At 71.6% G+C, this 112,181-nt stretch carries 105 protein-coding genes, 5 tRNA genes and 1 pseudogene (2 of these 111 only partly in view); 32 read left to right on the top strand and 79 right to left on the bottom strand.

Features of this window, described 5'->3' with window-relative positions; all coding sequences use genetic code 11:
* From ACTVZO_RS29330 to ACTVZO_RS29300, 7 genes are all read left to right on the top strand, one after another.
* On the top strand, positions 1–467 hold the 3' end of the coding sequence (locus ACTVZO_RS29330; protein ID WP_443301177.1) for a hypothetical protein. Its footprint begins 604 nt before the window's first position; only the last 467 of its 1,071 coding nucleotides appear in the window; the start codon falls outside the window, past its left edge; its stop codon occupies positions 465–467.
* Positions 468–493: 26 nt separating this feature from the next.
* Positions 494–1,591, top strand: coding sequence for an LOG family protein (locus ACTVZO_RS29325; RefSeq protein ID WP_443301176.1), 1,098 nt, complete (start codon positions 494–496; stop codon positions 1,589–1,591).
* An 80-nt stretch (positions 1,592–1,671) separates the two neighbouring features.
* Positions 1,672–2,577, top strand: coding sequence for a hypothetical protein (locus ACTVZO_RS29320; protein WP_443301175.1), 906 nt, complete (start codon positions 1,672–1,674; stop codon positions 2,575–2,577).
* Between the two features lie 96 nt (positions 2,578–2,673).
* Positions 2,674–3,330: a hypothetical protein gene (locus ACTVZO_RS29315; RefSeq protein ID WP_443301174.1), complete on the top strand. Its 657-nt coding sequence runs from the start codon at positions 2,674–2,676 to the stop codon at positions 3,328–3,330.
* A 122-nt stretch (positions 3,331–3,452) separates the two neighbouring features.
* Positions 3,453–3,710 (top strand): ferredoxin, encoded by a 258-nt coding sequence (locus ACTVZO_RS29310; RefSeq protein ID WP_443301173.1) that lies wholly within the window; start codon positions 3,453–3,455, stop codon positions 3,708–3,710.
* Positions 3,707–5,113, top strand: coding sequence for an NAD(P)/FAD-dependent oxidoreductase (locus ACTVZO_RS29305; RefSeq protein ID WP_443301172.1), 1,407 nt, complete (start codon positions 3,707–3,709; stop codon positions 5,111–5,113). The genes ACTVZO_RS29310 and ACTVZO_RS29305 overlap by 4 nt, the downstream gene beginning before the upstream one ends.
* A gap of 63 nt (positions 5,114–5,176) precedes the next feature.
* A complete protein-coding gene (locus ACTVZO_RS29300; protein WP_443301171.1) occupies positions 5,177–6,427 on the top strand; it encodes a cytochrome P450 in 1,251 nt (416 codons plus the stop codon).
* 18 nt (positions 6,428–6,445) lie between these two features.
* Here the strand turns inward: ACTVZO_RS29300 and ACTVZO_RS29295 are convergent, their stop codons facing one another.
* The 9 genes from ACTVZO_RS29295 to rpsB form a co-directional block, all read right to left on the bottom strand.
* Positions 6,446–7,489, bottom strand: coding sequence for an ABC transporter ATP-binding protein (locus tag ACTVZO_RS29295; protein ID WP_443301170.1), 1,044 nt, complete (start codon positions 7,487–7,489; stop codon positions 6,446–6,448).
* Positions 7,489–9,105, bottom strand: a complete 1,617-nt coding sequence (locus tag ACTVZO_RS29290; RefSeq protein ID WP_443303302.1) for an ABC transporter permease — start codon at positions 9,103–9,105, stop codon at positions 7,489–7,491. Before ACTVZO_RS29290 ends, ACTVZO_RS29295 begins: the two co-directional genes overlap by 1 nt.
* Before the next feature lie 95 nt (positions 9,106–9,200).
* Positions 9,201–10,301, bottom strand: a complete 1,101-nt coding sequence (locus ACTVZO_RS29285; RefSeq protein ID WP_443301169.1) for a thiamine ABC transporter substrate-binding protein — start codon at positions 10,299–10,301, stop codon at positions 9,201–9,203.
* A 251-nt stretch (positions 10,302–10,552) separates the two neighbouring features.
* On the bottom strand, positions 10,553–11,665 hold the full coding sequence (gene rlmN, locus ACTVZO_RS29280; RefSeq protein WP_443301168.1) for a 23S rRNA (adenine(2503)-C(2))-methyltransferase RlmN: 1,113 nt from the start codon (positions 11,663–11,665) through the stop codon (positions 10,553–10,555).
* 209 nt (positions 11,666–11,874) lie between these two features.
* Complete coding sequence (locus tag ACTVZO_RS29275; RefSeq protein WP_362302606.1) at positions 11,875–12,951, bottom strand: phosphatidate cytidylyltransferase; 1,077 nt, start codon at positions 12,949–12,951, stop codon at positions 11,875–11,877.
* Positions 12,951–13,508 carry a ribosome recycling factor gene (frr, locus tag ACTVZO_RS29270; protein WP_383800871.1) on the bottom strand — a complete coding sequence of 186 codons (558 nt, stop codon included), beginning with the start codon at positions 13,506–13,508 and terminating at the stop codon, positions 12,951–12,953. Before frr ends, ACTVZO_RS29275 begins: the two co-directional genes overlap by 1 nt.
* Before the next feature lie 85 nt (positions 13,509–13,593).
* Positions 13,594–14,373 carry a UMP kinase gene (gene pyrH / locus ACTVZO_RS29265; protein ID WP_073913371.1) on the bottom strand — a complete coding sequence of 260 codons (780 nt, stop codon included), beginning with the start codon at positions 14,371–14,373 and terminating at the stop codon, positions 13,594–13,596.
* A 162-nt stretch (positions 14,374–14,535) separates the two neighbouring features.
* Complete coding sequence (gene tsf / locus ACTVZO_RS29260) at positions 14,536–15,372, bottom strand: translation elongation factor Ts (RefSeq protein ID WP_384231867.1); 837 nt, start codon at positions 15,370–15,372, stop codon at positions 14,536–14,538.
* Positions 15,373–15,507: 135 nt separating this feature from the next.
* Positions 15,508–16,407, bottom strand: a complete 900-nt coding sequence (gene rpsB / locus ACTVZO_RS29255; RefSeq protein WP_384231869.1) for a 30S ribosomal protein S2 — start codon at positions 16,405–16,407, stop codon at positions 15,508–15,510.
* Positions 16,408–16,655: 248 nt separating this feature from the next.
* On the opposite strand from rpsB, the gene ACTVZO_RS29250 reads away from it, so the two are divergent.
* Positions 16,656–17,165, top strand: coding sequence for a M23 family metallopeptidase (locus ACTVZO_RS29250; protein ID WP_443301167.1), 510 nt, complete (start codon positions 16,656–16,658; stop codon positions 17,163–17,165).
* Here the strand turns inward: ACTVZO_RS29250 and ACTVZO_RS29245 are convergent.
* The 18 genes from ACTVZO_RS29245 to proS all read right to left on the bottom strand — a co-directional run bounded on the left by ACTVZO_RS29245 (position 17,119) and on the right by proS (position 31,702).
* The gene (locus tag ACTVZO_RS29245) at positions 17,119–17,676 is read right to left on the bottom strand and encodes a TetR/AcrR family transcriptional regulator (RefSeq protein ID WP_443303301.1); all 558 of its coding nucleotides are present in this window, start codon (positions 17,674–17,676) and stop codon (positions 17,119–17,121) included. The two genes, ACTVZO_RS29250 and ACTVZO_RS29245, sit on opposite strands and share 47 nt — an antisense overlap.
* A 52-nt stretch (positions 17,677–17,728) precedes the next feature.
* Positions 17,729–18,565, bottom strand: a complete 837-nt coding sequence (gene whiG / locus ACTVZO_RS29240) for an RNA polymerase sigma factor WhiG (protein WP_443301166.1) — start codon at positions 18,563–18,565, stop codon at positions 17,729–17,731.
* 219 nt (positions 18,566–18,784) lie between these two features.
* A complete protein-coding gene (gene dprA, locus ACTVZO_RS29235) occupies positions 18,785–20,023 on the bottom strand; it encodes a DNA-processing protein DprA (RefSeq protein ID WP_443301165.1) in 1,239 nt (412 codons plus the stop codon).
* Positions 20,020–21,654, bottom strand: coding sequence for a YifB family Mg chelatase-like AAA ATPase (locus ACTVZO_RS29230; protein WP_443301164.1), 1,635 nt, complete (start codon positions 21,652–21,654; stop codon positions 20,020–20,022). Before ACTVZO_RS29230 ends, dprA begins: the two co-directional genes overlap by 4 nt.
* Positions 21,654–22,025, bottom strand: coding sequence for a YraN family protein (locus ACTVZO_RS29225; protein ID WP_443301163.1), 372 nt, complete (start codon positions 22,023–22,025; stop codon positions 21,654–21,656). Before ACTVZO_RS29225 ends, ACTVZO_RS29230 begins: the two co-directional genes overlap by 1 nt.
* A gap of 107 nt (positions 22,026–22,132) precedes the next feature.
* On the bottom strand, positions 22,133–22,441 hold the full coding sequence (locus ACTVZO_RS29220; RefSeq protein WP_005311352.1) for a DUF2469 domain-containing protein: 309 nt from the start codon (positions 22,439–22,441) through the stop codon (positions 22,133–22,135).
* A 55-nt stretch (positions 22,442–22,496) separates the two neighbouring features.
* Positions 22,497–22,964 carry an NUDIX hydrolase gene (locus ACTVZO_RS29215; RefSeq protein WP_443301162.1) on the bottom strand — a complete coding sequence of 156 codons (468 nt, stop codon included), beginning with the start codon at positions 22,962–22,964 and terminating at the stop codon, positions 22,497–22,499.
* Between the two features lie 82 nt (positions 22,965–23,046).
* Positions 23,047–23,829: a signal peptidase I gene (lepB, locus tag ACTVZO_RS29210; RefSeq protein ID WP_443301161.1), complete on the bottom strand. Its 783-nt coding sequence runs from the start codon at positions 23,827–23,829 to the stop codon at positions 23,047–23,049.
* Positions 23,830–23,871: 42 nt separating this feature from the next.
* Positions 23,872–24,768, bottom strand: a complete 897-nt coding sequence (lepB, locus tag ACTVZO_RS29205; protein WP_443301160.1) for a signal peptidase I — start codon at positions 24,766–24,768, stop codon at positions 23,872–23,874.
* Between the two features lie 113 nt (positions 24,769–24,881).
* A complete protein-coding gene (gene lepB, locus ACTVZO_RS29200) occupies positions 24,882–25,751 on the bottom strand; it encodes a signal peptidase I (RefSeq protein WP_443301159.1) in 870 nt (289 codons plus the stop codon).
* Positions 25,744–26,466 (bottom strand): signal peptidase I, encoded by a 723-nt coding sequence (lepB, locus tag ACTVZO_RS29195; RefSeq protein WP_443301158.1) that lies wholly within the window; start codon positions 26,464–26,466, stop codon positions 25,744–25,746. Before lepB (ACTVZO_RS29195) ends, lepB (ACTVZO_RS29200) begins: the two co-directional genes overlap by 8 nt.
* A gap of 45 nt (positions 26,467–26,511) precedes the next feature.
* Positions 26,512–26,862 (bottom strand): 50S ribosomal protein L19, encoded by a 351-nt coding sequence (rplS, locus tag ACTVZO_RS29190; RefSeq protein WP_073911044.1) that lies wholly within the window; start codon positions 26,860–26,862, stop codon positions 26,512–26,514.
* A 133-nt stretch (positions 26,863–26,995) separates the two neighbouring features.
* Positions 26,996–27,817 (bottom strand): tRNA (guanosine(37)-N1)-methyltransferase TrmD, encoded by an 822-nt coding sequence (trmD, locus tag ACTVZO_RS29185; protein WP_443301157.1) that lies wholly within the window; start codon positions 27,815–27,817, stop codon positions 26,996–26,998.
* Complete coding sequence (gene rimM, locus ACTVZO_RS29180) at positions 27,817–28,386, bottom strand: ribosome maturation factor RimM (protein WP_443301156.1); 570 nt, start codon at positions 28,384–28,386, stop codon at positions 27,817–27,819. Before rimM ends, trmD begins: the two co-directional genes overlap by 1 nt.
* A 162-nt stretch (positions 28,387–28,548) precedes the next feature.
* On the bottom strand, positions 28,549–28,788 hold the full coding sequence (locus ACTVZO_RS29175; RefSeq protein WP_007266827.1) for an RNA-binding protein: 240 nt from the start codon (positions 28,786–28,788) through the stop codon (positions 28,549–28,551).
* Between the two features lie 2 nt (positions 28,789–28,790).
* Entirely contained in the window at positions 28,791–29,228 is a 438-nt protein-coding gene (gene rpsP, locus ACTVZO_RS29170; protein WP_443301155.1) for a 30S ribosomal protein S16, read from the bottom strand.
* A 249-nt stretch (positions 29,229–29,477) separates the two neighbouring features.
* Complete coding sequence (locus ACTVZO_RS29165) at positions 29,478–30,074, bottom strand: hypothetical protein (RefSeq protein WP_384225004.1); 597 nt, start codon at positions 30,072–30,074, stop codon at positions 29,478–29,480.
* A 215-nt stretch (positions 30,075–30,289) separates the two neighbouring features.
* Positions 30,290–31,702, bottom strand: a complete 1,413-nt coding sequence (proS, locus tag ACTVZO_RS29160; protein WP_443301154.1) for a proline--tRNA ligase — start codon at positions 31,700–31,702, stop codon at positions 30,290–30,292.
* Between the two features lie 131 nt (positions 31,703–31,833).
* Between proS and ACTVZO_RS29155 the strand changes: the two genes are divergently transcribed.
* Entirely contained in the window at positions 31,834–32,619 is a 786-nt protein-coding gene (locus tag ACTVZO_RS29155) for a methyltransferase type 11 (protein ID WP_443301153.1), read from the top strand.
* Between the two features lie 10 nt (positions 32,620–32,629).
* Here ACTVZO_RS29155 and ftsH read toward each other — a convergent pair whose 3' ends face one another.
* The 6 genes from ftsH to nsdA form a co-directional block, all read right to left on the bottom strand.
* Positions 32,630–34,570, bottom strand: coding sequence for an ATP-dependent zinc metalloprotease FtsH (gene ftsH / locus ACTVZO_RS29150; RefSeq protein ID WP_443301152.1), 1,941 nt, complete (start codon positions 34,568–34,570; stop codon positions 32,630–32,632).
* A gap of 129 nt (positions 34,571–34,699) precedes the next feature.
* Positions 34,700–36,274, bottom strand: a complete 1,575-nt coding sequence (gene ffh / locus ACTVZO_RS29145; RefSeq protein WP_443301151.1) for a signal recognition particle protein — start codon at positions 36,272–36,274, stop codon at positions 34,700–34,702.
* 128 nt (positions 36,275–36,402) lie between these two features.
* Complete coding sequence (locus ACTVZO_RS29140) at positions 36,403–38,829, bottom strand: [protein-PII] uridylyltransferase (RefSeq protein ID WP_443301150.1); 2,427 nt, start codon at positions 38,827–38,829, stop codon at positions 36,403–36,405.
* Positions 38,830–38,846: 17 nt separating this feature from the next.
* A complete protein-coding gene (locus ACTVZO_RS29135; RefSeq protein WP_443301149.1) occupies positions 38,847–39,185 on the bottom strand; it encodes a P-II family nitrogen regulator in 339 nt (112 codons plus the stop codon).
* Positions 39,182–40,531, bottom strand: coding sequence for an ammonium transporter (locus tag ACTVZO_RS29130; RefSeq protein WP_443301148.1), 1,350 nt, complete (start codon positions 40,529–40,531; stop codon positions 39,182–39,184). The genes ACTVZO_RS29135 and ACTVZO_RS29130 overlap by 4 nt, the downstream gene beginning before the upstream one ends.
* A gap of 316 nt (positions 40,532–40,847) precedes the next feature.
* Positions 40,848–42,347, bottom strand: a complete 1,500-nt coding sequence (nsdA, locus tag ACTVZO_RS29125; RefSeq protein WP_443301147.1) for a transcriptional repressor NsdA — start codon at positions 42,345–42,347, stop codon at positions 40,848–40,850.
* A gap of 364 nt (positions 42,348–42,711) precedes the next feature.
* Here nsdA and ACTVZO_RS29120 point away from each other — a divergent pair, with 364 nt between their 5' ends.
* On the top strand, positions 42,712–43,380 hold the full coding sequence (locus ACTVZO_RS29120) for a bifunctional DNA primase/polymerase (protein ID WP_443301146.1): 669 nt from the start codon (positions 42,712–42,714) through the stop codon (positions 43,378–43,380).
* Between the two features lie 80 nt (positions 43,381–43,460).
* On the opposite strand, the gene ftsY is transcribed toward ACTVZO_RS29120, so the two are convergent.
* Positions 43,461–44,684 (bottom strand): signal recognition particle-docking protein FtsY, encoded by a 1,224-nt coding sequence (gene ftsY / locus ACTVZO_RS29115; RefSeq protein ID WP_443301145.1) that lies wholly within the window; start codon positions 44,682–44,684, stop codon positions 43,461–43,463.
* Positions 44,685–44,827: 143 nt separating this feature from the next.
* On the opposite strand from ftsY, the gene ACTVZO_RS29110 reads away from it, so the two are divergent.
* Entirely contained in the window at positions 44,828–46,267 is a 1,440-nt protein-coding gene (locus tag ACTVZO_RS29110) for a cytosine permease (protein WP_443301144.1), read from the top strand.
* Between the two features lie 63 nt (positions 46,268–46,330).
* On the top strand, positions 46,331–47,317 hold the full coding sequence (locus tag ACTVZO_RS29105; RefSeq protein WP_443301143.1) for an LLM class flavin-dependent oxidoreductase: 987 nt from the start codon (positions 46,331–46,333) through the stop codon (positions 47,315–47,317).
* A 41-nt stretch (positions 47,318–47,358) separates the two neighbouring features.
* On the opposite strand, the gene ACTVZO_RS29100 is transcribed toward ACTVZO_RS29105, so the two are convergent.
* The 4 genes from ACTVZO_RS29100 to ACTVZO_RS29085 all read right to left on the bottom strand — a co-directional run bounded on the left by ACTVZO_RS29100 (position 47,359) and on the right by ACTVZO_RS29085 (position 53,875).
* A complete protein-coding gene (locus ACTVZO_RS29100) occupies positions 47,359–48,786 on the bottom strand; it encodes a sugar porter family MFS transporter (protein WP_443301142.1) in 1,428 nt (475 codons plus the stop codon).
* A 240-nt stretch (positions 48,787–49,026) separates the two neighbouring features.
* Positions 49,027–52,839 carry an AAA family ATPase gene (locus ACTVZO_RS29095; RefSeq protein ID WP_443301141.1) on the bottom strand — a complete coding sequence of 1,271 codons (3,813 nt, stop codon included), beginning with the start codon at positions 52,837–52,839 and terminating at the stop codon, positions 49,027–49,029.
* Positions 52,840–53,025: 186 nt separating this feature from the next.
* Positions 53,026–53,244, bottom strand: a complete 219-nt coding sequence (locus ACTVZO_RS29090; RefSeq protein ID WP_069922122.1) for a hypothetical protein — start codon at positions 53,242–53,244, stop codon at positions 53,026–53,028.
* A gap of 349 nt (positions 53,245–53,593) precedes the next feature.
* On the bottom strand, positions 53,594–53,875 hold the full coding sequence (locus ACTVZO_RS29085; protein WP_443301140.1) for an acylphosphatase: 282 nt from the start codon (positions 53,873–53,875) through the stop codon (positions 53,594–53,596).
* 136 nt (positions 53,876–54,011) lie between these two features.
* Here ACTVZO_RS29085 and ACTVZO_RS29080 point away from each other — a divergent pair, with 136 nt between their 5' ends.
* Complete coding sequence (locus ACTVZO_RS29080; protein WP_443301139.1) at positions 54,012–54,887, top strand: CAP domain-containing protein; 876 nt, start codon at positions 54,012–54,014, stop codon at positions 54,885–54,887.
* 75 nt (positions 54,888–54,962) lie between these two features.
* On the opposite strand, the gene ACTVZO_RS29075 is transcribed toward ACTVZO_RS29080, so the two are convergent.
* Positions 54,963–55,568, bottom strand: a complete 606-nt coding sequence (locus ACTVZO_RS29075; protein WP_443301138.1) for a flavodoxin family protein — start codon at positions 55,566–55,568, stop codon at positions 54,963–54,965.
* 137 nt (positions 55,569–55,705) lie between these two features.
* Between ACTVZO_RS29075 and ACTVZO_RS29070 the strand changes: the two genes are divergently transcribed.
* On the top strand, positions 55,706–56,113 hold the full coding sequence (locus ACTVZO_RS29070) for a winged helix-turn-helix transcriptional regulator (protein ID WP_443301137.1): 408 nt from the start codon (positions 55,706–55,708) through the stop codon (positions 56,111–56,113).
* Here ACTVZO_RS29070 and mutM read toward each other — a convergent pair.
* From mutM to ACTVZO_RS29025, 9 genes are all read right to left on the bottom strand, one after another.
* On the bottom strand, positions 56,086–56,991 hold the full coding sequence (gene mutM, locus ACTVZO_RS29065; protein ID WP_443301136.1) for a bifunctional DNA-formamidopyrimidine glycosylase/DNA-(apurinic or apyrimidinic site) lyase: 906 nt from the start codon (positions 56,989–56,991) through the stop codon (positions 56,086–56,088). The two genes, ACTVZO_RS29070 and mutM, sit on opposite strands and share 28 nt — an antisense overlap.
* A gap of 137 nt (positions 56,992–57,128) precedes the next feature.
* Positions 57,129–57,965: a ribonuclease III gene (gene rnc, locus ACTVZO_RS29060; protein ID WP_384224956.1), complete on the bottom strand. Its 837-nt coding sequence runs from the start codon at positions 57,963–57,965 to the stop codon at positions 57,129–57,131.
* A gap of 19 nt (positions 57,966–57,984) precedes the next feature.
* Complete coding sequence (gene rpmF / locus ACTVZO_RS29055; protein WP_003965982.1) at positions 57,985–58,158, bottom strand: 50S ribosomal protein L32; 174 nt, start codon at positions 58,156–58,158, stop codon at positions 57,985–57,987.
* 2 nt (positions 58,159–58,160) lie between these two features.
* Positions 58,161–58,811, bottom strand: a complete 651-nt coding sequence (locus tag ACTVZO_RS29050) for a YceD family protein (RefSeq protein ID WP_443303300.1) — start codon at positions 58,809–58,811, stop codon at positions 58,161–58,163.
* A 130-nt stretch (positions 58,812–58,941) separates the two neighbouring features.
* Positions 58,942–60,000 (bottom strand): DivIVA domain-containing protein, encoded by a 1,059-nt coding sequence (locus ACTVZO_RS29045; protein WP_443301135.1) that lies wholly within the window; start codon positions 59,998–60,000, stop codon positions 58,942–58,944.
* Between the two features lie 103 nt (positions 60,001–60,103).
* Positions 60,104–60,583 (bottom strand): pantetheine-phosphate adenylyltransferase, encoded by a 480-nt coding sequence (gene coaD / locus ACTVZO_RS29040; protein WP_443303299.1) that lies wholly within the window; start codon positions 60,581–60,583, stop codon positions 60,104–60,106.
* 14 nt (positions 60,584–60,597) lie between these two features.
* On the bottom strand, positions 60,598–61,176 hold the full coding sequence (rsmD, locus tag ACTVZO_RS29035; protein WP_443301134.1) for a 16S rRNA (guanine(966)-N(2))-methyltransferase RsmD: 579 nt from the start codon (positions 61,174–61,176) through the stop codon (positions 60,598–60,600).
* A 44-nt stretch (positions 61,177–61,220) separates the two neighbouring features.
* On the bottom strand, positions 61,221–63,413 hold the full coding sequence (gene recG, locus ACTVZO_RS29030; RefSeq protein ID WP_443301133.1) for an ATP-dependent DNA helicase RecG: 2,193 nt from the start codon (positions 63,411–63,413) through the stop codon (positions 61,221–61,223).
* Between the two features lie 26 nt (positions 63,414–63,439).
* Positions 63,440–65,113, bottom strand: a complete 1,674-nt coding sequence (locus ACTVZO_RS29025; protein ID WP_443301132.1) for a DAK2 domain-containing protein — start codon at positions 65,111–65,113, stop codon at positions 63,440–63,442.
* 242 nt (positions 65,114–65,355) lie between these two features.
* Between ACTVZO_RS29025 and rpmB the strand changes: the two genes are divergently transcribed.
* Positions 65,356–65,541, top strand: coding sequence for a 50S ribosomal protein L28 (gene rpmB / locus ACTVZO_RS29020; RefSeq protein WP_007266795.1), 186 nt, complete (start codon positions 65,356–65,358; stop codon positions 65,539–65,541).
* A 135-nt stretch (positions 65,542–65,676) separates the two neighbouring features.
* Here rpmB and thiD read toward each other — a convergent pair whose 3' ends face one another.
* Together thiD and ACTVZO_RS29010 are read right to left on the bottom strand one after the other, a co-directional pair.
* Positions 65,677–66,477: a bifunctional hydroxymethylpyrimidine kinase/phosphomethylpyrimidine kinase gene (thiD, locus tag ACTVZO_RS29015; RefSeq protein ID WP_443301131.1), complete on the bottom strand. Its 801-nt coding sequence runs from the start codon at positions 66,475–66,477 to the stop codon at positions 65,677–65,679.
* Positions 66,474–67,457 (bottom strand): thiamine-phosphate kinase, encoded by a 984-nt coding sequence (locus ACTVZO_RS29010; RefSeq protein ID WP_443301130.1) that lies wholly within the window; start codon positions 67,455–67,457, stop codon positions 66,474–66,476. Before ACTVZO_RS29010 ends, thiD begins: the two co-directional genes overlap by 4 nt.
* Positions 67,458–67,702: 245 nt before the next feature.
* Between ACTVZO_RS29010 and ACTVZO_RS29005 the strand changes: the two genes are divergently transcribed.
* Together ACTVZO_RS29005 and ACTVZO_RS29000 are read left to right on the top strand one after the other, a co-directional pair.
* Positions 67,703–67,936: an Lrp/AsnC family transcriptional regulator gene (locus ACTVZO_RS29005; RefSeq protein ID WP_030028650.1), complete on the top strand. Its 234-nt coding sequence runs from the start codon at positions 67,703–67,705 to the stop codon at positions 67,934–67,936.
* A 23-nt stretch (positions 67,937–67,959) separates the two neighbouring features.
* Positions 67,960–68,460, top strand: coding sequence for a DUF3515 family protein (locus ACTVZO_RS29000; protein ID WP_443301129.1), 501 nt, complete (start codon positions 67,960–67,962; stop codon positions 68,458–68,460).
* 87 nt (positions 68,461–68,547) lie between these two features.
* Here the strand turns inward: ACTVZO_RS29000 and ACTVZO_RS28995 are convergent, their stop codons facing one another.
* From ACTVZO_RS28995 to ACTVZO_RS28985, 3 genes are read right to left on the bottom strand one after another with little or no spacing between them, the layout of a single operon-like run.
* Positions 68,548–69,705: a D-alanine--D-alanine ligase family protein gene (locus ACTVZO_RS28995; protein WP_443301128.1), complete on the bottom strand. Its 1,158-nt coding sequence runs from the start codon at positions 69,703–69,705 to the stop codon at positions 68,548–68,550.
* Positions 69,706–69,744: 39 nt separating this feature from the next.
* Positions 69,745–70,755, bottom strand: a complete 1,011-nt coding sequence (locus ACTVZO_RS28990) for an NAD(P)H-dependent glycerol-3-phosphate dehydrogenase (protein WP_443301127.1) — start codon at positions 70,753–70,755, stop codon at positions 69,745–69,747.
* On the bottom strand, positions 70,752–71,504 hold the full coding sequence (locus tag ACTVZO_RS28985; protein ID WP_443301126.1) for a lysophospholipid acyltransferase family protein: 753 nt from the start codon (positions 71,502–71,504) through the stop codon (positions 70,752–70,754). Before ACTVZO_RS28985 ends, ACTVZO_RS28990 begins: the two co-directional genes overlap by 4 nt.
* Positions 71,505–71,767: 263 nt before the next feature.
* On the opposite strand from ACTVZO_RS28985, the pseudogene cofC reads away from it, so the two are divergent.
* A pseudogene (gene cofC, locus ACTVZO_RS28980) lies at positions 71,768–72,370 on the top strand (2-phospho-L-lactate guanylyltransferase); the annotation flags it as partial.
* 270 nt (positions 72,371–72,640) lie between these two features.
* Here cofC and ACTVZO_RS28975 read toward each other — a convergent pair.
* From ACTVZO_RS28975 to leuC, 4 genes are all read right to left on the bottom strand, one after another.
* Positions 72,641–73,318 (bottom strand): HU family DNA-binding protein, encoded by a 678-nt coding sequence (locus ACTVZO_RS28975; RefSeq protein WP_443301125.1) that lies wholly within the window; start codon positions 73,316–73,318, stop codon positions 72,641–72,643.
* A 145-nt stretch (positions 73,319–73,463) separates the two neighbouring features.
* Entirely contained in the window at positions 73,464–73,691 is a 228-nt protein-coding gene (locus tag ACTVZO_RS28970) for a hypothetical protein (protein WP_384224921.1), read from the bottom strand.
* 137 nt (positions 73,692–73,828) lie between these two features.
* A complete protein-coding gene (gene leuD / locus ACTVZO_RS28965) occupies positions 73,829–74,422 on the bottom strand; it encodes a 3-isopropylmalate dehydratase small subunit (protein WP_443301124.1) in 594 nt (197 codons plus the stop codon).
* 3 nt (positions 74,423–74,425) lie between these two features.
* Entirely contained in the window at positions 74,426–75,850 is a 1,425-nt protein-coding gene (gene leuC / locus ACTVZO_RS28960) for a 3-isopropylmalate dehydratase large subunit (protein ID WP_443301123.1), read from the bottom strand.
* A gap of 184 nt (positions 75,851–76,034) precedes the next feature.
* Here leuC and ndgR point away from each other — a divergent pair, with 184 nt between their 5' ends.
* Positions 76,035–76,751: an IclR family transcriptional regulator NdgR gene (gene ndgR, locus ACTVZO_RS28955; protein ID WP_007266782.1), complete on the top strand. Its 717-nt coding sequence runs from the start codon at positions 76,035–76,037 to the stop codon at positions 76,749–76,751.
* Positions 76,752–76,912: 161 nt separating this feature from the next.
* On the opposite strand, the gene ACTVZO_RS28950 is transcribed toward ndgR, so the two are convergent.
* The 9 genes from ACTVZO_RS28950 to ACTVZO_RS28910 all read right to left on the bottom strand — a co-directional run bounded on the left by ACTVZO_RS28950 (position 76,913) and on the right by ACTVZO_RS28910 (position 80,910).
* Positions 76,913–76,985: transfer RNA gene (locus tag ACTVZO_RS28950), tRNA-Glu, on the bottom strand.
* 27 nt (positions 76,986–77,012) lie between these two features.
* Positions 77,013–77,084 (bottom strand) — tRNA-Gln (locus tag ACTVZO_RS28945).
* A gap of 24 nt (positions 77,085–77,108) precedes the next feature.
* Positions 77,109–77,181, bottom strand: a tRNA-Glu gene (locus tag ACTVZO_RS28940).
* A gap of 61 nt (positions 77,182–77,242) precedes the next feature.
* Positions 77,243–77,315 (bottom strand) — tRNA-Glu (locus ACTVZO_RS28935).
* Between the two features lie 27 nt (positions 77,316–77,342).
* A tRNA-Gln gene (locus ACTVZO_RS28930) sits at positions 77,343–77,414 on the bottom strand.
* An 85-nt stretch (positions 77,415–77,499) separates the two neighbouring features.
* Positions 77,500–78,228 (bottom strand): HAD family hydrolase, encoded by a 729-nt coding sequence (locus ACTVZO_RS28925; RefSeq protein ID WP_443301122.1) that lies wholly within the window; start codon positions 78,226–78,228, stop codon positions 77,500–77,502.
* A 139-nt stretch (positions 78,229–78,367) separates the two neighbouring features.
* On the bottom strand, positions 78,368–79,846 hold the full coding sequence (gene gltX, locus ACTVZO_RS28920; RefSeq protein WP_443301121.1) for a glutamate--tRNA ligase: 1,479 nt from the start codon (positions 79,844–79,846) through the stop codon (positions 78,368–78,370).
* Positions 79,839–80,627: a fumarylacetoacetate hydrolase family protein gene (locus ACTVZO_RS28915; RefSeq protein WP_443301120.1), complete on the bottom strand. Its 789-nt coding sequence runs from the start codon at positions 80,625–80,627 to the stop codon at positions 79,839–79,841. The genes gltX and ACTVZO_RS28915 overlap by 8 nt, the downstream gene beginning before the upstream one ends.
* Positions 80,628–80,721: 94 nt before the next feature.
* A complete protein-coding gene (locus ACTVZO_RS28910; RefSeq protein WP_443301119.1) occupies positions 80,722–80,910 on the bottom strand; it encodes a hypothetical protein in 189 nt (62 codons plus the stop codon).
* A gap of 578 nt (positions 80,911–81,488) precedes the next feature.
* Here ACTVZO_RS28910 and ACTVZO_RS28905 point away from each other — a divergent pair.
* The 8 genes from ACTVZO_RS28905 (at position 81,489) to ACTVZO_RS28870 (ending at position 91,879) form a co-directional block, all read left to right on the top strand.
* Positions 81,489–85,217, top strand: coding sequence for a nitrate- and nitrite sensing domain-containing protein (locus ACTVZO_RS28905; protein ID WP_443301118.1), 3,729 nt, complete (start codon positions 81,489–81,491; stop codon positions 85,215–85,217).
* Positions 85,218–85,226: 9 nt separating this feature from the next.
* Positions 85,227–85,640 carry a roadblock/LC7 domain-containing protein gene (locus tag ACTVZO_RS28900; protein WP_008739864.1) on the top strand — a complete coding sequence of 138 codons (414 nt, stop codon included), beginning with the start codon at positions 85,227–85,229 and terminating at the stop codon, positions 85,638–85,640.
* 151 nt (positions 85,641–85,791) lie between these two features.
* Positions 85,792–86,184, top strand: a complete 393-nt coding sequence (locus ACTVZO_RS28895) for a DUF742 domain-containing protein (protein ID WP_007266775.1) — start codon at positions 85,792–85,794, stop codon at positions 86,182–86,184.
* Positions 86,165–86,758 carry a GTP-binding protein gene (locus tag ACTVZO_RS28890; RefSeq protein ID WP_362310546.1) on the top strand — a complete coding sequence of 198 codons (594 nt, stop codon included), beginning with the start codon at positions 86,165–86,167 and terminating at the stop codon, positions 86,756–86,758. Before ACTVZO_RS28895 ends, ACTVZO_RS28890 begins: the two co-directional genes overlap by 20 nt.
* A 292-nt stretch (positions 86,759–87,050) precedes the next feature.
* On the top strand, positions 87,051–90,245 hold the full coding sequence (locus ACTVZO_RS28885) for a nitrate- and nitrite sensing domain-containing protein (RefSeq protein WP_443301117.1): 3,195 nt from the start codon (positions 87,051–87,053) through the stop codon (positions 90,243–90,245).
* 10 nt (positions 90,246–90,255) lie between these two features.
* Entirely contained in the window at positions 90,256–90,669 is a 414-nt protein-coding gene (locus tag ACTVZO_RS28880; RefSeq protein ID WP_030037347.1) for a roadblock/LC7 domain-containing protein, read from the top strand.
* 93 nt (positions 90,670–90,762) lie between these two features.
* A complete protein-coding gene (locus ACTVZO_RS28875) occupies positions 90,763–91,317 on the top strand; it encodes a DUF742 domain-containing protein (protein WP_443301116.1) in 555 nt (184 codons plus the stop codon).
* Positions 91,298–91,879: a GTP-binding protein gene (locus ACTVZO_RS28870; protein WP_037792108.1), complete on the top strand. Its 582-nt coding sequence runs from the start codon at positions 91,298–91,300 to the stop codon at positions 91,877–91,879. Before ACTVZO_RS28875 ends, ACTVZO_RS28870 begins: the two co-directional genes overlap by 20 nt.
* Before the next feature lie 91 nt (positions 91,880–91,970).
* On the opposite strand, the gene ACTVZO_RS28865 is transcribed toward ACTVZO_RS28870, so the two are convergent.
* From ACTVZO_RS28865 to ACTVZO_RS28855, 3 genes are all read right to left on the bottom strand, one after another.
* Positions 91,971–93,188 (bottom strand): IS30 family transposase, encoded by a 1,218-nt coding sequence (locus ACTVZO_RS28865; RefSeq protein ID WP_443298897.1) that lies wholly within the window; start codon positions 93,186–93,188, stop codon positions 91,971–91,973.
* A gap of 149 nt (positions 93,189–93,337) precedes the next feature.
* Entirely contained in the window at positions 93,338–93,529 is a 192-nt protein-coding gene (locus ACTVZO_RS28860) for an acyl-CoA carboxylase subunit epsilon (RefSeq protein WP_069922094.1), read from the bottom strand.
* Positions 93,530–93,545: 16 nt separating this feature from the next.
* Entirely contained in the window at positions 93,546–95,129 is a 1,584-nt protein-coding gene (locus ACTVZO_RS28855; protein ID WP_443301115.1) for an acyl-CoA carboxylase subunit beta, read from the bottom strand.
* Positions 95,130–95,393: 264 nt separating this feature from the next.
* Between ACTVZO_RS28855 and ACTVZO_RS28850 the strand changes: the two genes are divergently transcribed.
* Positions 95,394–96,008 carry a YceI family protein gene (locus ACTVZO_RS28850; protein ID WP_443301114.1) on the top strand — a complete coding sequence of 205 codons (615 nt, stop codon included), beginning with the start codon at positions 95,394–95,396 and terminating at the stop codon, positions 96,006–96,008.
* Positions 96,009–96,038: 30 nt separating this feature from the next.
* Here the strand turns inward: ACTVZO_RS28850 and ACTVZO_RS28845 are convergent, their stop codons facing one another.
* The 6 genes from ACTVZO_RS28845 to ureA form a co-directional block, all read right to left on the bottom strand.
* The gene (locus ACTVZO_RS28845) at positions 96,039–97,397 is read right to left on the bottom strand and encodes a hypothetical protein (RefSeq protein ID WP_443301113.1); all 1,359 of its coding nucleotides are present in this window, start codon (positions 97,395–97,397) and stop codon (positions 96,039–96,041) included.
* Between the two features lie 117 nt (positions 97,398–97,514).
* Positions 97,515–99,143: a citramalate synthase gene (gene cimA, locus ACTVZO_RS28840; RefSeq protein ID WP_443301112.1), complete on the bottom strand. Its 1,629-nt coding sequence runs from the start codon at positions 99,141–99,143 to the stop codon at positions 97,515–97,517.
* Positions 99,144–99,459: 316 nt separating this feature from the next.
* Positions 99,460–100,080, bottom strand: a complete 621-nt coding sequence (locus ACTVZO_RS28835) for a TetR/AcrR family transcriptional regulator (RefSeq protein WP_443301111.1) — start codon at positions 100,078–100,080, stop codon at positions 99,460–99,462.
* Positions 100,081–100,113: 33 nt separating this feature from the next.
* Positions 100,114–101,163 (bottom strand): agmatine deiminase family protein, encoded by a 1,050-nt coding sequence (locus tag ACTVZO_RS28830; RefSeq protein ID WP_443301110.1) that lies wholly within the window; start codon positions 101,161–101,163, stop codon positions 100,114–100,116.
* Positions 101,164–101,176: 13 nt separating this feature from the next.
* The gene (locus ACTVZO_RS28825; protein ID WP_443301109.1) at positions 101,177–102,919 is read right to left on the bottom strand and encodes an urease subunit alpha; all 1,743 of its coding nucleotides are present in this window, start codon (positions 102,917–102,919) and stop codon (positions 101,177–101,179) included.
* Entirely contained in the window at positions 102,916–103,686 is a 771-nt protein-coding gene (ureA, locus tag ACTVZO_RS28820; RefSeq protein ID WP_443301108.1) for an urease subunit gamma, read from the bottom strand. The genes ACTVZO_RS28825 and ureA overlap by 4 nt, the downstream gene beginning before the upstream one ends.
* Positions 103,687–103,840: 154 nt before the next feature.
* Between ureA and ACTVZO_RS28815 the strand changes: the two genes are divergently transcribed.
* Both ACTVZO_RS28815 and ACTVZO_RS28810 read left to right on the top strand, forming a co-directional pair.
* Positions 103,841–105,256: a cytosine permease gene (locus ACTVZO_RS28815; protein WP_443301107.1), complete on the top strand. Its 1,416-nt coding sequence runs from the start codon at positions 103,841–103,843 to the stop codon at positions 105,254–105,256.
* A 172-nt stretch (positions 105,257–105,428) separates the two neighbouring features.
* Positions 105,429–106,583, top strand: a complete 1,155-nt coding sequence (locus ACTVZO_RS28810) for an IS30 family transposase (protein ID WP_443303122.1) — start codon at positions 105,429–105,431, stop codon at positions 106,581–106,583.
* 79 nt (positions 106,584–106,662) lie between these two features.
* Here ACTVZO_RS28810 and ACTVZO_RS28805 read toward each other — a convergent pair whose 3' ends face one another.
* The 4 genes from ACTVZO_RS28805 to ACTVZO_RS28790 form a co-directional block, all read right to left on the bottom strand.
* Entirely contained in the window at positions 106,663–107,748 is a 1,086-nt protein-coding gene (locus ACTVZO_RS28805; protein WP_443301106.1) for a branched-chain amino acid aminotransferase, read from the bottom strand.
* A gap of 224 nt (positions 107,749–107,972) precedes the next feature.
* Positions 107,973–109,013, bottom strand: a complete 1,041-nt coding sequence (locus tag ACTVZO_RS28800) for a 3-isopropylmalate dehydrogenase (RefSeq protein ID WP_443301105.1) — start codon at positions 109,011–109,013, stop codon at positions 107,973–107,975.
* Positions 109,014–109,149: 136 nt separating this feature from the next.
* Positions 109,150–109,281: a hypothetical protein gene (locus tag ACTVZO_RS28795; protein ID WP_362583999.1), complete on the bottom strand. Its 132-nt coding sequence runs from the start codon at positions 109,279–109,281 to the stop codon at positions 109,150–109,152.
* Positions 109,282–109,541: 260 nt separating this feature from the next.
* The gene (locus ACTVZO_RS28790; protein ID WP_443301104.1) at positions 109,542–110,459 is read right to left on the bottom strand and encodes a LysR family transcriptional regulator; all 918 of its coding nucleotides are present in this window, start codon (positions 110,457–110,459) and stop codon (positions 109,542–109,544) included.
* A gap of 66 nt (positions 110,460–110,525) precedes the next feature.
* Between ACTVZO_RS28790 and ACTVZO_RS28785 the strand changes: the two genes are divergently transcribed.
* Positions 110,526–111,539 carry an NADP-dependent oxidoreductase gene (locus ACTVZO_RS28785; RefSeq protein WP_443301103.1) on the top strand — a complete coding sequence of 338 codons (1,014 nt, stop codon included), beginning with the start codon at positions 110,526–110,528 and terminating at the stop codon, positions 111,537–111,539.
* A gap of 119 nt (positions 111,540–111,658) precedes the next feature.
* Positions 111,659–112,181 carry the 5' end (the start) of a phosphocholine-specific phospholipase C gene (locus ACTVZO_RS28780; RefSeq protein ID WP_443301102.1) on the top strand. 1,508 nt of this gene lie beyond the right edge of the window, so the window shows 523 of its 2,031 coding nt (coding positions 1–523); it begins with the start codon at positions 111,659–111,661; its stop codon lies off the right edge, out of view.

Here is a 112,181-nt window from a genome sequence, read left to right as displayed (position 1 = left end):
GGTCGCTGACCGCCGCCGGCCTGGCCCTCGCCGGACCCGGCCTGGCCTACGCCTGCGGCACGCTGGTCCAGGCCGCGCGCCCCGGGGCGCCGCGGCTGCTGGCCGGGCGGACCCTCCAGGAGGAGGCGCCCCGGCTCGGGCCGCCGCTCGGGGTGCTCTGCGCCGTCGGGGCGGGCGCCCTCACCGCCCTGGCCCTGCGGGACCACGCCGGTGTGCTCCTCCCCCTCGGCCCGCTGACCGGACCGGCCGCCGCTCTGGTCGCCCTGTGCGCCGCCGCGACCCTTCTCACATCCGTGGTGGAGGCCCGGCAGAGCCGGGCCGCCGGGCGCGAGGCCCTGACGGACCTCGGAGCTCCGGCCAAGGTGCTGCGTACGGCCGCGAGTTTGCGGGCCACGGCGCTGGTGGCCGTGTGCGTACCCCTCAGCTGGGGTGTGGCGCAGCTGACGTCACTGGCCCTGACCCGCTGACGCGAGCAGCCCTTAGGGTGGGCCGAATGGTCAACGGATACATCGACACCGAGATCGAGACGCTCGCCGAATTCGACCAGGTCGTGGCCCGCGGCTCGCTCAGCGGCTACCGGATCCATTCGGTCAACCTGCTGGAGCGCACCTTCGCGCTGCTGTCCGCCGACACCTCGGCCGCCGTGTTCCTGGGCTGCGCGATGGAGCCGGACGCCTCGGTGAAGGTCCGCGCGGACGGCGCCCTGGTCTTCCCGCCCGTCCCCGACCTGCCGTTCAACCCCTACCGGGGCCTGCTCTACACGCCCGAGGAACTGTTCGCCGGGCTGCCCGCGGGGTACGAGTCCACCCCGGACGCCCAGACCTACGCGTGGTTCCAGGAGACCAAGGCCGACGGCGACATCTTCTCCTCGATGCTCCGGTCCATCCACGACGACGCCGTCTCCGACGCCCTCGACGAGCACCTCCAGGGTGCCCGGGTCGTCGGCGTCATGGGCGGCCACGCCATGTCCCGGGGCGGTGCGGAGTACCGCGGCGCGGCGGAGCTCGGCCGCGCGCTGACCCGGTCCGGGCTCACCGTGGCCACCGGCGGCGGACCCGGCGCGATGGAGGCCGCCAACCTCGGCGCCTACCTGGCCCCCGCCCCGGACGAGGCCCTCGGCGAGGCCCTGGAGCTGCTGGCCAAGGCCCCGTCCTTCGCCCCCTCGGTCTCCGACTGGGCGCGGGCGGCGTTCGCCGTACGGGACCGGTGGCCGGGCGGCGGCGACTCGGTGGGCATCCCGACCTGGTTCTACGGGCACGAGCCGCCGAACGCCTTCGCGGCCCACATCGGCAAGTACTTCGCGAACGCCACCCGCGAGGACGGGCTGCTGGCCCGGTCCACGGCGGGCGTGGTGTTCCTGCCGGGCGCGGCGGGCACGGTGCAGGAGGTCTTCGACAGCGCGACGCCGAACTACTACGCGTCGCGGGGCGAGCCCGCGCCGATGGTCCTGGTCGACCGGACGCACTGGACCGAGCGCCTCCCCGCCTGGCCCCTGCTGCGGGCGCTGGCGCGCGGCCGGGCGATGGAGTCCCGGATCGCGCTGGTGGACTCGGTGGACGAGGTCCCGGACGCGCTGGCGTCAATGGCCTGACACCGGGAGGCAACTTCCCGGCCCGTTCTGACGTCTGGCAGTGGTACCGCATTACCTGCCAGACGTGAACGGAGCCCTCGGTGCTCATAGGCCTGCTGACCGCTGTCGCGGCGTCCATCTGCTACGGGACGGGATCCGTCCTGCAAGCCGTCGGATCGCGCCGCGCCGCCCGGATGTCCCCGTCCGCCGCCGGGGTCACCGCGCACGGCGGCCCCAACCTGGCGTCGACCGCGAAGGCGGCGATGACCTGGGAGTTCATCGTCGGCACGATCCTGGACTTCGTGGGCTTCGGGCTGGGCGCGCTGGCGGCCCGCCTGCTGCCGCTGTTCCTGTCCCAGACGGTGATCAGCGCCAACCTGGTGATCACGGCCGTGCTCAGCGTCAAGATGCTGGGCATCCGGCTGAGCCGCAAGGAGTGGACCTCCATCGGCGTCGTCTGCACGGCGCTGGTGCTGCTGGCGACGGCCGCGGGCCACGAGGGCGGCCACCACGCCCCGATGTCCACGCACTGGTGGCTGCTGGGCATCACCCTGCTGCTGATGGTGGGCGGCACGGTCGCCGTACGCCTCCTCGGCGGCGGCGCGGCGATCCTGGCGGGTCTGCTGTCGGGCCTGGGCTTCGGCGCACTGGGCGTCGGCGTCCGGATCCTGGACGGCGTCGACCCGTTCGACCTGGGCACGCTGCTGGCCGACCCGGCCCTGTACGCCATCCTCGTGGCGGGCTTCGGCGGCATGTACCTGCACACGGTCGCCCTCCAGATCGGTTCGGTGAACGGCGCGACCGCCGCCCTGGTCGTCGGCGAGACGGTCCTCCCGGGCGCGATCGGCGTGCTCTGGCTCGGTGACGCCTCCCGGCCGGGGCTGGCCTGGCTGGCGGTCTCCGGCTTCGTGCTGGCGGTGGCCGGCGCGGTGGCGGTCGCCTGGTACGGCAAGCACGAGGGGGCCGACGAGGGCGCCGCGGCCCCCGTACCGGAGCCGGTCGGCTGACCCGTGGGCCGGCCGGTGTCACCCGGTCGGCCGACCCCCGGTGGTGGCGCGGCGGCGGCTGCCGCTTGCTGGACAGGGGGAGAGAGCGAGGGGCCCATGGAGGCCACGACCGATCCGCTGAAAACACCGCGCGCGGCCGGGCTCGCCGGAATCGCCTTCGCCCTGCTGCTCGCGGCGGCGATCGTCCTGATGCGGATCGCCGTCCCGTCGGGCGACGCCGCCGTCGCACCCATCGCCCCGGACCGGCGCTGGGCCGTCCAGGTGGCCCTGGAGATCGTGCCCTTCGCCGGCATCTTCTTCCTGTGGTTCATGGGCGCCCTGCGCGCGCACACGGGTGAGGCCGAGGACCGGTTCATCGCCACCGTGTTCCTGGGCAGCGGCTTCGTCTTCGTGGCGACGCTGTTCGCCGCCGCCGCGGCGGCGGGCACCGTGCTGGACGAGGCCACGCCCTCCGATTTCGGCCGCCACTTCGCCTACACCCTGCTGTCGACGTACGGGATGCGGGTGGCCGCCGTGTTCGTCCTGGCCACCTCGACCATCGGGCGGCTGCTCGGTGTCTTCCCGCGGTCACTGGCCCTGCTGGGCACCGTGGTCGGTCTGGTCCTGCTCGTCGCGGGCTCCGGCATGCCCTGGTCCGAGCTGCTGTTCCCGGCCTGGGCGCTGATCATCAGCGTGCATGTCCTGCGGGCCCGGCGCGGCACCGCCCGTACGGCCCCCGACGTGGCCCGCCCCGGTCCTCCTGACCCATCCTGACCTGCGCATTCACACTCCGGCGGGCGGCCTGTGGGCCCCGCGTGCATGCTGGTGGGAAGGGGAGGATCCGCGGGGGTACGGGGGTGACGGGGAAGTACGGCCGAGGGAAAGGCAGAACCGTCATGAGGCTTGTCGTCGACCTCAACCGCTGCCAGGGATACGCCCAGTGCGCTTTCCTCGCTCCCGACGTCTTCGCCATGCACGGCGACGAGTCGCTCCTCTACAACCCGGAGGCGGCCGCCGAACAGCGGGAGAACGTCGAACGCGCCGTGGCCGCCTGCCCGGTCGGCGCGATCCTGCTGGAGCTCACGGACGAGGACATGGCCGGTGTGCCGTCGCCGGACGCCGTGGCCGGGACTCCCTCCGGAGGCGCGCGGTGAAGGGTGGAGGAGCACACGACGGGGCCCTGGCGCGGCTCAAGCGCGAGGGGCGCATCGTCGTCGTCGGCGCTTCGCTGGCCGGTCTGCGGGCCGCCGAGACCATGCGCGAGAAGGGCTTCGCCGGTTCGCTGACGATGATCGGCGACGAACCGTACGAGCCGTACGACCGGCCCCCGCTGTCCAAGCAGGTCCTGCTGGGCAATGCGGTCGCCGACCACACGGCGCTGCCCCGCCGCCGGGCGATCGACGCCGACTGGCGCCTCGGGGTACCCGCCACCGGCCTGGACATGGCCGCCCGGCGGGTCCGCCTCGGCAACGGCGACGAGGTCGAGTACGACCGGCTGCTGATCGCCACCGGCGTCCGCGCGCGGCCCTGGCCCAACGCGGAGGAGGGCGCCCTCAAGGGAGTCTTCGTCCTGCGCACCCGCGACGACGGCGAAGGGCTGCAACAGGCCCTGGCCGCCGGCCCGCGCCGGGTGCTCGTCATCGGAGCCGGCTTCACCGGCTCCGAGATCGCCTCCGCCTGCCGGGAGCGCGGCCTGGACGTCACCGTCGCCGAACGCGGCGCGGCGCCGCTGGTCGGCGCGCTCGGCGGGGTGATCGGCGAGATCGCCGCCGGGATGCACCGCGAGAACGGCGTCGACCTGCGCACCGGGGTGATGGTGACCGGGCTGGAGGGCGACCCCTCGGGACGGGTCCGCGCCGCCCACTTCTCCGACGGGTCCACCGTGGAGGCCGATGTGGTGGTCGTCGGGCTCGGCGCGCAGCGCAACACCGAATGGCTCGCCGGGTCCGGGCTGGGTGCGGGCCCCCGGGGCATCGCCTGCGACGCGGGCTGCCGGGCCTTCGACATCCGGGGCATCGTCACCGACGACATCTACGTGGCGGGTGACGTGGCACGCTCCCCGCACGCCCTGTTCGGCTACCAGTTCCTGTCGCTGGAGCACTGGGGCAACGCCGTCGCCCAGGCCGACACCGCCGCGCACAACATGCTCAGCGAGAGCGCGGACCGCCGCCCCCACCTGTGGGTGCCGGCGTTCTGGTCCTCGCAGTTCGGGGTGAACATCAAGTCGGTCGGCGTACCGCCGATGGGGACCGAGCTCCTCGTCATGCAGGGCTCGCTCGCGGAGCGCAGGTTCGCGGCCGTGTACGGGTACCAGGGGCGCGTGATCGCCGCGGTGACCTTCGACAACTGCCGGTGGCTGCCGTTCTACGAGCACCAGATCGAGGCCAACGCGCCGTTCCCGCCGGAGTTCTCGACGGTGGACCGCAGGCCGGAGGGGAGCAAGCCGGTTCCGGCGGACTTCCCCGACCCCTCGGTGCCGACGCACGGACCGACCATCACCCTCAGCGGCTATTCGCCGGCCGACCGGAAGATGACCTTCGTCCCCGGGCGCGCCTGACCCTGCCCCCGACCGCGCCCGAGACCCCACCGCGCCCTCCCCCGAGGATCACGAGGACCCGTCATGACACAAGCCATCCTGCGGGAGATCATCGACTACGCGAACCGCGCTAACCCGTACCCGCTGTACGAGGAGCTCCGCAAGACCCCGGTCTCCCACGACGGGGACGGCCCCTACGTGGTCAGCACGTACTACGAGATCCAGAGCCTGCTGCACGACCCGCGGATCAGTTCCGACGCCAAGAACCTGAAGTCGACCGGGAACGACCCGCTGGGCCAGTCCGAGGACGAGGGGACGGGGACGGCCCTGCCGCCGTCCTTCCTCAAGCTCGACCCGCCGGACCACGACCGGCTGCGGCGGATGACGAACCGGCCCTTCGGGCCGCCGCACGCACCGCACCGGGTGCACGACATGCGCGACGAGCTCGGGGGGCTCGTCTCCGGGCTCATCGACTCCATCGCCACCCGCGGGAACCTGGACCGCGTCGACCTCGTGGACCAGTTCGCGTACCCGTTCCCGGTCACGGTCATCTGCCGGCTGCTCGGCGTGCCCCGCGAGGACGAACCGAAGTTCCACGTCTGGGCGGAGACCCTCGCCGCGAGCCTGGACCCGGACCCGGACGCGGACCCCACCCAGCACGGCAAGGGCGCGATGGACGCCCGGATGGAACTGGGCATGTACCTGGCCGGGCTGATCGAGGAGCGGCGCAAGAACCCGGGGAACGACATGCTGTCGCAGCTGGCGACCGATGACGGCCCGGACGGGTCGATGACCACCATGGAGGCGCTCAGCACCTCCGCGCTGCTGCTGATCGCGGGCCACGAGACCACCGTCAACCTGATCACCAACGGCATGCTGACCCTGCTGCGCCACCCGGACGTCCTCGACCGGCTCCGCGAGGACCCGGGCCTGTCCGTCCCCATCGTCGAGGAGCTGCTGCGGTACGAGCCGCCCGTGCAGCTGCTCCCCCAGCGCACCACCCTGTCCGACATCGAGGTCGCCGGAGTCACCATCCCCAAGGGCGCTTCCCTGTGGCTGATCCTGGCCTCCGGGAACCGTGACCCGAAGCGGTTCGAGAACCCGGACCGCTTCGACCCCGACCGCAAGGACATCCAGCACCTCGGCCTCGGCAGCGGCATCCACAGCTGTTTCGGGGCGCCGCTCGCCCGCCAGGAGGCGCAGCTCGCCCTGAGCGAACTCGCCCGCCGGCTGGAGAACCCCCGCCTGCTGGAGGACCCGCCGCCGTACCGTCAGAACGCGGTCCTGCGCGGCCCGCGCCACCTGCCGATCGCCTGTGACGGCATCCGTCCCTAGGCCGTCCCCGGGCCGTCCCTAGCCCGTCTCTTCCGGCCCCGGGTCCGCCGGGAGGAGGACGACCTCGGACGGGGTGAAGGTCACGGCGACCCGGTCGCCCGCCGCCGGCGCCCCCTCCAGTCCGCATTCCGCCTCCAGGAGCGGCCCCGCCTCCGGCCGCAGCAGCAGGGCGACGTGCGTGCCGCGGAAGGTGCGGGACACCACCTCGCAGCGCAGGCCGGCGGCGCACAGGACCACCCCGGCCGGGCGGATCAGCAGCCGCCGCTCCCCCTCGGGGGACCCCTCCGGCACCGGGACCTTGCCCCAGGGGGTCCCGGCCGCCGTCCCCGAGACGACGGCCGGGACCACGTTCTCGAAGCCGAGGAACCGTGCCACGAACTCCGACGCGGGCCGCTGCCACACCTCCAGCGGGCTCCCGGCCTGCGCGATCCGGCCGTCCCGCATCACCACCACCCGGTCGGCCAGCGCGAAGGCCTCCCCCTGGTCGTGGGTGACGGCGAGGACCGTCGTGCCCAGCCGGGCGAACAGCTGCCGGAGCTCCACCACGAGCCGCTCCCGCAGCCCCCGGTCCAGCTGGCCCAGCGGTTCGTCCAGCATCAGCAGCCGCGGCGAGGGGGCCAGAGCGCGGGCCAGCGCGACGCGCTGCTGCTCGCCGCCGGACAGCGAGGCCACCGCGCGGTTCTGGGCGCCGGGGAGGCCGACCAGCTCCAGCAGCTCCGCGACCCGGGCCTCGTACGAACCGCGGCCCGCGCCCCGCATCCGCAGGCCGAAGGCGACGTTCCCGCCGACGTCCCGGTGCGGGAAGAGCTGGTGGTCCTGGAACATCAGGCCCACGCCCCGCCGGTGCACGGGCACGCCGGCCTGGTCGGCCCCGCCCAGCGCCACCCGGCCCGCGGACACCGGCTGGAGCCCGGTGACCACCCGCAGCAGGGTCGACTTGCCGCTCCCGCTCGGCCCGAGCACGCACACGGTCTCGTGCTCGGCGACCTCCAGGTCCACCTCGTCCACGACCGCGCGCTCACCGAAGCGGACCGACACCCCGTCCAGCCGGAGCAGTGTCATCAGAATTCTCCCGAGGTCTTGTCGGGACGCAGTCGCTCCAGCACCAGCAGGGACACCGCGCACACCAGCATCAGAATCGTGCTCAGGGCCATCGCCTGCCCGTAGTTCATCTCCCCGGCCCGTCCCAGCAGCCGCGCCACGGCCACCGGCAGCGTCGGGTGGTCCGGCCGGGCGATGAAGACGGTCGCGCCGAACTCCCCGAGCGAGACGGCGAAGGCGAAGCCCGCCGCGATCAGCAGCGCCCGCCGCACCAGCGGCAGGTCCACCTCCCGCCAGGCCCGCAGCGGGGAAGCGCCCAGCACGGCCGCGGCCTCCCGCAGCCGCCCGTCCACCGCGCGCAGCACCGGGAGCATGGTCCGCACGACGAACGGCACGCCCACCAGGGCCTGCGCGAGCGGCACCAGGATCCACGAGGTCCGCAGGTCCAGCGGAGGCTCGTCCAGGGTGATCAGGAAACCGAAGCCCACGGTCACGGCGGACACCCCGAGCGGAAGCATCAGCAGTGCGTCGAAGCCCCGTACGAACCGGCCTCCGCGCCTGGTCAGGGCCGCGGCCGCGAGCCCGCCGATCAGCAGGGCGATGACGGTGGCGGCGAGCGCGTACTGCAGGGAGTTCCAGATCGCCTCCAGCGGCGGCACCAGGAAGGTTCCGCCGCCCGCGCCCACCTCCTGGAGCGCCCGGTAGAAGCCGAGGCCGTAGCCGCCGGGTGCGTCGAAGGACCGCTCCACCAGCACCGCCAGCGGGGCCACGATCAGCAGGGCGACCGTCAGCAGCACCCCGCCCAGCAGGCTGCGCTGCGCCCATCCGCGCGGCCGGTGCGCGGTGCGCCCCGGGTCGACCAGCCGCAGCGCGGTTTCCCGCCTGCGCACGGTCCGGGCGTGCACGGCGAGGATCCCGCCGATCGCCGCGAACTGCACCATCGTCAGCACCGCGGCCGTGGGCAGGTCCAGGAGCTGCGCGGTCTGCCGGTAGACCTCCACCTCCAGGGTGGAGTAGGCGGGCCCGCCCAGGATCAGTACGACCCCGAAGGAGCTGAAGGTGAACAGGAACACCATCAGCGAAGCGGCGGCCACGGCCGGGGCCAGCGAGGGCAGCGTCACCCGCCGCCAGGCGGCGAACCGGCCGGCGCCCAGCACCCGGGCGGCCTCCTCCTGACGCGGGTCCAGCTGGGCCCACAGCCCGCCGACCGTCCGGACGACGACGGCGTAGTTGAAGAAGACGTGCGCGAGGAGGATCGCCCAGACCGTGGTGTCCAGCCGGACGCCGGCCAGTTCGTCGAGCAGCCCGCCCCGGCCGACCAGCGCGAGGAAGGCGGTGCCGACCACCACGGTCGGCAGCACGAAGGGGACGGTCACCAGGGCCCGGAGCAGCTGCTTGCCGGGGAACTCGAAGCGCGCGAAGACGTAGGCGCCGGGCAGTGCGATCAGCAGGGTGAGCGCGGTGGAGGCGAGCGCCTGCCAGGTGGTGAACCACAGCACGTCGGCGATGTCGGGCCGGGTCAGCACCTCGCCGATCCGGCCGAACTGCCAGCCGGCGTCGGTCTTCAGCCCGCGGCCGACGATCGCGGCCACGGGGTAGGCGAAGAAGAGTCCGAAGAAGGCGAGGGGCACGGCCATCAGGGCGAGCCGTACGGCCGTGGCCCGCCCGCTTTCGCCGGAGCCGGGGACCGGCGCGGCGCCCCCCGACGCCGCGCCCGTGCCCTTGGTGCCGCCTACTTCACGACGAGCGAGGTCCATGCCTTGACCCACTGCTCACGGTTCTTGGCGATGGTCTCGGGAGCCACGGTCTCGGGCTTCTCGACCACCGCTCCGTGCTTGGTGAACAGCTCCGGCAGGGCCGCGTCCTTCGTCACGGGGTTCACGAACATCTGGAGCGGCATGTCCTCCTGGAACTTCTTGCTGATCAGGAAGTCCACGAGGGCCTTGCCGCCCGCCTCGTTCTTCGCGCCCTTGAGCAGGCCCGCGAACTCGGTCTGGCGGAAGCAGGTACCGGTGGCGACACCCGTCGGGGCCTCGGCCGGCTGCGGCTCGGCGTACAGCACCTCGACCGGCGGGCTGGAGGCGTAGGAGACGACCAGCGGGCGGTCGCCCTTGGCCTTCTTGCCGCCCGCGGAGCCGGAGAAGCGCTCGTTGTAGGCCTGCTCCCAGCCGTCGACGATCTCGACGCCGTTGTCCTTGAGCTTGCTCCAGTAGTCCTTCCAGCCCTCGTCGCCGTACTTGCCGACGGTGGCGAGCAGGAAGCCGAGGCCGGGCGAGGAGGTCGCGGCGTTCTCGGCGACCAGCAGGTTCTTGTACTCCGGCTTGATCAGGTCGTCCAGCGTCTGCGGCGGGGCGATCTTCCTGTCGGCGAAGTAGGCCTTGTCGTAGTTGACGCAGATGTCGCCGGAGTCGACCGGCGTGACCCGGTGCTCCTTGTCGAGGACGTACTCCGGCTTCACGTCGGCCAGGCCCTTGGCCTCGTACGGGGTGAAGATCCCGTTGTCGAGGGCGCGCGAGAGCAGGGTGTTGTCCACGCCGAAGAAGACGTCGCCGCGCGGGGAGCCCTTGGTGAGGATCTCCTGGTTCAGCGCGGCGCCGGCGTCACCGGACTTCAGCACCTTGACGGTGTAGCCGCTCTGCTGTTCGAACTCCTTCAGGACCGCGTCGGTCACGTTGAAGGAGTCGTGGGAGACGAGCGTGACGGTCGTGGACTTCGGGGCGTCGCTCGCGCCCGCGGTCTTGTCCTTGGCGTCGCCGCCGCCGCAGGCGCTGAGCGTGGTGACGCCCAGCGCGGCCGCGAGCGCCGCGCCCGCGATCTTCTTGGTGGTGCTCACTGGTGATTCCTCCTGGATGACCAGGAGAAGACGCGGCCCTGCCCGGCGCTCTCTCGGAGCGGACGCCGGGCAGGGCGCAACAGCATGAGTGGTGACCGAACTTCCTACCCCGAATGACCGGGGCGAGGTTCAGAGGGTCTGCGGATGACGGATACCGCACTCTCAGCGCTGTGGCGCTCCCCTGTCGGAATATGAAATTGGTTCGGCCACAGGGTACCCCGTGGCCGAATACGGACGTCCCGAGGCGGAAACTAGCGCTCCGAGGCCGCGAGCTGGCCGCAGGCGCCGTCGATCTCCTGGCCGCGGGTGTCCCGTACGGTCACGGGCACGCCGTGCCGGGCGATGGCCTCCACGAAGGCCTTCTCGTCCTCGGGCCGCGAGGCGGTCCACTTGGAGCCCGGGGTCGGGTTCAGCGGGATCAGGTTGACGTGGACGCGCTTGCCCTTGAGCAGCCGGCCCAGCAGGTCGCCGCGCCAGGCCTGGTCGTTGATGTCGCGGATCAGGGCGTACTCGATGGAGATCCGGCGGCCGGACTTCTCGGCGTACTCCCAGGCCGCGTCGAGGACCTCGCGCACGTTCCAGCGGGTGTTCACGGGCACCAGCGTGTCGCGCAGCTCGTCGTCGGGGGCGTGCAGCGAGACCGCGAGGCGGCACTTGAAGCCCTCGTCGGCGAAGCGCAGCATGGCCGGGACCAGGCCGACGGTGGAGACGGTGATGCCGCGCTGCGACAGGCCGAGGCCGTCGGGCTCCGGGTCGGTGAGCCGGCGGATGGCGCCGACCACGCGGTTGTAGTTGGCCAGCGGCTCGCCCATGCCCATGAAGACGATGTTCGACAGCCGCGCCGGGCCGCCGGGGACCTCGCCGTCGCGCAGCGCGCGCATGCCGTCGACGATCTGGTGCACGATCTCGGCGGTGGAGAGGTTGCGGTCCAGGCCGGCCTGGCCGGTGGCGCAGAACGGGCAGTTCATGCCGCACCCGGCCTGTGAGGAGATGCACATCGTGACCCGGTCGGGGTAGCGCATCAGCACGGACTCGACGAGCGTGCCGTCGTGCAGCTTCCACAGGGTCTTGCGGGTGGTGTCGTCGTCGCACGAGATGTGCCGGATGACGGACATCAGGTCCGGCAGCAGCTCCTGCTGGAGCTTCTCGCGGGAGCCCGCCGGGATGTCGGTCCACTCGGCCGGATCGTGCGCGTACCGCGCGAAGTAGTGCTGCGAGAGCTGCTTGGCCCGGAACGGCTTCTCGCCGATCGCGGCCACCGCCTCGCGGCGCTCGGCAGGAGTGAGGTCGGCGAGGTGCCGCGGAGGCTTCTTGGCGCCTCGGGGCGCGACGAAGGTGAGCTCTCCCGGAACGGGGCGGGCCATGATCGGATACTCCTCGATGGGGCGAGGTCCGGGCGCGCTGCTCCGCCGGTGCGGAGCGGACCACGGCTCGACTGGAGCCTGGAGACCTCTCACGGGCCGTCCCCGCAGTCGCGGAGAACGGCAAAGGCGCGCCACTCGCGAGTGGCGCGCCTTTTAGGATAACCCGCTCCGCGGGGGCCGGCCGGTGCCGACGGGTTCCGCGGCCCCGGTCAGCCGGTGCCGACGAAGGCCGCCAGCAGCAGCCACACGACCGGGGCGGTCGGCAGCAGCGAGTCCAGCCGGTCCATGATGCCGCCGTGGCCCGGGAGCAGGGTGCCCATGTCCTTGATGCCCAGGTCACGTTTGATCATGGACTCGCCGAGGTCGCCCAGCGTGGCGCTGACCGCGACCGCCAGACCCAGCAGCAGGCCCTGCCACCAGGAGCCGCCGTCGATCAGGAACTCCATGCACAGCGCGCCCGCCGCCATCGCGAAGGCCACCGCGCCGAACAGCCCCTCGCGGGTCTTGCCGGGGCTGATGCGCGGCGCGAGCTTGGTCTTGCCGAACCGCCAGCCGACGGCGTAGGCCCCGGTGTCGCTGACCACCGTCAGCACCAGGAAGGTGACCACGCGCTGCGGCCCGTCCTCCGCGGTGAGCAGCATCGCGACGAAGGTGGCCAGGAAGGGCACGTAGAACGCCGCGAAGACGCCCGCCGTGACGTCCTTGAGGTAGTCCTCGGGCGGCTCGGTCATCCGCCAGACCAGGACGGCCAGGGCCGTCAGGGCCATGGCCACCCAGGCGCCCTCGGCTCCCCGGACGTATCCGGCGATGACCATGGCCGCGCCGCCTACGGCGAGCGGGACCAGCGGGGCCTTGATGCCCTTCTTCTCCTGCAGCCGGGAGGTGAGCTCCCACAGGCCGACGACGACCGCCACGACGATGACGCCGACGAACACCGCCTTGACGATGAACAGCGAGGCGAAGATCACCGCGCCCAGGCCGACACCGACACCTATGGCAGCGCGCAGGTCCCTCCCCGCCCGCTTCTTCGGCGGCGGGGGCGAGGCGTCCTGCGGGGCCTGCGAAGGCGGGGGCGGGGGGCTGGGCATGGGCTCCTGCGGCGGCGTTTCGGCGCGGAAGAGGGGGCCGCCGTCCGCGGCGGCCCCCCGATCGCGTGCTTCCCGGTCGTCGAAGTCACGGCCGGCGGCATCGGGCACGATGGGCATGGGCCGAGTGTGCGGGCCCACCTGCGCATCGTATGCGGGACCCGCCGGAACCGGCTCCGGCTGCCAGGAAGAGTCGTTCATCAGACTTCGAGGAGCTCGGCTTCCTTGTGCTTCAGGAGCTCGTCCACCTGCGCGACGTACTTCGCGGTGGTGTCGTCGAGCTCCTTCTCGGCGCGGCGCACCTCGTCCTCGCCGGCCTCCTTGTCCTTGACGAGCTTGTCAAGGGCGTCCTTGGCCTTGCGGCGGACGGCGCGCAGCGAGATCTTCGAGTCCTCGGCCTTGGTGCGCGCGACCTTGATGTACTCCTTGCGGCGGTCCTGCGTCAGCTCGGGGAAGGTCACCCGGATGATGCTGCCGTCGTTGCTCGGGTTGACACCGAGGTCGGAGTCGCGGATGGCCTGCTCGATGTTGCGCAGGGCGCTCTTGTCGAACGGGGTCACGATCGCCATGCGCGGCTCGGGCACCGAGAAGGAGGCGAGCTGGTTGATGGGCGTGATGGCGCCGTAGTAGTCCGCCACGATCTTGTTGAACATCGCCGGGTGCGCACGACCGGTGCGAATCGCGGCGAAGTCTTCCTTGGCGACGACGACGGCCTTTTCCATCTTCTCCTCGGCCTCGAGGAGGATCTCTTCGGTCACCACGTGCTCCTGCATGTCTTGAATGGATGGTTCAGGCGGGCATGACGGGCGGGGCCGGTCCGGGCTCGGTCCGGCAGCGGACTGCTCAGGCCCGGGTTCCCTGGTCGCTGACGAGCGTGCCGATCTTCTCACCCTTGACGGCGCGGGCGATATTGCCCTCGGCGAGGAGCTCGAAGACGAGGATCGGCAGCTTGTTGTCGCGGCACAGCGTGATGGCGGTGGCGTCCGCGACCTTCAGGTCGCGGGAGAGGACCTCGCCGTACTCCAGCGCGTCGAACTTCACCGCGTCCGGGTTCTTCTTCGGGTCGGAGTCGTAGACCCCGTCGACCCCGTTCTTGCCCATGAGCAGGGCCTCGGCGTCGATCTCCAGGGCGCGCTGGGCGGCCGTGGTGTCGGTGGAGAAGTACGGCATGCCCATGCCGGCGCCGAAGATGACGACGCGCCCCTTCTCCAGGTGCCGTACGGCGCGCAGCGGGATGTACGGCTCCGCGACCTGGCCCATGGTGATGGCGGTCTGCACGCGGGAGTCGATGCCCTCCTTCTCCAGGAAGTCCTGGAGGGCGAGGCAGTTCATCACGGTGCCGAGCATGCCCATGTAGTCGGACCGTGCCCGGTCCATGCCGCGCTGCTGGAGCTCGGCACCGCGGAAGAAGTTTCCGCCGCCGATCACGACGGCGATCTCCGCGCCGTCACGGACCACCGCGGCGATCTCGCGCGCGATGGCGTGGACGACGTCGGGGTCGACGCCCAGTCCTCTGCCACCCGAGAAGGCCTCGCCCGACAGCTTCAGCATGAAGCGGCGGCCCTTCTTGTCCTGGTCGCTCTTGTCGTCGGATGCGGTGTGGGGGTCCACGCCCTGATTCATGGAGATCTCCTCGTGCACATACGAAGAAGGCCATTGCCGGTGGGTCCTTGCGGTTCCCTCTGCGGCAATGGCCTCCTCGTCAGATCTGCGGTCGCCTCGCGCAAGCGCGGGCGACTGCCTCAGACCCTACCGGGGTCCGGTGTCCGTCGTGTACGGACGGACTCAGATGCCGACCTTGATGCGGCTGAAGCGCTTCAGGGTGACACCGGCCTCGTCCAGAACCTTCTGGACGGACTTCTTGTTGTCCAGCGCGTACGGCTGGCCGAGGAGGGTGGCCTCCTTGAAGAAGCCGTTGACGCGACCCTCGACGATCTTCGCGATGGCAGCCTCGGGCTTGCCCTCCGCGCGGGTGACCTCTTCGGCGATGCGACGCTCGGACTCGACCTTCTCGGCCGGGACGTCCTCGGCGGACAGCCACTGCGGGGAGAACGCGGCGATGTGCTGCGCGACGCCGCGGGCGACCTCGGCGTTCTCCTTGTCGAGCTCGACCAGCACGCCGATCTGGAACGGCAGGTCGGGCATCGTGCGGTGCATGTACGAGGTCACGTAACCGCCGGTGAACTGCGCGAAGCGGTCCAGGACGATCTTCTCGCCGAGGTTGGCGTTGGCCTCGTCGACGAAAGCGGTGACGGTCTTGCCGGGCTCGATCTCGGACGCGAGCAGCGCCTCGATGTCGGCCGGGGAGGTGGCGGCCACGTGGGCGGCCAGCTGGTTGGCGACGGCCAGGAACTTCTCGCCCTTGGCGACGAAGTCGGTCTCGCACTTCAGCTCGACGAGGACACCGGAGGTGTTGTCGTCGGCGATGAGGGAGACGACGGCACCGTTCTCGGCAGAACGGCCCTCGCGCTTGGCGACGCCCTTCTGACCCTTGATGCGGAGGGCTTCCTGGGCCTTCTCGACGTCACCGTCGGCGTCCACGAGCGCGTTCTTGCAGTCCAGCATGCCGGCGCCGGTGAGCTCGCGGAGCTTCTTGACGTCAGCGGCGGTGTAGTTCGCCATGAGTCTGTGATTCTCTCTCGAAGTCGTAGATCTACGGGTGAACGGCGGAGGCGCCGCGCCTCGGGCGCGGCTCCCCCGCCGTCATCGTCCGTGCTGCGAGTGCCCGGCGCGTGAACGCCGGGCGCTCTCAGTGGGTCAGGCCTGCTCGGCGTCGGCGGCCGGGGCCTCGACAGCCTCGGTGGCCTCGGCGGCCGGGGCCTCGACGGTCTCGGCGGCGGCCTCGGCCGGAGCGGCCTCAGCGGCGTCGTCGGCCTTCTTGTCGCCCTCGAGCAGGTCGCGCTCCCACTCGGCGAGCGGCTCGGCGGCGGCCTTCTCGCCCGGCTTCGAGTCACCGGTCGCGGCACCGGAACGGGCGATGAGGCCCTCGGCGACGGCGTCGGCGATCACGCGGGTGAGCAGGGTGACGGAGCGGATCGCGTCGTCGTTGCCCGGGATCTTGTAGTCGACCTCGTCGGGGTCGCAGTTGGTGTCGAGGATCGCGACGACCGGGATGTGGAGCTTGCGCGCCTCACCGACGGCGATGTGCTCCTTCTTGGTGTCGACGATCCAGACGGCGCTGGGGACCTTCGACATCTCGCGGATACCACCGAGGGTCTTCTCCAGCTTGGTCTTCTCGCGGGAGAGGACCAGGAGCTCCTTCTTGGTGAGACCCGAGGCGGCGACGTCCTCGAAGTCGATCGCCTCAAGCTCCTTCAGACGCTGGAGGCGCTTGTAGACGGTGGAGAAGTTGGTGAGCATGCCACCCAGCCACCGCTGGTTGACGTACGGCATACCAACGCGCGTCGCCTGCTCGGCGATGGCCTCCTGGGCCTGCTTCTTGGTACCGACGAACATGATGGAGCCACCGTGCGCGACGGTCTCCTTCACGAACTCGTAGGCGCGGTCGATGTACGACAGCGACTGCAGCAGGTCGATGATGTAGATGCCGTTGCGCTCCGTGAAGATGAAGCGCTTCATCTTCGGGTTCCAACGGCGGGTCTGGTGACCGAAGTGGACGCCGCTTTCCAGCAGCTCCCGCATCGTGACGACGGCCATGGCCATCTCCTTGGTTTCTCGGTTTGGTTCCTGACGCCCCGCCGCGCCCTGCCCCGATAGGGACCGAGAGACGCTCTCACCTGGCCGTTTCCGGCTGGTGCTGGGGCGTGCGAAGTCGACCCGGTGACCCGGATCGCCACAAGAAGTGTACGGGACCCGGCGGTATGCCGGGTGACGCCGTTGTCCACACCCGGCGGGCTGTCCACAGGGCGTCCCGCCGGACGGCCGTCCACGGGACCCTGAGCGCCATGACGACACTGCTGCTCAGCCTGCTGCTGACCCTGGTCCAGGCCGCCGTCCCCGGGGTGCGGCCGCTGCCCGCGCCCCTGTCCGTGGCGCGCTGGTGGGATCCTCCGGCCACCCCGTACGCGGCCGGGCACCGGGGCGTGGACCTGTCCGCCCCGGTGGGCACGGAGGTCCGGGCCGTCGGCCCGGGCCGGGTGCACCACGCCGGCCCGGTCGCGGGCCGCGGGGTCCTCTCGCTCACCCTCCCGAACGGACTGCGCACGACGTACGAGCCGGTCCGCGCGCTGGTCACGGAGGGCGAGGCGGTCGCGGCGGGGCAGGTGGTGGCGGTCCTCACGGAGGGCTCCCACTGCCCGGCGCCGTGCCTGCACTGGGGCCTCCTGGCGGGCGAGACCTACCTCAACCCGCTCACCCTCGTCCCCCGCCCGACCCCGCGGCTCCTGCCGCACACCGGGCCCGGCGGCGTCAGCCCCGCACGCCCCGCAGGGCCATGGTCACGGCCGTCTCCGTGATGACCTCGGGGTCCTCGGCCGCGCCGAGCTCGATACGGCGCACGGCCGCGTCCACGACACCCTGGAGCAGCATCGCGGCGAGCCTCGGCTGCTCCTGCCCGAGGGCTCCCAGCGCCTCGACGATCATCGCGATCAGCCCCCCGTGGGCCGCGCGGATCTTCTCCCGCGCGCCGGCGTCGAGCTCGCTGGCCGAGATGGCCACCACCGCCCGGTGCCGCCGGTCGCCGACCAGGCCGAGCTGGCTGCGCACATAGGCCTCGATCTTCGCCTCGGGCGACTCGGCCTGCTCCATGGCGGCCTCGATCTCGGCGGCCCACACGGGGAAGTCCACCGCGCACAGCTCCTCGACCACGGCCGCGCGGGAGCGGAAGTACTCGTACACGGAGGACCGGGCGAGCCCGGTCCGCTCCGCCAGGGCGGGGAAGGTCAGCGCCTCCGTCCCGCCTTCGGACAGCAGGGAACGCGCGGCGTCCAACAGGGCGCCGCGCTGCATCGACCGGTGCTCGGCCACGGAGGCCGCTCGAATCCTGGGCACGTCTCCACTCTACGGAGGTGCCGCAAGCTCACCGCCCCACATCGGCGAGCTTCGCCCGCAGTTGCAGCACCGACTTGGTGTGGATCTGGCTGACCCGGCTCTCGGTGACGCCCAGCACGTTGCCGATCTCGGCCAGTGTGAGCCCCTCGTAGTAGTAGAGGGTGACCACCGTCTTCTCCCGTTCGGGAAGGGTGTTGATGGCCCGCGCCAGCAGGCGCCGCAGCTCCCGGTCCTCCGCCACTTCCACGGGGTTGTCGGCTGCGGTGTCCTCCAGGGTGTCCATCAGCGAGAGGCGGTCGCCGCCCTCCCCGCCGACGTGCAGCAGCTCCTCCAGGGCGACCACGTTCGCCAGGGACAACTGGCTGAAAACCGTGTGGAGGTCCTCCACGCCGATCCCCATCTCCCCGGCGACCTCGGTCTCCGTCGGAGTGCGCCTCAGCTGGGCCTCGAGCGTGGCGTAGGCCCGCTCCACGGCCCGCGCCTTCTGCCGGACCGAGCGCGGGATCCAGTCCAGAGCGCGCAGCTCGTCGATCATCGCCCCGCGGATCCGGGTGATCGCGTACGTCTCGAACTTGATCGACCGGTCGATGTCGAACTTCTCGATGGCGTCGATCAGGCCGAACACCCCGGAGGAGACGAAGTCGGCCTGCTCCACGTTGGGCGGCAGCCCCACGCTCACGCGGCCGGCCACGTACTTGACCAGCGGCGAGTAGTGCAGGATCAGCTGCTCCCGCAGCCGCTCGTCACCGGAGTCCTTGTACGAGCGCCAGAGCACCTCCAGGGACGAGGGCGCGGTGGACCGCCCACTGCCGCGGGCAGCGGGGGGCACCGCAGCGCGGTCGGACCCTGAGGTGTGCTGGGGCATGCTTCGCCTTTGCCGGAGCCGGATTCCTTGGGAGCGTAGCGTGACGGGAGTGTCGCGGTGCGCGAAGAGTACGGGATGGCGCGGGGACACAAGGGCGCCCCGACTCGCACGGGCGACCCGGGACCGGCGCCTGGCACACGGTCCCGGCGACTGCCACCGGGAGGACCGCGTCTCGCGGCGTTTCTCATCGGGCTCACTCTTTCACCGGAACGCCCCAGGTCAACGACCGCCTCGCCGGTCGGCCCCGGTTTGTGTGCCGCCTCCAGCCGGTTGTCCGGCCAACTGCCAGCCGTCGCCCTGCCGTTCGACGAACCCCAGAGAGTGAAGTTCGTACAGTCTGCCGATGACTTCATCGGTGCCGTTGCCGGAGGCACGTGCCAGTTCCTCCGCCCGGACCGCCCGCCCGGCCGGGAGCGCGTCGAGCACCCGGCCGGTCTCCCCGTCCAGCAAGTCCCGGGCCAGCACGGGTCCGCGCCGCTCGGGGGCCAGCTCGCCCATGGAGCCGACGAGTTCGACCACCTCCGCCGCGTCGGTGACGAGCACGGCATCGCCCCGCAGCAGTTCGTGCACCCCGGCGGACAGTCCGCTGGTGGCCGGTCCGGGGATGCCCATCGTGAACCTCCCGAGCTCCTGGGCCCGCCGGGCGGTGACCAGCGAACCGCTGCGGTGGGCGGCCTCCACCACGACCGTGCCGCGGGTGAGGGCGGCGATGACCCGGTTGCGCAGGACGAACCGGCTCCGGGTGGGATGGCTTCCGGGTGCCAACTCGCCCAGGACCAGCCCCTGCCCGGCGATCCGGCCGAGGAGCCCGGCGTGTCCGCGGGGATAGGCGACGTCCACCCCGCAGGCGAGCACCGCCGCGGTGGCTCCGCCCGAGGCGAGGGCCCCTCGGTGCGCGGCGCCGTCGATCCCGTACGCGGCTCCGGAGACGACCACCCAGCCCCGCTCGGCGAGCCCGGCGGCCAGCGTCTGGGCCATGTGCGCCCCGTACGGGGTACAGGCCCGGGCCCCGACCACGGCGACCGAGCGCAGCGCCCAGGTCCGCAGGTTCGGCCGGCCCCGCAGCCACAGCCCCACGGGCCGGGCGTCCCCGAGATCGTCGAGCTGGGTGGGCCACTCCGCCGACCCGGGACATACGAACCGGCCCCCCGACGCGGCGGCCGCCGCCAGGTCCCGCCGGGGTTCGGCCAGCGCGGCCCGTCCGCGGTACCCGTCGAGCCGCTCGGCCCCCACCCCCGCCGGAGCCTGCGCCTCGGGCCCGGTCAGCCTCCGTATCAGCCCGACCGCCCCGTACTCCCGCAGCCAGCGCCCGCCCCGCTCCTCCCCGGGCTCCAGCACCCGCGTCAGCGCCGCCCTGGCCAGCAGCTCCCGCTCCCACTCCGCGCCCCCGGCCGGGATGGCCCCGCCCCCGGCACCCGGGCCGCCGGACGTCGGCTCGGTGTCCCCCGGCCCCGTCATGGCCCGGCCCCCGCCGTCAGGGTCGCACCGCGGGCGATGCCGGTGCGCAGTTCCAGGGCCACGGCCACGTCCAGCGCGTCGGGCCGGTCGCGCCCCCGCAGATCGGCGACGGTCCAGGCGACGCGCAGCACCCGGTCCAGCCCGCGTGCGGTGAGCAGCCCGCGCTCCAGGTCCCGCTCGGCCTGTGCCAGCGCTCCGGGGGCGGCCCGCCACCGGGTGCGCAACTCCTGTCCGGGCACTTCGGAGTTGAGCCGCCACGGGGTGTCCGCGAGCCGGACCGCCGCGCGGTCCCTGGCTTCCCGGACCCGGTCGGCCACGGCCGCGGTGGACTCTCCCCGGCCGCCCTGCCCGAGCAGGTCGGACCGGGTCACGGGCTCGACCTCCACCCTGAGGTCCACCCGGTCGAGCAGCGGGCCGGACAGCCTGCCCTGATAGCGCCTGATCACCGACGGCGGGCATTCGCAGCCGGCCCCGTGCAGGGTGTGGCGCCCGCAGGGGCACGGGTTCGCCGCGAGGACCATGAGGAACCGGGCCGGCAGCCGTACCACCCCGGCCGCCCGGGCGATGACCACGTGACCCGATTCGAGCGGCTGCCGCAGGGCGTCCAGCGCCCGGCTGTGGAACTCGGCGGCCTCGTCCAGGAAGAGGACGCCCCGGTGGGCCAGCGAGACGGCCCCGGGCCGGGGGACCCCGCTGCCGCCGCCCACCAGCGACTGCATGGTCGCCGAGTGGTGCGGCGCGCAGTAGGGCGGCCGGACGACGAGCGGTTCGCCGGGCGGGAGGATCCCGGCCACCGAGTGGACGGCGGTGACCTCCACGGACTCCTGGCGGGTGAGCGGCGGCAGGATCCACGGGAGCCGTTCGGCCAGCATGGTCTTGCCGGCCCCGGGAGGCCCGCTGAGGAAGAGGTGGTGCCCCCCGCCGGCCGCCACTTCGAGGGCCCGGCGCGCGGTGTGCTGCCCGGCCACGTCGGCGAGGTCGGGGAAGTCCCCGGCGTCGCCCTGGCCGGAGCGGCCGGGCGCCAGGCCGGTGCCCAGGCCGGCCCCGGGGAGGACCAGGCCGGCCAGCATCGGGTCGGGGCGGCCGGGCGGTTCCGGGGGCTCCTCCTCGGGAACCGGTTCGCCGGTCAGCACCGCGATCAGCTGGCGCAGGCTGCGCACGCCGAGCACCGAGACGTCCGGCACCAGCATGGCCTCGGCGGCGCACCGCTGCGGGACCACCACCTGCCGGTATCCGGCCTCGGCGGCGGCGAGGACCGCCGGGAGGACCCCGCGGACCGGGCGCACCCGGCCGTCCAGCCCGAGCTCTCCGATCAGGACGAGATCGGCGATCGCGGCCGGGTCGACCACCTCGGCGGCGCCGAGCACGGCGGCCGCGACGGCCAGGTCGAAGCCCGCTCCCGACTTCGGGACGGAGGCCGGGCTGAGCCCGACGGTGAGCTTCTTCTGCGGCCACGCCGCACCGGAGTTGACCACGGCGGCCCGCACCCGGTCCCGGCTCTCGACCAGGGTCTTGTCGGGGAGCCCCACCAGCGTGAAGGCCGCGACCCCGGGCTCCAGGTCCGCCTGGACCTCCACCACCACCCCGTCGACGCCCACCAGGGCCACCGAACAGGCTCGGGCGAATCCCATCAGGCCACCCCCCTGACGTGCTCCACCACGGGCGCACCGCGCCGCGGCAGCAGGACTCCGACCAGGTCGATGCGCACCCCGCCCGGCGGCGGTCCGCCGTGGTCGGCGAGCCATCGCCCGGCGAGCAGGCGCAAGCGCTCGGCCTTGCCGGGCCGCACGGCGGCCATGGGATGTTCGAAGGTCCCCGCCCGGCGGGTCTTCACCTCGCACACGACGAGGGCGTCACCGTCCCGGGCGACGATGTCGATCTCCCCGCCGCGGCACCGCCAGTTCCGCGCGATCACGGTCATCCCGGCCTCGGCCAGCCGCCGCGCCGCGAGGTCCTCGCCGTACCGCCCCAATGCCTGCTGTGCCACGCCCTTCGCGTTCATCCGGCACCACCTCCGGTACCGACGATCGCGCGCCCCCGCCCACCTTGTGGATCTTGGTGGACAACTCCGCCGCTGTGGATAACCCGGTCACCCGTACGGCGGAGAAATCAGCTGCCCGGCAGTTCGAGGTCGCTCTTGTTGAGCTCCTCGATGTTCACGTCCTTGAACGTCAGCACCCGCACCTGCTTCACGAACCGGGCCGGCCGGTACATGTCCCAGACCCAGGCGTCGGCCATGGAGACCTCGAAGAAGACCTCGCCCTGGACCGAGTGCACCTGCATCTCGTAGTCATTGGTGAGGTAGAAACGACGTTCGGTCTCGATCACGTACTTGAACAGCCCGACGACGTCGCGGTACTCCCGATAGAGCTTCAGCTCCATCTCGGTCTCGTACTTTTCGAGGTCCTCGGCACTCATGGCATGTTCCCCTTCAGCCGTGCGTCCCCCTATTGTGCGCCAGGCCCCCGCGCCCCTAAACGATTTCCGGGGCCAGGACCACCGGCGCACCCGGAGGACCGTCGTCGAGCAGCGTACGGAGCAGCTCGGCGAGTCTGGTCGGGTACACCGTCTCACGTGCCGACAGAAGTTCCTCGGAGGTCCACCACCTGGCTCCGGAGACACTGCGCCGCTCCAGCTCGGTGAGCCCGCCCTGCTCGGTCTCCGTCTGGGCGGTTCGGGCCAGGAAGTACCACTCGTCCTGTTCCCAGCGGCGTCCGTCGAAGGGGAAGGAGCAGTACCGGCGCCACAGCACCGGCCCGAGATCCACCTGTGTGATCCCCGTCTCCTCCGCCAGTTCCCTGAGCGCCGCCTGCTCGCGGCTCTCACCGTCCTCGAGCCCGCCGCCCGGGGTGAACCACCAGTCGTCGGCGGGATCCGCCGGTTCGAAGCCGTGCAGCAGCAGGATCCGGTCCGCCGGGTCCAGCAGGATCAGCCGCGACACCTTCCGGAGACCGGGCGGCGGGCCCGGGGAAGGGACGGGCGACGGGGACGGGCCGGGGGACGGGGACGCGGCCCCCGACGGGTCAGTGGACACCGGCCCGCTCCCGCCTCCGCCCGCGCCCCAGAACCCGTACGAGGGGCCCGTACGCGGCTCCCAGCAGCACCAGTACGGCGCCCGCCGCCACGATCACGGCCTGGAGCCGCAGCGGCCCGGGCCGGGAGGTTCCGCCGGGCAGCGCCTCGTACGTACGGGGCCGCTCCAGCATCGACATGGAGGGCCAGGCCACGGCGTCGACACGGGCGCTGACGGTGGACCGGGGCACGGTGCCCTGCCCGGCCTCCTGGAGGTGGGCCCGGGAGTCCACGGACGCGGCCCGGCGGTCACCGAGCAGGAAGAGGTTGCCCTCCGGAACCGTCACCTCGAAGGGGGTCCCGGGGGCCGCGGCCTGCCCGGGCGGCATCGCCAGTCCCGAGTCGGGCTTGGTGTGGTCGGCGTACGGCTCGTCGAGGGCGGTGCCGTTCACGCTGAGCTCGCCGCCCGCGCCGCAGCACTTCACGGTGTCGCCGCCGACGCCGACGACCCGCTTGACCATGGGCAGATCGCTCCACATGGAATCAGTAAAGATGACCACGTCCCCACGGCGCACCTCGCCGCCGTCGATGCGCTGGGCCAGCACCCGGTCCCCGGGCAGCACCGTGGGCATCATCGAGTCGGTGGGCACGGTGTAGGGCCGGTAGACCAGCGCCCCCCAGACGAAACCGCCGAGGAAGAGCGCGAAGCCGACGGCCACGGCGATGCCCGACAACACGTTGCCGAGACCACCGTGGCCGTCCTTGCCACTGCGTATTGCCCTTGTTCCGCCCATTGCAGCGCCCCCACGTCGGAGATCGTCGACCTGGGCGGCACCCTACCCGGCGGTACGGCCCCTGGTCAGCCTCCGGCGGCGCCACATGACCAGCGGTACTGCGCCCGTGAGCCCGAGCGCGGCCGGCCCCAGTCCGACCGGCGTCAGCCCGGCGGCGCCGAGGCCGAGCGCGGTCGCCTCGGCCTGGTTGCCGATGCCCGGCTGGTCGAAGGTTTCCGGGATCGGGAGGGTGGACCAGCGGGTGATCGGCCACGCGACCACGATGGCCCGCCCGACGACCTTGTCCACGGGCACGAAGCCGTGGGTGGAGTCCTGCATGTGGTAGCGGGAGTCCTGGGAGTTCTGGCGGTGGTCGCCCATCACCCAGATCTTGCCCTTGGGGACGGTGATCGGACCGAAGGGGGCGTCGTCGCAGGGGGTGTTGCCGGGGAAGATGTACGGCTCGTCGAGCGCCTTGCCGTTGACGACGACCGGTCCCCCCTTCTTGCACTCGACCGTGTCCCCGCCGATGGCGATGGTCCGCTTGATCAGGTCCTTCTCGGCGGCGTCCGGCATCAGGCCGATCTTGCTGAGGAACTGCTGGGCGAGGTTCGGCTCCGGGGTGGGCTCGCCGGACAGCCAGTTCGCCGGGTCGTGGAAGACGACGACCTCGCCCCGCTCGGGCTCGGAGCCGAACCACGGGGTCAGCTTGTCGACCAGTACCCGGTCCCCGCGCTGCAGGGTGTTCTGCATCGAGTCGGAAGGGATCGAGAACGCCTGGACGAGGAAGGTCTTGATCAGCAGGGCCAGCAGCAGCGCGATGCCGATCAGGAGCGGAAGCTCCTTCCAGAACGAGCGGTGCGGTCGCGCCTTCGCTCCGTCCTCCTCGGCCTCGTGCCCGACGGCGTCGTCCGGCCGCTCCTCACCCTCGTCGCGTCCGGATCGTGCGCCTACCGCCACGTCCCCCACATCCACTCCTCAGTCGGATTTCGCCGCCCGCCCCGAACGGAAAACGGGCCCTCCCCTCCCTTAACGAGCGGGAGTTCCCTAAGGCGCGGGAGACCCAGGACACACTATGCGAACGGCGGGGTCCGGCGGCGCCGACGACGCCCCCGTACCTCGCGTCGCGCCTGATCGGGGACCATCCGGAAGGTGGCGGGCGTGTCGAGCCGGCTCCAGTGCCCGAACGGCCATGCGATCACCACGGCCTCGCCCACGACCTCGTTCTCGTCGATGGTGCCCTCGAAGGCCTCGTCGAGGTGGTAGCGGGAGTCGGCGGAATTGGCCCGGTGGTCGCCCATCACGAAGATCCGGCCCGGCGGCACCCGCACCTCGAAGCGGATCTCCGAGGGCGCGTTGCCCTCGTTCACGTAGGGCTCATCGAGCGGCGAGCCGTTGACGCTGACCCGCCCCCGGGCGTCGCAGCACTTGACGGTGTCGCCGCCGACGCCGATGACGCGCTTGATCAGGTCCTGCTCGTCCGCCGAGGGCAGCAGGCCGATAAAGGTGAGAGCCTGCTTGATCTGCTTGATCCCGACCGGGTCCGGGGCAGGCCGGGCGGCCTCCCGGGTGAGCCAGCCGCCGGGGTCCTTGAACACGACGACGTCGCCGCGCTCGACCTTGGAGCCGAACCAGGGGGTCAGCTTGTCCACAAGCACCCGGTCGCCGATCCGGATGGTCTGCTCCATGGAACCCGACGGGATGAAGAAGGCCTGCACGAGGAAGGTCTTGAGGAGCAGGGCTATGCACAGCGCCACGACCACCAGCAGGGGCAGCTCACCCGCCCGGCGCGTGCGCCGGCGCCGCCGCACCCGGCGGGCCGTTCGGCGCCGCTCGGCCCGGCCGCCCTCGGGGGCGGCGGGCTCCGGGGCGGCGGGCTCCGGCTCCGGCTCGGGTCTGGGCTCCGGCTCCCGCCCGCCGCGCGGCCGCCCGCGGCTACCCATGGCCGCCGCCCGCCCTGCCCCAGCGCGACAGGGGCCAGCCGATCCACTCGGCCCGCCCGATCACCTTCTCCACCGGCACCATCCCCCCGCCCGGTTCCCCCAGGTGGTCCCGGGAATCCCGGGACTGGGAACGATGATCACCCATCACCCACAGGGTCCCAAGGGGTACGACGATCCGGAAGGGCACCTTCGAGGGCGTGTCGCCCGGGTACAGGTACGGCTCCTCCAGCGGGACGCCGTTGACCTCGATGCGGCCCCCGGCGTCGCAGCACACCACGTCGTCGCCGCCGACGCCCACGACCCGCTTGACGAAGTCGGTGTCGGCCGGCTCCGCGAGCCCGAGCGCCGAGGCCGCGCCGTGCAGCAGCTCGCCGACCGGGTTGCCCGCGGGGCGTTCCCGTACGAAGGATCCGGTGCCGTCGAAGACCACCACGTCACCGCGGCGCGGCTGCTCGCCGAAACGGTACGCCAGCTTGTCGGCCAGGACCCGGTCGCCGACCTTGAGCGCCGGCTCCATGGAGCGGCTCGGGATCAGGAACGGCTGGACCACGAAGTTGCTGAACAGCAGCAGGAAGACGGTGCAGATCACGCCGAGCGCGCCGGCCCGCCGCCAGGTCAGCGGCCGGAGGACCGCGGAGAACGCAAAACGCGGCCGCCCCTCCCCCTCGACGGGGGAAGAGTGGCCGCGCTGCGTGTGAGGTGCTTCGGTGTCCATCGTGGGGCGAGCCTATCCGGCCACCCCGGAACACCGGAGGCGACCTCAGTTGTCGCGCTTCTCCTTGATCTTCGCGGCCTTGCCGCGGAGCTCACGGAGGTAGTACAGCTTGGCGCGGCGCACGTCACCGCGGGTGACGAGCTCGATCTTCTCGAAGATCGGGGAGTGGACCGGGAAGGTACGCTCCACGCCGACGCTGAAGGAGACCTTGCGAACGGTGAAGGTCTCGGAGACACCGGCGCCCTGGCGGCGGATGACGACACCCTTGAACTGCTGGATACGGGAGCGGTTGCCCTCGATCACGCGGACGTGCACGTTGATCGTGTCACCCGGGCGGAAGGCCGGGACGTCCGAGCGGAGCGCGGCGGCGTTGACGCCATCGAGCAGGTGAGACATGTTCTTCGTCTGCTTTCTTCGCACGACGCCACAGGTCGCCGGTGCGGGTTTCCGTAGAGAATTCGGGAGCCGTGGAACCCGGCGGGCGACGGTCCCCCTGTGGCAGGGGCGTCCGCGAGCACACAGCAGCCGCCTATTCTTCCACGGCCTGCGGCCTGCGCCAAAATCGGCCGTCCGCCGACGGCGCCCAGCCCAGGATGGACAGGATCTCGCGGTCCTTCTTGTCGAACGCGGAGGCCTCGCAGCGCTCGATCAGGTCCGGACGGTTGCGGGCGGTCCGGCGGAAGGCCTCGTCCCGCCGCCAGCGGGCGATCTTCCCGTGGTGGCCGCTGAGCAGCACCTCCGGGATGCCGCGGCCGCGCCACTCGGGGGGCTTGGTGTAGACGGGCCCCTCCAGCAGGTTCGCCATCTCTCCGGGGGCGAAGGAGTCGTCGCGGTGCGATTCGGCGTTGCCGAGCACCCCGGGGAGCAGCCGGGCCACGGCCTCGGTGACGACCAGGACGGCGGCCTCGCCGCCCGCCAGTACGTAGTCGCCGATGGAGACCTCGTACACCGGCATGCGCGTGGCGTACTCGTCCATGACGCGGCGGTCGATGCCCTCGTAGCGGGCCGGTGTGAAGATCAGCCAGGGCCGCTCGGAGAGTTCGACGGCCAGTTCCTGGGTGAAGGGCCGGCCGCTGGGGGTGGGGACGACCATGACGGGCCCGTGCGCGCCCGTCTCGTAGCCGTCGGCCAGCGCCGTGTCCAGGGCCTCGCCCCACGGGTCGGTCTTCATGACCATGCCGGGGCCGCCGCCGTAGGGGGTGTCGTCGACCGTGTTGTGCCGGTCGTACGTCCAGTCCCGCAGGTCGTGGACGTGCACGTCGAGCTGGCCGCGGGCGCGCGCCTTGCCGACGAGGGAGACGTTCAGCGGTTCCAGGTACTCGGGGAAGATCGTGACGACGTCGAGACGCATCAGGCGTCGTCCCCGGAACCCTGGGCGTCCTCATCGCGGGTCGAGACGACGACCGCATCGCGCTCGTCGATCAGCCCGGGGGGCGGGGTGATGACGCAGCGCTGCTCCTCCAGGTCGATCTCGGCGACGATCTCCTCCACGAAGGGGATCATCACCTCGGAGCCGTCCGGGCGCTCGACGATGAAGAGGTCCTGCGAGGGCAGGTGGGAGATCTCGGTGATCCGGCCGATCTCGGTGCCGTCCTCCAGGACGACGTCGAGGTCCATCAGCTGGTGGTCGTAGTACTCGTCGGGCTCGTCGGGCAGCTCCGCCGGGTCCACGTCCGCGATCAGCAGGATGTTGCGCAGCGCCTCGGCGCCGGAGCGGTCCTTGACGCCCGCGAAGCGGAGCAGGAGCCGGCTGCTGTGTACCCGGCCGGTCTCGATGGTCAGCGGTCCCGCCGACGCCGGTTCGGTCCGGAGCACGGCGCCGGGGCTGAGCCTCAGCTCCGGCTCGTCGGTGCGCACCTCGACGGTGACCTCACCCTTGATGCCGTGGGCGCGGCCGATCCGCGCGACTACCAGCTCCACTGTTCGCTCTCCTCTTTGCGGCCAGCCCGCCGCCGCTCGCGCGGAGGTGGTACCTCTCCGTCGTGGCTTCTCGGTCCATGGTGGCTCTGCCCGCGGGCAGAAACGACTCGGGCCGGGGTGGGCACGAATGCCCTCCCCGGCCCGTGCCGGTGATTCAACTTCTCAGCGGACCTGGTCCACGTCGACGAGGTCGACGCGGATCCCCCGGCCGCCGATGGCGCCCACGACGGTACGCAGAGCACGTGCGGTGCGGCCGTTGCGGCCGATCACCTTCCCGAGGTCGTCCGGGTGGACCCGGACCTCGAGCACCTGTCCGCGCCGCAGGTTGCGCGAGGCGACCTGCACATCGTCGGGGTTGTCCACAATGCCCTTCACGAGGTGCTCAAGAGCCTCCTCGAGCATGCTCAGGCCTCGGTCGACTCGGCGGTGGCCTCAGCCTCGTCCGCCTTCTTGTCGGCCTTCTTCGCCTTCTGCGTGATGGCCTCGCCCTTGGCGTCGCCACCCTCGAGGGCCTTGGCGAACTCGTCGAAGGACCGACGCTTGTCTTCCTTCGTCGCCGGCTGGAGCAGCGGCGCGGGGGCGGGAAGGCCCTTGTGGGCCTGCCAGTCACCGGTCAGCTTCAGGATGGCGAGCACAGCCTCGGTGGGCTGGGCGCCGACGGACAGCCAGTACTGCGCACGCTCGGCGTTGACCTCGATGCGCGACGGGTTGTAGGTCGGGTGGTAGATACCGATCTCCTCGATCGCGCGACCATCCCGGCGGGTGCGGGCGTCGGCGACGACGATGCGGTAGTGCGGCTGGCGAATCTTGCCGAGGCGCTTGAGCTTGATCTTGACTGCCACTGGAGTGGTGTCTCCTGAACTTGACGTGGTTGGGCACATGAGATGCCACGTGGGGTTGCGGTACTCGGGTGCCCGATGGACGCGTCAGCCGGAGGAGAGAGGGGTCCTATGCGACTGTCGAGTACAGCTAGCCATTGTGCCATACGCCTGCGGTGCTTCCGAGCGGGGTGATCCGGCCGTCGCCGCGGGCGGGCCCGCACCCCTCGCCCCGCGGGCGCGGCCCCGCCGCCCGGTCCGGCGGCGGGGGCGTCAGGAGGCCGCTGCCACCGCCACCTCGGGGATGCGGAAGGGCTTCATGCAGCCGCCGCAGACGATGGGGGCCTGGGCGAGTACGGAAGGGACCACGCGGACGTTGCGGCCGCAGTCGCAGACCGCCTTGACGCGGACGCCGCCGCCGGAGGAGCCGTGCCGGGCGGCCGGTCCGCGGAAGCTGCGCTTGGTGTCGGCGGCCGTGGCGGCCGTGTGCGCCTTCAGGGCGCGCTGAAGCCGCTCGATGGTGGGCCGGTAGCGCCGCTTCGCCTCGGGATTGAGCGCGACCAGTGAGAAGCCGCTGCTCGCGTGGGGCTCCTCGGAGTGGTCAAGCCCCATCTCCTCGGCGATCGCGAGGAATCTGCGGTTGTGGTAGCGGCCGGCGCGCGAGGTGTCACGGACACCGCGGGCGGCGGCGATGCCGTGGACTGCCTCGTGCAGCAGTCGCTCGAAGGAGAGCTCGGCGCCACAGGCGGACGAGGACTCTCCGATCAGGGACTCGGGCGCGGCAAGGTCAGGCAGCTCGGGGTGGTACCGCTGAATGTCGGCCCACGCCTGCGCCAGCTCTGCGGCGAGAACAGGTGGTGTCGTGCTCACGTCGTGACAACGAGCCGGGGTGCCCCGGTGTTCCGATTCCGGGCCATTCCAAATTTTTTGCACGTACCAGTCAGTTCAGTCTGATGCGTCCCGACGAGGACGGGTGCGCCGATCTCAGGAGGAGTCGGTACGTAACGACGAGTACGCCCCGGCACGCGGCGTGGGCCGCGCGCCGGGGCGCACCAGCGGAGTCAGTCGATCAGTCGATCAGTCGATCAGTACGAGCGTGCGACGATCGCGAGGGTACCGGGAGCGTCGTCCGCCTCCGGAACCGACCCGTCCTCGGCGATCAGGCAGCGCACGGAGACGGCCTGCTCGGCGAGCTTGGCCTCGCCCTCCGGGCCCAGGTCCGCCCACGGGATGCGCGCCCAGCCGCCGGCGATGGCGGCCTCGGCGGCCTCCCCGATGGTCGAGACGTCCGAGGTACGGGCCACACGGCGCTCGCGGGACTCGCGCAGCAGCTGCGCCTGGTCCTCGTCCAGCACCTTGGGCAGCAGGTCGGCGAGCGCGTCGATCTGCACCGGGGTCCTCCCGCCCGGGATGCGGCGGGCCAGCATCGCGGTGCCGGCCTCCAGGTCGCGGGGGCCGATCTCGATGCGGACCGGTACGCCCTTGAGCTCCCAGTCCACGGCGCGGCGGCCGAAGGGGGTGTCCACGCGGTCGTCGACCTGCACGCGCAGGCCGGCGGCCTTCAGCTGGGCGCCCAGCTCGCGGACCTTCGCCACGGCCTCGTCGCCCTTGATCGCCATGACGACGACCTGGACGTGGGCCAGGCGCGGCGGAACGCGCAGGCCGTTGTCGTCTCCGTGGGACATGATCAGGCCGCCGACCATGCGGGTCGAAACGCCCCACGAGGTCTGCCAGACGAGCTCCTGCTTGCCTTCCTTCGACAGGTACTGCGTGTTGAAGGCCTTGGCGAAGTTGGTGCCGAGCTCGTGGCTCGTGCCCAGCTGGAGGGCCTTGCCGTCGCCCATCATGCCCTCGAGCGTGAGGGTGTTGATGGCGCCGGCGAAGCGCTCCTTGGCGGTCTTGCGGCCGAGCACGACGTCGATGCCGAGCACGTTCGTCATGAAGTCGCCGTAGACGTCCGTGTGGATGCGGGCGGCGTAGTCGCGGGCGTCCTCGTAGGTGGCGTGGGCGGTGTGGCCCTCCTGCCAGAGGAACTCGCTCGTACGGAGGAACACGCGCGGGCGCATCTCCCAGCGGACCACGTTGGCCCACTGGTTGATCAGCAGCGGCAGGTCGCGGTAGCTCTGGACCCACTTGGAGAAGTAGTCGTTGATGATCGTCTCGGAGGTGGGCCGGACCACGACCGGCTCTTCCAGCTCCTTGCCGCCGCCGTGCGTGACGACCGCGAGCTCGGGGGCGAAGCCCTCGACGTGCTCGGCTTCCTTCGTCAGGTACGACTGCGGGATGAACAGCGGGAAGTACGCGTTCTGGGCGCCCGCGTCCTTGATCCGCGCGTCCATCTCCTGCTGCATCCGCTCCCACAGGCCGTAGCCGTACGGTCGGATGACCATGGTGCCGCGGACCGGACCGTTGTCGGCCAGCTCGGCCTTGTTGATCAGATCCTGGTACCAGCGGGGGAAATCCTCCGCCTGCGGGGTGAGAACGGGTGCCTTTGCCATGGCGCGAATGGTACGGCGCCCGGCGCGCCGAGCGTGAATCGGGTGGCTCGTTCCTCTGGACGCGGAGGCCGATGGGGAGTTCTCTGTCAACGGGGGCAAGGGGGCGACATGGAATCAGGAGCGCTCTTTCGATGACACCGACGCCGACCGCGACGCTCGTCGCCCGGGACTGGGCCGAGATCCAGGAACGGATGCTGGTACCGCTGTACGAGGCGGTCTACGACCGGCTGGAGGTCGGGCCGGGAGACCGGCTGCTGGGCCTCGGCTGCGGGGCCGGGCTGCCCCTGCTGCTCGCGGCCGGGCGGGGAGCCGCGGCCACCGGCGTGGAGGCGGATCCGGCCCGGCGGGCGCTGGCCCGCGAACGGCTCCTGGAGGTCCTCGCCGCTCCGCCGTCCGCCCCGCCGGCCGCGTCGGCGGACGGCCCGTACGACGCGCTGCTGGCCTTCTCGCCCGACCCGCTGGCGCTGGCGCGGGCGCTGCCCGCGGTCCGGCGCGGCGGGGCGGTGGTGCTGGCCGACTGGGGCCCGGCGGAGCGGTGCACCGTGCCCGCGGTGCTGGGCGGCGGTCCCGCGCCGCGGGACCTGGACGCGCTCGTGGAGCGGGCCGGGCTGCGCCCGGACGGGTCGGGGCGGGTGTTCTGCCCGTTCGGCTACGCGGACGTGGACAGCGCGGTGCGCGGGCTGCTGTCGACGGGGCTGTACCCCGTCGCGGGCACCGGCTCCGCCGGGGCCGGAGGCGCCGGAGCCGGAGGCGCCGGAGCCGGAGGCGGCGGAGCCGATGACGCCGCGCCGTTCGGGATGGCCGATCCGGCGCTGGCCGAGAAGGAACTGGCCGTCGCCCTTCACCCGTACGAGCGGCCCGACGGGGCCGTCTGGCTGCCGAACATCTTCCGGTATGTGATCGCCCGGGTGGCCTAGCCGTGACCGGTCAGCCGGCGTCGTGGCCCTTCGTCATACGGGTGATGCCGGCGGCGGCGTACGCGGCCGCCTCGTCCAGGGTCTCGCTGGCGAGCAGGGCCTCGGCCAGGGCGTCGAGTTTCGGGCGGTTCTCGCGCAGCAGGCGGCAGGCCTTGTCGTAGCACTCGTCGACGATCCGCCGCATCTCGTGGTCCACCGCGTCGAGGGTGGTGGGCGCTGCGGACAGGCCGTACGGGCTGCCGCCGTCGGACGGGATGGCGGTGAGCTTTCCGACGCGCTCGCTCATGCCCCAGCGGCCGACCATTCCGCGCACGATGTTGGTGACCTGTTCGAGGTCGTTCTCCGCACCCGTGGTGATCACGTCGTAGACCACGTGTTCGGCGGCCATGCCGCCGAGCGCGCCGATGATGCGGCCGCGCAGGTACGGCTCCGTGTAGGCGTACCGGTCGGCGTCCGGGGTCGAGAGGGTCACGCCGAGGGCGCGGCCGCGGGGCACGATGGTGATCTTGCGGACCGGGTCGGCGCCCGGCTGGAGCATGCCCAGGAGGGCGTGGCCGCTCTCGTGGTAGGCCGTGCGGCGGCGCTCCTCCAGCGGCATGACCAGGGACCGCTCCGCGCCGAGCTGGACCTTCTCCAGGGCGTCGGACAGGTCGGACTGGGTGACCTGGTCCTGTCGGCGCTTGACGGCCAGCAGCGCGGCCTCGTTGGCCAGGTTGGCCAGTTCGGCGCCGGTCATCCCGGGGGTGGTACGGGCCACCTGTTCGAGGTCGACGCCCGGGGCGAGCGGGATGTCGCGGGTGTGGATGCGCAGGATGGCCTCGCGGCCGCCCCGGTCGGGCGGGGAGACGACCACGGTGCGGTCGAAACGGCCGGGCCGGGTCAGGGCGGGGTCCAGGACGTCCGCGCGGTTGGTGGCGGCCAGTACGACCACCCCTTCCGAGCCCGAGAAGCCGTCCATCTCGGTGAGGATCTGGTTGAGGGTCTGTTCGCGCTCGTCGTGGCCGCCCATGGCCCCGCCGCCGCCGCGCACGCGCCCGATGGTGTCGATCTCGTCGATGAAGATGATCGCGGGGGCCACCTTGCGCGCCTCGGCGAAGAGTTCGCGGACGCGGGAGGCGCCGACCCCGACGATCATCTCGATGAACTCGGAGGCGGAGGCGGAGAAGAACGGCACCCCGGCCTCGCCCGCCACCGCCCGGGCGAGGAGGGTCTTGCCGGTGCCGGGCGGGCCGGACAGCAGGACGCCGCCGGGCATCCGGGCGCCCAGCTTCCGGTAGGCCTGCGGGTTCTTGAGGAAGTCGACGACGTCGTTGAGCTCGCCCTCGACCTCGTCGATGCCCGCCACGTCCTCGAAGGTGGTGCGCGGTGCGCCCGCCTCCAGTTCCACCGGCTTGGGCGGTGCCTTGCGGCCCAGCGCGCCCATGCCGCCGCCCATCGCCGCGCCCATCCGGCGGGCGATGAACACCCACAGCAGGACCAGGAGCAGGATCGGGGCGAGGGAGAGCAGCAGGTTGGCCAGGAAGCTGCGCTGCACCACGACCGGTGAGGCGGTCACGTTCACGTTCTGCTTGGTGAGGTTCGCCCACAGGTCGTCGTCGGCGAAGGCGGGGCGCTGGGTGACGAACTTGGTGTAGTCGCCCTTGTCCCCGTCGGGCATCGGCTGCTTGGCCTTCAGCTGGCCCTGAATCGCGTCGCCCTTGGAGTAGATCTTCGAGACGTTGCCGTTCGCGACCTGCTTGCTGAACTCCGTGTACGAGATCGTCGGCTCGTCCCCCTCGTTGAAGAAGGACAGCACCAGATTGGTGATCAGGTACACGATCAGGGCGGTGAGGATCAGCCCGCGCCAGCCGCCGGGCATCCGCTTCTTCGGCGGAGGCGCGGGCGGTGCGCCCTCGGAGCGCCAGGGCGTGTCGGCCCGGTCGCGGGGCGGTACGGGGGTGGGGGTGGGCACGGGGCGCCTCCTTCTGCCGTCCTCCCGGCAGACGATAAGCGACAAATCAACCCATTGCCCCTGCAGAAAGCGGAGGGCCCCGGCCGTGAGGTCACGACCGGGGCCCTCCGCTTCCCGCCTGCGCGGGTGCTACTTCATGAACTTCTTGAACTCGTCCGGAAGGTCGAATTCCTGACCCGGCTGACCGCCGCCCGCCGGAAGGCCGAACGGGTTGGCCCCGGGCGCGGACTCGACCGCCTGCGGGCCCTGCTCGCGGCGGGCCGCGGCCGCGGCCTCCTCTTCCCTGCGCTTCATCGGGTTGCCGCTCTTGCGCTTGCCCTTGGCCTGCTTGACCTGCTTCTTCTGCCGGCCGGGGCCGCCGCCCATCCCGGGGATGCCGGGCATGCCCGGCATGCCGCCGCCCTGGGCCATGCGGGACATCATCTTGCGGGCGTCGAAGAACCGCTCCACGAGCGACTTGACCGCACTGACCTCGGTGCCGGAGCCCTTGGCGATACGGGCCCGGCGCGAGCCGTTGATGATCGTCGGGTCCTGGCGCTCGGCCGGGGTCATCGACTTGATGATCGCGGCGGTGCGGTCCACGTCGCGCTCGTCGATGTTGTTGATCTGGTCCTTGATCTGCCCCATGCCGGGCAGCATGCCGAGCAGCTTGGAGATGGAGCCCATCTTGCGGACCTGCTCCATCTGGGCCAGGAAGTCGTCGAGCGTGAACTCCTTGGGGCCCTTCTGCAGCTTGGCCGCCATCTTCTCGGCTTCGGCCTGGCTGAAGGTCTTCTCGGCCTGCTCGATCAGGGTGAGCATGTCACCCATGTCGAGGATCCGGCCCGCCATGCGGTCCGGGTGGAAGGCGTCGAACTCGTCGAGCTTCTCGCCGTTCGAGGCGAACATGATCTGCTTGCCGGTGACGTGCGCGATGGAGAGCGCGGCCCCACCGCGGGCGTCGCCGTCGAGCTTGGACAGCACGACGCCGTCGAAGCCGACGCCGTCGCGGAAGGCCTCGGCGGTGTTGACCGCGTCCTGGCCGATCATGGCGTCGACGACGAAGAGGATCTCGTCGGGGCTGACGGCGTCGCGGATGTCCGCGGCCTGCTGCATCAGCTCCTGGTCGATGCCGAGGCGGCCGGCGGTGTCGACGATCACGATGTCGAACTGCTTGGTGCGCGCGTACTCGACGGAGTCCTTGGCCACCTGGACCGGGTCGCCGACGCCGTTGCCCGGCTGGGGCCCGTAGAACGCCACGCCCGCGCGGTCGGCGACGACGGAGAGCTGGTTGACGGCGTTGGGACGCTGGAGGTCGCACGCGACGAGGAGCGGGGTGTGGCCCTGCCCCTTGAGCCACAGGCCGAGCTTTCCGGCGAGGGTGGTCTTACCCGCACCCTGGAGACCGGCGAGCATGATCACGGTGGGGGCGGTCTTGGCGAAGCGCAGCCGCCGGGTCTCGCCGCCGAGGATCGTGACGAGCTCGTCGTTGACGATCTTGAGGACCTGCTGGCCCGGGTTCAGGGCCTTGCTGACCTCTTCGCCGCGCGCGCGTTCCTTGACGTTCGCGATGAAGGAGCGGACGACCGGGAGGGCGACGTCGGCCTCGAGGAGGGCGATACGGATTTCCCGGGCCGCTGCGTCGATGTCAGCCTCGGACAGCCGGCCTTTGCCGCGCAGGCCCTTGAAGGTATTCGCCAAGCGGTCGGAGAGCGTATCGAACACGGTGGTCGCGATTCCTCGGGTCGGGGGCGTTGTGGTCGTCCCCCAGGGTATCGGGCCGCGCCACACACTGAACCCTGCGGTCCGATCCCGGTGCCCCGGGACCGGACCGCGGGGGCTGCGACGGGGCGCTACGACAGTGCGGCCTGCACCGCCGCGGCCAGGGCGGCGGCGTCCCGGGGGGCCAGGGGTTTGCCGTCGCCGTCGGCCACGTACACGGTGTCCACCGCGTTGGCCCCCAGCGTCGAGACGTGCGCGCTGCGCACCCGTACGCCCGCCGACTCCAGCGCCCGGCCCACGCGGTGCAGCAGCCCCACCGCGTCCGGGGCCCGCACCTCCAGGACCGTGGCCAGCGAGGACACGTCCGGGACCACCGTGACCCGGGGCGGCGGCGGGACCACCCCGCGCCTGCGCGGGTATGCCGCCTCGCGGTCCGCCAGTTTCGACGGGACGTCCAGCGAGCCGTCCAGGGCCCGCACCAGGTCGGTGCGCAGCCTGGCCGCCTCGGGCAGCGCCCCGTACTCCGCCGCCACCCGCCACCGCAGCACCAGCACCTCGCCGAGCCGGTCCGGGAGTTCCACGGAGCGCAGGTCCGCCGCCCGTACGGTCAGCCGGTGCAGGGCCAGGACCCCGGCCACCGCCGGGAGCACCCCGGGCTGGTCGGGGACGGCCACGACCAGCTCCACGCCGACCGCGTCCGCCTCCTGGCGGGCGTGGAGCGCGAGCACCGGCTCCCCGGTGCGCAGGGCCTCCACGGCCAGGCGTTCCTGCTCGGTCGTCGGGATCTCCGGCTCGCGCACCTCCTGCGGCGTCCCCCGCAGGACCGCCGCGACCCGCGCGACGAGGTCCGCGACCAGCGATCCCCGCCAGGCGCTCCAGGCCGCCGGCCCGGTGGCCAGGGCGTCGGCCTCCGTCAGGGCGTGCAGTATCTCCAGCGTCCCCACCGACCCCACGGCCGCGGCGACCGAGCGGACGGTCGCCGGGTCGTCCAGGTCGCGCCGGGTCGCGGTGTCGATCAGCAGCAGGTGGTGGCGTACGAGCGCGCCCAGGACGGCGACGTCCTGCGCATCGAAGCCGACCCGGGCGGCGACGTCGCGGGCGATCGTCTCGCCCGCCACCGAGTGGTCCCCCGGCCAGCCCTTGCCGATGTCGTGCAGGAGGGCGGCCATCAGGAGCAGGTCGGGGCGGCCGACGCGGCGGGTGAGGGCCGAGGCGCGCACCGCCGTCTCGATCAGGTGCCGGTCCACGGTCCAGGTGTGGACGGGATTGCGCTGGGGACGGCAGCGGACCCGCTCCCAGTCGGGCAGCAGCCGCGTGACCAGCCCCTCCGCCTCCAGGGCCTCCCACACGGCCACCATCGGCTCCCCCGCGCCCAGCAGGGTCAGCAACTGTTCGCGGGCCTCCGCCGGCCACGGCACCGGCAGCGGTTTGCCCTGCGCGGCGAGCCTGCGCAGGGCGTGCAGCGATACGGGCAGCCCCGCCTGCGCCGCGGCCGCGGCGAGCCGCAGCGCCAGGACCGGATCGCGGTCGGGGCGCGCGGCCAGGGCCAGTACGGCCTCGCCGTCGGATTCCACGACCCCTTCCGCCAACGGTGCCCGCGGGGCCGCCGACGGGCCCCGGGTGCCGAGCAGGCCGCGCAGCCTCGGCCGGGCCGAGCGCGCCCGCAGCACCCGCCCGACCTCCCGCCAGGTCACGTCGCCGGCGTACGCGACGACCCGCGCGGCCTCGTACACCTCGCGGAGCAGCGCGTCCGCGTCCAGCAGCCCGAGCCGGGTCGCGACCTGGTCCTGTTCCTGGAGAGCGAGCCGGTCGGTGGCCCGGCCCGTGACCAGGTGCAGGGCGTCCCGGGCGTCGAGGAGCCGCCGCCGGGCCTCGGCGAGGCCCTCGCGCGGGGCGTCCGCCAGCCAGGACGCCGCCACCGCCCGCAGCGCGGTGGCGTCCCGGAGCCCGCCGCGGGCCTCCTTGAGGTCGGGTTCGAGCAGGAAGCGGAGCTCCCCGGCGCGCTCGGCCCGCTCCCGGCACAGGGCGTGCAGCTCGGGGAGGCGTCGGGCGGCCTGGTTGCGCCAGTCGGCCAGGACGGAGGTGCGCAGGCCCGCGAGCAGGCCCGCGTCCCCGGCGACCGGCCGGGCGTCCAGCAGTCCGAGGTGCACCTTGAGGTCCTCGGCGGCCGTCTTGCGGGCCTCGCCGGGTGTCCGTACGGAGTGGTCGAGGGCGAGGCCCAGGTCCCACACCGGATACCAGAGGCGGTCGGCCAGCGCGCCGAGCCGCCGCGGCTCGGCCTTGCCGTCGTGGAGCAGCACCAGGTCGAGGTCGCTGCGCGGGGAGAGCTCGCCCCGTCCGTAGCCGCCGACGGCCACCAGGGAGGCGCCGCGTACGCCGGTCTCCCGGACGGCGGTCGTGAACAGGGTGTTCAGCCAGTCGTCGGTCAGCCCGGCCAGGGCGGAACGCCGCGAAGGCCCGGACAGCGACTCCTCCTGGAGGAGTCGCAGCCGGGCCGCGGCATATCCGCTGGGTCCCGAGTCGGCCGTGTGGTCCGTGGTCTCTTCGGTGCTCGTCACCCAGGCGCTCCCGTCAGCTAGAGCGCGTCAGCGCCGCGCTCGCCGGTGCGGACCCGGACGACCGAGTCCACCGGGACGCTCCACACCTTGCCGTCGCCGATCTTGCCGGTGGCGGCGGCCCGCACGATGACGTCGATCACGTCGTCGGCGTCGGAGTCGTCGGTGAGCACCTCGATGCGGATCTTGGGTACGAGGTCCACGGTGTACTCGGCGCCGCGGTAGACCTCGGTGTGGCCGCGCTGGCGCCCGTAGCCGCTGGCCTCGGTGACGGTGAGCCCCTGGACCCCGAAGGCCTGGAGGGCTTCCTTGATCTCGTCCAGCTTGTGCGGCTTGACGACCGCGGTGATCAGCTTCATGCGTCAACCTTCTTGCTCGCGACGGCGGGGGCGGGGGCGGGTACGGCGGTGCTCCGGGAGGCGGCTCCGCCGCCCGCCCCACTGAAGTCGTATGCGGTCTCGGCGTGTTCGACCTGGTCGATGCCCGAGACCTCGTCGTCCTCGGCGACCCGCATCCCCATCGTCTTGTCGAGGAGGAAGGCGAGCAGCGCGGACGCCACGAGAGAGTAGGCGAGGACGGAGAAGACTCCGACGGCCTGCTTGCCCAGCTGCTCCAGCCCGCCGCCGTAGAAGAGGCCCGCGACGTCGGACTGGACCCCGCCGGTGGCGAAGAAGCCCACGAGCAGGGAGCCGGCGACACCGCCGACGAGGTGCACGCCGACGACGTCGAGGGAGTCGTCGAAGCCGAACTTGTACTTGAGGCCCACGGCCATGGCGCACAGCAGACCGGCGATCGCACCGACGGCGATCGCGCCGAGCGGGCTGACCGCACCGCCCGCGGGGGTGATGGCGACGAGGCCCGCGACCGCGCCGGAGGCGGCGCCGAGGGTGGTGAAGGAGCCGTGGCGCAGCTTCTCGTAGGCGAGCCAGGCGAGCATGGCGGCGGCGGTGGCGACCTGGGTGTTGACGAACATGACCGCGCCGACGCCGTCGTCGTTGCCGAGCCAGGAGCCCGCGTTGAAGCCGAACCAGCCGAACCACAGGAGACCGGCGCCGAGCATCACGAGCGGGAGGCTGTGCGGGCGCATCGGGTCCTTCTTGAAGCCGACGCGCTTGCCGATGACCAGGATCACGCCGAGGGCGGCGGCGCCGGCGTTGATGTGGACGGCGGTGCCGCCGGCGAAGTCGATGACGCCGAGCTCGAAGAGCCAGCCGCCCGCGCCCCAGACCCAGTGGGCGACGGGGAAGTAGACGACGGTCACCCACAGGGCGGTGAACAGGGCCCAGGCGCTGAACTTCACGCGGTCGGCGAGGGCGCCGCTGATCAGGGCGGGGGTGATGACGGCGAACATCAGCTGGAAGACGGCGAAGACGTAGACCGGGATGGTGTAGCCGTCCCACAGCTCGGTGATCCCGATGCCGCTGAGGCCCACGTAGTCGGAGTTCCAGCCGATGAGGGAGCCGGAGTCGGTGCCGAAGGCGAGGCTGAAGCCGTAGAGGACCCACAGGATCGTGACGATCCCGAGGCTGATGAAGCTCATCATCAGCATGTTGAGGCTGCTCTTGACGCGGACCATGCCTCCGTAGAAGAAGGCGAGTCCCGGGGTCATCAGCATGACCAGGGCGGAGCAGATGAGCATGAACCCGGTGTTCGCGGCAGACAGCGTCGGGGCGTCTGCCGCGAGGGTCGTGATGGCTGATGCCATCGGCGTCTCCTCGTCGTCGTACGTTCGCGTGCGGGCGATCGTGGGAACCTGAGCGGCGTCAAGGGGTCCGGCCTGGTGGGGGGCCGGCCCGGACTGGCCGGTTATTGGCCCTGAGATTCGCGCAGGCCGGTTTCCGGCGGCGCCGCAAGGTGTTTCGTGCCCGTGACGAAGAGGTCGGGCGTGTTACGCGTCCATGAACGGACGGCGGGTGTTCGGCCGGCCGCGGCAGTACCCGGATGTCCTGGCTGGGGGAGCCTGATCGGGCTTCACGGGGTGACTGCCGCGGCCGGGGCCTCGGGGGCGGCCGGGCGGGCCGTCAGACGGCCTCCGCGGCTTCGGGGAGCCGGGCGGCGAGGATGTCGGTGAGCCGGACCACCTCGGCGACGTCGCCGTACTCACGGGCCGCGGTGTCGACGGTCTTGCGGAGCCGGGTGTTCACCCGCTCGGACCGGACCTTTTGCGCCACGTCGAGGGCCCGGCCGGCGAGGACGGTGGCCTGCTCGGGCTCGCGCTGGAGCAGGTGGACGGTGGCCATGCCGATGAGGTTGAGGGCGTAGGAGCGCTGGTGCTCCTCGTCCTTCTCGAAGAGTTCGACGGCACGCTCCATGACGGGTTCGGCGAGGGAGGCGTACGTGGGGCTGCGCCCGGCGACGTAGGCCAGGTCGCGGTACGAGTGGGAGTTCTCGCCGTTCAGTTCCGCCTCGGAGAAGAAGCGGATCCAGTCGGGTTCCGGCTCGCCCCCGAAGCCGACGTCGCCGAAGGTGTCCTCTGCCATCCGCACGGCCCGCTTGCAGCGGCTGGGCTGCCCCATGTTGGCGTAGGCGCGGGCCTCCATCGCATACAGCATGGCCTGGGTGCGGGGGCCGGCGCAGTCGCGGCTGCCGTACTGCGCGAGGTGGATGAGCTCCAGGGCGTCCTCGGGGCGGCCCAGGTGGATCATCTGGCGGCTCATCCCGGACAGGATGTACGAGCCGAGCGGCTTGTCCCCGGCCTCCTTCGCGGCGTGCAGGGCCAGGACGAAGTACTTCTGCGCGGTGGGGTGCAGGCCGATGTCGTAGCTCATCCAGCCTGCCAGTTCGGCGAGTTCCGCGGCCACCTTGAAGAGCCGCTTCATGACGGGGGCCGGGTGGTTCTCCTGGAGCAGGTCGGTGACCTCGTGGAGCTGGCCGACCACGGCCTTGCGGCGCAGTCCGCCCCCGCACTGGGCGTCCCACTGGCGGAACATGACGGTGGTCGCGTCGAGGAGGTCGAGCTCCGGTTCGGAGAGCCGCGGCGGTCGGGGGCCGTGGAGGGGGCCCGCCGGCCCCGCCGCCCGCGGTCCCGGGTCGGCGGCCGGGGCCGGGACGAGCCAGCGCTGCATGGGCTCGATGAGGGCGGGGCCGGCGGAGAGGGCGAGCGAGGTCCCGAGGAAGCCGCGGCGGGCCAGCATCAGGTCGCTGCGGGAGAACTCGCCGAGCAGCTCGACGGTCTGCGGGCCGGCCCAGGGCAGGTCGACTCCGGAGACGGAGGGGGTCTGGTGGGCGGTGCGCAGGCCGAGCTGCTCGATGGCGACGACGGAGCCGAAACGCTCGGAGAAGAGCTCGGAGAGGATCCGCGGAACGGGCTCGCGGGGCTGTTCGCCGTCGAGCCAGCGGCGTACCCGGGAGGTGTCCGTGCTGATGTGGTGCGCGCCCATCTGGCGGGCCCGGCGGTTGACCTGGCGGGCGAGTTCGCCCTTCGACCAGCCGCTGCGCACGAACCACGACGTCAGCTGGACGTTGCGGTCGGCGGACTCCCCGGACTCCTCGCCCGTTCCGCTTGCGCCGTTGCCGCTCACTGGAACGCCCCCATCCGCTCAGCCTCTTCCACACGAACCCTGACGGGAACGGCAACCGTCGCCACGGACCTTCACGAGTCCTTCACGCATTGCCTCCGGCATACCCACGGATGGGTTTGCCTTCGGGGTTCGTGTACCGAAAGTAATCCTACGATCACCCCTGCGGCGAGGTCGATTCCAGAAACGCCACCATTCGCCACCCCTTCGAATGAACTCGCCACCGGCCAGGCGCGATTCACTTGACACCAAGGTGAAAAGGGATCGGTGGACAGGAGTGCGCTCGGGGCGCACGCGGCGAGGAGTGCGCCGGTCCCGCCGATGCCGTAACCACTGGAGCGTCCGACCCGTTGGAGGGGGCATGGGCATGGGCTTCACGATCGGCGGCAGCCGTGGCACCAGGGAGTTCCGCTCCGGTGCCCGGCGCCGCGGCCGGACCTCGGAGTGCACGGCGGTGGCGGAGTACACCGGGCTGTGGGGGTGGGACGTGGTCCCCGGCGCCCGCGCCGCGGCCCCCGCACGCGACTGCTCCTGCGGGGACGCGCACTGCGCCGCCCCCGGAGCGCATCCGCTCGACTTCGCCCCCACGGTCAAGGCCGGGGCCACCCTGGACGAGGTCACCGAGGCCTGGGGCGAGTACCCGGGTGCGGCGGTACTGCTCCCCGTGGGCCGCAGCTTCGACGTCATCGAGGTCTCCGCGGAGGCCGGCCGGCGCGCGCTGGTCCGGCTGGAGCGGATGGGCCTGCCGCTCGGCCCGGTCATCGAGACCCCGGACGGCAGGGCGCAGTTCTTCGTGGCCCCGGGCGCCGCGGCCGAACTGCCGCAGCTGCTGTACCGGATGGGTTGGGACGACGCCGATCTGGACCTGCGGGCCCTGGGCCACGGCTGCTACCTGACGGCCCCGCCCTCCGACCGGGCGGGGCTCGGCCAGGCCGGCTGGCTGCGCCCGCCCGCGCTCGACTCGGCCGGGGGCCCGCCGCAGGCCCGGCTGCTGCTCGGCACCCTCGCGTACATCTGCCACCGCTTCCGCCGGTAGTCCTCCCCCCACATGCGGGTGCCCCCGCGTTCCGGCCGGAACGCGGGGGCACCCGCACGTGGGGGGAGGAGGCAGGGCCCTCAGTCGCCGATCAGGGCGTCGACGAACGCCTCCGGCTCGAAGGGCGCCAGGTCGTCCGGGCCCTCGCCGAGGCCGACGAGCTTGACGGGGACGCCGAGCTCGCGCTGGACGGCGACGACGATGCCGCCCTTGGCGGTGCCGTCGAGCTTGGTCAGCACGATGCCGGTGATGTCCACGACCTCGGCGAAGACGCGGGCCTGGGTCAGGCCGTTCTGGCCGGTGGTGGCGTCCAGGACCAGCAGGATCTCGTCGAGCGGACCGTGCTTCTCCACGACGCGCTTGACCTTGCCGAGCTCGTCCATCAGGTCGGTCTTGGTGTGCAGGCGGCCCGCGGTGTCGATGAGCACCACGTCGGCGCCCTCCGCGATGCCCTCCTTGACGGCGTCGTAGGCGATCGACGCGGGGTCGCCGCCCTCGGGGCCGCGCACCGTACGGGCGCCCACCCGGTCGCCCCAGGTCTGGAGCTGGTCGGCGGCCGCGGCACGGAAGGTGTCGGCCGCGCCGAGCACCACGCTGCGGCCGTCGGCGACGAGCACGCGCGCCAGCTTGCCGGTGGTGGTCGTCTTGCCGGTGCCGTTCACGCCGACGACCATGATCACGCCGGGGGTGTCCTCGCCGCTCTCCGTCTTCACGGCGCGGTCGAAGTCGGTGCCGACCAGCGTCAGCAGCTCCTCCTTCAGCAGGGCGCGCAGGTCCGCCGGGGTGCGGGTGCCGAGCACCTTGACCCGCTCGCGGAGCCGGTCGACCAGCTCCTGGGTCGGGACGACACCGACGTCGGCGACCAGCAGGGTCTCCTCGATCTCCTCCCAGGTGTCCTCGTCGAGGTGCTCCCGGGAGAGCAGCGTGAGCAGCCCCTTGCCGAGGGAGTTCTGCGACCGGGCGAGGCGGGCGCGCAGCCGGACCAGGCGGCCTGCGGTGGGCTCGGGCACCTCGATCGCGGGCGCGGGCGGGGCCTCGACGACCGGGTCCTCGACGGCGGCCGGCGTCTCGAGGGCGGCCTCCGCGTCGGGGAGGACGACCTCCTCGATGGTGCGGCGCGGCTCTTCGGCCGTCGGTGCGGCGTCCTCCCCCACCTGGGGTTCGGCGGGCGGGGCAGTGATGGTCGGCGTGCTCGACGGCGCCGTGGGCGGCAGCTGCTTCTTCTTGCGGCTGCTGACCACGAGCCCGCTGATCGCGCCGACCGCGACCAGGGCGATGACTACAGCAAGGATGAGGATTTCCATAACCCACCCAGTATCTGCCACAGCCGCCCCGGAACCCGGACCTTGGGCGTTCCCACCGGGCCGTAAGCCTCTATTTGTGGTTTTAGCAGCAAATCTACGATGATGAGCGACTCCCCTCCACTCCCTCCCCCACGGAGTACCGCATGCCTGCCGAAGAGACCGCGATAGAGACCCGCGGCCTGGAACCGGTTCCGGACAGCGAGCGCGGCGGCCGGGTCCGCGAGCTCGTCCCCACCTGGGTCGCCGCCAACATCAGCGTGCTGCTGCTGACCATGGGCGCCGGACTGGTGATCTTCAACAAGCTCAACATCTGGCAGGTGCTGATCGTCGCGGTCGCCGCACCGGTCGTCTCGTACGGGATCGTGGGCCTGATCTCGATCGCCGGGAAGCGGGGCGGCGCCCCGGGCATGGCGCTCTCGCGGGCCGTGTTCGGCCAGCGCGGCAACCTCTTCCCCGGCGCCCTCATCTGGGTGGCCCGGTGGGGCTGGGAGACCATCAACGCGGTCAGCGGCGCCTACGCCGTGCTGACCGTGCTCGACCTGCTCTTCGGCATCAAGAGCAACACCCCGCTGATCGTCGTCACCCTGCTGTTCTTCGTGGGCTGCACGTTCGTCGTCTCGGGCCTCGGCATCAACGCGCTGCGCGTCTGCTCCAAGTGGTCCACGTACCTCTTCGGCGCGTTCAGCGTGCTGGTCCTCGGGTACCTGGTGGCCACCACCGACTGGTCCGCCGTCTTCGGCAAGCCGGCCGGCTCCACCGCGATGATGATCGCGGGCATCGGCACCATCGCAGCCGGCGGCATCAGCTGGGTGCCGTCGGGCCCCGACTTCACGCGCTACCTGCCCCGTACCGCCTCCTCCAAGGGCATGGTCGGCGCGACGATCGGCGGCGCCGGCGTGGTCGTGCTGCCCATGGTCCTGATGGGCGCGGTCATGGCCGTCGGGACCCCGGACCTGGCCAGCGCCCAGGACCCGGTCTCCTTCATCGGCGAGCTGCTGCCGACCTGGATCGCGGTCCCGTACCTGCTCATCGCGCTGGTCGGCATGCTGCTGATCAACTCGATGTCCATGTACTCGGCCGGTTTCACCGCGCAGACCCTCGGCATCAAGGTCCCGCGCGCCTGGGCCGTCAGCGTCAACGCCGTCATCAGCCTGGTCTTCGGCTTCCTGCTGATGGTGGTCGCGACCAGCTTCTTCGGCTCCTTCATCTCCTTCCTGACCCTGCTGGCCGTGGCCTTCTCCGCCTGGATCGGCGTCTTCGGCGTGGACATGCTGCGCCGCACCTCCTACGACGGCGCCGCGCTGCTGGACACCACGCGGACCAGCGCCTACTGGTACAGGGGCGGTTTCGCCTGGCAGGCGATGACCGCGTGGGCCATCGCCCTGGTCGTGGGCCTGCTGTTCACCAAGGTGGACTGGTTCAGCGGACCGCTCGCCGGCACCTGGATCGGGGAGAACGGCCTGGGCTGGGTGGCCGGCATCCTCACCTCGGGCGTGCTGTACGCCGTACTGCCGCGTACCGCGGCCCCGGACCCGGCCGCTCCGGCCGAGGAACCCGAACTCGCCGGATCCCTGTCCAACTGACGCTGCGTCAGCTAACGTCCCCCTTCGCCCGCCCACCCACATCCGGCGAAGGGGGACTTCTCCATGCCCATCACCGTGGCCCGGTTCAATCTCGTCGATCCCAACGGCACCCCCGAGTCCCTCTCCGCCCGCTACAAGGCGGCGCTGGAGATGGCCCGGTACGCGGACGACCGCGGCATCGACACCATCCAGACCGAGGAGCACCACGGCGCCGCCAACAACTGGCTGCCCTCGCCGTTCGCCTTCGCGGGCGCGGTCTTCGGCGCCACCCGCCGGATCGCGGTCACCGTCTCGGCGATCATCGGCCCGCTGTACGACCCGCTGAAGGTGGCCGAGGACATCGCCGTACTGGACCTGCTGAGCGGCGGCCGCCTGGTGACGGTCGCGGGCATCGGCTACCGGCCGGAGGAGTACGAGCAGCACGGTGTGGAGTGGGGGCGGCGCGGCCGGCTCCAGGACGAGCTGCTGGAGACCCTGCTGAAGGCGTGGACCGGCGAGCCCTTCGAGTTCCGCGGCCGCACCGTACGGGTGACCCCGCGGCCCTTCACCCAGCCGCACCCGATGCTCCTGGTCGGCGGGAGTTCACAGGCGGCGGCCCGGCGCGCGGCCCGGCTGGGCCTGCCCTTCTTCCCGAGCGCGCACATGCCGGAGCTGGAGGCGTACTACCGGGAGCGGCTCGCCGAGTACGGCACGGAGGGCTTCTGCATGATGCCCGCGGCCGAGACCCCGCTGCTGCACATCGCGGAGGACCCCGACCGGGCCTGGGCCGAGCACGGCGAGCGCTTCCTGCACGAGGCGGGCATGTACGCGTCCTGGCAGTCCAAGGACATCCGCAGCGCCGTACGGTCGGCAGCGCGCTCGGTGGCCGAGCTGCGCGAGGAGGGCGTGTACCGGATCCTCACCCCGGACCAGGCCGTCGCCTACGCCCGGGGCGCGGGCGAGGCGGGGAACCTGGTGCTGCACCCGCTGTGCGGCGGGATGCCGCTGGACGAGGGCTGGCGCAGCCTGCACCTGCTGTGCGAACAGGTACTGCCCCGGCTCAAGGACTGAGCCGGGGCAGTATCGAGGAGAAGGGGTGGTGGCGGGGATGGTCACCCCATCTCCTCCAGCGCCTTGCCCTTGGTCTCCGGCACCCACTTGAGGATGAACGGGATCGAGAGCAGGGCGAAGAACGTGTAGATCATGTAGGCGCCGGACAGGTTCCAGTCCGACAGGGTCGGGAACGACACGGTGATGACCCAGTTGGCGATCCACTGGGCGGCCGCGGCGACGCCGAGGGCGGCGGCGCGGATACGGCCCGGGAACATCTCGCCGAGGAGCACCCAGACCACCACGCCCCAGGACAGGGCGAAGAAGAGCACGAAGCAGTTGGCGGCGATCAGGGCCGCGATGCCCTGCCCGTGCGGCAGGGCGATGTCGCCGCCGGCGCCGGACTTGTAGGAGAAGGCCCAGGCGGCGACCGCGAGGGAGACGGCCATGCCGGCGGAGCCGATGAGGGCCAGCGGCTTGCGGCCGATCCGGTCCACGAAGACCATCGCGATCACCGTACCGATGATGTTCACGACCGAGGTCTCGAAGGAGTAGAGGAACGAGGCGCTGGGGTCGATGCCGACCGACTGCCACAGCGAGGAGCTGTAGTAGAAGATCACGTTGATGCCGACGAGCTGCTGGAAGACGGAGAGGCCGATGCCGATCCAGACGATCGGCAGGAAGCCGAACCGGCCGCCGAGCAGGTCCTTGAACGTCGACTTCTGCTCCGAATGGATGGCGCTGCCGATCTCGCGGACCCGGGCGTCGGCGTCGATGCCCGACCCCTCGACCTCGCGCAGCACCGTCTTGGCCTTCTCCATGCGGCCGACCGAGACCAGGAAGCGCGGCGATTCGGGGATGGCGAAGGACAGCAGGCCGTAGAGGACGGCCGGGACGACCATCACGCCGAGCATCCACTGCCAGGCCTCCAGGCCGCCGATCTTCCCGCGCTGGTCGCCGTCGGCGAGGTTCAGGATGCCCCAGTTGACGAGCTGGGAGATGGCGATGCCGATGACGATGGCGGCCTGCTGGAAGGAGGCCAGGCGGCCCCGGTAGGCGGGCGGGGAGACCTCGGCGATGTAGGCCGGGCCGATGACCGAGGCCATGCCGATGGCGAAGCCGCCGACGACCCGCCAGAGCGCGAGGTCCCACAGGGCGAAGGGCAAGGCCGAGCCGATGGCGCTGGCGGTGAACAGGACGGCGGCGATCTGCATGCAGCGGATGCGGCCGATCCGGTCGGCGATGCGGCCGGCGGTGGCGGCGCCGAGGGCGCAGCCGATCAGCGCGGCGGCGATCACCTGGGCGAGGGTGCCGGAGCCGACGTCGAAGCGGTCGCGGATCGCCTCGACGGCGCCGTTGATGACGGAGCTGTCGTAGCCGAAGAGGAAGCCGCCCATGGCCGCGGCCGCCGTGATGAAGATGACGTGCCCGAGATGGTCGGGCTGCGCCGCGCGGCCACCGCCTGCGGGGGCGTTCGCTGTGCTGGTCAAGGTGCGCTCCTGGGCCCGGCGTCGACGGCGGGCGGTGGGGGGTGTGTGTCTATGCGCGTGTTCCTCTAGTGGCGCACAGCATGCGGCTCACCACCACCTGAACGTGGACACGGCACAGCAGAGCTTATGACTTCACTTTCTGAAGTCAATAGCTGTGAAGAATGCATCATGCGGGGATGGATGGCGGGTGGGGGGCCCATTCAGTGTTCACTTTGTGAACTGAACGTGCTGCAAAGGAGGTCAGCGCAGCCGCTGACTGATCACCTTGGAGACCCCGTCGCCCTGCATCGAGACGCCGTAGAGGGCGTCGGCGACCTCCATCGTCCGCTTCTGATGGGTGATGACGATCAGCTGGGAGCTCTCCTGGAGCTCCTCCATGATCCGGATCAGCCGCTGCAGGTTGGTGTCGTCGAGCGCCGCCTCGACCTCGTCCATCACGTAGAACGGGCTGGGCCGCGCCTTGAAGATGGACACCAGCAGGGCCACGGCGGTCAGCGAGCGCTCGCCGCCCGAGAGCAGCGACAGCCGCTTGACCTTCTTGCCCGGCGGGCGGGCCTCGACGTCGACGCCGGTGGTCAGCATGTTGTCGGGGTCGGTGAGGATCAGCCGGCCCTCGCCGCCCGGGAACAGCCTCGAGAAGACCCCTTCGAACTGCCGGGCCGTGTCCCGGTAGGCCTCGGTGAAGACCTGCTCGACGCGCTCGTCGACCTCCTTCACCACTTGAAGGAGGTCGGCGCGGGTCTTGCGCAGGTCCTCCAGCTGCTCGCTGAGGAACTGGTGGCGCTCCTCCAGCGCCGCGAACTCCTCCAGCGCCAGCGGGTTGACCTTGCCGAGCTGCTGGTATGCGCGCTCGGCCGCCCTCAGCCGCTTCTCCTGCCGGTCGCGGACGAAGCGGCCGGGAAGGTTCCGGGGGTGCTCGGGGTCCTCGGGCAACGTCTCGCCCTCGGCGGGCGGCGACGGCGGAACGGGCTGGTCGGGGCCGTACTCGGCGACCAGTCCGGCCGCCTCCATGCCGAACTCCTCCAGGGCCTTGGCCTCCACGGCCTCGATGCGCAGCCGCTTCTCGGCACCGAGCACCTCGCCGCGGTGCACCGAGTCGGTGAGCTTGTCGAGTTCGCCCTTCAGGTCCCGGCCGCTGTTCCTGGCCTCGGCGAGCTCCCGCTCCCGCAGGCCCCTGGCGTGCTCGGCCCCGGCCCGTTCCCCGTCGGCGCGGCCCAGCGAGACCTCGACGTGCGCGAGCAGCTGACGGGCGCCGTCCGCGACGGCCCGGGCGACCTCCGCCTCGTGCCGCAGGCGGGCCCGGCGGCGCTCGGCGCGGGCGCGGGCCTCCCGTTCGGCGCGGGCCGCCCGGTCGAGCGAATCGGCTCTTCCGGCCAGTCCCCTGACCCGCTCCTCGTGGGTCCTGAGCTGGAGCCGGGCCTCCATCTCGGTCTGCCGGGCGTTGGCCCCGTCGGCCGCCAGCCGGTCGCGCCGGGAGCTGTCCGGCTCCTCCTCGGCGGGCATCTCCTCGGCCGTCGCGAGCTGCTCGGCGCACTCCTCCACGTCCAGCAGTGCCTGCTCCAGGGCGTCCTGGGCCTTGGCCGCCGCGGTGGCGCAGCGCTCGGCCTCGCCCGCGGCGCCCTTCGCCTGGCCGGCGAGGCGGCCGAGCTGCTGTGCGACCCCGGCCCGGGCGCGCTCCCCGGCCCGGCCTCGCTCGGCGAGCTCCTCGACCAGGGCCGCCGCGTCCTGCCGCCGCGCCTGGGCGGCCTCCTGCGCCGCGGCCAGCTCCGCGCACCGCCCGTCGAGCCGGGCCAGCTCGCCGGCCGCCTCGTCGACCGCCGCCTGCACCTCGATCAGACTGGGCGCCCCTGCGGAGCCTCCGTGCGCGAGGTGGGCCCCGAGTACGTCGCCCTCGACGGTCACCGCCACCGCGTCGGGCCGCTCCGCGACGAGGGCCTCGGCCTCCTCGAGCGTCCCGACCACGAAGTGGTCCCGCAACACCCATCCCACGGCCCGCAACGCCGCGGCGTCCCCGCCCACCAGCTGCGACACGGCCACACCGCCGGCCACACCGGTCAGGACCGCGCCGGCGGCGGCTTCGCCCACGGCGCCGGTGCCGGGGCCCCGCCCCGGATCCCGCGCGTCCGCGCTTTCCGGCCGAGCCGGGGCTCCGGCCGACGGCTCGGTCGTGTGCGGCACGGGCCCGGGCAGACCCCGGTCCGGCGAAGGGGCGGGGTGGGGGAACACTCCCCCGGCCTGGGCCACAGCCCGCCCGGACACCTCCGCAGCCGCCGCGGGGCCGGAACCCTGCCCCGGCAGCGCCCCCGGGCCGGCGGCCTGGGCCCGGGCGAGGAGAACGCCGGGCGGAGTGATCAGGAGGGTCGCGCGGCCGGCGTCCGCCGTGCGGAGGTGGCGGATCGCCTCGGCCGCGGAGGCCGGGGACGACACCGCCAGCGCGTCCGCCGCCGAGCCCAGCGCGGCGGCCACCGCGACCTCGTACCCCGGGGTGACCGAGAGCCGCTCCGCCGCCGGTCCGAGCAGCCCGGCCAGCCGCTCCCGCGCCGCGAGCAGCGCCCCCGTACCGTCCTTGCGCCGCAGGCCCAGCGCGAGTGCGTCCCGCCGCGCCGACACCGCCGCCCGCGAGCGCTCGGCCGCCGTCACCGCGTCCCGGGCCGCCGCCAGCGCGGCCTCCGCCTCGGCCAGCGCGGCTCGCGCGGCCTCGTACTCGTCCTGCGCCGACGTGTCGTCGAGGCCGCCGACCTCCTCCTCCAGGACCTCGTACTCCTCCTGCGCGGCCACCGCCCGGAGCTCGGCCTCGTCACGCGCCGCGACGAGCCGGTCGATCTCGGCCTGGGCGGCGCCGGCCCGAGAGCGGGCGGCGCCGAGCCGGCCCGTCAGCCGCGCCAGCGCCTCGCGCCGGTCCGCGATGGCCCGCGCCGCGTCCCGCAGCCGACGTTCCTCCTCGGCCAGCTCCCGCTCCAGCTCCGCCCGGTGCGCCGCCGTGTCCTCCAGCGCGTGGGAGGCGGCCTCGAGAGCGGCCGTCAGTTCCGCCTCCTGCTCGCGGATCCGCGCGGCCTCCTTCTCCATGTCTTCGGGGTCGCGGCCCCGCCGCTCCTCCTCCACCGGGGCCGTCGCGCTCTTGACCCGCGCCTGCGCGAGCGACGCGGTCCCGCGGACCCGCTCGGCGAGCTGCGAGAGCTCGTACCAGGTCTGCTGCGCCCGCTGGAGCCGCGGCGTGAGCTCCCGTACCGCCTCCTCCAGCTCCGCCTCGCGCCGCAGCGCCTCCGCGAGCCGGGCCTCTGCGGCCTCCTTGCGTTCCTTCAGCGCCGCCTCGTCCGCGATCTCCGCGTCGAGCGCGCGCCGCAGCGTGACCAGGTCGTCGGCGAGGAGCCGGAGCCGCGCGTCGCGCAGGTCCGCCTGGATGACGGCCGCCCGCCGGGCCACCGCCGCCTGCCGGCCGAGGGGCTTCAGCTGGCGGCGCAGTTCGTCGTTGAGGTCCTGTACGCGGGCGAGGTTGGCCTGCATCGCGTCCAGCTTCCGCAGCGCCTTCTCCTTGCGCTTGCGGTGCTTCAGTACGCCGGCGGCCTCCTCGATGAAGGCGCGGCGTCCCATGGGGTCGGCGTGCAGGACGGAGTCGAGCTGGCCCTGTCCGACGATGACGTGCATCTCGCGGCCGATGCCGGAGTCGGAGAGCAGTTCCTGGATGTCGAGCAGGCGGCAGGTGTCACCGTTGATCTGGTACTCGCTGCTGCCGCCGCGGAACATGATGCGGGTGATGGTGACTTCGGCGTAGTCGATGGGCAGCGCGCCGTCGGAGTTGTCGATCGTCAGCGAGACCTCGGCCCGGCCGAGCGGGGGACGCCCCGTGGTCCCGGCGAAGATGACGTCTTCCATCTTCCCGCCGCGCAGGGATTTGGCCCCTTGTTCGCCCATGACCCAGGACAGCGCGTCCACGACGTTGGACTTGCCGGAGCCGTTCGGACCCACGACACACGTGATGCCGGGTTCGAAGCGCAGGGTGGTCGCGGAAGCAAAGGATTTGAAGCCGCGCAGGGTCAGGGACTTGAGGTGCACGCCGCCGGACTCTACCTTTCGCGTTCGGTTTCACCCATGAAGGTGCGGGGCACCACCGACGTTAAAGGAACCGGCCCCCCGCCCGGCCCAAAGGCCGTGGGGCGCGGCGTCCAAAGAAAGAAGGGACGCCGGAGCGTCCCTTGCAGATCATGCGGGGCTGGTGTCGAGCGACGATGTGAGCGCGGATCAGGTGAGCGCAGGCTCCGCCTGGGGTACGTCGATCTCGATGCTGTCGAGCAGCGAGTCTCCGTCGTGCTGAGCGGCGGCCGCGTTCAGCGCGTCATTTTCGGACTGAATCCGTACGAGCTCGGACTCGAGGTCCTGGACGCGCTGCTGAAGCCGTCGCATCTCGGCGAGGAGTCGCGGGTCGGAACCGCCGACGTAACCGAGAAGCGCCTTTGCCATGATGGATGGTCCTCCACACTGAGTGACCGACCGAAGCGGTGTGGGTCGTGAGGGAATCGCACCCGCGGATGTCCGACAGCGACTGTCAGTCACTGCGCTTACTACTGCCAACACTGCCAAACAGCTCAGGTGCGCGGGGCTTCCAGCGTCTCACCAAAAAGTTTGACGGTCAACACGATCACGCCCCGTATCGGCGGGCAGCCCGGGCCCCGCAAGGGGCGTGGAGATCATCCTCATCTCCGAGCCTTCCACGGATCGTCCGCCTCGGCAACGTGTCGGCGGAGAATGCGCAGATCCGAGCGTGTGCGGACGGGCTCAGAGTGTGATCAGTACATGATCAGCCGAACCGTCAGCGGATGGCGAAGCCCTCGTAGCCACCGCGCGGTGTGCCCCAGATCTCTGTCACCCCGTCCACCCGGCCGGGCGTGTCGCCCGAGCGCAGCCAGTCGAGCAGCCGGTGGCAATTCTCACGTTGACCTTCCGCCACCACCTGCACTCGCCCGTCGTCGAGATTGAGCGCGAAGCCGACGACCCCGCCGATCTCCAGAGCGTTCTCCCTGGTGAACCAGCGGAAGCCCACTCCCTGCACACGGCCGCGCACCCAGGCGATCAGGCGGACATCTTCATTCATGCGTGAACGCTAACCGGGCAAACACTTTCGGGGCACATCGCCCCCTTGTCCCATGGCGTACAGTCGCGCACCAATGAGCTCACCCGTTTGGGTGAGTAAAGGACGATCTTGGTCTGGTAAGGAAGGCACGACGCCGATGGGACGCCACGGACTCCACGCCGCACCGCGCCGCGGCGGCAAGCGCGGCACCGCCCTGCGCACCGGCCTGCTGGGCGTTTCGGTGGCCGTGGCGCTCGGTACGGCGGCCGTCACGACGGGCATGGTGCCGGTCGGCGGATCCTTCCCCTATGTGGGGGTCTCCGATTCGGGGTCCGACGGTTCGCCGGAGACCCGCGCGCAGGCCTCGCCGACCCCCGGCGGCAGCTCGGTGGACCAGCAGGGCGGCCTCGCCAACCTGTCCGGCCGGGTCCCCACCGGCTCCCCCTCGACGAGCCGGCCGGCCGATCCGTCCGCCTCGCCGAGCCCGTCCGCGTCGGCCTCCGCCTCACCTTCGGCCTCCGCCTCCACGTCGGCCCCGGCCGCGCCGGCCACCTCGCCGCCCGCCGCGCCGTCGGCCAAGGCCCCGGCGAAGCCCGCCCCCGTGCCGCCGAAGCCGTCCACCGAGGCGCCGGCCACCCGGCCGCCCCTCGACGGGCACTCCGCCGAGGAGGCCGCCGTGGTCACCCTCGTGAACCAGGCGCGCGCGCAGGCCGGGTGCGGTCCCGTCCGGGCGAACCCGCCGCTCGCGGGCCTGGCGCGCGCGTTCAGCAAGGACATGGCCGCCCGCGGCTTCTTCGGCCACACCGACCCCGACGGCAACAGCCCGTGGGAACGCGCCGCCAAGGCCGGGCTCCCGGGCCTGGCCGGTGAGAACATCGCCCGCGGTCAGGGCGACGCCGAGGCCGTGATGAAGGCCTGGATGGACAGCCCGGACCACAAGGCGAACATCCTCAACTGCGAGTTCCGCACCCTGGGCGTCGGCGCCCACTTCGCCGCCGGCGGCCCCTGGTGGACCCAGGACTTCGGCTTCTAGGCGTACCGCCCGCCGGTCAGACCCCGGGGCCCGTCGGACCCTGGGGGCCGCAGCCCCCGCGGGTCCCCGGCCGGCTCAGACCGCGGCCAGCGCCGCGCGGCCCGCGACGACGACGCGGGTGTGCTCCGCGACGCGGCGGCCCAGGTGCTCGGCGGTCGCGATGTCGGCCTTGTGGACCGCGTCCGCCCCCTCGTCGGAGTTGGTCTGCGCCGCGGCGCCGGCGAAGACGCCGAGGCGGTTGAGGTCGTTCTCCGAGGCGGTGCTCGCGTTCCAGCCCGGCTTCAGGCCCAGGTTGACCCAGCTCATGCCGTGCTGCGCGGCCAGGATCTGGAAGAACTGCAGGGTGTGCAGCTTGTCACCGCTCTTGGAGGCCGAGTTGGTGAAACCGGCCGCCACCTTGTCCTGCCACGCGTCGCCGAACCAGCGCTTGGACGTGGCCTCGGCGAAGACGTGGAAGGCGCCGGAAGCGGTGCCCATGTAGGTCGGGGAGCCGAACACGATCGCGTCGGAGGCGTCGAGCAGTTCCCACTGCGCGTCGTCGATCTCGTCGACCTTGATGAAGTGGACGGTCGCGCCCGCCTCGGCGGCGCCGTTGCGGACCGCCTCGGCGATGACGGCGGTGTGGCCGTATCCGGAGTGGTAGGCGATCGAGACGACGGGGGTGTGCGTGGTACCGGACAAGACGATCTCTCCTCGGGACGTCCCCGCGGTCGATGGATACGGCGCGGCGGGGGAAGACTGCGACGAGAGAAAGAGAAGCACTAACTTTTCGGAAGCGCAACCTGTGGGTTAGCGCTGTGCGGAGGTACGCTCTACACATGGACACACCATCCGTCTGCGCCGAGGCCGCCGATCCCGAACTTCCGTTCGACGTCTTCGCGCGCGCGTGCCCGTCCCGGGAAACCCTGGAGCACGTCACAGGCCGCTGGGGCAGCCTCACCGTGGGCGCGCTGCGCGAAGGGCCGTGCCGCTTCAACGAGCTGCGGCGCCGGGTGGACGGCGTGAGCGAGAAGATGCTCTCCCAGACCCTGCACGCGCTCGAGCGCGACGGCATCGTCCACCGCGAGGCGCAGCCGACGAACCCGTCGCGCGTCGACTACGAACTGACGCCGCTCGGCGTGGATGTGGCGGACCGCCTGCTCTCCCTCATCCACTTCCTGGAGGGGAGCATGCCGGAGGTACTGGTGGCCCGGCGGTCCTACGACGGGACGCGCGGCACCCTCTGACAGCGCGGGCAGAAGTAGCTCGACCTGTTCATCCACGGCCGGCGGCGCATCGGGGTGCCGCAGCGCCGGCAGGGCTCGTCCTCGCGCCCGTAGGCGTCGAGCGAGCGGTCGAAGTAGCCCGACTCGCCGTTCACGTTGACGTAGAGGCTGTCGAAGCTGGTGCCGCCGACCGCGAGGGCCTCGTTCATGACGTCCCGGACGTGGCCCAGGAGTTCCGTGCTCCGGGGGCGCGTGAGGGTGGCCGTGAGGCGCTCGTAGTGCAGCTTGGCGCGCCACAGCGCCTCGTCCGCGTAGATGTTGCCGACCCCGCTGATCAGCGACTGGTCCAGCAGGGCCCGCTTGACGGTGGTCCGCCGGCCGCGCAGCGCCAGGTGGTAGGCGCCCTCGTCGAACAGCGGGTCCAGGGGGTCGCGCGCGATGTGGGCGATGACGTCGGGCAGCCCGTCCGTGCTGTCGGCGGCGACCTCGTGCAGCGAGAGCCCGCCGAAGGTCCGCTGGTCGACGAAGCGCAGCTCGGTTCCGGCGCCGCCCGCGGCGGAGCGGCCGACGGCGCCGCCGCCGGAGTCGGTGAACCGCACCCGGATCCGCAGGTGCTTCTCGTCGGGAGCGTCCACGGGCTGCACGAGCAGCTGTCCGCTCATCCCCAGGTGCCCCAGGACCGACAGGTCCCGCCCGGCCAGGGGCAGCCACAGGTACTTCCCGCGCCGCTGCGGCACCCCGATGGTCTCCCCGCGCAGGCGCGCCGCGAAGTCCGCCCCGCCTCCCGGGTGGCGCCGTACGGCCCGCGGGTGCAGGACCTCGACGGCCTCGACGGTCCGCCCGGCCACCCAGCGCTCGAGACCCCGCCGCACGACTTCGACCTCGGGCAGCTCGGGCACGGTCTCTCCTCGGTGGCGGTGCGGTTCCTGGCGCTGCCGCCGAGCCTACCGGCCCCGCCGCGGGGCTCCGGAAACGGGACCGCCCCCGCCGCCTGCCGGGGCAGGTGACGGGGGCGGGGGAAACCCCGAAGGAAGGGTCAGGCGCTCGGCGCCGGGTCGGCGGACGTCGGCGTCCCGCCCTCCTCGGCCGGAGCACCGGCTTCGGCGTCCGCGGCGGCCACGGCCGCGGCCGCGTTCCGCTCGTCCGCCGCGGTACGGATACCGCGCCAGGCGGATTCCGCCGCCTGCTGTTCCGCTTCCTTCTTGCTGCGGCCGGTGCCGGTGCCGTACGAGACACCACCGACGCGGGCAGCAGCGGTGAAGGTCTTCTCGTGGTCCGGGCCGGTCTCCGTGACCAGGTATTCCGGTACGCCAAGACCTTCGGCCGCCGTGAGCTCCTGGAGACTGGTCTTCCAGTCCAGGCCGGCTCCGAGGTTCGAGGACTTCTCGATGAGCGGGTCGAAGAGCCGGTGAACCAGCTCCGAGGCCGCGTCGAGGCCCTGGTCGAGGTAGACCGCGCCGATCACCGCTTCAAGGGTGTCGGCGAGGATGGAGGCCTTGTCCCGGCCGCCCGTGCCCTCTTCGCCCCGGCCGAGCCGGATGAAGGAGCCGAGTTCGAGGCCACGCCCGACCTCCGCCAGTGCACGCGAGTTGACCACCGCGGCCCGAAGTTTGGCCAGCTGGCCTTCGGGGAGATCCGGGTGGGTCGTGTACAGCGTGTCCGTGACCACCAGGCCGAGCACGGAGTCCCCGAGGAACTCCAGCCGCTCGTTGGTGGGCAGACCGCCGTTCTCGTACGCGTACGAGCGGTGGGTCAGTGCACGCACCAGAAGGGCGGACTCGAGTCGATACCCGAGCCGCCCTTCCAGAAGCTTGTGGGACGAGGCCGCGTTGCTACTGTCTGCCTGCTTCTCAGCGTTGGACAGCTCAGACATTGCGCCTCTCACCAGCCGCTCAGACCTCGAGGACCTGGCGCTTGTTGTAGGTGCCGCAGCTCGGGCACGCAATGTGCTGGAGCTTCGGCTCCTGGCAACGCTCGCACGAAACCAGGGTGGGGACCGCAGCCTTCCACTGCGACCGGCGGTGGCGCGTGTTGCTGCGCGACATCTTCCGCTTCGGAACAGCCACGGCTACTTCTCCTGCTTCTCGGCGGCGCCCTGAACTCCGTCAGAGGCAGTGCCGCTCATGTTGTCCTTCTCGTCGTCCTGATCGGTCACGACGAGTCCCTGCAATGCCGCCCAACGGATGTCGACGGCGTCATGGTGGTGGTCCGGGTCATCGTTCAGGCTGAGCCCGCAGTCGGGGCACAGTCCGAGACAGTCCTCCCGGCACACCGGCTGCAGCGGCAGTGCGAGCACCACCACGTCGCGCAGCACGGGTTCGAGGTCGAACAAGCCGTCCTCGAGGAAGAGCGTGTCCTCGTCGTCCTCGGCGTCGTCGGCCGGCTCCGCCTTGGAGCGGGTCCGGTCGTCGGCGTCAGGGTACGAGAACATCTCCTGGAAGTCCGCCTTGAGCTCGCGCTCGACGGACTCCAGACACCTTACGCACTCCCCGGTCGCCGATGCACGGGCGGTGCCTGTGACAAGCACCCCTTCCATGACCGACTCGAGGCGGAGCTTGAGCTTCATCGGGGCGCCTTCCGGCACTCCGATGACCCCGGCGAGACCGAGGTCCCCCGGTGCCGCGATCTCACGGGACAGCCGCTGCATGGCACCAGGACGCCGACCCAGCTCGTGCGTGTCGAACACGAGGGGGTTGCGGTGGTCGAGGCGGGTATTCAGGGCCGTTCCTGCTTTCACAGATCGCTGAAGATCAAAGGTTCCGCCCGCACGTGGGCAGCATGGATCGCGGTGCATACGCGCGACCGAACAGCCAGGATACCCGGCACGGCGCTCTGCGCCCAATCCGGACCTAGCGGCCCTGCTCGTACTGGCGCAGCTGATCCAGGTTGATCATGCTCGTGTCGAAGAAACTGGTCTCGTCGAGCGAGGGCTGCTGCGCCTGGGGCGCCTGGTACGCGGCATACGGGTCGGGCTGCTGCTGGTACGCGGCGTACGGATCGGGCTGCTGCGCTTCGTAGTGCCCGGCGTACGGCGCCGCGGCGGAGCCCGCGCCCGTACCGGCGTAGGGGTCCTGGTGACCCTGGTAGGCGTAGCCGTCCTGGTGCCCGGGCTGCTGCTGGTAGCCGTACGTGTCGTACACCGGCTCGGGCTGCGCCGGGATCGGCGCGTGCACCGGCTGGGGCTCGGCCAGGCCCGCGAGGAAGTCGGCGTCGCTCGCCGAGCGGGACTGCTGCGCGCCCGCCGCGTCCTGGGCGGCCACGTGCGCGCCGAGGTCGTCGGTGGGCACCCGGCCCAGCAGCTTCTGGCGGCCGCGGCCGACGGCCTCCAGGGTCTTGGAGAGCACCGCCTCGAAGGTCGCCAGCTTGGTGTCGACGTACGCGTCCGCCTGCTGCCGCTGCGTCTCGGGGTCGTGGCTGCGCTCGGGCGCATCCTCGTCCGGATAGCCCTGCTCGTCGAGCCCCGGGCCGCGGCCGAGCAGCTTCTCCCGGCCCCGGTCCACCGACCCGATGGTCTTGGTGAGCACGACCTCGAAGTTCGCGAGCTTGCTGTCGACGTAGTCGTCGGCCTCGGCGCGGATCTCCTCGGCCTCCCGGCGGGCCTCGTCCAGGATCCGGTCCGCCGCTGACTGGGAGCGCCGCGCGATCTCGGTGTCGGAGATCAGCGAACCGCGCTGGTTGTGGGCCGACTCGATGATCCGCTCCGCCTCCCGGCGGGCCTCCTCGACCAGCTGCTCGCGGCCGCCGATGAGTTCCTGGGCCTGTGCGAGCGAGCCGGGCAGCGCCTGGCGGACCTCTTCGAGCTGGGCGAGCAGCTCGGCCCGGTTGATCACGCAGGAGGCCGACATGGGCATGGAGCGGGCGCCGCCGACGGCCGCGACGATCTCGTCGAGCTTCTTCTGCACGTCCATGGGGGCTCGCACTCTCTCGGCCTCGGGCGGTTCCCGAGTCGGACGGCATGACTGTAAGGCCAGCGGGCTGCCGCCCGACACTGCCTGACGGCCCGTCAGGGGGTCAGCGGTTGCCCAGCCGCTCGATCAGCGCCGCGTGCACGTGCGCCGGAAGCAGGTGGGCGACGTCGCCGCCCCACGCCGCGACCTCCTTGACCAGGGAGGACGACAGGAAGCTGTAGGTGGGGTTGGTCGGCACGAACAGCGTCTCGACGCCCGACAGCCCCATGTTCATCTGGGCCATCTGGAGCTCGTAGTCGAAGTCGCTGACGGCACGCAGGCCCTTGACGATGGCCGGGATGTCCCGCTGCTTGCAGAAGTCGACGAGCAGCCCGTGGAAGGACTCGACCTCGACGTTCCCGTAGTCGGCGGTCGCCTCGCGGATCAGCTCGATCCGCTCCTCGACGGTGAACAGGCCCTGCTTCGACTGGTTGATCATCACGGCGACGTGCACGACGTCGTACAGCCTGGAGGCACGTCCGATGATGTCGAGGTGTCCGTTGGTGATGGGGTCGAAGGATCCCGGACAGACGGCGCGGCGCAACTGAACTCCCTCGTTCATGAGTCTTCGCTGGTGAAGGCGGCGCGACCGTACCAAAGGGTGCCCTCGCCGTACTTCCGGGACCTGAGCGGCTCGAAGCCCTCGGGCCACGGGAAGGCGCCGCTCCTCGTGCTGCGTTCCACGGTGACGAGCGCGTCCTCCGTGAGCCAGCCATTGGACCGGAGTGTGAGCAGGATCTCCCCAAGATCGTCGTGGCCGACGGCGTACGGCGGGTCCAGGAAGACGATGTCGTACGGCTCCCCGCCCGCCTTCGCCGCGACGACCTGCTCGGCCTTGCCCGACCGGAACTCGGCGCCCGGCAGGCCCACGGCCTTGATGTTGTCCCGGATGGACTGGGCGGCCTTGGGGTCGGTCTCGACCAGCAGGGCGTGGCCCGCGCCGCGGGAGAGGGCCTCCAGGCCGACGGCGCCGGAGCCCGCGTAGAGGTCGAGCACCCGGGCGGCCGCGACCCCGTGCAGCGACTCCCACGTGGAGAAGAGGCCTTCGCGCATCCGGTCGGAGGTCGGCCTGGTGCCGGTGCCCGGGGGCACGGCCAGCCGTCGCCCGCCGGCGCTGCCGGCGATCACGCGGGTCATCGATAGGGTCCTTCGGTCATCGGACGGAGTGGGCCCCCCTATTGTCAGCCCTTCTCGAGGTACTGCTCCCGCTCGGTGTCCAGCAAGGCGTCCAGCGCGGTCCGCAGGCCCGGCAGCCGCTCCAGTCCGGGGTCCTCCGCGACCACGCGGGTGGCCTCCTCCCGGGCCTGGGCGATGACCTCCTCGTCCTCGATGACGGCCAGCATCCGCAGGCTGGAGCGCACGCCCGACTGGGCCTGGCCCAGTACGTCGCCCTCGCGGCGCTGCTCCAGGTCGATGCGGGAGAGCTCGAAGCCGTCGAGGGTCTCGGCCACCGCGGCCAGCCGGGCCCGGGCGGGGCTCGCCTCGTGCATCTCGCTGACCAGCAGGCACAGGCCGGGCGCGGAGCCCCGGCCGACGCGGCCGCGGAGCTGGTGGAGCTGGGAGACGCCGAACCGGTCCGCGTCCATGATCACCATGACGGTGGAGTTCGGCACGTTCACCCCGACCTCGATGACCGTGGTGGCGACCAGCACCTTGACCTCGCCGGCGGCGAAGCGCCGCATCACGTCGTCCTTGTCGGCCGGGTCCATCCGCCCGTGCAGCACCTCGACGCTCAGTCCGGCCAGCGGGCCGCGGCCGAGCTGCTCGGCGATGTCGAGGACGGCGAGCGGCGGCCGCTTCTCGGCGTCGTCCTCGGCGGGCTTCTTCTTGGGATCGTCCTCCCCGTCCCCGATGCGGGGGCAGACCACATACGCCTGGTGGCCCTTCTCCACCTCCTCGCGGACCCGCTCCCAGGCCCGGGCGAGGAAATGCGGCTTGTCCTTGGCGGGCACCACGTGGGTGGCGATCGGCGAGCGCCCTGCGGGCAGCTGGTCGAGGACGGAGGTCTCCAGGTCGCCGAAGACGGTCATGGCGACGGTGCGCGGGATCGGGGTGGCGGTCATGACGAGCAGGTGCGGGGGCTGCTTGCCCTTCGACCGGAGCGCGTCGCGCTGCTCCACGCCGAAGCGGTGCTGTTCGTCGACGACCACCAGGCCGAGGTCGTGGAACTGCACCTTGTCCTCGATGAGCGCGTGGGTGCCGATCACGATGCCGGCCTCGCCGGTGACCAGGTCGAGCAGGGCCTGGCGGCGCGCCGGCATCCCCATGGACCCGGTGAGCAGCACGACCTTGGTGCCCTGGTCGGATCCGCCGAGCATGCCCCCCTCCGCCAGTTCGCCCATCATCTCGGTGACGGAGCGGTGGTGCTGCTGGGCGAGCACCTCGGTGGGCGCGAGCATCGCGGCCTGCCCTCCGGAGTCCACGACGGCGAGCATGGCCCGCAGGGCCACCATCGTCTTTCCCGAGCCGACCTCGCCCTGGAGGAGGCGGTGCATGGGGTGGCTGGTGGCCAGGTCGTCGAAGATCTCCTTCGAGACCTTCTGCTGGCCCTCGGTGAGGGTGAAGGGGAGCTTGGCGTCGAAGGCGTCGAGCAGGCCGCCGGGGGCGGGGCGGCGCGGGACGGCCGGGAGCTGGGAGTCGGCGTGGCGGCGGCGGGCCAGGGCGACCTGGAGGACGAAGGCCTCGTCCCACTTCAGGCGCCGGCGGGCGTCCTCGATGTCGGCCTTGGTCTCCGGCCGGTGGATCTTCAGCAGGGCCTCGGTGAGGGGGACCAGGCCGCGGCCCTCGCGCAGTGCGGGCGGCAGCGGGTCCACGGCCTCCCGGGCTCCGGGCAGGACCGCGTCCACGCACTTGGCGATCTTCCAGGACTCCAGCTTCGCGCAGGCCGGGTAGATCGGGATGAGCTGGTTCGCGAAGGCGGTGGCCGCGTCCCGGTCGGAGGCGTCCGCGCCGAGCGGTTCGTAGGCGGGGTGCGCCAGCTGGAGCTTGTGGTTGAACTTGGAGACCTTGCCCGCGAACATCGCGCGGGTGCCGGGCAGCAGGTCCTTGTGCGGCTTGTGCACGCCCGCGCCGAAGAAGACCAGCTGGAGCCGGCCGTTGCCGTCGGTGATGGTCACCTCGAGGCGTTTGCCGCGGCCCCCGTTGAAGGTCAGGACGCGGGCGTCGGCGACCTGCGCGACGACGGTCACGTGCTCGTCGATCTGGTCGGCGAGCTCGGCCAGCGAGGTCAGCTCACCGCGCTCGGCGTACCGCCGCGGGTAGTGGTGGAGCAGGTCCAGGGCCGTGTGCAGGCCGAGCTGCTCGGCCAGCACCTTGGCGGTGGCGGGTCCGAGCGTCTTCTTGAGGTCTTCGTCGAGCGCGGGCACGTGTTCCATTGCACACCATGCCGCCGACAAGCCCGCTATTCCACCCCGATGAGGAGCGGCGCCGAGTAGCGCCCGCCCCGGTAGGTGACGGTGTCCACGGCCAGGTGCCCGTGCTGGACGTACGCCTCCAGGTGGCCGGCGAGGGTGTCCGGCACCTCGGGTCCCAGGACGAGGGTGACGAGTTCACCGCCGGAGCCCAGCATCCGCTCCAGGACGGCCACGGCGGTCTCGGCCAGGCCGGCCCCGATGACGGCGACGTCGCCGTCGATGAGGCCGAGCACGTCGCCGGCCTGGCAGATGCCGGCCGAGGTGAAGGACTGCCGTTCGGCGACGGCGAGTTCCCCGTACCGGGTGGCGCCGGCCGCGGCGGTCATGGCGACCACGTCCTCGTCGAAGCTGCACTCCGGGTCGTGCACGGCGAGGGCGGCCAGGCCCTGGACCGCGGACCGGGTGGGGACGACCGCCACGCGCACGCCGTCGGCGCGGGCCCGTTCGGCCGCCGCGGCCGCGACCGCGCGCAGTTCGGCGCCGCCCGGCAGCAGGACCACCTCGCGGGCGTGCGCGCGGTGGATGGCGTCGACGAGGTCGGCGACGGCCGGTGCCTCGCCCGGGCGCACGAGCACGGTCGTCGCGCCCGCCTCCCCGCACAGGCCCGCCAGTCCCTCGCCGGGGACGACGGCGACCACGGCCCGCTGGGCGCGGGCGCCCCGGGCCCGGCGGCGTTCGTCGCCGAAGTGCGTGATGCGTATCCGGTAGGGCCGGCCGGCGACGACTCCCGCCTCCACGGCCGCGCCCGGGTCGTCGACGTGGACGTGCACGTTCCACAGCCCTTCGCCGCCGACCACGACCAGGGAGTCGCCGAGTCCGTCGAGCCGTGCGCGCAGCTCCCCGACCGCCTCCTCGGAGGCCTCCAGCAGGTAGACCACCTCGTAGGCGGGCCCGTCGTCCTCCTGCGCGCAGGGTTCCGTGTCCCGCGGTACGGGCACGGCCCGGCCGCGCACCGGCTCGGGGGCCGGCTCCTGGCCGGAGAGCGCCTGCCACAGGGCCCCCAGTACGGCGACCAGCCCGCAGCCCCCGGCGTCGACGACCCCGGCCCGGCCCAGCGCGGCCAGCTGCCCGGGGGTCTCGGCCAGGGCGGCGCGGGCTCCGTCGTAGGCGGCGCGGGCCACGTCGGCGGCGGTCGCGGCCGCGCCGCCCGCCGCCTCACCGGCGCGTGCGGCCGCCGCGGCGACGGTCAGCATGGTGCCCTCCACCGGGTGCGCGACCGCTCCGTACGCCTCCTCGGCGGCCCGGGTCAGCGCCTGGGCCAGCAGCCGGCCGGGCTCCCGCTCGCCGGACTCGTCGCCGAGCACGTCGGCCACACCGCGCAGCAGCTGCGCCAGGATGGTCCCGGAGTTCCCGCGGGCGCCGACCAGCGCCCCGTACGCGTAGGCCCGTACGGCCTGGGCCAGGGAGGTCCGCGGCGTGGCGTCGGTCACTCCGGGGGCGCCTTCGGCGGCCTGACCGAAGACCTCGTCGAGGGCGCGGCCAGCCGATTCGGCGGTGAGGTAGAGGTTGGTCCCGGTGTCCGCGTCGGCCACCGGGTAGACGTTGATCGCGTCGATGTCCTCGCGGGCCCGGCCCAGTGCGGCCAGGGCGAGCGAGCTCCAGGTGCGCACCGCTTCGGCGTCGAGCACGTCGGGGGTCTGCGGCTGCGGCTCGTGCGGCACCGGGCGTTCCTCCTTGTGCGGGCCAGGGTTCACCGCAGGGTAACCAAGGACTGCCCGGGCGTCCGGACCGCGGGGCGGGGGCAGCGGCGGTCATGGTAGTTTTCTTGGACGGACGCAGTCGTTGTATGCTGCTCCGGTTGCCCGATGAGAGTCGGGCCATTCCCCCCGGCAAGCCACTTCAGACCTCTGATTCCGGTGCGCCGGGTTCACTGTAATTGCATCTGAAGTCTTTGGAGTGACCTGTGGCTGCCAACTGCGACGTTTGCGCCAAGGGGCCGAGCTTCGGCAACAACATCTCCCACTCGCACCGCCGCACCTCGCGTCGCTGGAACCCGAACATCCAGCGCGTCCGTGCCGTGGTCAATGGGACGCCGAAGCGCCTCAACGCCTGCACCTCGTGCATCAAGGCCGGCAAGGTCTCGCGCTGACGCCTCCCGTCGTAGCGCAGCCCTTTCCGGTTGCCAGGAAGACCGGTTCACCTCTGGTGAACCGGTCTTTTGCCTTTCCCGGCCCCCGTGGCGGGGCCGGGCGGTAGGGCGGGGCGGCAGGGCCGGGCAGCGGCCTCAGCGCCACTTCCAGGCGTGGTCCACCGGGCCGATGCCGCCGCCGAGGGCGAAGCCGGCGGCGATGGCGCCCGTGACGTACTCCTTGGCGGCCGTCACCGCCGCCGGGACGGCCAGGCCCCTGGCCAGGCCCGCCGCGACGGCGCTGGCGAGGGTGCAGCCCGTGCCGTGGGTGTGCCGGTTGTCGTGCCGGGGCGCCCGCAGCCACCGCTCCTCGGTCCCGTCGGTCAGCAGGTCCACGGCCTCGTCCCCGTGCACCGTCAGGTGCCCGCCCTTGATCAGCGCCCAGCGCGGCCCGTAGCCGAGGATCGCGTCGGCGGCCCGCCGCATGTCGTCCTCGCTCTCCACCACCAGGCCGGTGAGCTGCGCCACCTCGTCGAGGTTGGGCGTGGCCACGGTGGCCCGAGGGAGCAGCTCCTGGCGTACGGCGTCCAGGGCCGAGGCGGCGAGCAGCGCGTCGCCGTGCTTGGAGACCCCGACGGGGTCCACGACGGCCGGGGCGGGGGTGTCGGCGAGCAGGGCGGCCACTGCCTCGACGAGCACGGCGGAGGAGAGCATCCCGGTCTTCACGGCCTGTACGCCGATGTCGTCCACCACGGCCCGGTACTGGGCCGTGACGGCCTCGGCGGGCAGTTCCCAGGCTCCCAGGACCCCGAGCGAGTTCTGGGCGGTCACCGCGGTCACCACGCTCATGCCGTGCACGCCGAGCGCGAGCATCGTCTTGAGGTCGGCCTGGATGCCGGCGCCGCCGCCGGAGTCGGATCCGGCGACGGTCAGGCACAGCGGCGGGGCGGTGCTCACAGGGCGCTGTCCTCGGTGGCCGGGTCGGCCCCGAAGTGGTCCCAGCCGCCGGTGCTGGTCCACGGCGCGCCGTCCACGGTGACCTGGGGCAGCGCGGAGCGGTTCAGCACCTCGCCGATGACCTTCCAGCGGGCCGGGAGCTTCACGTCGGGCGGGAAGGTGGCCACGATGGCGTGGTCCTCTCCCCCGGTGAGCACCCACTGGAGCGGGTCCACGCCGACGGCCTGGCCGATGTCGTGCATCTGCGTCGGGATGTCGACGGCCCCCGAGCGCAGGTCGATCCGTACCTTGCTGGCCTCGGCGATGTGCCCGAGGTCGGCGATCAGCCCGTCGCTGACGTCGGTCATGGCGGTGGCGCCGAGCCCGGCGGCCGCGGGGCCCGCGTGGTACGGCGGCTCGGGGCGCCGGTGCGCCTCGACGAAGGCCCGCGGGGAGCGGAAGCCGCGCGAGAGGACCGCGAATCCGGCGGCGGACCAGCCGAGCCAGCCCGTGACGGCCACGACGTCGCCGGGCTGGGCGCCGGAGCGCAGCACGGGTTCGTGGTTGCGCAGGTCGCCGAGGGCGGTGATGGCGACGGTGATGGTGTCGCCGCGTACGACGTCCCCGCCGACCACGGCCGCGCCGGCGACCTGGCACTCGTCGCGGATGCCGTCCATCAGCTCGGTGGGCCAGGTGACCGGGAGTTCGGCCGGTACGACGAGGCCGAGCAGCAGCGCGGTCGGCACCGCGCCCATGGCGGCGATGTCGGCGAGGTTCTGCGCGGCGGCCTTGCGCCCGACGTCGTAGGCGGTGGACCAGTCGCGCCGGAAGTGCCTGCCTTCCAGCAGGATGTCGGTGCTCGCCACGACCCGCCGGTCCGGCGCCGACACCACCGCGGCGTCGTCGCCCGGTCCGAGGCGGACCGCCGGGGTGGTGGTGAGCCGTGAGGTGAGCTCACGAATGAGCCCGAACTCCCCCAGCTCGCCCACAGTGCCCTTCATCGCTGTGCCCCTTCTTGCCCAGTCCGCTTGCGGTCGCGAGCCCTCACAGCTCTGGGTACCGTCAACAGATACGTCAACTTCAGCTCTCCGTACGCCCCGCTGTGCGTGGCGCCGGGCCCGCGGGTCTCCCCGTGGCGCGCGGCGACGCGGTACCGTGGCGTCCCTTCTTCCCCCGGCCCTTTCGATCGTGTGGGGCCCACCCGAAGGTTAGGGGAAATGATCCTCGTGGCCGCCCTGGAGGTTCCGTGGTACAGGCGTACATCCTCATCCAGACCGAGGTGGGCAAGGCGTCGTTCGTCGCCGAGTCCATCGGCCAGATCCCGGGGGTGATCCAGGCCGAGGACGTGACGGGCCCGTACGACGTGATCGTGCGCGCCCAGGCCGACACCGTGGACGAGCTCGGCCGCATGGTCGTGGCCAAGGTCCAGCAGGTGGAGGGGATCACCCGCACCCTGACCTGCCCGGTGGTCCATCTGTAGCCCCCGTCTACTCTTGGCCGGTGATGACCCTCCACCGCCGGCCCCTCCGTGTCCGCATCGTGTCGGCCGTGCCCGCCGTGCTGGCCCTCGTGGCCGTCGCGGCGTGCTCGCCGGGCGACACCGAGGCCCGGGTCGACCCGCCGCCCGCGCCGCCGGCCAAAGTCGCGGGGTTCTGTGCAGCACTGCACGAGGAGCTCCCGGAGACGGTGGCCGGCCTGGCGCGGACCGGTACCGAACCGCGGTCCGCGCTGACCGCCGCGTGGGGCGGCTCGGCGATCGTACTGCGGTGCGGTATCCCCAAGCCCCCTGCGATGGCCGATGAGAAGCAGGAGGGCGTCCACGTGAACGGCGTCGCCTGGCTGCTGGAGAAGCTCGACGACGGGGGTTTCCGGTTCACCACCGGGATGCGGGAGGCGTACACGGAGGTCGTGGTCGACAAGGAGCATGCCACGGACGCGGGAATGCTCGTCGGACTGTCCACGGCCGTGGCCGCGACCGTGCCCGTGGGGATCTCGTCCTACTGAGGCCGCCGCCCCTCACACCGACCGCCCGCCCGCCGGCCCCGTGAGGGCCTGCGGGCGGGCGGTCGGCGGTCCGGGGAGCCCGTGCGGCTAGCGCAGCCCGGTGGAGCGGCGCAGGGCGGCCTGGATCAGCAGGTCGACGAGTTCCCGGTACTCGATGCCCGACTCCTGCCACATCCGCGGGTACATGGAGATCGGCGTGAAGCCCGGCATCGTGTTGATCTCGTTGATGACGAAGGTGCCGTCCTCGGTGAGGAAGAAGTCGGCGCGCACCAGGCCCTCGCAGGACGCGGCCTCGAAGGCCTCGATCGCGAGCCGCTGCACCTCGGCGGTCTGCTCCGGGGTCAGCGGGGCGGGCACGATCCCGGAGGCGGAGTCGATGTACTTCGCGTCGAAGTCGTAGAAGTCGTGGCTGGAGACCGGCGGGATCTCGGCGGGCGCGCTCGCGCGCGGGCCGTCCTCGAACTCCAGCACCCCGCACTCGATCTCGCGGCCGCGCAGCAGCGCCTCCACGATGATCTTCGGGTCGTGGCGCTGGGCCTCGCGGATCGCGGCGTCCAGGCCGTCGGCGTCGTCGACCTTGGTGATGCCGATGGAGGATCCGGCCCGGGCGGGCTTGATGAACAGCGGCCAGCCGTGCTCGGCGGCGAAGTCCAGGATCCGGCCGCGGGCGGCGTCGCGGTCGGCGGTCCACTCGCGGGGGCGGACGGTCAGGTACGGGCCGACGCGCAGCCCGAAGGAGGTGAACACCCGCTTCATGTAGTCCTTGTCCTGGCCGACGGCCGAGGCGAGGACGCCCGAGCCGACGTACGGGACCCCGGACAGCTCCAGGAGGCCCTGGAGGGTGCCGTCCTCGCCGTACGGGCCGTGCAGGACGGGGAAGACCACGTCGACCTCGCCCAGGGCCTTGGGGACGGCGCCGGGCTCGGTGTAGACGACCTCGCGGCTGGCGGGGTCGACCGAGAGCACGACGGCGCCGTCCTCGGAGTCGGCGAGGTCCGAGACGCTCGGCAGCCTGCGGTCGGCGATGGCCATCCGCGACGGCTCGTCGGCGGTCAGCGCCCACCGGCCGTCCGTGGTGATGCCGATCGGCAGCACCTCGTACTTGGAGCGGTCGATGGAGCGCAGCACCGCGCCCGCCGTGACGACCGAGATGGCGTGTTCCGAGCTGCGGCCGCCGAACACGACGGCCACGCGGGGCTTGCGGCCCTGCTGCTCAGGGGTCTGGGGGAGGTTCTCGCTGCTCATATCGCCACGAGGGTACCCGCTCGGACGTCCGGAAAGGACTCAGCGGCGTTCCGGTTTGGCGCTGCGTCCCATCAGTTCCTTGAGCGCGACCAGGGTCGGCTTGCCGTGGTGGACGATGTCGACGACCGTCTCGGTGATCGGCATGTCGATGCCGTACCGGTGGGCCAGATCGGCCACGGACTGGCAGGACTTGACTCCCTCGGCGGTCTGCTTGGTGACCGCGATGGTCTCCTCCAGGGTCATCCCGCGGCCGAGGTTGGTGCCGAAGGTGTGGTTCCGGGAGAGCGGCGAGGAGCAGGTGGCGACGAGGTCGCCGAGGCCGGCGAGGCCGGAGAAGGTGAGCGGGTCGGCGCCCATCGCCAGGCCGAGGCGGGTCGTTTCGGCGAGGCCGCGGGTGATGAGCGAGCCCTTGGTGTTGTCGCCCAGGCCCATGCCGTCCGCGATGCCGACGGCGAGGCCGATGACGTTCTTGACGGCGCCGCCGAGCTCGCAGCCGACGACGTCGGTATTGGTGTACGGGCGGAAGTACGGGGTGTGGCAGGCGGCCTGGAGCCGCTGGGCGACGGCCTCGTCCACGCAGGCGACCACGGAGGCGGCGGGCTGGCGGGCCGCGATCTCGCGGGCCAGGTTGGGGCCGGTGACCACGGCGACGCGCTCGGCGGGGACCTTGCCCACCTCTTCGATGACCTCGCTCATCCGCTTGGCGGTGCCGAGTTCGATGCCCTTCATCAGGGAGACGAGCACGGTGTCGGGGGCGAGCAGCGGGGCCCATTCGGCCAGGTTGCCGCGGAGCGTCTGGGAGGGGACGGCGAGGACGGTGAAGTCGGCGCCGCGGGCGGCCTCGGCCGGGTCGGTGGTGGCGCGGAGGTTCTCGGGGAGTTCGATCCCCGGCAGGTAGTCCGGGTTGGTCCGGCCGGTGTTGATGGCGTCGGCCAGCTCCCGGCGGCGGCCCCAGAGGGTCACCTCGCAGCCGGCGTCGGCGAGCACCATGCCGAAGGCAGTGCCCCAGGAGCCTGTTCCGTAGACGGCCGCCTTCACGGGACGTGTCACTTCGTGCCCTCCCCCGCGGCCTTGCGCCGCTGTTCCGCCCTGGCCTTGCGATGGTCGTACGGCTGCTCGGGCGCGGCCTCGCCGCGCACGTCCTCGAGGAGCGCGGTGATGGCCGCCATGATGACCTCGGTGGCCTCCTTGAGGACGTCCGGGGTGGGTTCCCGGTCGTAGAAGGCGGAGAGGTCGACGGGCGGTCCCGCGAGCACCTGGAGGGTCTTGCGCGGGAAGAGCCGGACCTTGTTCTCCCGGGCGTAGGGCGGCATCGCGAGGTTCGCGCCCCACTGGGCCACCGGGATGACGGGCGCCCTGGTGATCAGAGCGACCCGGGCGGCGCCGGTCTTGCCGGCCATCGGCCACATGTCGGGATCGCGGGTGAGGGTGCCTTCCGGGTAAAAGGCCACGCATTCGCCGCGCTCGATCGCGTCCACGGCCGCCCGGAAAGCTTCCAGGGCGTTGGTGCTCTCCCGGTAGACCGGGATCTGCCCCGATCCGCGCAGGATCGCGCCGACAATCGGGACCTTGAAGAGGGCCGCCTTGGCGAGCAATCGGGGTACCCGGCCGGTGTTGTACTGGAAGTGCGCGTAGGACAGCGGGTCCAGATACGAGTTGTGATTGACGGCGGTGATAAAGCCGCCCTCGGCCGGAATGTGCTCCATTCCCCGCCAGTCCCGCTTGAAGAGCACTACCAGCGGCGGTTTTGCGATGACCGCCGCCAGGCGGTACCAGAAGCCGATTCTGCGGCGGGACACTCGGACACCTTCCTCTTTGACCGGTGCGGGTACCTCCCAGCGGTGGCTGGGGGAGCTTGGGCACTCGTCGGCCGGACAAGTGTCGCCCCAGGCCCGGTCTCTGTCGAGAACACCGTACGCCCCGCTCGCGCGACAAGAGCCGCGGGTCGCCCGACGGAGGCGACAATGGGCCGGTACATGACCCGGCCATGACCTGACCATGGTCGGAACATGTCCCGCAGCGCACCGGAGGGAAGGGGTCGGTCACGAACGCCGTCTGGAGCCTGGTCGTCCCGTTGAAGCCTCTGGCGACGGCCAAGAGCCGTCTCGCGGCCGCGGTGGGCGCCTCCCGTCCGGGGCTCGCCCTCGCCTTCGCCCAGGACACCGTGGCGGGGGCGCTGGCCTGCGCGGCGGTCGCGGATGTGGTGGTCGTCACGGACGACCCGACCGCCTCGGGGGAACTGTCCCGGCTGGGGGCGCGGATCGTCGCGGACGGCCCGGGGGCCGGGCTCAACGCGGCCCTGGCCCACGGGGTGCGGGCGATACGGGCGGGCCGGCCGGGGGCGGCGGTGGCCGCGATGAACGCCGATCTGCCGGCCTTGCGGCCGCCCGAATTGCTACGCGTGCTCGAAAAGGCCGCGGTATTTCCCCGGGCATTTCTGGCGGATGCGGCCGGAATCGGGACGACCCTGCTTTCCGCTGCTCCGGACGTGGAATTGGCACCCGCGTTCGGTGGGCGCTCGCGGGCCCGGCATTCGGCTTCGGGGGCGGTGGAAATCTCCCTGTCGGGCGTGGACAGCGTGCGCCGGGACGTGGACACCGCGGAGGATCTGCGGACGGCGCTCGCCCTCGGTGTGGGGCCGCACACCGCCCGATACAGTGCCGGTATGCAGGCGACCGCGTACACGTACGACTCCCAGACCCGCAGCGGCAGTGTGCTGCTGGACGACGGCACCCCGGTGCCCTTCGGGGCCCCGGCCTTCGACGCGGGCGGCCTGCGGCTGCTGCGGCCCGGGCAGCGGGTGCGGATCGAGACGGACGGCGAGGGCGCGGCCCTGCGGATCACCCTGGTCACGCTGCAGACCTTCTGAGAGAACGCACCGCGGGCCGGTTTCCCCACCGCGGGGAAACCGGCCCGGCGTGTGTGACTCGCGCCCCTACTTCTTGCGGGCGGTGGTCTTCTTCGCGGTGGCCTTGCGCGTCGCCGTCTTCTTGGCGGGCGCCTTCGTCGCCGCCGTGGCCTTCTTGGCGGCCGGCGCGGTCTTCTTCGCGGTGGCGGTGGTCTTCTTCGCCGCCGTCGTGGCCTTCTTCGCCGCCGTGGTCTTCTTCGCCGTGGCCGTGGCCTTCTTGGCCGTGGCGGTGCTCTTCACCGCCGCCTTCTTGGCCGTGGCGGTGGTCTTCTTGGCCGTGACCTTCTTTGCGACCGCGGTCTTCGCCGCCGCCTTCTTGGCGGTGGTGGCCTTCTTCGCGGCGGCCTTCTTGACCGTCGCGGAGGCACCGCCGGTGAGGCTGCCCTTGGGCGCCTTCTTCACGGAGACCTCGCCGCCCTTGGGCAGCTTCTTGGTGCCGCTGACCAGGTCCTTGAACCCCTGGCCCGCACGGAAGCGGGGCACCGAGGTCTTCTTGACCCGGACGCGCTCTCCGGTCTGCGGGTTGCGGGCGTAACGGGCCGGACGGTCGACCTTCTCGAACGAGCCGAAGCCCGTGACCGAGACCCGGTCGCCCGCGACGGTAGCGCGGACGATCGCGTCCAGTACCGCGTCGACAGCGTCCGCGGCCTGCTGGCGGCCGCCCACCTTGTCGGCAATCGCTTCTACGAGCTGCGCCTTGTTCAACGTCTTCCCCTTCGGAGACTTCGCCAGAACGAATGTGTTCAAGCTTATTTCGCACGTTAGGCGGATATATACCGCAAATCAAACACGAAACGGGCTAATCACCCTAGTGCCGCAACGCTGGGGGACGTTACGGAGTTCCTTCGCATCAGTCGCCTTCAGGGAATCGACCCTCGTCAAGGTCCTTCATCAACCTGTCCAGGCGCCTTGCCGCATCGGCGAGATCGTGCTTCGCCGCGGCCGTGACGACCAACAGCTTCCGGGACAGCGCCATCCTTACGCCCTCCGGGACTTGCAGTGAGCGCACCCGTGTGTGTGCTTCTTTCAGCCGGTCCGCGACACGGTCGTAGAGCTCAAGTTGACTGTCGCGTTCCATGCACAGATTGTGCCATCTGGGGCGAGTTGTCGCCTCACGGGGCCTCAACACACAGCTGTGCCCCCCACCGGACGGTGGGGGGCACAGTGTTCTGGACGCGATCACCCGGGGGTGAATAAGCCCTGATCAGGCTGGAATCAGGCTTGAATCGTGCGCGGCTTGTGGGTCGGGCGGTTGCTTTCGTAGGTGGCGATGTCGGTTTCGTTCTGAAGGGTGAGGGAGATGTCGTCGAGGCCTTCGAGGAGGCGCCAGCGGGCGTTGTCGTCGAGTTCGAAGTCGGCGGTGATGCCTTGGGCTCGTACCTGGCGGTCGACGAGGTCGACGGTGATCTCGGCGGTGGGGTCGGTTTCGGTGAGCTGCCACAGCCGTTCGACGGTGTCCTGGGGCAGGACGACGGTCAGGAGGCCGTTCTTGAGGGAGTTCCCGCGGAAGATGTCGGCGAAGCGGGAGGAGATGACGGTTTTGAAGCCGTAGTTCTGCAGGGCCCAGACGGCGTGTTCGCGTGAGGAGCCGGTACCGAAGTCGGGTCCGGCGACCAGGACGGTCGCGCCGGCGCGTTCGGGGCGGTTGGTGACGAACTCGGGGTCCTTGCGCCAGGCCTCGAAGAGACCGTCCTCGAACCCGTCACGGGTGATCTTCTTCAGCCAGTGGGCGGGGATGATCTGGTCGGTGTCGACGTTGGAGCGGCGCAGCGGGACGGCCCGGCCGGTGTGGGTGGTGAAGGCTTCCATGGTTCAGACTCCGGCGGTGGCGTCGGCGGCGGACAGGTCGGCGGGGGAGGCCAGGTGGCCCAGTACCGCGGTCGCGGCGGCGACCTGCGGGGAGACCAGGTGGGTGCGTCCGCCCTTGCCCTGACGGCCTTCGAAGTTGCGGTTGGAGGTGGACGCGGATCGCTCGCCGGGGGCGAGTTGGTCGGGGTTCATGCCCAGGCACATCGAGCAGCCCGCGTGCCGCCATTCGGCCCCGGCGTCCTTGAAGACGCGGTCCAGGCCTTCCTCGACGGCCTGGAGCGCGACCCGGACCGAGCCGGGCACGACCAGCATCCGTACCCCGTCGGCGACTTTGCGGCCCTCGATGATCGAGGCGACGGCGCGGAGGTCCTCGATACGGCCGTTGGTGCACGAACCTACGAAGACGGTGTCGACGGTGATGTCACGCAGCGGCTGTCCCGCGGTCAACCCCATGTACTCCAGGGCCTTTTCCGCGGCATGCCGCTCCGAAGCGTCCTCGTACGAAGCGGGATCGGGGACGTTCGCCGACAGCGGCGCGCCCTGGCCGGGGTTGGTGCCCCAGGTCACGAACGGCGACAGCGCGGCGCCGTCGATGACGACCTCCGCGTCGAAGACCGCGTCCTCATCGGTGCGCAGCGTCCGCCAGTAGGCGACGGCACTGTCCCAGTCCTGGCCCGCCGGGGCGTGGTCACGGCCCTGGAGGTAGTCGAAGGTGGTCTGGTCCGGGGCGATCATGCCCGCCCGCGCGCCCGCCTCGATCGACATGTTGCAGATCGTCATCCGCGCTTCCATCGACAGGTTCTCGATGGCCTCGCCCCGGTACTCCAGCACATAGCCCTGGCCGCCGCCGGTACCGATCCTCGCGATGATCGCCAGGATCAGGTCCTTCGCGGTGACGCCCTCGGCCAGCGCGCCGGTGACGGTGATCGCCATGGTCTTGGGGCGGGCCAGCGGCAGCGTCTGCGTCGCCAGCACATGCTCGACCTGACTGGTCCCGATACCGAAGGCCAGCGCACCGAACGCACCATGCGTCGAGGTGTGCGAGTCACCGCACACCACCGTCGTGCCCGGCTGCGTCAGACCCAGCTGCGGACCGACCACATGGACGACACCCTGCTCCACGTCACCCAGCGAATGCAGCCGCACACCGAACTCGCCGCAGTTGCGGCGCAGCGTCTCCAGCTGGGCCCGCGAGACCGGGTCGGCGATCGGCTTGTCGATGTCCAGGGTGGGGGTGTTGTGGTCCTCGGTCGCGATGGTGAGGTCGAGGCGCCGGACCGTGCGGCCGGCCTGACGCAGACCCTCGAAGGCCTGCGGGCTGGTCACCTCGTGCAGCAGGTGCAGATCGATGAAGAGGAGATCGGGCTCGCCCTCCGCGCGCCGGACGACATGATCGTCCCAGACCTTCTCCGCGAGTGTCCTACCCATCGCTTTCCCTCCGGCCGGCCGGTTGTGCCGGCGCTTCATAGAGATCCAGTGCGCCGTGCCGTCCGTACCCCACGTCCCGGACGACGGCTCGGACCCAGTGGTTCGTGGACCCGCACATACAGACTCTCTGGTTCTTGGAAAAATTGAACTTGCGTTTCACAGTGTGAGACGTGAATATCGTTTCATGGACAACTCTAGCGGCGTCGGCGTTCTCGACAAGGCAGCTCTGGTACTGAGCGCACTGGAGTCCGGTCCGGCCACCCTCGCCGGGCTGGTCGCGGCGACAGGGCTCGCACGACCCACGGCGCATCGCCTTGCCGTGGCTTTGGAACACCACCGGATGGTGGCGAGGGACATGCAGGGCCGGTTCATCCTCGGACCGCGGCTGGCGGAGCTCGCCGCCGCGGCCGGCGAGGACCGCCTGCTGGCCACGGCGGGACCGGTACTCACCCACCTCCGTGACGTGACGGGCGAGAGCGCGCAGCTCTACCGCCGTCAGGGAGACATGCGCATCTGCGTGGCGGCCGCGGAGCGGCTGTCGGGCCTGCGGGACACCGTCCCGGTCGGCTCCACGCTCCCGATGAAGGCCGGCTCGGCCGCGCAGATCCTGATGGCCTGGGAGGAGCCCGAGCGGCTCCACCGCGGCCTGCAGGGCGCGCGCTTCACGGCGACGGCGCTCTCGGGCGTGCGGCGCCGCGGCTGGGCGCAGTCGATCGGCGAGCGGGAGCCCGGCGTGGCCTCCGTCTCGGCGCCCGTGCGCGGGCCGTCGAACCGGGTGGTGGCCTCCGTGTCGGTCTCCGGGCCGATCGAGCGCCTGACCCGCCACCCGGGCCGGATGCACGCCCAGGCCGTCATCGACGCGGCCGCCCGTCTCACGGAGGCCCTGCGCCGCTCCGGCTGACCTTTTCCCTCTTGCCCCGCACACCCCCGGGCCCGGGGGCGCGTACGACGCCGCACACGTCCGAACACGCGCCTCCGGGCCCGCACTTACGAGATGCCCGAACCCGGGCGGACACAACGAAGAGGCCCTCCGCGATGAACGCGGAGGGCCTCTTCCGTGCGTACCCCCGACCGGATTCGAACCGGCGCTACCGCCTTGAGAGGGCGGCGTGCTAGGCCGCTACACAACGGGGGCAAGCCTTGCAACTTTCGCTGCACTGCGCTGGGCTACCAGGACTCGAACCTAGAACAAAGGAACCAGAAACCTTCGTGTTGCCAATTACACCATAGCCCAAAGTGGTCTATACCAGACCAACAGTACCCCCGACCGGATTCGAACCGGCGCTACCGCCTTGAGAGGGCGGCGTGCTAGGCCGCTACACAACGGGGGCCCTAGCGATCCTGCATCAAGACGTACGGGAGCTACCCAGGACACCTCACGGGAAGGATCTGTACCCCCGACCGGATTCGAACCGGCGCTACCGCCTTGAGAGGGCGGCGTGCTAGGCCGCTACACAACGGGGGCTAAGCACTGCGTTACTACTGCACTGCGCTGGGGTACCAGGACTCGAACCTAGAATAAGGGAACCAGAAACCCTCGTGTTGCCAATTACACTATACCCCACCAAAAGTCAACCCCCTGCGGGGTTTTCTTTCGAGTGGCGCCCCCTTCTGGCCTTTCGGCCCGCTCGGGCGGCGCAGAAAGAACATTACCGGATGCCTGACCGTGCTCCAAAACGGGTATCGGCGGCCAGCAGCTCGGAGAGCAGGTCAAGGCCCTCGATACGGTGCACGCCGGCGGGCCCCTCCCCCCGGCGGCCGTCGCGGTCGAGCCAGATGGCGAGCAGCCCGGCGTCACGGGCCCCCCGCGCGTCGATCTCCGGCTGGTCCCCCACGTACGCCACCTCGCCCGGCGGCAGTCGCAGCGCCCCGCACGCGGCGAGGAAGGCGCCGGCCTCGGGCTTGCTGATCCCCAGCTCCACGGCGCAGACCAGCACCTCGAAGCGGTCGCGCAGGCCGAGGTCGCGCAGCTTGGGGTCCTGGTTGGCGGTGGAGGAGTTGGTGAGCACCCCGTGCCGGTATCCGGCCGCGAGGGCGTCGAGTGCGGGCACGACGTCGGGGAAGACCGCCCAGGCGGCCTTGTAGTGCGTGACGTACTGGTCGAACCAGGCGTCGGCCTCGCCGTCGGTCATCCCGGGCCGGTCCAGGAAGTCCCGCACCCGGTCGCGCCGCTGCCCCTGGAAGGTGCCCTCGCCCCCGGCGAACCGCGCCCAGTGCCGGTCGGTGATCTCCCGCCACAGCGCGAGGGCCTGCGCGGGGGTCCCGTACCGCTCCGCGATCCGCTCGGCCTCCAGGTGCCGCGAGAGCCCGGTGGCGTCGGCCCCCGTGTAGTCGAAGAGGGTGTCGTCGATGTCCCAGAGCACGGCACGGATCGGCATGGAACCGAGCCTACGCGGTGGCCCCGCGCCGCGTGGGCACGTTGGAGAAGCGGGAGCGGCCGGGAGCGGGAGCGGCCGGGAGCGGGAACGCCGGAAGGGGCGGCCGCGGGAAACGGCCGCCCCTTCCGGGGGTGCGGGATCAGGCGGCGAGCTTCGCCAGGGTCGCGTCGATGCGGGACAGGGAGCGGTCCTTGCCCAGGATCTCGAGGGACTCGAAGAGCGGCAGGCCGACCGTGCGGCCGGTCACGGCCACGCGGACCGGGGCCTGGGCCTTGCCGAGCTTGAGGCCGTGGGCCTCGCCGGCGGTCAGGACGGCCTGCTTGAGGGACTCGGGGTCCGACCAGTCGGCGTTGGCGAGGTTCTCGCGCGCCGTCGTGAGCAGGGCCGCGGGCTCGCCCTTCATCGCCTTGTCCCACGAGGCCTGGTCCTCGACCGGCTCCTTGCGGAACAGGAAGTCGACGTTGGCGGTGATGTCCGACAGGACGGTCACCCGGGTCTGGGCGTACGGCGCGATGCGCTCCCAGGCCTCGGCGTCGAAGTCCTCGGGCTCCCAGTTGGCGTGCGGGGCGGCCAGCCACGGGGCGCAGGCGTCCGCGAAGGCCTTCGGGTCGAGCAGGCGGATGTGGTCGCCGTTGATCGACTCGGCCTTCTTGAGGTCGAAGCGCGCCGGGTTGGCGTTGACCCCGTCGATGTCGAACTTCGCCACCATCTCCTCGATGGAGAAGACGTCCTGGTCCTTGGAGAAGGACCAGCCGAGGAGCGAGAGGTAGTTCAGCAGGCCCTCGGGGAGGAAGCCGCGCTCGCGGTACAGGTTGAGCGAGGCCTCGGGGTCGCGCTTGGAGAGCTTCTTGTTGCCCTCGCCCATGACGTACGGCAGGTGGCCGAAGGCGGGGGTGGTCTTGGCGACGCCCAGCTCGATCAGCGCCTTGTACAGGGCGATCTGGCGGGGGGTGGAGGACAGCAGGTCCTCGCCGCGCAGGACGTGCGTGATCTCCATCAGCGCGTCGTCCACCGGGTTGACCAGTGTGTACAGGGGGGCGCCGTTGGCCCGGACGATGCCGAAGTCCGGCACGTTCTCCGGGGTGAAGGACAGCTCGCCGCGGACCAGGTCCGTGAAGGTGATGGTCTCGTCGGGCATCCGGAAGCGGACGATCGCGCTGCGGTGCTCGCCCTGGTAGGCCTCGACCTGCACGGTGGTGAGCTCGCGGCAGTGGCCGTCGTAGCCGGAGGGCTTCCCGGCGGCGCGGGCGGCCGCGCGGCGCGCGTCGAGCTCCTCGGTGGTGCAGTAGCAGTGGTAGGCGTAGCCGCCGTCCAGGAGCTTCTGCGCGACGTCCTTGTAGATGTCCATGCGCTCGGACTGGCGGTACGGGGCGTGCGGGCCGCCGACCTCGGGGCCCTCGTCCCAGGTGAAGCCGAGCCAGCGCAGCGAGTCGAGCAGCTGGCCGTAGGACTCCTCGGAGTCGCGGGCCGCGTCGGTGTCCTCGATGCGGAAGACGAACGTGCCGCCGTGGTGGCGGGCGAACGCCCAGTTGAACAGGGCGGTGCGGACCAGGCCCACGTGGGGGTTGCCGGTCGGGGAGGGACAAAAACGTACGCGGGGGGAGTTCGCGTTAGCCACGCTTGATCACCTTGTTGGTGAGAGTGCCGATGCCTTCGATGGTGACGGCGACCTCGTCGCCGACGTTCAGGGGGCCGACTCCGGCCGGGGTCCCCGTGAGGATGACGTCGCCCGGGAGCAGCGTCATGGCCTCGGTGATGTGGACGATCAGGTCCTCGATGGAGCGGACCATGTCGCTGGTGCGGCCGAGCTGGCGCTGTTCGCCGTTGACCGTGCACTGGATGGTCAGGTCGGCCGGGTCGAGGTCGGTCTCGATCCAGGGGCCGAGGGGGCAGGAGCTGTCGAAGCCCTTGGCCCGCGCCCACTGCTTCTCGCGCTGCTGGACGTCGCGCGCGGTGACGTCGTTGGCGCAGGTGTAGCCGAGGATGACGTCCTTGACCCGCTCCCTGGGGACCTCTCGGCACATGCGGCCGATGACCACGGCGAGCTCCGCCTCGTGGTGGAGGTCCTGGGAGAAGGAGGGGTACGTGATCGGGTCGCCCGGGCCGACCACCGAGGTGGAGGGCTTGAAGAAGGTGATGGGGGCGTCCGGGACCTCGTTGCCGAGCTCCGCCGCGTGCTCCGCGTAGTTGCGGCCGATGGCCACGACCTTGTTCGGGAGCACGGGCGGCAGCAGGCGCACCTTGCTCAGCGGGACCTTCGTGCCGGAGAGCTCGAAGTCCGCGAACGGGATGCCCTTGATGATGTCGAGGACGAGCTCGCCTCCGGCGCCGGGGGCGGCATCGCCCTCGACCGCGCCGAAGGCGACATTGCCGTCGATCGAGAACCTGGCGATGCGCACGTGTTGCGTCTGCCCCTCTGTATGTCCGCTGGCTGGAGTCTGCGGCTCCAGGCTAACGCGGTCGGCAGTGGCGCTTCGCCCTCATTTGCCGGGGCTACGGCGCGGCGACGGCCTCGGGGGCGTCCATCAGGATGGTGCGCCGCGGGTTGGCGGTCTGCGTCGGCAGCTCGACGGCGTGCTCCGGGGTGGCCGGGGCCGCCTGCAGGTCCTCGGCGTCCTTGAGGTGCGCGAGGGTGGTGCGGCGGGGGTTGGCTATGTTGCGGAACATCGTCGTCGTCTTCATCGGGGTTCGGGGTCCTCGGGTTCGATCTGGATGTCGGTTGTGGCACGCGCCGACCACGGCGCCAACCCTTCAAGGGGTAAGGCTAAACATCCGAATCCCTCACGGAACCGGGAAGTAATGGCCACGGCCGTGTGAGTTTGCTCACCAGCGACCAGGCATTACCGGCATAACGGACAGTCAACTCTGCACCACGAAACGGACATTGTGCCACTGAATGCGCCATTCCGCTCCTGATCATGGCGACTGGGACACCTTGCCAGTCGCCGTGTTTGCATGGTGTAAGTCCGGTTTCTACCGAAAGCAGTCCCACATCCTGTAGCACCGCTGTCACAAGCCGTCACCGACTCCCCGGGCCGATGCTCGCACCTTGTTGGAGATCCTCCACTGTGCTGGAATTCGCGGGACCGCCGCGGGAATCAGCCGGCGCGCAGGTGGCGCGACTCAGCGCCGAGCGCGGCGGCAAGGAGAGGGAGACGCGCCGGTCACCGACGACCACCATGGGGCCGTCAGTGCCCCACGACTCGACACCGTCCCACCGGTCGCCCGGCGGGACGCCTGGTCCAGAGGTTGCGACGCTAGTGCAGGGACGATTCAAGAGGGATGGCAAGGGGTCTCCCCAGGCCCGCCAGGGCCGAGGGGAAGCCGCGGCTGACCAGGAGCCCCGCGGCGGGACCGACCGTGGCTCCTCGCCCCAGCACGCCCAGAACCGCGGGCCGGCTGTCGAAGGCGGGGGTCCCGACGTCTCCGCCTCGGTGAAGGCGAGGGCCAAGGGCCGTGGCAAGGCCGTCAAGGCCCAGGCCGGGGCGGTCGAGCAGGACGTGGCGATACCGAAGGCCCCCAGTGGGCCCGGTTCCCGCCTCGCCATGCAGAACTGGCGCATCAGCACGCGACTGGTGTCGCTGCTGACCCTGCCCGTCGTCGCCGCCACCACGCTCGGTGGCGTCCGTATCAACGACTCGCTCAACGACATCGCGCAGCTGGAGCACATGCAGCTGCTGACGACGATGACCCGGCAGGCCACCAACCTGGCCGCCGCGCTCCAGGAGGAGCGCGACAAGTCCGCGGGTCCGCTGTCCGCCGACAAGTCCGGCAAGGTCAACAGCACCGTCAAGGGCGTCCGCGAGCACACCGACGCCGCCGCCGAGGCCTTCGCCCGTGCGACCGACAGGGTCGACAACACGGAGGACAAGGACGAGACGCTCAAGTCGATCCGCAACAACATCCTGCAGATCGGCCGCCAGCTCACCCTCATCGAGGACATCCGCAGCAAGGCGTACGCGAACGGCGCCCAGCAGACCGTCACCGAGTACAACAGCCTCATCGTCTCGCTGCTCTCGCTCTCCCAGGACATGGCCCAGGCCACCTCCAGCCCGGAGATGATCAAGCGCACGCGCGCCCTGTCGGCCTTCTCCGCCGCCAAGGAGTACGCCTCCGTCCAGCGCGCGATCATCGCCGCCTCGCTCCCCGACAGCAACGAGCGGCAGGGCGAGCTGAAGGAGAACGACCGTCTGTACGCGCTCTCCGCGCTCAAGGGCGAGCAGCAGTCGAAGAAGACCTTCGAGCTGGTCTACCAGGGCAAGTCCGAGGAGCTCCTCGCGTCCCTCGGCGACGGCAACACCGAGATCGGCACCGCCGACCACTACGCGCGCCGCGTGCTGAGCACCAAGGACCAGTTCCTCAAGGAGAAGAACCGGTCCTGGATGGACTGGTACGACGCCGACGACGTCAAGCTCCAGGCGATGGGCCGCATCGAGCTGTCGCTGCTCGAGGACATGGAGCAGAAGGCCCGCGAGCTCAAGAACGAGTCGCAGCAGGACGCCATCATCAACGGTGCGCTGATCCTCCTCGTGCTCGGTGTCTCCCTCGTCGGCGCCTTCGTCATGGCCCGCTCGATGATCCGCTCGCTGCGCCGCCTCCAGGACACCGCGACCCGCGTGGCCCAGGACCGCCTCCCCGAGCTCGTCAAGCAGCTCTCCGAGTCCGACCCGCAGGACGTGGACACGTCCGTGGAGTCGGTCGGTCTGCACACCCGCGACGAGATCGGCCAGGTGGCCGCGGCCTTCGACGACGTGCACCGCGAGGCCGTCCGCCTCGCCGCCGAGCAGGCCCTCCTGCGGGGCAACGTCAACGCGATGTTCACCAACCTCTCGCGCCGCTCCCAGGGCCTCATCCAGCGTCAGCTCTCGCTCATCTCCGAGCTGGAGTCGCGCGAGGCCGACCCGGACCAGCTGTCCTCGCTCTTCAAGCTCGACCACCTCGCGACCCGCATGCGCCGTAACGGCGAAAACCTCCTCGTCCTCGCGGGCGAGGAGCCGGGCCGCCGGTGGACCCGCCCCGTCCCGCTCGTCGACGTGCTCCGTGCCGCCGCGTCCGAGGTGGAGCAGTACGAGCGCATCGAGCTGGCGTCGGTGCCCGGCACCGACGTCGCCGGCCGCGTCGTCAACGACCTCGTGCACCTCCTCGCCGAGCTGCTGGAGAACGCCACCTCGTTCTCCTCCCCGCAGACCAAGGTCAAGGTCACCGGCCACGCGCTGCCCGACGGCCGCGTGCTGGTCGAGATCCACGACACCGGCATCGGCCTCTCCCCCGAGGACCTCGCCGCGATCAACGAGCGGCTCGCGTCGCCGCCGACCGTGGACGTCTCCGTCTCCCGCCGCATGGGCCTGTTCGTGGTCGGCCGCCTGTCCCTGCGACACGGCATCCGCATCCAGCTGCGCCCCTCCGACTCGGGCGGTACGACGGCCCTCGTCATGCTGCCGGTGGACGTCGCCCAGGGCGGCAAGAAGCCGGGCGGCCAGGGTCCCGGTCCGCAGGGCGGCCCCGGTGGCGGTCAGGGCGGACCCGGCGGGCAGGCTTCCGTGCCCGGCGCGGCCTCCCGTCCCCCGGTGGGCGCGGCTCCGCAGCGCGGCCAGGTCGCCCCGGGCGGCCAGCGTGCCGCCCTGCCCGGCCGCGACGGCGCCCAGGGCCAGCAGCGCCCGCAGGGTGCGCAGAACCAGCAGGCTCCGCAGAACCAGCAGGGCCCGCAGGGCCCGCAGGGCGGTTGGTCCCCGCAGCAGGGCGGACCGGTCGCTCCGGGTGCCCGCCCCCAGCAGGGTGCGACCACCAGCGGGCAGGGCCAGGCCGGCTTCGGCTCCGGTGCGCCGCTGGCGGGCCGCGGTCCGCAGGCCCGTCCGGCCGCGCCCACCGCGTCCGGCCCGTCCGGCTTCCCGCAGGGCAACGGCTTCGAGCGTCCGCAGCAGCCCCAGCAGCCGCAGGCCCAGTCGCCGCAGCAGCCGGCCGCCCCCGCGGCGCCCGCCTCGCGCGGCGCCCGGCCGCAGCTGCCGCCGCGCGGTGGCGCCCCGCGGCCCGAGCTCCCCGGTCCGCAGACCACCAGCTGGGGCGCCGACCAGGCCCGCGGCCACGACGAGCTCTCGGGCCCCGGCTCGACGGCCGAGTTCGCCCGCCCGGACTTCAACGCCCCGATGCCCCAGGCGAACCCCGGCGGCAACAGCACGACCGGGCAGTTCGAGCGTCCGGACGTACGCGGCCCCGTGGACCCGTCCTCGACCGGTCAGTTCGCCCGCCCGGGCACCTACCAGCCCACCGGTCAGCCCCAGCGGTCCGGCGGTCCCGGCGGTCCCGGCGTCGGCGGCTTCCCCCGCCAGCCCCAGGCCCCGCAGCAGCCCCAGCCGCAGCAGTTCCAGCAGCCCCAGGCTCCGCAGCAGCAGGCCGGCGGCTACGCCCCGGCGCCGCAGCGTCCCGAAGCCCCCGGTCTGCCGCAGGGCCACCGGCCCGAGGCGCTGCCCCCGGCGGCGAGCTCCGGCGACGCCCGCAGCCCCATCTTCGACACCCTGGAGTCGAACTGGTTCCGCGAGGAGGGGCAGCAGCCCGCCGCGCAGGCACCTTCCGTACCGCAGCAGCCGCAGCAGCCGGCCCCCGCGGTCCCCGCTCCGCAGCAGCTGCCGCAGCGCGGCCAGGCACCGGCCGAGTCCGCCACCGCGGCCACCGGCGCCATGCCGACCGTCAGCTGGCGGTCCTCTCCGAACGACGAGCTGATGCGGCAGGCCGAGCGGGTTCGCCAGCCCGCCGCAGGCGGCATCACCACGTCGGGGCTGCCCCGCCGGGTCCCGCGGGCGAACCTCGTGGCCGGCACTGCGCAGCAGCAGGCCGAGGCGCAGGCCGGTCCGCAGGTCTCGAGGGCTCCGGACGACGTCCGCGGCCGTCTGACCAACCTGAGGCGCGGTATCCAGCAGGGTCGTCAGGCCGGCAACAGCGGCCCGGCTACCGGCAGTTACCACATCGACCCCACTTACCAGCAGGAGCGATAGTTGAGTTCGATGAGCCAGGCGGCACAGAACCTGAACTGGTTGATCACCAACTTCGTGGACAACACCCCTGGGGTGTCCCACACCGTGGTGGTCTCCGCCGACGGACTCCTTCTGGCGATGTCCGAAGGATTCCCCCGCGACCGCGCCGATCAGCTGGCGGCCGTGGCCTCCGGACTGACCTCGCTGACCGCCGGAGCCTCCCGCATCTTCGAGGGCGGCGCCGTCAACCAGACCGTGGTCGAGATGGACCGGGGATTCCTCTTCCTCATGTCCGTCTCGGACGGTTCCTCCCTGGCCGTACTGGCGCACCCCGAGTGCGACATCGGCCTCGTCGGCTACGAGATGGCCCTCCTCGTGGACCGCGCCGGCAGTGTCCTGACCCCGGACCTGCGCGCGGAACTCCAGGGAAGCCTGCTCATCTGACTCCCCCTCCCCCGGCCGGACGGTACTAACGGCCGGGGGACCGGAGCATTCGCCCCGGAACCCAGTACCACCGCCAGGCCGTCATACCGTCCCCCCACCGGCCGCCCCGTCAGACGGCACGCTGACCACTGCTGTCCAGCCCGGAGGATCAATGACCCCGCCCCCCGCCTATCCCGATGCGTACGGAGATTCGTACTCGGAAGGCGACCAGCCGCTGGTGCGTCCGTACGCGATGACCGGCGGCCGGACCCGGCCCCGCTACCAGCTCGCGATCGAAGCCCTGGTGAGCACCACGGCCGATCCGATGCACCTGTCCGGCCTGCTCCCGGAGCACCAGCGCATCTGCACCCTGTGCCGCGAGGTCAAGTCGGTCGCCGAGGTCTCCGCACTGCTGTCGATGCCGCTCGGTGTCGCCCGGATCCTCGTCGCCGACCTGGCGGAGGCCGGAATGGTGGCCATCCACCAGCCGGGCAATGGAGAGGCCGGCGGCACGCCGGACGTCACGCTGCTCGAAAGGGTGCTCAGTGGACTTCGCAAGCTCTAACGGAAGCCCTCACGCCGCGGCGCCGCGCTCCACCACCTCCGCGAAGATCGTGGTGGCGGGCGGCTTCGGCGTGGGCAAGACCACGTTCGTCGGCGCCGTTTCCGAGATCAACCCGCTGCGCACCGAAGCCGTCATGACCTCCGCCTCGGCGGGCATCGACGACCTCACGCACACCGGCGACAAGACCACGACGACCGTCGCGATGGACTTCGGCCGCATCACGCTGGACCAGGACCTGATCCTGTACCTCTTCGGTACGCCGGGCCAGGACCGCTTCTGGTTCATGTGGGACGACCTGGTCCGCGGCGCCATCGGGGCGATCGTCCTGGTCGACACGCGCCGGCTGGCGGACTGCTTCCCCGCGGTCGACTACTTCGAGAACAGCGGCCTGCCGTTCGTCGTGGCCCTCAACGGCTTCGAGGGGCACCAGCCGTACACCCCGGAGGAAGTCCGCGAGGCCCTGCAGATCGGCCCGGACGCCCCCATCATCACCACCGACGCCCGCCACCGCGCGGACGCCAAGAGCGCACTCATCACGCTCGTCGAGCACGCCCTCATGGCGCGGCTCAAGTAGCGTTGTGCACCTGCCGTACTCGGGGGGCGGGCTGTGTCATAGGACACGGCCCGCCCTTCTGCTTCATAACGTTTCGACAGACAATTGCCGCCAGTTGACAACGGGGCGCGTTCGGCCGGTGCCGCTACGCGCACAACTCGCTCTATTTTTGCCGCAGGAAGCTCTTTATGTCCGATTTATGTGGGGCATAAGGCTCTAGGAATGGCCGGTTTCAACTGTTTGGAACACGGCCGTTAACCGTGCTGGAATTCAACGAACTAGCTAGTAGCACCGCCGAGAGGTTGTTGGTCGAGTGAGGCGAAGCAACACGAGCCCCGCGGATGAACCCGCGCGCGGCAACTTCACCCCGCCGCCGCGAGCGGCCGCGTCGCCCGTCGACGTGCCCGTTGAACCGCCGGTGAGCGGCGGGAGTGCCAGCAGATTCTCGCCCCGCAACTGGCGCGTGCCGACCCGCCTGAACGCCATCCTGCTCGTGCCCGCCCTCGTCGGCCTGGTCATGGGCGGCTTCCAGGTGAAGGGCTCCGTCGACACCTGGAACGAGGCCAAGGACGCCGAGAAGATAGCCAGGGTCGTACAGGCCTCCTCCGAGTACAGCCAGGCCCTGCTCAACGAGCGCGACCTCACGGCCGAGCCGCTGCTGAGCGGCAACCCCAACAGCGAGATCGTCACCAAGGCCCGCGGCACGACCGACGCGGCCAAGGTGAAGTTCGACCAGGCCGTCCAGGACATGCCGAAGAACCTGGGCCTGGAACGGCGCCTGGACCTCTTCCGCGGGGACGAACCCAAGCTCAAGACGGTCCGTGAGACGGCGTACCTCGCCGCGGCGGAGACCCCGAAGAAGAACCTCCCCACCGCGGCGGGCCCGATCCCGACCGAAGAGGGCTATGTGCTGGTCCAGCACTACCTCATGCAGTTCTCCAACGAGCTCGGCCTGGGCACCGGCAACGTGACCTCGTACGGCCGCATGGTCTACGCGATCCAGCTGGCCAAGGCCGCCAACTCGCTGCAGCGTGCCGTCGGTACCCACCTGCTGGTCCGGCCGAGCGCCAACGAGGACATCCGCAAGAGCCAGCTGGTCGCCTTCTCCTCGTACGCCTACCTCGAGGAAATCGCCATCGGCGAGTACGTCGCGGCGGGCACCGAAGAGGACGTGGACCGCCTCAAGCAGGTCATGCAGAAGAAGTCCGACGAGGGCGCCAACAAGCTCGCCGAGGCCAAGGCCAAGGCCGAGGAGGCGGGCGTACGCTTCGTGCCGCCGCCCGTGGCGGCCAACAAGTCGGTGCTCACCGGCATGACCGAGGCGATAGCCGGCGGCGAGAACAAGACCAAGCTCGCGGCCAACGGCACCACGCCGATGGCCTGGCAGGCAGCGGCCACCGCGAAGTTCGACGGCTACGACGAGATCGAGAAGGACCTCCTCGACAAGGCCATCAAGGACGCCGTCGCGGTCTCCGACGAGGCCCGTACCGACGCCATCGTCAACGGCGCCATCGTGGTCGTGGCCCTGCTCGCCGCCTTCATCATGGCCGGTCTCATGGCCCGCCAGATGGGCCGCGCGATGCGCCGCCTGCGCTCCGCCGCCTTCGACATCGCCGAGCAGCGCCTGCCGATGCTCGTCGACCAGCTCTCGCGGACCGACCCGGGCAAGGTGGACACCCGCGTCCAGCCGATCCCGATCGACTCCCAGGACGAGATCGGCGAGGTCGCCCGCGCCTTCGACCAGGTCCACCGGGAAGCGGTCCGGCTCGCCGCCGAGCAGGCGCTCCTGCGGGGGAACGTCAACGCGATCTTCACCAACCTCTCCATGCGCAACCAGTCGCTGATCGAGGGCCAGCTGACCCTCATCACCGACCTGGAGAACAACGAGGCCGACCCGGACCAGCTGGAGAACCTCTTCCGCCTGGACCACCTGGCCACGCGCATGCGCCGCAACGGCGAGAACCTCCTCATCCTCGCGGGTGAGGAGCCGGGCCGCCGCTGGGACCAGCCGGTGCCCCTCGTCGACGTCCTGCGCGCCGCCTCCTCCGAGGTGGAGCAGTACGAGCGCATCGAGCTGTCGGGCGTCTCCGAGGCCGAGATCCACGGCCAGGCCGTGACCGACCTCGTGCACCTGCTCGCCGAGCTGCTGGAGAACGCCACCACGTTCTCCTCCCCGCAGACCAAGGTCCGGGTCAACGCCACGCGTCTGCCGGACGGCCGCGTGATGGTCGAGATCCACGACAAGGGCATCGGCCTCACCGCCGAGGACTTCGCGGACATCAACCACAAGCTGGCCAACCCGCCGACCGTGGACGCCGCGATCTCGCAGCGCATGGGTCTGTTCGTGGTCGGCCGGCTGGCGGACCGCCACAGCATCCGCGTCCAGCTGCGCCCCTCGGGCGAGGCGGCCGGCACCACGTCGCTGATCATGCTCCCCGACGCCATCACCCACGGTGGCGGTGGCGAGGGTATTCCGGACGACGACTTCACGGTCTCCTCGATGATCCCGCAGCAGCAGGCCCAGCAGGCCGCCCCGCTGCGCACGGCCGCCGAGCTCGGCTTCGACGACTCCCGCTACGACCAGCAGGGCGGCGAGGTCCGCGAACTGGACCCGGTCGGGCGGTCCCTCGGACGCGAGGAGCGGCGGGCGGCGCTGGAGGCCCAGGTCGGCTACCCGCAGGATCAGGAGCAGCAGTACGACCAGGCTGCCCAGGAGTATCCGGAACCTCAGCCCGAACACGGCTACCAGCCGTACCAGGGCTACGAGCAGCAGCCCGAGCAGGGCTACGACGGCTCGTACGAGACACCGGCGGGGCAGCAGGCGTACGAGGAGTACCCGCAGCAGGGCTACTCGTATCCGGAAGCCGGCTACGAGGACCGCCGGCAGACCACCCCTGAGTACGACGGTGGCTACGATTCCCGGTCGCAGCAGGCCGAGTGGCCCGGTCAGAACACCTACCCGGCTGCCTACCAGCAGGGTTACGGGACCGAATCGGAATCCCCGGCCGTACCCGAAGCGGCGCCGGAGCGCGTAGGCTTCGACCGTCCGGGCGCCGCTGCCGACACCGGTCACCAGATGACCGGAGCGGGCCTGCCGCGACGCGGCAGCCAGCAGCAGTGGCAGCCGGCACAGCAGGAAGCGGAGTCCACCGGATCCCTCTTCGAGCAGCGGCCGCAGCGTCAGCAGCAGCCCGCTGAACCGGAGCGGTCCCCGGAGGAGACAGAAGGAACCGCCGCCTGGCGCTCGCGCAACGACGAGCGCTGGCAGCAGGCCGGCAAACTCCGTGAGCCGAAGGCCGGCGGGGTCACCCCGTCCGGTCTCCCTCGGCGGGTACCCAAGGCCAACCTGGTCGAGGGTGCGGCGGAGACGACCCCGCAGGGCGGCCCCCAGGTCTCCCGCGCTCCGGAGGACGTCCGCGGCAGGTTGAGCAACCTGCGGCGGGGTGTCCAGCAGGGACGCAGCGCGGGATCTGAGCAGTCAAGTAACAGCTATGACCAGGAGCGTTAGTGTGAGCCCGATGAGCCAGGCGGCACAGAACCTGAACTGGTTGATCACCAACTTCGTGGACAACACCCCTGGGGTGTCCCACACCGTGGTGGTCTCCGCCGACGGACTCCTTCTGGCGATGTCCGACGGGTTTCCGCGCGACCGCGCCGATCAGCTGGCGGCCGTGGCCTCCGGACTGACCTCGCTGACCGCCGGAGCCTCCCGCATCTTCGAGGGCGGCGCCGTCAACCAGACCGTGGTCGAGATGGACCGGGGGTTCCTCTTCCTCATGTCCGTCTCGGACGGATCCTCGCTCGCGGTGCTCGCGCACCCCGAGTGCGACATCGGCCTCGTCGGCTACGAGATGGCCCTTCTGGTGGATCGTGCGGGCAGTGTCCTGACCCCGGACCTGCGCGCCGAGCTGCAGGGAAGTCTTCTCAACTAGCAGACAGGCAGTGCGTTTCGCGCCATCGCACCATAGGGTGCGGTGGCGCGGTTCCACAGGGAGTACTGCGTTCTTGGAGTCGGAGGAGGAAACGTGACAACACCCGGAGGTCATCCTTATGGCGGCGCTCAGCAGCCGCAGGGTGGACAGCACGACCAGAACCGCTTCAACTTTCCCTCTGCTCCCAGCCGGCCCGTGCCGGAGCACAACCCCTACCAGCAGCAGTCGTACGGACAGCCCCAGCAGCCGCAGATGCCTCATCAGCAGCAGCCTCCGCGCGCCGCGCGTCAGCCGGCCCCGAAGGCCCACAACCCGCTGGTGCGCCCGTACGCGATGACCGGCGGCCGCACTCGGCCGCGCTACCAGCTCGCCATCGAGGCGCTGGTCAGTACCACGGCCGACCCCGCGCGGCTGCAAGGGCAGTTGCCCGAGCACCAGCGCATCTGCCGTCTGTGCCAGGAGATCAAATCCGTCGCGGAGATCTCGGCACTTCTCTCCATTCCTCTTGGTGTCGCCCGCATCCTCGTCGCCGACCTGGCGGAGGCGGGCCTTGTCGCCATTCACCAGCCCGGCGGCGACGAGTCTGCCGGCGGCCAGCCAGATGTGACACTGCTCGAAAGGGTGCTCAGTGGACTTCGCAAGCTCTAACGGCGGAGCGGCTCGCTCCACCACCTCCGCGAAGATCGTGGTGGCGGGCGGCTTCGGCGTGGGCAAGACCACGTTCGTCGGCGCGGTCTCCGAGATCAACCCGCTGCGCACCGAAGCCGTCATGACCTCCGCCTCGGCGGGCATCGACGACCTCACCCACACCGGTGACAAGACGACCACCACGGTCGCGATGGACTTCGGCCGCATCACGCTGGACCAGGACCTGATCCTGTACCTCTTCGGTACGCCGGGCCAGGACCGCTTCTGGTTCATGTGGGACGACCTCGTGCGCGGCGCCATCGGCGCCGTCGTGCTCGTGGACACGCGCCGCCTCGCCGACTGCTTCCCCGCCGTCGACTACTTCGAGAACAGCGGCCTGCCGTTCGTCATCGCCCTCAACGGCTTCGACGGTCACCAGCCCTACACCCCGGAGGAAGTCCGCGAGGCCCTGCAGATCGGCCCGGACGCCCCCATCATCACCACGGACGCCCGCCACCGCGCGGACGCCAAGAGCGCGCTCATCACCCTGGTCGAGCACGCCCTGATGGCCCGCCTGCGCTAGCGGCGCCGGGTCCCCCGCCGGAACACACGCCGAAGGCCCCCCGTGTCGGACGGTGCTTTCTAGGGGTCGTCGCAACACGTGGTCATGTTGATCAGGCCGCGAGCAGTTTATGCAGGCGCTCGGCTGGGGTTTCCCAGTCGAGCGTTTTGCGTGGGCGGCCGTTGAGCTGGGCGGCGACGGCGTCGAGGTGTTCCCGGTCGTGGACGGACAGGTCGGTGCCCTTGGGGAAGTACTGCCGCAGCAGGCCGTTGGTGTTCTCGTTCGAGCCGCGCTGCCAGGGACTGGCCGGATCGCAGAAGTAGACCGGAACGTCGGTGGCGACGGTGAACTCGTGATGGCGGCCCATCTCCGAACCCTGGTCCCAGGTCAGGGACCGTTTCAGGTGGGCAGGCAGGAGCTGGACGGTCTCCTGCAGTGCGTCGCGGACCTGCTCGGCGCTCCGGCCGTCCGGCAGGTGCACGAGCATCACGTATCGGGTGGCCCGCTCGACCAGGGTTCCGATCGCGGACCCGTTGTCCTTGCCGATGATCAAGTCGCCTTCCCAGTGGCCGGGGACCGCACGGTCTTCCGCCTCGGCGGGACGCTCGCTGATCATGACCATGGGCTCGGCGAAGCGGGGCCGTCGCTGCTGGGCCTGGCGGTGGGGCTTGCGGCGGGCCCGTCCGGTCCGCAGTGCTCCGGCGAGCTCCCTGCGCAGTTCCCCGCGTCCTTGGACGTAGAGGGCCTGGTAGACGGTTTCGTGGACCACGTGCATCTCCGGCCGGTCGGGGAACTGTGCCCGCAGAGCCTGGCAGATCTGCTCCGGGCTCCACAGCTCGTCCAGGCCGGCCTGGACCGCGGCTCTCAGCTCGGGGTTCTGGCTGATCTTGCGCGGCTTGGGCCGTGGCCGGCGGTCATCGGCCCGGGCCTGCGCCGCGAAGGGCCGGTACTGCCCGTTCCCCGGGTGCCGGTTGCGGCGAAGCTCCCGGCTGACCGTGGACGGGCTGCGGCCCAGCTCGGCCGCGATCGCCCGGATCGTGGCCTTCTCCCGCAGCCGGTCTGCGATGTGGATCCGGTCGGCCTCACACAGATACCGCGACGACGCGGAAGGCGGCACCACCGGACGAACCGGTGGTGCCGCCTTGTGCCGGCCCGACGGGTTGCGGCCGTTACGCCACCGCTTGCCCGTGCGCAGGTTGATCCCGACTCGTCTGCAGGCTTCGGAACTGCTCAGGCCCTGGTCCATGAGCCGGAAGTATTCCTCCCGCTCACGGACCAGCTTCCGACGGCCTTGGGCCACCGTCCGCACCTCGCGGATCTCGAACTCCATCGCACCCCTTGAGCTGGGGTGTTGCGACGACTTCTAGAACCCAAGGACGACACGGGGGGCCTTCGCGCTGCCCGCCCGGGGGCTGTGCCCGGTGCACGCGGAAGGCCCCGCACCCGTTTCGGGGTGCGGGGCCTTCCAGGCGCGGTGGCTCAGCCCTGCCAGCTGTGCGGGGCGCGGAAGCCCGGCGTGCGCTCCAGGCGGCGCCAGCCGGCCTGGGAGCGGGGGGCGGGGACGGTCTCGGGGGTGGCGGCGGCACGGGCGAGCAGGATCGCGGTGATCGCGGCCAGCTCCTCGGGCTCGGCGTTGCCCTTTTCGACGCGCAGCAGGGTGTCGGTGCTCATCGGTGGCTTTTCTCCTCTACTGCGGCGGGTTGCCGTGCTTGCGGGACGGCAGGTCGGCGTGCTTGTTGCGGAGCATCGCGAGGGCGGACACGAGGGTCTCGCGGGTCTCGGCGGGGTCGATGACGTCGTCGACGAGGCCGCGCTCGGCCGCGTAGTACGGGTGCATCAGCTCGGCCTTGTACTCCTTGACCATGCGGACGCGCATGGCCTCGGGGTCCTCGGCGTCCGCGATCTGCTTGCGGAAGATGACGTTGGCGGCACCTTCGGCGCCCATGACGGCGATCTCGTTGGTGGGCCAGGCGTAGGTGATGTCGGCGCCGATGGACTGGGAGTCCATGACGATGTACGCGCCGCCGTAGGCCTTGCGCAGGATCAGCGAGATCCGCGGGACGGTGGCGTTGCAGTACGCGTACAGCAGCTTGGCGCCGTGGCGGATGATGCCGCCGTGCTCCTGGTCGACGCCCGGCAGGAAGCCGGGGACGTCCAGCAGCGTGATGATCGGGATGTTGAAGGCGTCGCACATCTGGACGAAGCGTGCGGCCTTCTCGGAGGCCTCGATGTCCAGGACGCCGGCGAGGTGGCCGGGCTGGTTGGCGACGATGCCGACGACCTGGCCGTCCATCCGGGCCAGGGCGCAGATGATGTTGCGGGCCCAGCGCTCGTGGATCTCGAGGACGTCGCCCTCGTCGACGAGCTCCTCGATGACCTTGAGCATGTCGTACGGGCGGTTGCCGTCGGCGGGCACCAGGTCGAGGAGGACGTCGGAGCGGCGGTCCGCCGGGTCGCTCGTCTCATGGACGGGCGGGTTCTCGCGGTTGTTGGAGGGCAGCATCGAGATGAGGTAGCGGACCTCGGAGATGCAGGTCTCCTCGTCGTCGTACGCGAAGTGCGCGACGCCCGAGGTCTCGGCGTGCACGTCCGCGCCGCCGAGGCCGTTCTGGGTGATCTCCTCGCCGGTCACCGCGCGGACCACGTCCGGGCCGGTGATGAACATCTGCGAGGTCTCGCGGACCATGAACACGAAGTCCGTGAGGGCCGGGGAGTAGGCCGCGCCGCCGGCGCAGGGGCCCAGCATGACCGAGATCTGCGGGATGACGCCCGAGGCCTTGGTGTTGCGCTGGAAGATGCCGCCGTAGCCGGCGAGGGCGGAGACGCCCTCCTGGATGCGGGCGCCTGCGCCGTCGTTGAGGGAGACCAGCGGGGCACCGGCCGCGATGGCCATGTCCATGATCTTGTGGATCTTCGTCGCGTGGGCCTCGCCCAGGGCGCCGCCGAAGATGCGGAAATCGTGGGCGTAGACGAAGACCGTGCGGCCCTCGACCGTGCCCCAGCCGGTGATGACACCGTCGGTGTAGGGCTTCTTGCCCTCCAGGCCGAAGCCTGTCGCGCGGTGGCGACGGAGCTGCTCGACCTCCTTGAAGGAACCTTCGTCGAGGAGCAGCGCGATGCGCTCGCGGGCGGTCAGCTTGCCCTTGGCGTGCTGGGTCTCGGTCGCGCGGTCACTGGGGCCGCGCCGTGCCTGCTCGCGCAGGGAGTGCAGCTCGGCCACGCGCCCGCGGGCGTCCGTCGGCTCGCTCGGGGTCTGGTCCACAACGGTCATGTACCGACCTTACGAAGAGCGGGATGAAAAACCTCCGTTCATTCCGCACAGTCTCGGGAGTCTTCCGCTGTCCGGCCCGCACAGTACGACCGGAGGAACGAAGGACTCCGCCAGAGGAGACCTTCGTCCTTTGTGCTTCTTCCACAAAACGGCCCGACACGCGGGCTAGATGTTGAAATTTGAACGGAATAGGTCTAACGTCGTCCTCGTTGAAGTCGTTGAAGATTCAACAGAAACTCTCGGACCGCTACCAAGGAGCACGTCATGGGCCTCTTCACCCGCCGCAGCCAGGACACCGCCACCGCCGTCGCCACCGCCCCGGCGGCCGTGGACCCGGCGCTCGCCGCCCTCACCGGCGACTACGTCATCGACGCCGCGCACAGCAGCATCGGCTTCACCGTCCGCCACGCCATGGTCACCAACGTCCGCGGCAGCTTCGACACCTTCGAGGGCGCCCTGCACCTCGACGGCAGCGACCCGGCCCGTTCCACGGCCACCATCGACGTGACGATCGGCTCGGTCAACACCGGCATCGGCGACCGCGACGCGCACCTGCTGGGCAGCGACTTCTTCGACGCCGAGCTCTTCCCGCTGATGACCTTCCGCTCCACCACGGCGGCGCAGCTCGGCGGCGACGCGTACCGCATCACCGGCGAGCTGACGATCAAGGACGTGACGCGCCCGCTCTCCATCGACCTGGAATTCACCGGTTCCGCCACCGACGTCTACGGCAACGAGCGCGTCGGCTTCGAGGGCTCCGCCGAGATCCTGCGCTCCGACTGGGGCCTGACGTGGAACGCCGCGCTCGAGGCCGGCGGCGTGATGGTCAGCGACAAGGTGAAGCTGGGCTTCGACATCTCGGCCATCAAGCAGGCCTGACCGGCGCGACCGCGGACCGTCCGGGGGCGGCTACCAGCCGCCCCCGCCGTCGAATCCGCCCCCGCCGCCGAAGTCCCCGCCACCGAAGCCTCCGCCGCCGAAGTCGGACGGGTCGAAGTCCGCGCCGGACACGTCCCCGCCCTCGAAGCCGCCGCCCATCGTGCCGCCGAGGTCCGAGGCGTAGGCCGGGCTGGACATCATCGAGCCGAGCATCGTGCCCATGAGCAGGCCGGGCAGCATGCCGCCGCCGAAGTAGCCGCCGGCCCAGGGGCCGTAGGCCGGGCCCGCGTCGTAGTACGGACGCGGCCCGTGCTCCGTGTCGACCGTCCGGACCGCGGGGTCCTGGCCGTCGCGCAGCCGGACGGCGTCCGCCGTGCAGACCGGGACCGTGCGCGGGGTCCCGCCCGCCGGGGACCAGGAGGCGTCTTCCGTACTGGGACCGTGCCGCGGGTCGAAGAAGCAGGGCGAGCGGCGCTCGGGCAGCGGCCTGCCCTGACGGCGCGCGTCGAGGGTGGCCAGGGCGAAGCGGCCGTCCTCCAGGGCCTGCGTGACCCCCGTGACCTCTTCCGGGTACCGCACGGCGCCCATGATCTGCTTGGCCTTCTCGTACGAGTCGAGCCCCTGCTCGTAGTCCTTGCGCATGGCGTCGTCCGCGCCGGGCTCGCCGGGGTGGAAGTCGAGGCGTTCGAGTTCCTCGCCGAAGGCCGTGATGTCCTCGTCGACGACCACGCTCAGCCGCTCGATCGCCTCGCGCCGGGCCTCTTCCTTCTTCTTGCGGTTCCGGCGGACCAGCGCGTACGCACCGCCGCCTCCGACTGCGGCCACCGCGCCGAGCGCGATCAGGCCGGCGACCGGAGCGCCGTCGTCCGCGCCGACGGTGCCCCAGGAGGCCGGAGCGCCGCCCTTGACCTGGGTCAGGGCCTGGTCCACGAAGTTGTCGAGCTGGATGCCCGCGTCCACCGGCCCGCCGGTCTTCACGGCCTCGGACAGGTTGCGCACGGCGTTGCCCGGCATGACCGCGCCGTCCGCGCCGGCGTTGAACCCGTCGCCGAGCCGGACCGCGTAGAGCCCGGTGATGCCGGTCTCGGCGCGGATGGCGCTGAGCACCTTGTCCTGCGGGAACTCCGCGGTGGCCGGCAGCACCGCGACGAACACCGGCTTGCCGGCGTCCTTGATCTTCTGCGCGAGCGCGTCCGCCTCCGCCTTCGGCAGCTGCGCCTCGGCCCGGGGGTCGACGTAGACGGGACCCTTCTTGAGGCCCTCCGCCACGGCGGCCACGCCGGTGGCCGCCGAAGCCTGCGGGGCGGCCACGAGGGCGGCCCCCGACAGGGCCAGCAACAGACCGGCGAGCACCGATCCCATACGTACGGATATCAGCCTGGTCCTCATAACCACGACGCTACCCGAACCGGCACTTTCCTGTGTGAGCTGGACATAAGCCCGCCCGCCTCCGGCCCCGGGACCGGAGGGGAGGCCCCGGGACCGGAGGGGAGACCTGCGGCGGAGCTACTCGGCCGGTTCCACGCCCGCGTGGAGGAGGCCGTAGGTGAAGGCGTCCTCCAGGGCCTGCCAGGAGGCCGCGATCACGTTCGGGGCCACCCCGACCGTGGACCACTCGCGGACGCCGTCCGTCGTGGCGACCAGGACGCGGGTCGTGGACTCCGTGCCGTGCGTGCCCTCCAGGATGCGGACCTTGTAGTCGACCAGCTCGAACTTGGCGAGCTGCGGGTAGAAGCGCTCCAGCGCCACCCGCAGGGCCCGGTCCAGTGCGTTGACCGGGCCGTTGCCCTCGGCCGTCGCGACGATCCGCTCGCCCTTGGCCCACAGCTTGACCGTGGCCTCGTTGGCGTGGGTGCCGTCCGGGCGGTCCTCGACGATCGCCCGCCAGGACTCGATGCGGAAGTAGCGGCGGGCCCGGCCCTCGGCCTCGGCGCGCAGCAGCAGCTCGAAGGAGGCGTCGGCGGCCTCGTACGTGTAGCCCTTGAGCTCTCGCTCCTTGACCCGCTCCACGACCCGGGAGATCAGCGCGCGGTCCCCGCCGAGGTCGACGCCGAGCTCCTTGCCCTTGAGCTCGATCGAGGCGCGGCCGGCCATGTCGGAGACCAGCATCCGCATGGTGTTGCCGACGCGCTCGGGGTCGATGTGCTGGTAGAGGTCCGGGTCGACCTTGATCGCCGAGGCGTGCAGGCCCGCCTTGTGCGCGAAGGCGGAGACGCCCACGTACGGCTGGTGCGTGGAGGGCGCGAGGTTGACGACCTCGGCGATGGCGTGCGAGATCCGGGTCATCTCGGCGAGGGCGCCCTCGGGGAGCACCTTGCGGCCGTACTTGATCTCCAGGGCGGCCACGACGGGGAAGAGGTTCGCGTTGCCGACGCGCTCGCCGTAGCCGTTGGCCGTGCACTGCACGTGGGTGGCGCCCGCGTCCACCGCGGCCAGGGTGTTGGCGACGGCGCAGCCGGTGTCGTCCTGGGCGTGGATGCCCAGGCGGGCGCCGGTGTCCGCGAGGACGGTGGCGACGGTCGCGGCGATCTGGGCGGGCAGCATCCCGCCGTTGGTGTCGCAGAGGATGACGACGTCGGCGCCGGCCTCGTGGGCGGTGCGCACGACGGACTTCGCGTACTCGGCGTTGGCCCGGTAGCCGTCGAAGAAGTGCTCGCAGTCGACGAAGACGCGGCGGCCCTGGGCCACCAGGTGGGCGACCGTGTCCCGGACCATCTCGAGGTTCTCGTCCAGGGTGGTGCGCAGGGCGAGTTCGACGTGCCGGTCGTGGGACTTGGCGACGAGCGTGATCACCGGGGCGCCGGACTCCAGCAGGGCCCGCACCTGCGGGTCCGTGGCGGCCGCACCGCCCGCGCGCCGGGTGGCGCCGAAGGCGACCAGCTGGGCGTTCTTGAAGGCGATCTCGGCCCGGGCGCGGGCGAAGAACTCGGTGTCGCGGGGGTTGGCGCCGGGCCAGCCGCCCTCGATGAAGCCCACCCCGAAGTCGTCCAGGTGCCGGGCGATCGTGAGCTTGTCGGCGACCGTGAGGTTGATGCCTTCGCGCTGGGCGCCGTCGCGCAGCGTGGTGTCGAAGACGTGGAAGCTGTCGTCCAGGTCCCCTGAGCGCACAGGTGCCGCCTCTGGTGTCGTCGTCATGCTGATCTGACTCCTGTCGGATGAGTGGTTCCGGATGCCCGCCAAAGGGGCAGGCCACCGTCACTGCCCCCATCATCGCGCGCGGTCCGCCCCCGGCAGGGTCGGGCCGGGAAACGAAAAAACCCCTCGCGGGTAGCGAGAGGTCTGCGCGCGGGTCCGAGGCACGGTGTCCGCTTCCGCGAAGTTCTTCCGCGGTTCAGCGGCCACTGGGGACCGGCGCGCTGCTGGCGATAATCATGAGCTGAGCAGGCACGCTCGCAGTGTGCCACACCGCCCGCCGCACATGGACGGCGATCTCACCATGCGGGCACGGACCTCAGTGGTGCGGGGCGAGGGACTCCGTGAGGAACTCCCGGACGTGGTCGAGGATCGCGTCCCGGTCCATCGTCGGCAGGCCCACCGCCAGCTGGATGCTGAACCCGTCGAGCAGGGCCCTGATGCGGGCCGCCACCCGGTCGGGGTCCACCGGGCGGAACTCGCCGCGCGAGATGCCCTCCGCGAGCAGCGCCACCAGGTCGCGGTGCCAGGCGCCCTCGATGGCGGCCTGCCGGTCGCGTTCCCGGGGGCCGGCGTTCTGGGAGCGGTTCCAGACCTCGAGCCACAGCGTCCAGTGCGGGTCGCGGGGCTGCGTGGGCACGTAGAGGTCGACGTACGCCCGGAGCCGCTCGCTCACCGGGCCGCGGCGGGAGAGCAGCGCCCGCCGCTCGGTGCCCAGTTCCGACTCGCTCCACTCCAGGGTCTGGAGCAGCAGCTCGTCCTTGCTGCGGAAGTAGTAGAGGAGGTGGCCGCTGCTCATGCCGACCTCGCGGCCCAGGCCGGCCATGGTCAGGCCTTCCAGCCCGCGCTCGGCGATCGTGGTCATGGCGGCGACGAGTACGTCCTCGCGCGGGGGCGCGTTCTTCCGCGCCGCCCGTACCGGTACTCCGCCCGCCGCCATGGCCCGCTCCTCGTCGCTCCGCGCCCCCGGCCGTCAGACCTTCGGCTGCTGCTGGGTGATGCAGTGGATTCCGCCACCCCCGGCGAAAATCGTACGTGCGTCGACGAGTGTCACGGTCCGCTCGGGGAACAGTCCGCGGAAGATCTCGGCGGCCTCCTCGTCGCGCGGGTCGTCGAAGGAGCACAGCACGACACCGTCGTTGCACAGGTAGTGGTTGATGTACGAGTAGTCCACCCACTCCCCGTCCTCCTCCAGCACGGTCGGCGCCGGGATCTCCACGACCCGGAGCTGCCGGCCCCGCGCGTCGGTGGACGCCCGCAGGATCGCGGCGATGGTCTTGCACCGCTCGTGGTCCGGGTGGGCCGGGTCGGGCTGGGTGTGCACCATCACCACGCCGGGCCGGGCGAAGGCGGCGACGATGTCCACGTGGCCCTGGGTCCCGTAGGTGCCGTAGTCGCCGGCCAGGCCGTACGGCAGCCAGATCGCCTTGGTGGTGCCGAGGTGGGCGTGGATCTCGTCCTCGACCTGCCGGCGGGACCAGCCGGGGTTGCGGCCCTCGCCGAGCTGCACGGTGTCGGTGAGGAGCACGGTGCCCTCGCCGTCGACGTGGATGGCGCCGCCCTCGTTGACGAGCGGGGTGCTGTACGTACGGGTGCCGGCCACGTCCGAGACGTACCGGGCGATCTTCGAGTCGTGCTCCCAGCGGGCCCATTCCTGGGCGCCCCAGCCGTTGAAGGTCCAGTCGACGGCCGCCAGCTCGCCGGCGTCGTTGGTGACGAAGGTCGGGCCGATGTCGCGCATCCAGGCGTCGTCGAGCTCGCGCTCCACCAGCGTGAGCCCGTGGCCCCCGCCGGCCCCCGCGATGGCGCGGGCGTTCTCGGCGTCGCCCGGCGAGACCACGAGCGTCACGGGCTCGTACGCGCGCACCGCGCGGGCCACCGCGCCCCAGGCCTCGCGGGCCTCGGCGAGCTCCTGCTCGTTGGTGAAGGTGGGGTTGGGGCTGGGCCAGGCCATCCAGGTGCGCTCGTGGGGCGACCACTCGGGGGGCATCCGGAATCCGTTGTTCACGGGCTGTGCAGTCATGGCAGGGAAGTCCTTACAGGAAGTACAGGCGGTTCAGGGTGACCGACTCGGCGGCTTCGGAGCGCAGCGGTTCCCCGTCGAGGGAGACCAGGCCGCTGCGCGCGTCCACATCGACCGCGCCCACCCGGGAGTTGAGGAGCAGGTCGCCCGGGCCGATGCCGCGGGTGCCGCGGACGGCGACCCGGCGCCGGCGGGTGGGCATCCCGTCGCTCCCCAGGGCGGCCGCGGCGGCCGAGACGAAGGCGACGGAGATATCGGCGGCGGTGGCCCCGTACGAGCCGAACTGCGGCCCGAGGACCAGCGGTTCGCAGGTGTCGGTGGCCGCGTTGGGATCGCCGGTGACCCCGTACGCCGGGAAGCCGGACTTGAGGACCAGCTGCGGTTTGGCGCCGAAGAACTGCGGGCGCCACAACACGATGTCGGCGAGCTTGCCGACCTCGATCGAGCCGATCTCGTGGGCCAGGCCGTGGGCGATGGCGGGGTTGATGGTCAGCTTGGCCATGTAGCGCAGGACGCGGGCGTTGTCGTCGCCCTCCCCGTCGCCGGCCAGCGGGCCCAGCTCGCCCTTCATCTTGGCGGCCATGGCGAAGGTGCGGCGGATGGTCTCGCCCGCGCGGCCCATGCCCTGGGCGTCGGAGGAGGTGATGCCGATCGCGCCGAGGTCGTGCAGGACGTCCTCGGCCCCCATGGTGCCGGCGCGGATCCGGTCGCGGGCCATCGCCGCGTCGCCCGGGAGGTCCGGCTTGAGGTCGTGGACGGAGACGATCATGCCGTAGTGCTCGGCGACCGCGTCCCGCCCGAAGGGCAGGGTGGGGTTGGTGGAGGAGCCGATGACGTTGGGCACGCCCGCCATCTTGAGCACGTTGGGGACGTGTCCGCCGCCGCAGCCCTCGATGTGGAAGGCGTGGATGGTCCGGCCCTCCAGCACCCGCAGGGTGTCCTCGACGGAGAGGCACTCGTTGAGGCCGTCGCTGTGCAGCGCGACCTGAACGTCGTACTCCTCGGCCACGCGCAGCGCGGTGTCCAGGGCGCGGGTGTGCGCGCCCATGTCCTCGTGGACCTTGAAGCCGCTGGCGCCGCCCTCGGCGAGCGCCTCGACCAGCGGGGCGGGGTCGGAGGAGGAGCCGCGGGCCAGGAAGCCGATGTTGACGGGCCAGGCGTCGAAGGCGTTGAAGGCGTGCTTCAGCGCCCACGGCGAGTTGACGCCGACGCCCCAGACGGGGCCGAACTCCTGGCCGATGACCGTGGTGACGCCCGCGGCGAGCGAGGCCTCCATGATGCGCGGCGAGAGCAGGTGCACATGGGTGTCCACGGCGCCGGCGGTGGCGATCAGGCCCTCGCCGGAGACGATCGACGTACCCGTGCCGACGACCACGTCGACCCCGTCGAGGGTGTCCGGGTTCCCGGCCCGGCCGATGGCGTGGATGCGGCCCTCGCGGATGCCGATGGAGACCTTGCGGATGCCGAGGACGGCATCGATCACCAGGACGTTGCTGATCACGACGTCGCAGGTCTCGCGGACGGCGGCGGCCTTCAGGTGCAGGCCGTCGCGTGCGGTCTTGCCGAATCCGGCCAGGAACTCGTCGCCGGGCTTCTGGGCGTCGTACTCGACCCGGACGGTGAGCCCGGAATCGCCGAGCCGCACCCGGTCGCCGACGCGGGGGCCGAAGACCGAGGCGTACTCGTGCGGGTCGATGTGCCGGCTGCCCGGCGCGCAGTGTGCGCTGTGGTCGCTGTGCGGGGTCTGCCTGCTCATGCCTGCGCTCCGTCCGCTCGCCCGGCGCCGTCGGCCGGGGCGGCCGGGTCCGGGACGGCCGCATCCGTGGCTGCCGTATCCGCGGCGGACGCGCCCAGGTAGCCGCAGGCCTCGGCCCGGGCCAGCGCGAGCGCCTTGGCCCCGGGGGCGTCGAGGGGGCCGTCGACCAGGCCCGCGAAGCCGATCGCGATGCGGGCGCCGCCGATCGGGACGAGCCCGACCTCGCCCTCGCCGTGCGGGTCGAACCGTACGGACGAACCCGCCGGCACGCACAGCCGCATCCCGTAGGCCGCGGCCCGGTCGAAGTCGAGGCGGGGGTTGGCCTCGAAGAAGTGGAAGTGGGAGGTGACGCTCACCGGCACGGGGGCGGTGTTGCGCACGTGCAGGTGCAGCACCGGCTCGGGCTGGGGGACGCCGGGGCCTGTGACGACGGCCCCGGGGGCGTCGTCACCGAGCGGCTCCGCGCCCTGGATGGGGGACGAGACCACCGCGAGCCGCGAGCCGTCGTCGAAGACGGCCTCCACGTGCACCTCGGTGACCACGTCGGCCACGCCGGGCAGCACGTCGCCGGGGCCCAGCACGCCGCGGGCCTCCTCGATGGCCTCCGCGAGCCGCCTGCCGTCGCGCGCGGCCTCGCAGACCGTGTCCGCGATCAGCGCGGTGGCCTCGGGAACGTTGAGCTTCAGCCCCCGGGCCCGTCGGGCCCGTGCCAGTTCCGCAGCGCTGCGGAGCAGCAGCCGGTCTCGCTCCGTAGGGGTCAGCCGCACGCCGATCCACCACCTCTTGAGTCGATGAGTTAGAGCATCACTCTAACTCTTCATTTCCTGGCAATGAAGCATTGACCGGAGACCAGGCCTTAGGTCACATTGAGTGTCGCTCAAAGAAAAGCGGAACCGCCCCCGCCCCGCACAGGGAGTCCCCATGCCCATCGAACAGCGCGGAGTCGACACCATCCCCGAGGAAGAGCGGACGAGTGGACCCCGCGACCTGGTCGCGATCCTGCTCGGCTCCAATCTCTGCCTCGGCGTGATCGTGTTCGGCTGGCTCCCCCCGTCCTTCGGACTGGGCCTGTGGCCCTCCGTCACCGCCATCGTGACCGGCACCCTGGTCGGCATCGCCTTCACCGCGCCGCTGGCCCTGGTCTCCCTGCGGACCGCCACCAACCTCTCCACCTCGAGCGGAGCCCAGTTCGGCGTCCGCGGCCGGCTGGTCGGCTCGGTGGTCGGCCTGCTGCTGTCGCTGGGCTACACCGCGCTCACCCTGTGGATCGGCGGCGACGTGATGGTCGGCGTGCTGTCGCGGCTCACCGGACTACCGGACACCGGGGTCTCGCGAGGGGTGATGTACGGGGTACTGGCCGCCTGTACCGTCGTCGCGGCCGTCTTCGGCTACCGGCTGCTGCTGCGCATGAGCAAGGTCCTGTCCATCGGCATGGTGCTCCTGCTCGCCGTCGGCGTCTTCGCCTACGCCCCCGACTTCACCACCGCCGCGCCCCCGGACACCGAGTACCTGCTCGGCTCCTTCTGGTCGACCTGGCTGCTCGCCGCCGTCGCGGCCGGGCTCAGCGGCCCCGTCGCCTTCATCACCCTGCTCGGCGACTACACGCGCTACATCTCCCCGCGCCGGCACGGCTCCCGCAAGGTCCTCGGGGCCACCGGCCTCGGCCTGCTCGTCGGCCTGCTGATACCGCAGCTCTTCGGCACCTTCACCGCGCTCGCCGCCCGGGCCGGGGCCGACTACGCCGGGCCGCTGGTCGAGGCCGCGCCGTTCTGGTACCTGGTCCCGCTGCTCGCCGCGGCCGCCGCGGGCTCGGTGGGCAACGCCGGGCTGATGCTGTACTCCATGGGGCTCGACCTCGACGCGATCGTCCCCCGGGCCACCCGCACCACGGCCACCGTGATCGCCGCGGCCGTCGCCACCGCCTTCGTCTTCGTCGGCTCCTTCGAGTGGGACGTCCAGGCGGCGATGACCTCCTTCGTCCTGCTGCTGACCGCGCTCGGCACCCCGTGGGCCGTGATCACCCTGATCGGCCACGTGCGCTGCAAGGGGCGCTACGACGCCGACGCCCTCCAGGTCTTCAACCGCCGCTCGGTGGGCGGGGCCTACTGGTACCGCGGCGGCTGGAACCCGGCCGCCACCGTTTCCTGGGCCATCGGCGCGGGCGTCGGGCTGCTCGCCGTGACCACCCCGTTCTACGAGGGGCCGCTGCTCGCCCTGACCGGCGGCGTGGACTGCTCCTTCGTCCTCTCCGGCCTGGCCGGCGGCCTCGTGTACGCGGCCATGACCGCGCGCACCGCCCCGACGGCCGCCCCGGCCGAGGAGCCCGCGACCGCCTGAGCCGCCCTCGCGCCGTACGCACGAAGGCCCGCGCCCCCGATACCTTCCGTTCTAGTGGTCGTCGCAACACCCCAGCTCAGGGGATGCGATGGACTTCAAGATCCGGGAGAGCCGGACGGTGGCTCAGGGCCGCAAGAGGCTGCTGCGTGAGCGGGAAACATACTTCCTGCTCATGCAGCAGGGCTTCAGCAACAACCAGGCGTGCCGGATCGTGGGCATCAACGACAAGACCGGCCGCCGTTGGCGCAATGGCCGTGCGGCAGACAGCAAGCAGAAGGCGGCACCACCGGTCCGTCCGGTGGTGCCGCCTACTGGTCCGTCCCGCTACCTCCGGGCCGACGAGCGGATCCACATCGCCGACCGGTTCCGGGAGAAGGCCTCGATCCGGGCGATCGCTGCCGAGCTGGGTCGTAGTCCCTCCACCATCAGCCGGGAGATACGCCGCAACGGCACGCGTCCACCCCGCAACGCGACCCACTGGACCTATCGGCCGTATGTCGCGCAAGAGCGTGCGGATGCCCGTCGGCCCCGGCCCAAGACCGGGAAGATCGGCCAGAACCCCGAGCTGCGGGACTTCATCCAGCACCACCTCACACGCCGCTGGAGTCCTGAACAGATCTGCCGGACTCTACGGACGCGCTTCCCCGACCGGCCGGAGATGCACGTGACCCACGAGACGATCTACCAGGCCCTCTACGTCCAAGGCCGCGGAGAACTCCGCCGCGAGCTGACCCGATCCCTTCGGACGGGACGGGCGACGCGACGCCCGCACCGTCAGTCCGCTAAGCGTCAGCCGCGCATGTCGAAGGACATGGTGATGATCAGCGAACGGCCGGCCGAGGCAGCCGACCGCGCGATCCCCGGGCACTGGGAGGGCGACCTCATCATCGGCAAGACCAACAGGTCCGCGATCGGAACACTGGTGGAGCGATCCAGCCGCTTCGTCGCCCTCGTCCACCTGCCTGACGGCCGACACCCCGCCAAGGTCCGCGACGCGCTCATCCAGACCGTCTCCGCTCTCCCGGCCCACCTCCGGCGCTCACTCACCTGGGATCAGGGCTCCGAGATGCACCTCCACCAGGAGTTCAGCACCGCCACGGACATGGCCGTCTACTTCTGCGATCCCGGCAGCCCCTGGCAGCGCGGCTCGAACGAGAACACCAACGGGCTGCTACGGCAGTACTTCCCCAAGGGCACAGACCTCTCCGTCCACACCCGCGAGCACCTGGACGCCGTCGCAGCCGAGCTCAACAGCCGCCCACGCAAAACGCTCGACTGGGAAACCCCAGCCGAGCGTCTCGCTAAGCTCCTGGCGACAGCCAGTTGATCACTGTGTTGCTACGACCCCTGGAATTCGCCATACGGGGAGCGCGGGCCTTCGTAGGTGGGCGTGTGCCGGCTGCGGATCAGCCGAGCGGGTGCATCCAGCCATGGGTGTCCGCGGCGTGGCCGGTCTGGAGTTCCAGGAGGGCCTTGCGCAGCCGCATGGTGACCGGGCCGGGCTGCCCGTCTCCCTGGATCCAGTCCGCGCGCTCGGACTTGACCGAGCCGACCGGGGTGATGACGGCGGCGGTGCCGCAGGCGAACACCTCGGTGAGGGTGCCCTCGGCGTTGTCGCGCTGCCAGTCCTCGGTGGTGATCCGGCCCTCCTCGGCCTGGTAGCCGAGGTCGCGGGCGATGGTGAGGAGGGAGTCACGGGTGATGCCGGGAAGGAGGGAGCCGGTGAGCTCCGGGGTGACGATGCGGTCGCCGTACACGAAGTACAGGTTCATCCCGCCCATCTCCTCGATCCAGCGGTGCTCGACGGCGTCGAGCCAGACCACCTGGTCGCAGCCGTGCGAGGCGGCCTGGGCCTGGGCGACCAGCGAAGCCGCGTAGTTGCCGCCGGTCTTGGCCGCGCCGGTGCCGCCCTTGACCGCGCGGACGTACTCCTCGGAGAGCCAGACGGAGACGGGCTTGACTCCGCCGGGGAAGTACGCGCCGGCCGGCGAGGCGATCACGATGAAGAGGAACTCGTTCGCCGGGCGGACGCCCAGGCCGACCTCGGAGGCGAACATGAACGGCCGCAGGTACAGGGAGGCCTCGCCGGAGTCCGGCACCCAGGCGCGGTCCTGCTGGATCAGGGCGTCGCAGGCATCGATGAACAGCTCGGCCGGCAGCTCCGGCATGGCCATGCGGCGGGCGGAGGCCTGGAAGCGCTCGGCGTTGGCGAGCGGGCGGAAGGTGGCGACGGTGCCGTCGGGCTGGCGGTAGGCCTTGAGACCCTCGAAGATCGTCTGCGCGTAGTGCAGCGTCATGTTCGCCGGGTCGATCGACAGCGGCGCGTACGGGACCAGCTCGGCGTCGTGCCAGCCGCGGCCCTCGGTCCACTTGATCGTCACCATGTGGTCGGTGAAGTGGCGGCCGAAGCCGGGGCTGGCCAGGATCGCCTCGCGCTCCGCATCGGACAGCGGGTTCGAGGAGGGCTTGAGCTCGATCGTGGGCGTCGTCATGAGTGCTTGTCCTTCACCGGTTGTGTATGGCGGACCGCGCTCACGGCGTACTAGGACGTCCGAGCTTCCCGCATTCCGCGGCCTCGCGTTCGATTATCGCGCGCGGAGGGGCTTCGGAGAAGCGGGGTAGCGGCCCAGGGGAGATGGTGGCACCCGGGGCCGCACAGGAAAAGCCGCCGGGTCCCGTATGTGACCCGACGGCTTCCTGGAGTGGTGCTGCCGGGTCAGCCGGCTGCGCGCGCGGCGAGGGCGTCGCCGATGGCGTCGGTGGAGCGGAAGGTTCCGTCGCGTTCGGCGAGGTCGGCGGTGACGGCGTCCTCGATGCGGGCGGCCTCGGCCTCGTGGCCGAGGTGGCGCAGGAGGAGGGCGACGGAGAGGATCGTGGCGGTCGGGTCGGCCTTGCCGGTTCCTGCGATGTCCGGGGCCGAGCCGTGGACGGGCTCGAACATGGACGGGTAGGCGCCGGTCGGGTTGATGTTCCCGGAGGCGGCCAGGCCGATTCCGCCGGTCACGGCGGCGGCCAGGTCGGTGAGGATGTCACCGAAGAGGTTGTCGGTGACGATGACGTCGAAGCGCTCGGGCTGGGTGACGAAGAAGATCGTCGCGGCGTCGACGTGCAGGTAGTCGGTGGTGACCTCGGGGTATTCGCGGCCGACCTTGTCGAAGGTGTTCTTCCACAGGTGGCCGGCGTAGACGAGGACGTTGTTCTTGTGGACCAGCGTCAGCTTCTTGCGGGGGCGGGCGTTGGCGCGCTCGTACGCGTCGCGGACGACGCGTTCCACACCGTAGGCGGTGTTGACGCTGACCTCGGTGGCGACCTCGGCGGGGGTGCCGGTGCGCAGGCTGCCGCCGTTGCCGGTGTAGGGGCCCTCGGTGCCCTCGCGGACCACCACGAAGTCGATGTCGGGGCGGCCGGCCAGCGGGGTGGCGGTGTTCGGGAACAGCTTCGAGGGGCGCAGGTTGATGAAGTGGTCGAACGCGAAGCGGAGCCTCAGGAGCAGGCCGCGTTCCAGTACGCCGGACGGGACCGAGGGGTCGCCGATGGCGCCCAGCAGGATCGCGTCGTGGTGCTTGAGGGCCTCGAGTTCGGCGTCCGGGAGGGTTTCACCGGTGCGGTGCCAGCGCTGGGCCCCGAGGTCGTATTCCTTGGTCTCCAGCTTCACATCCTGGGGCAGGACCGCGGTAAGGACCTTCAGGCCCTGAGCCACGACTTCCTGGCCGATGCCATCACCGGGGATCACTGCGAGATTGATGCTGGTCGACATGGCGAAACCGTACTCCGTGTCCCAGCCCTCAGACATATTGCGTCCAGCATTTGGACCAATCGGGACGCAACATGTCCGGGGCCCGTCCTGGGCTCGTGCGTGGCCCGTGCGTGCCGGACGGGTGTCCGGCCGCGCGTCAGTGGCCGGTCGAGCCGCCGTTGTCACGGCGGTCGAGGGCTCGCTGGAGGGCGGCGGCGGCGTTGCGGCGGTCCGCGTCGGCGGTGGAGGAGTGGCGGACGCGGCGGACAGCGGCGGTGGTGGGGGTCATGTGGATCGACTCCTTGAGATCACGGCGTGGCGGGGCCACGGATGAGGGGTTCCTTCAAGGCGCCGGAAGAGGCGGGGAGCAGTGCGCCGCAGGGATTGCCTGCCGGGGGCGCGCGCTCTCGACCACCATTCGCCTGATCGGCGAGACGTTCGGCTTCTACAAAGCTAGGGCAGGTCCGGCTGTATGTCTCCGCAATTACTCGGACTTCCTACTATCTGAGACGCCGAAACCCCCGGAAAGCCTCCTCCCGGGGGTCCAGTTCAGCCCTTATCGGAGCGAAGTTCCCTGATCAGAGCCCGTACGGCCAGAGTGGCGGCGGATTCCGGCGTGGTGACGTATCCCACGCGCCTCACCGGCCTCCGCGGCCCCAGATCGGTGATCTCCACCGCCTCGCCGGCCTCGCGCAGCGAGAGCTCCGGCAGGATCGCCATGCCGAGTCCGCGGCCGACCATCGTCAGCACCATCCCGTCGTCCTCCGCCTTGACGGTGGCCCGCGGGATCCAGTCCTGCTCCCGCCACCAGTCCCGGGTGTAGGAGCCGCAGTTCTCGTCCCAGTCGAGCAGGGGCAGCGCCTTCGGGTCCGGGTGTCCGGCCGGGTGGACCAGCGCGTACGCCTCCTCCGCGAGCACCCCGGTCAGCAGGCCGGGCGGAACCTCGTCCGGCCCTCCCAGGGTGGCGATCCCCAGATCGGCGCGACCGGCGGCCACCTCCCCGGCGGTGCCCGCGCCGAGTTCGCGCACCACCCGGACCTCGGGGCGGAGCCCCGGGTGCCGGGCCGTGAGCCGGTCCAGGGCGGGCGGCAGCAGGTGCAGGGCCGCGCTGCGGAAGGCGGCGATCCGGAGCACGCCCGTCAGGGCGTCGCCGCCCGGTGCGGACCGGCCCGCGCCGCGCACTTCCGCGCCCATGACCTCGTACAGCCGCAGGATCCGGCGGGCGTGTCCGACGGCCCGCTCCCCCGCCGCGGTGGGCGAGGCCCCGCTCCTCCCCCGGTCGAAGAGCACCGCGCCGATCTTGGCCTCGCTGCCGCGCACGGAGTGCGATACGGCCGACTGGGTGAGCCCGAGCGCTGCCGCAGCGGCGGAGAACCCGCCCGACTCGGCGACGGCGACCAGCACCCGCAGTTCCTGCGGGAGGAGCTCGGACACCGGCCCCCACCTCGTTCCATGAGCGTCGTTCATGCATGTGCGTCTTCCATGAACGCAACCCCCTGCCCGGCCGGGAGATTCCTTCCTAGCGTCTTCGCCATGACCACGAACACCGCTCACGCCGTGCACCAGACCGCCCGCCCGACCGGCTTCCCCACCGCCGCCGATTTCACCGTCGCCTCCTTCCCCGTCCCGGAACCGGGCCCCGGAACCGCCCTGGTGGAGAACCTCCTGCTCTCCGTGGACCCGTACCACCGCGGGCTGATGGACGGCGGCGAGGACGGCTTCGAGCTGAACGCCCCGCTGGAGGGCCGCTCGGTCGGCCGCGTGATCGCCTCGCGCGACCCGGGCCTGGCCGAGGGCGACCTGGTCTTCCACCGCGAGGGCTGGCGCACGCACGCCCTCGTCACCCTCGGCACCGACGGGACCCGCAAGCTGCGCGTCCACGACGGGGTCCCGCTGGAGGCGTACCTGTCCCTCCTCGGCGGTACCGGCCTCACCGCGTACGCCGCGCTGACCCGCACCGCGGCCCTGCGGGAGGGCGAGGACCTGTTCGTCTCCGCCGCGGCGGGCGGGGTCGGCACCGCCACCGGCCGCATCGCCCGGCTGCTCGGCGCCCGCCGGATCATCGGCAGCGCGGGCTCGGCGGCCAAGGTCCGCCACCTCACCGGCGACCTCGGGTTCGACGCGGCCTTCGACTACCACGACGGCCCGGTCGGCGAGCAGCTCGCCGCGGCGGCGCCGGACGGCATCGACGTCTACGTGGACAACGTCGGCGGCGGACACCTGGAGGGCGCGATCGACGTGCTGCGCGAGTACGGGCGGATCGCCTGGGTCGGCGCCGTCTCGACGTACAACGGCGACCGCTCCCCCGCCGCGCCCCGCAACCTCTTCGAGGTCGTCCACAAATCGCTGCGGCTCGAAGGGGTATTGGTTCGAAACCACACCAATTTGCAGGAGGAGCTGGAGGACTTCCTCGTACCCCATCTGCGCAGCGGCCTGATCGATACCGATACCACCGTTGTGCAGGGGTTCGACCGTACGGTGGACGCTTTCCTGGGCATGCTCCGGGGGGAGAACCTGGGCAAGATGCTCGTCCGGCTCGACGGCTGAAACCAGCCACCCGGATGTTCACCGACTTCTTACCGCACGGATGTAGACCTTTGGCGCCGGGCCCGTCACTCTTGCCGTCAATGTGCCAGCCGGGCACGGGAGTTGGAGGCGAGCAGGCAGTGACACCGATCAGCCGCAGAGGGTTCGTGGGCATCGGCGCCGGGCTGATGGCCGGTGCCGCCCTGCCCGCGATCACGCCGATGTCGCAGGCCGCGGCCGCCGCGACGGGCACGATCACCGACGTGAAGCACGTGGTGATCCTCATGCAGGAGAACCGCAGTTTCGACCACTACTTCGGAAGGCTGAAGGGTGTCCGCGGCTTCGCCGACCGCGCCGCCGGAAACGTCCCGGGCGGCTGGGGCATGTTCAACCAGCCCAACTGGGGCGGCCGCCAGTACCCGTGGAAGCTGAGCTCGACCCCGCCCGCGGGCGGGGTCGACGGCGAGACGCTGGCCCAGTGCAACGGCGATCTGCCGCACAGCTGGACCTCGCAGCACGCCGCCTGGAACAAGGGCCGGATGGACAACTGGGTCACCGGGGTCGGCAACACCCGCACCCTCGGCTTCCTGGACCGGGGCGACATACCCTTCCACTACGGCCTCGCCGACAACTACACCGTCTGCGACGCCTACTTCTGCTCCG

Origin of the sequence: Streptomyces sp. IBSNAI002 (assembly GCF_052244475.1) — a bacterium.
Taxonomy (GTDB): domain Bacteria; phylum Actinomycetota; class Actinomycetes; order Streptomycetales; family Streptomycetaceae; genus Streptomyces.
This window is presented reverse-complemented; position numbering and strand designations above follow the sequence as displayed.

What these genes read in the sequence shown, in the direction of transcription:
- ACTVZO_RS29045 (WP_443301135.1), bottom strand. Translation starts at nt 60,000, where the DNA reads ATGGACGTGCAGAAGAAGCTCGACGAGATCGTCGCGGCCGTCGGCGGC.
- ACTVZO_RS29135 (WP_443301149.1), bottom strand. Translation starts at nt 39,185, where the DNA reads ATGAAGCTGATCACCGCGGTCGTCAAGCCGCACAAGCTGGACGAGATC.
- ACTVZO_RS28880 (WP_030037347.1), top strand. Translation starts at nt 90,256, where the DNA reads ATGAGCCAGGCGGCACAGAACCTGAACTGGTTGATCACCAACTTCGTG.
- ACTVZO_RS29310 (WP_443301173.1), top strand. Translation starts at nt 3,453, where the DNA reads ATGAGGCTTGTCGTCGACCTCAACCGCTGCCAGGGATACGCCCAGTGC.
- ACTVZO_RS28845 (WP_443301113.1), bottom strand. Translation starts at nt 97,397, where the DNA reads ATGAGGACCAGGCTGATATCCGTACGTATGGGATCGGTGCTCGCCGGT.
- ACTVZO_RS29295 (WP_443301170.1), bottom strand. Translation starts at nt 7,489, where the DNA reads ATGACACTGCTCCGGCTGGACGGGGTGTCGGTCCGCTTCGGTGAGCGC.
- dprA (WP_443301165.1), bottom strand. Translation starts at nt 20,023, where the DNA reads ATGACGGGGCCGGGGGACACCGAGCCGACGTCCGGCGGCCCGGGTGCC.
- leuC (WP_443301123.1), bottom strand. Translation starts at nt 75,850, where the DNA reads ATGGGTAGGACACTCGCGGAGAAGGTCTGGGACGATCATGTCGTCCGG.
- ACTVZO_RS28900 (WP_008739864.1), top strand. Translation starts at nt 85,227, where the DNA reads ATGAGCCAGGCGGCACAGAACCTGAACTGGTTGATCACCAACTTCGTG.
- ACTVZO_RS29155 (WP_443301153.1), top strand. Translation starts at nt 31,834, where the DNA reads ATGACACCGACGCCGACCGCGACGCTCGTCGCCCGGGACTGGGCCGAG.
- ACTVZO_RS28925 (WP_443301122.1), bottom strand. Translation starts at nt 78,228, where the DNA reads ATGCCGATCCGTGCCGTGCTCTGGGACATCGACGACACCCTCTTCGAC.
- ACTVZO_RS29105 (WP_443301143.1), top strand. Translation starts at nt 46,331, where the DNA reads ATGCCCATCACCGTGGCCCGGTTCAATCTCGTCGATCCCAACGGCACC.
- ACTVZO_RS28865 (WP_443298897.1), bottom strand. Translation starts at nt 93,188, where the DNA reads ATGGAGTTCGAGATCCGCGAGGTGCGGACGGTGGCCCAAGGCCGTCGG.
- ACTVZO_RS28785 (WP_443301103.1), top strand. Translation starts at nt 110,526, where the DNA reads ATGACCACGAACACCGCTCACGCCGTGCACCAGACCGCCCGCCCGACC.
- ACTVZO_RS29315 (WP_443301174.1), top strand. Translation starts at nt 2,674, where the DNA reads ATGGAGGCCACGACCGATCCGCTGAAAACACCGCGCGCGGCCGGGCTC.
- ACTVZO_RS28860 (WP_069922094.1), bottom strand. Translation starts at nt 93,529, where the DNA reads ATGAGCACCGACACCCTGCTGCGCGTCGAAAAGGGCAACGCCGAGCCC.
- leuD (WP_443301124.1), bottom strand. Translation starts at nt 74,422, where the DNA reads ATGGAAGCCTTCACCACCCACACCGGCCGGGCCGTCCCGCTGCGCCGC.
- pyrH (WP_073913371.1), bottom strand. Translation starts at nt 14,373, where the DNA reads ATGAATCAGGGCGTGGACCCCCACACCGCATCCGACGACAAGAGCGAC.
- ACTVZO_RS29230 (WP_443301164.1), bottom strand. Translation starts at nt 21,654, where the DNA reads ATGGGATTCGCCCGAGCCTGTTCGGTGGCCCTGGTGGGCGTCGACGGG.
- ACTVZO_RS28830 (WP_443301110.1), bottom strand. Translation starts at nt 101,163, where the DNA reads ATGACTGCACAGCCCGTGAACAACGGATTCCGGATGCCCCCCGAGTGG.
- ACTVZO_RS29000 (WP_443301129.1), top strand. Translation starts at nt 67,960, where the DNA reads ATGACCCTCCACCGCCGGCCCCTCCGTGTCCGCATCGTGTCGGCCGTG.
- rplS (WP_073911044.1), bottom strand. Translation starts at nt 26,862, where the DNA reads ATGTCTCACCTGCTCGATGGCGTCAACGCCGCCGCGCTCCGCTCGGAC.
- ACTVZO_RS29090 (WP_069922122.1), bottom strand. Translation starts at nt 53,244, where the DNA reads ATGGCAAAGGCGCTTCTCGGTTACGTCGGCGGTTCCGACCCGCGACTC.
- ACTVZO_RS29175 (WP_007266827.1), bottom strand. Translation starts at nt 28,788, where the DNA reads ATGCTCGAGGAGGCTCTTGAGCACCTCGTGAAGGGCATTGTGGACAAC.
- ACTVZO_RS28815 (WP_443301107.1), top strand. Translation starts at nt 103,841, where the DNA reads ATGCCCATCGAACAGCGCGGAGTCGACACCATCCCCGAGGAAGAGCGG.
- lepB (WP_443301161.1), bottom strand. Translation starts at nt 23,829, where the DNA reads ATGGGCGGAACAAGGGCAATACGCAGTGGCAAGGACGGCCACGGTGGT.
- ACTVZO_RS28995 (WP_443301128.1), bottom strand. Translation starts at nt 69,705, where the DNA reads ATGAGCAGCGAGAACCTCCCCCAGACCCCTGAGCAGCAGGGCCGCAAG.
- ACTVZO_RS29290 (WP_443303302.1), bottom strand. Translation starts at nt 9,105, where the DNA reads ATGGCCGTGCCCCTCGCCTTCTTCGGACTCTTCTTCGCCTACCCCGTG.
- proS (WP_443301154.1), bottom strand. Translation starts at nt 31,702, where the DNA reads ATGGCAAAGGCACCCGTTCTCACCCCGCAGGCGGAGGATTTCCCCCGC.
- ACTVZO_RS28805 (WP_443301106.1), bottom strand. Translation starts at nt 107,748, where the DNA reads ATGACGACGCCCACGATCGAGCTCAAGCCCTCCTCGAACCCGCTGTCC.
- rsmD (WP_443301134.1), bottom strand. Translation starts at nt 61,176, where the DNA reads ATGACCCGCGTGATCGCCGGCAGCGCCGGCGGGCGACGGCTGGCCGTG.
- ftsY (WP_443301145.1), bottom strand. Translation starts at nt 44,684, where the DNA reads ATGGAAATCCTCATCCTTGCTGTAGTCATCGCCCTGGTCGCGGTCGGC.
- ACTVZO_RS29225 (WP_443301163.1), bottom strand. Translation starts at nt 22,025, where the DNA reads ATGAACGCGAAGGGCGTGGCACAGCAGGCATTGGGGCGGTACGGCGAG.
- ndgR (WP_007266782.1), top strand. Translation starts at nt 76,035, where the DNA reads ATGGACAACTCTAGCGGCGTCGGCGTTCTCGACAAGGCAGCTCTGGTA.
- ACTVZO_RS29080 (WP_443301139.1), top strand. Translation starts at nt 54,012, where the DNA reads ATGGGACGCCACGGACTCCACGCCGCACCGCGCCGCGGCGGCAAGCGC.
- ACTVZO_RS28800 (WP_443301105.1), bottom strand. Translation starts at nt 109,013, where the DNA reads ATGTCGACCAGCATCAATCTCGCAGTGATCCCCGGTGATGGCATCGGC.
- ACTVZO_RS28850 (WP_443301114.1), top strand. Translation starts at nt 95,394, where the DNA reads ATGGGCCTCTTCACCCGCCGCAGCCAGGACACCGCCACCGCCGTCGCC.
- ACTVZO_RS29010 (WP_443301130.1), bottom strand. Translation starts at nt 67,457, where the DNA reads ATGAAGGGCACTGTGGGCGAGCTGGGGGAGTTCGGGCTCATTCGTGAG.
- lepB (WP_443301158.1), bottom strand. Translation starts at nt 26,466, where the DNA reads ATGGACACCGAAGCACCTCACACGCAGCGCGGCCACTCTTCCCCCGTC.
- ACTVZO_RS28895 (WP_007266775.1), top strand. Translation starts at nt 85,792, where the DNA reads ATGACCCCGCCCCCCGCCTATCCCGATGCGTACGGAGATTCGTACTCG.
- rnc (WP_384224956.1), bottom strand. Translation starts at nt 57,965, where the DNA reads ATGTCTGAGCTGTCCAACGCTGAGAAGCAGGCAGACAGTAGCAACGCG.
- ACTVZO_RS29120 (WP_443301146.1), top strand. Translation starts at nt 42,712, where the DNA reads ATGGGCTTCACGATCGGCGGCAGCCGTGGCACCAGGGAGTTCCGCTCC.
- rlmN (WP_443301168.1), bottom strand. Translation starts at nt 11,665, where the DNA reads ATGGCCCGCCCCGTTCCGGGAGAGCTCACCTTCGTCGCGCCCCGAGGC.
- ACTVZO_RS28855 (WP_443301115.1), bottom strand. Translation starts at nt 95,129, where the DNA reads ATGACCGTTGTGGACCAGACCCCGAGCGAGCCGACGGACGCCCGCGGG.
- ACTVZO_RS29085 (WP_443301140.1), bottom strand. Translation starts at nt 53,875, where the DNA reads ATGAATGAAGATGTCCGCCTGATCGCCTGGGTGCGCGGCCGTGTGCAG.
- ACTVZO_RS28910 (WP_443301119.1), bottom strand. Translation starts at nt 80,910, where the DNA reads ATGAAGACGACGACGATGTTCCGCAACATAGCCAACCCCCGCCGCACC.
- ACTVZO_RS28825 (WP_443301109.1), bottom strand. Translation starts at nt 102,919, where the DNA reads ATGAGCAGGCAGACCCCGCACAGCGACCACAGCGCACACTGCGCGCCG.
- ACTVZO_RS29325 (WP_443301176.1), top strand. Translation starts at nt 494, where the DNA reads ATGGTCAACGGATACATCGACACCGAGATCGAGACGCTCGCCGAATTC.
- rpsB (WP_384231869.1), bottom strand. Translation starts at nt 16,407, where the DNA reads ATGGCCGTCGTCACGATGCGGGAGCTGCTGGAAAGCGGCGTCCACTTC.
- trmD (WP_443301157.1), bottom strand. Translation starts at nt 27,817, where the DNA reads ATGCGTCTCGACGTCGTCACGATCTTCCCCGAGTACCTGGAACCGCTG.
- ACTVZO_RS28970 (WP_384224921.1), bottom strand. Translation starts at nt 73,691, where the DNA reads ATGGAACGCGACAGTCAACTTGAGCTCTACGACCGTGTCGCGGACCGG.
- whiG (WP_443301166.1), bottom strand. Translation starts at nt 18,565, where the DNA reads ATGCCCCAGCACACCTCAGGGTCCGACCGCGCTGCGGTGCCCCCCGCT.
- ACTVZO_RS28835 (WP_443301111.1), bottom strand. Translation starts at nt 100,080, where the DNA reads ATGGCGGCGGGCGGAGTACCGGTACGGGCGGCGCGGAAGAACGCGCCC.
- ACTVZO_RS29220 (WP_005311352.1), bottom strand. Translation starts at nt 22,441, where the DNA reads ATGAGTGCCGAGGACCTCGAAAAGTACGAGACCGAGATGGAGCTGAAG.
- ACTVZO_RS29250 (WP_443301167.1), top strand. Translation starts at nt 16,656, where the DNA reads ATGACGACACTGCTGCTCAGCCTGCTGCTGACCCTGGTCCAGGCCGCC.
- ACTVZO_RS29110 (WP_443301144.1), top strand. Translation starts at nt 44,828, where the DNA reads ATGCCTGCCGAAGAGACCGCGATAGAGACCCGCGGCCTGGAACCGGTT.
- cimA (WP_443301112.1), bottom strand. Translation starts at nt 99,143, where the DNA reads ATGACGACGACACCAGAGGCGGCACCTGTGCGCTCAGGGGACCTGGAC.
- tsf (WP_384231867.1), bottom strand. Translation starts at nt 15,372, where the DNA reads ATGGCGAACTACACCGCCGCTGACGTCAAGAAGCTCCGCGAGCTCACC.
- ACTVZO_RS29300 (WP_443301171.1), top strand. Translation starts at nt 5,177, where the DNA reads ATGACACAAGCCATCCTGCGGGAGATCATCGACTACGCGAACCGCGCT.
- ACTVZO_RS29070 (WP_443301137.1), top strand. Translation starts at nt 55,706, where the DNA reads ATGGACACACCATCCGTCTGCGCCGAGGCCGCCGATCCCGAACTTCCG.
- lepB (WP_443301159.1), bottom strand. Translation starts at nt 25,751, where the DNA reads ATGGGTAGCCGCGGGCGGCCGCGCGGCGGGCGGGAGCCGGAGCCCAGA.
- ACTVZO_RS28810 (WP_443303122.1), top strand. Translation starts at nt 105,429, where the DNA reads ATGCAGCAGGGCTTCAGCAACAACCAGGCGTGCCGGATCGTGGGCATC.
- ACTVZO_RS28790 (WP_443301104.1), bottom strand. Translation starts at nt 110,459, where the DNA reads ATGAACGACGCTCATGGAACGAGGTGGGGGCCGGTGTCCGAGCTCCTC.
- ACTVZO_RS29130 (WP_443301148.1), bottom strand. Translation starts at nt 40,531, where the DNA reads ATGGCATCAGCCATCACGACCCTCGCGGCAGACGCCCCGACGCTGTCT.
- ACTVZO_RS29275 (WP_362302606.1), bottom strand. Translation starts at nt 12,951, where the DNA reads ATGAACGACTCTTCCTGGCAGCCGGAGCCGGTTCCGGCGGGTCCCGCA.
- recG (WP_443301133.1), bottom strand. Translation starts at nt 63,413, where the DNA reads ATGGAACACGTGCCCGCGCTCGACGAAGACCTCAAGAAGACGCTCGGA.
- ACTVZO_RS28795 (WP_362583999.1), bottom strand. Translation starts at nt 109,281, where the DNA reads ATGACCCCCACCACCGCCGCTGTCCGCCGCGTCCGCCACTCCTCCACC.